Consider the following 113,446-nt stretch of genomic DNA (forward strand, 5'->3'; position numbering starts at 1 on the left):
GCCGCCAGCAGGGGCGGCGGCTGCACACCCCGCAGCACGGGCAGCGCCCTGGCCGGTGCCGTGTGGTTGCCGAGGTCCCGGTGGGCGGCGCGGGCGAGGCGTTCGACGGTGTCGACCCCGTAGGCGAAGGTCTTGTTGCCCCGGGTGAGCACGGTCATCGTGTAGTCGCGGCCCGCGCCCTGGAAGGCGCCGAGGCTGTGCACCCGCCAGCCGTCCTGGTCCCGCTCGAGCCAGCCGTTCTTGAGGTGGGCCAGCTCGGTCGCGGGGGCGCCGGCGGGGGTGCCCCAGCGCTGGTCCGGGACGACCGCGGCCATCTCGGCGAGCAGCCGGTCACGGGAGTCCTTGCCGAGGACGCCGTTCTCGCGGGTGACCAGGTCGAGGAGGCGCTGCTCGTCCCCGGCGGTGACCTGGGTCAGGCCCCAGAAGCGGTCCGGGCCCGGCACCGTCTCGTGCATCCCGGCCGCCGCCAGGAAGGCCCGCACCTTCTTCGGGCCGAGCTGCTTCCACAGCGCGGAGGTGGCCTTGTTGTCCGACCTGGTGATCGAGGCCTCGGCGCGCGCCTCCTCGGTCTTCGTCAGCGCCCGGCCCTCGCGCTCGGCGTCCCAGAGCAGGGCCGCGAAGACGGTGACCTTGACGATACTGGCGGAGTCGAAGGCCTCGGCCGCGCGGAGCGTGCAGGAGGTGCCGGTGGAGCGGTCGTGCAGGCCGAGGGCGACGGTGCCCGCCCGCTCGCGCAGGGCCGTCCTGAGGTCGCGCTCCAGCCTCGCGGCGAGCGCGGAGTCACCGGAGGCGCAGCGCACCTGAGCGGCGGCCTTGCCGGGCTTGTCCGCCGGGCGCTCGGAGACGGTCCCCGGCGCCCGCTTCGGCTCGGCGGCCGAGGCGGGGGCGGCGGCCAGGGCGGTCAGCGGCAGCAGCACTCCGGCGGCGACGGTGCCCGCGAGGGTGCGGGCGCACCGGGACAGCGGACGAGGCATCGGAACTCCCTTGCTCCTGTGACCGGGGCGAGGGCGTTCCGGTGCCCACTGCACCGGCGCCGGGAGTTCCGGGATCCACTCGCCGTACGACGGCTGCCAGTGTGGGCGAAAGGGGACATCCAGTGCTGTAGCGCACCTCTCAGCGGGAGCGAGGGCGCCGCCCGGGGCCCGTCAGGAGGCCTCGGGCGGCCCGCCGATGTGAGCGGGCTCTCCTCCCGGCGGAGGGTTCGCCGCCCCCGGGGCGAAGATCGACTTGCGTACGCGGCCCAGGAGAGCCTCGCGTACGGGACGCAGGGGAGCCTTGTGTGCGAGGAGGAGCTGCGGGTGCGGGCGGATCCGGTGCCGCACCGCTCAGCGCGAGGCCCCGAGCCGCACCGCTCAGCGCGAGGCCCCGATCTGCCGGGCCATGAGCGTCGTCAGCTCGTACGCCGTGTGCGAGGCGGCGACCGAGGTGATCTCGGCGTGGTCGTAGGCGGGGGCGACCTCCACCACGTCGGCGGAGACCAGCCGGCAGGAGGCGAGGCCGCGCAGGATCTCCAGGAGTTCGCGGGAGGTCAGGCCGCCCGCCTCGGGGGTGCCGGTGCCGGGCGCGTGCGCGGGGTCCAGTACGTCGATGTCGATGGAGATGTACAGGGGGCGGTCGCCGATGCGCTGCCGCAGCTGGTCGGTGACCTCGTCCACGCCGCGGCGCATCACATCGGCGGAGGTCACGATGCCGAAGCCCATCTTGGCGTCGTCGTCGAGGTCCTTCTTGCCGTAGAGCGGACCGCGGGTGCCCACGTGGGAGAGCGCCTCGGTGTCGAGGATGCCCTCCTCCACGGCCCGCCGGAACGGGGTGCCGTGGGTGTACTCCGCGCCGAAGTAGGTGTCCCAGGTGTCCAGATGGGCGTCGAAGTGGAGCAGCGCGACCGGGCCGTGCCTCTTGGCGACCGAGCGCAGCAGCGGCAGCGCGATGGTGTGGTCGCCGCCGAGGGTCATCAGGCGGGCGCCGGTGGAGAGCAGTTCGTCGGCGGCGGCCTCGACGGTCTCCACGGCCTCCTCGATGCGGAAGGGGTTGGCCGCGATGTCCCCGGCGTCCGCGACCTGGGCGAGCGCGAAGGGCGAGGCGTCCTGCGCCGGGTTGTACGGGCGCAGCAGCCGCGAGGCCTCCCGGATGGCGTTGCCGCCGAAGCGGGCGCCGGGCCGGTAGGAGACCCCGGAGTCGAAGGGCACCCCGACCACGGCGACATCGGCCCGGCCCACCTCGTCGAGGCGCGGCAGCCGGGCGAAGGTCGCCGGGCCCGCGAAGCGCGGGACGCGGGAGGAGTCAACGGGACCGACGGGGGCCTGGGCGGCGTGCGCGGCCTGGGCGGCGGGGCCGGTGGATCCGTCCGGGGTGCCGTGCTCGCCGGGGGCCGGGCTGGTCTCGTTGCTGCTCATCTGACAGGCCTTCTTTCGTACGCTTCCTTGCGTTTCTGCACGATACCGGGGCCCGCCGGGGGCCGGACCACGGCGCTGAAGTGTACGTTTCCGGCCGATCGGACCCCGAGGGGAGCGTGCGGACCCGGCTCTCCGCCTCACCGGACGGCGCCCGCGCCGGGGCGCGTACGACCCGGACGGGCGACCCGGGCGCCCCCGCGTGGAAGGCGCTCCGCGGGCGCCCCGAGGCTCGCCGGAGCGCGGCCCGTACCGCCCCCGCTCCGTGACCCGTGTCCCGGCAGGGCGGACGGCCCGCGTCCGCTGAGCGGACGGCGGCACAATGGGGGGCATGCCGATACCCGGGACTCCCAGCCGCGCCGATCTCGTCGCCCACCTCGTCCGGACCCGCATCGCGGGCGAGGTGGCGACCCCCCGCGAGAACAACCTCTCCCACTACCGCAAACTCGCGAACGGCGACCGGCACTACTGGCTCGGCCTGGAACTCGGCGACCGCTGGCGGGACGAGCAGGACGTGCTCGCCGTGATGGCCGAGCGCTGCGGGGTCGACGACGACCCGGAGCACCGGCACGGGCAGGACACCATCGACCCGGAGCTGACCGTCGACGCCCTGGAGAGATTCGCGGCCCGGCTGCACAAGGCCGCCGCGAGCCGGCAGCGGGTGCTCTTCGCCACCGGCCACCCGGGCGGGCTGCTCGATGTGCACCGGGCCACCGCGCAGGCGCTGCGCGCCGCGGGCTGCGACATCGTGGTGATCCCGGAGGGGCTGATGGCCGACGAGGGCATGGTCTTCCAGTTCGCCGACGTCGCCATGCTGGAGCGCGGCGCGACCCTCTGGCACACCCACTCCCCCGAGCCGATGAACGCCATCCTGGACGGACTCGCCCGCGAGGGCAGCGCGCCCCCGGACCTGGTGATCGCCGACCACGGCTGGGCGGGCCGGGCGGGCCAGCGCGGCATCGACGCCGTCGGCTACGCGGACTGCAACGACCCGGCCCTCTTCCTCGGCGAGTCCGAGGGCACCCTCCAGGTCGTCATCCCCCTCGACGACCATGTCCGCAGCCCCCGGTACTACGACCCGATGACGGCCTACCTGCTGAACGCGGCCGGGCTGGGCTGAGCGGCCGCCCTACGGGCCTCGCCCCGCCGGCCACCTCTCCTGCGTCTTCTTCTACGTCTCGTCTCCTACGTCTCTTCCGGGTACGCGAAGTCGTGGACCAGGACGTCGGTGAGCGGGCGGTAGCCGAGGCGCCGGTAGAGGGCGTTGCTGGTGGGGTTGGCGGCGTTCGTGTAGAGCACGACCTCGGTGGCGCCCGCGGCGAGTGCGGCGCGGCCGACCTCGGTCGTGACGGCGGCGGCGTAACCGCGGCCGCGCAGGTGGGCCGGGGTGTAGACGGGGTCGATCCGGGCCTGGCCGCCGACGATCGGGTTCACGCCCGCCATGGAGACCGGTGTGCCGTCCGGGGTCTCCCAGAAGGTGTACTGCTTCTCGGCGAAGCGGGTGCCGGCCCAGGAGGCGGCGTCGATCACCACGTCCTCCGCGACATCCGCCGCGAACTCACGGCACCAGCGCATGAGTCGATGATGCTCGGCCGCGCCCGCGAGGCGGCCCCGGCCCGCCGGGAAGGGCTCGGGCGGGGTGAGCGTGCCCAGGCGGTGCAGCCGGAGCCGGACACGGACCGTCGCGAGGGCGCCGGTGTGCCGCCGCCAGGCCTCGGCGAAGGCGAGCGCGGTGGGCTCGTCCGCGGTGAGGGAGGGCAGCGTATGGCCGAGGGCGCGCAGGTGGGCGGCGAGTTCCTCGGCCTGCCCGGGGGTGAGCGAGGTGACGCTCAGACCGGCGGGCAGGAAGCGGTGGAAGGCGGCGCGGACCTCGCCCGCCCGCTCCAGCCACCCGAGGACGGGGGTCCGGCCGCCGTACGCCGCCGTTCCGAGCACGCGCAGCTTCTCGGTGACCGACAGCGGGGTGGTGTGCAGCGCGGGGCGCGAGCGCAGGAACTCCCCTGCGTGGCCGAGGAATTCACCGACGTCTCCGGTCAGGTGCCAGCCATCGGATCCGGAGCGGTACGAGTCATCGGGGTGCATACTCCATAGTCCCCGAGTCCCCGAGTCCCCGAGTCCCCGAGTCCCCGAGTCCCCGAGTCCCCGAGTCCCCGGCGGCCGGCTGCAGATCCGGGGCCCGAGCCCTCAACTCCCCGTCGACAGCGTCCTCATGAGGAGGCGGCTGCGGCGGACCATCTGCTCGGCGGACTGCTCCGGGTGCCGCAGCCACCAGTTGACCAGGGCGGTCACCGCGCTCACCCAGACCTCGGTGAGGGCCGCCCGGTCCAGCGGATCGGCGGAGCCCGCCGCGGCGAGGGCCTCGGCGACCCCGCGCTCGGCCTGGTCGGCGATGCGGGCACGTACCGCCAGGGCGGCCTCGGCCGCCTCGCCCTCCGGTGGGAGGGTCCGGTCGAAGACGGTGTTCCAGACGTAGGGCCGGGGTTCGAGGACGGTGAAGACGGCCCGCAGGGTCTGCTCCACCTTGGCCGCGGTATCGCCGGGCCGGGCGAGCACCTCCTCGATGGCCTCCGCGAGCTGCCCGCCGGCCCGCCGCACACAGGCGGCGAACAGTCCGTCCTTGGTCCCGAAGTACCCGTGCACCAGCGGTTTGGAGATGCCCGCCTCAGCGGCGACCGAGGCGATCGACACCGCGGCGTAGCCCTTGCGCCCGAAGGCGTCCGTCGCCACGTCCAGGATCTGGCGCTCGCGCTCGGCCCGCGGTACGCCCTTGGTCCCCACTTCACCCATCGGGCCATCTAATCACCGGGGGTCCCGGGCGGTTTCGGAGTGGGTTCTGGACTGGGTTCTGGACTGGGTTCCGAAGTGGGTCCCGATGTGGGTCGCGTGGTGGGTTCCGGGCCGGACCGACTCTTGACAGCATGAATTGACTTTTGAGTAACTTACCTAGAAGTCAATTCAAGGAGGCGCCATGCCCGCCGAGGTGTGGGAACAGATCAACAACCCGGTGCTCTACGCCATCCCCTTCTTCCTGCTCTTCATCGGGATCGAGGTGGCGGCGCTGGCCAGGCTCGACGACGAGGGGCTCAAGGGCTACCTGGGCAAGGACTCGCTGAGCAGCCTCAGCATGGGATCGGGGGCGCTGGTGGTGATGGCCCTGTTCAAGGCGGTCACCCTGGTCCTCTACGCCTTCCTCTGGTCGCTGGTGCCCTGGCACATCCCCACCGGCGCCTGGTGGCACTGGCCGCTGCTGCTCTTGGTGGTGGACCTCGCCTGGTACGCCAACCACCGCTTCTCGCACCGGGTGCGCTTCGGCTGGGCCGGGCACCAGGCGCACCACTCCAGCGAGTACTTCAACCTCGGGACCGCGCTCCGGCAGAAGTGGAACCCGTGGACCGAGGCCCTCTTCTGGGTGCCGCTGCCGCTGATGGGCTTCGCCCCGTGGACCATCTACGTGGCCTTCGCGCTCAACCTGATCTACCAGTTCTTCACCCACACCGAGGCGGTCGGCAAGCTGCCCCGCCCCGTCGAGTTCGTCCTCAACACCCCTTCGCACCACCGCGTCCACCACGGCAGCGACCCCGAGTACCTGGACAAGAACTACGGCGGCATCCTCATCGTCTGGGACCGCCTCTTCGGCACCTTCCAGGAGGAACTGCACCGCCCCACCTACGGGTTGACGACGCCGGTGGGCACGTACAACGTCATCCGGCTCCAATACCACGAGTACGGCAGCATGATCGCCGACGTCCGCCGGGCCCGGCGCCTGCGGGACAAGCTCGGCTACGTCTTCGGCCCGCCCGGCTGGCGCCCCGCGGACACGGCACCGGCCCCCGCCCCGGCCGCGGCTCCGGCTCCGGCTCCGGCTCCGGCTCCGGCTCCGGCTCCGGCTCCGGCTCCGGAAGCCGCTACCGCAGCCGCCGCAGCGGACGTTCGACCAGTGCGTACGACAGCCACCCGAGGATGACCGAGACGGCGAGGGTGAGCGGGTAGAGGACCGCGAAGTCGCCGATGTCCAGGGTGCCGAGCTGCTTGTCCGTCCACTCCAGCCAGCCGACGATCACCACCATGTGCCAGAGGAAGACCCCGTACGAGATCCGGCCGAGCCAGGCCGGGAGCGGGGATCCGAGCAGGCGGGCGGGTGCGCTGCCGTCGGCCAGGAGCAGCGGGGCGGCGAGGCCGGCCGCGGTCAGCAGGTGGCAGAGGTGCTCCACCACGACCTCGCGGGAGGAGGGGATCGCGGCCACGTCCCCGGCGAGCGGGGTGGAGACCACCACCTGCGCAGCCAGGGCGAGCAGCCAGCAGGCCCACGGGTACCGCCGCACCAGCTCGGCCGCCCGCGGCGGCCGGGCGGCGCGCGCGGTGCGGGCGGCGAGCAGGGCGAGGGCCATTCCGGCGGCGAAGTAGCCCGCGTAGGCGGGCAGCCAGAGGCGGGCGACGGGCTCCTGCACCAGCGGGTCCCGGTAGAGGACCGCCACCCACACCACGCTCAGCAGCACGAGCGCACCGAGCAGGGCGAGGGCCGCGCCCGTCCTGCCCCGCGCGAGCAGCCGGTGCAGGGCGAGGGCGAGCAGCGGGAGCAGCGCGTAGTAGGAGACCTCGGTGGCCAGGCTCCAGGTCTGCGAGAGGCTCATGGTCAGCGAGTCCCGCTCGTAGATCACCTGGAGCAGCAGGATCCGGGTGGTGCGGCCCGCCTCGTCGAGGCGTTCGCGCTCGAAGAGCAGCAGCGCCGTGAGGGCGGCGAGCCAGTACGCGGGGACGACGCGCAGCAGCCGGTGCCAGTAGTAGCGACCGGTGTGCGGCGCCCGGCGGCCGTCCAGGGCGGCTTCGGCCCAGGGGCGGTAGAGCAGCAGCCCGGAGATGACGAAGAAGATCGGGACGGCGACCGCGAAGCCGCTCAGCACGGGCCCGAGCGGCCCCTCCTCCCCGAGGCCGGGCACCTGCCCGGTGAAGATGCCGACGTGCATGCTGACCACGAGCAGCGCGGCGAGGGCCCGCAGCCCGTCGACGGCCGGGGCGTAACCGCGCGCGGTGTCCGCGACCCCGGCGCCGCCCGCGGTGGAACCCGGCGGGGCCGCGGCGCCGGCCGCGGTACCCGCAGCGCCGGAGGCCGACGGCGCCCCGGCAGCCCCACCCGCGACTCCGGAGACCGGCGGTGCCCCGGCCCCGCCCGAGGTGCCCGAGGGCAGCGGCGCCCTCGTCTCCTCCACGGACTCCCCCATGTGCTCCCCCTGACGACCGCGGCTCCGGGCCGGTACGGCAACTGGCCGAAGGCTAGGGGGACTTGGCGGCGCCGTCCCACCCCTAACGCTCCCCCTGCGACCCCGTCCCCGCTGCGCCCCGGGCCGCCCCGCCCGGTGTCGGGTCCAGATAGACCCGGCTCACCGCGGGGAAGCGCTCCTTGAGCCGCCGTTCGGCCTCCTCGCAGGACTGCTCGACCTCGGCCGCGGTGGACGCGTCCCGGAAGTCGACCTTCGCCGCGACCAGGGCGTCGCCGGGCCCCTGCACCAGGGTGATCACATCGAGTACGTCCTGCACATGGCGCACGGCGAGCAGCTCCTCGCGGATGGCCGCGCGGGTACGGGGCGGCAGCGGGCGCCCGATGAGCAGGTCGGCGTTGGAGCGGCCGAGCACCCAGGCCACGTAGACGAGGAGGAGGCCGATGCCGAGCGAGGCGACGCCGTCCCAGACACCCGAGCCGGTGAGCTGGCCGAGCAGCAGTCCGAGCGCGGCCGTCGCCAGACCCACCAGGGCCGCCGAGTCCTCCAGGACCACCGCCTTGACCGTGGTGTCGGTGGTGCGGCGCAGATAGTGCCGGGTCCGCACCCCGTACCGGGAGGCCTCCGCGCGCACCTGCTTCAGCCCGGTCCGCAGCGAGAAGCCCTCCAGTACGGCGGCGATCGCGAGCACCAGGTACGAGACCAGCGGGCTGCCCGGCTCCTCGGTGTGGGTGAGGGTGTGGACGCCGTCGTAGAGGGCGAAGACGCCGCCGCCGACGAAGGTGGCGACCGAGGCGAGGAGCGCCCAGACATAGCGCTCGGGGCCGTAGCCGAGGGGGTGGTCCTCGTCGGGGGCGCGCTCGCTGCGCTTGAGGGCGGTGAGCAGCATCAGCTCGGTGACGGTGTCGGCGACCGAGTGCGCGGCCTCGGAGAGCATCGCGCTGGAGCCGCTGAGCAGGCCCGCGACCGCCTTGGCCGCGGCGATACCGAAGTTGGCGGCCGCGGCGACGAGCACGGTGAAGGTGCTCTCGCCCGGCTGCTGCGCCCGGCGGTCCCGCTGCTCCTGCCGCCGTTCCTTTTCCTGTCCCTGGCCCGGTCCCTGATCGCCCGTCATGCACCGGACGGTAAGCCGCGGGGCGGCCGCCGCTCAGCGGGGCACGCGGACCACGCCCTCCTGGATCACCGAGATCGCCAGCCTGCCGTCCTGGGTGTAGATACGGGCCTGGCCGAGGCCGCGCCCGCCGGAGGCCGAGGGGGACTCCTGGTCGTAGAGCAGCCACTCGTCGGCGCGGAAGGGGCGGTGGAACCACATCGCGTGGTCGAGGGAGGCGCCGACCACGTCGCCGACGGCCCAGCCGCCGCGCCCGTGCGCGAGCAGCACCGAGTCGAGCAGGGTCATGTCGGAGACATAGGTGGCGAGGCAGACGTGGAGCAGCGGGTCGTCCACCGGCCCGTCCAGCTTGCCCCGGGTGCGGAACCAGACCTGCGACCGCGGCTCGCGCGGGGTGCCGACGCTGCCCCACGGCGGCTCGTCCACATAGCGCAGGTCCACCGAGGCGCGGGTGGCCAGCATGGACTCGACGACCCGCGGTTCGGTGAAGACCTCCCGGTAGCGGGGCAGCGCCTCCTCGGCGGTGGGCAGCGTCTCCGGGTCCGGCGCCTCGGGCATCGGCGCCTGGTGCTCCATGCCCTCCTCGTACGCCTGGAAGGAGGCGGAGAGATGGAAGATCGGCTTGCCGTGCTGGACGGCGACGACCCGGCGGGTGGTGAAGGAGCGGCCGTCGCGGATGCGGTCGACGTTGTAGACGATCGGCGCGCCGGGGTCGCCGGTGCGCAGGAAGTACGAGTGCAGCGAGTGCGCGGGCCGGTCCGCGGGGACGGTGCGCCCGGCGGCGACCAGGGCCTGTGCGGCGACCTGGCCGCCGAAGACGCGCGGGACGAAGGCCGAACGCGACTGCCCGCGGAACATGTCCTCCTCGATCCGTTCGAGGTCGAGCAGATCGAGGAGGGACTGGAGTGCCTGGTGCATGAGCGGAGCCTGTCAGCCTTCGTTTCCGTCGCCGGTGACCTGCCGGGTCACCGGCGCATGTCGTACGGCCTGGCGGTCACCGGCACATGCGGTGCGGACTGCCGGTCACAGGCCCATGTTCTTCGCGATGATCATCTTCATGACCTCGCTGGTGCCACCGTAGATGCGGTTGACCCGGTTGTCCGCGTAGAGGCGGGCGATCGGGTACTCGTTCATATAGCCGTAACCGCCGTGCAGCTGAAGGCACTTGTCGATCACCCGGTGGGCGACCTCGGTGCAGAACAGCTTGGCGCTGGCGGCCTCGGCGGGGCTCAGCTCACCGGCGTCCAGGGCCTCCAGGGCGCGGTCCGCGACGGCCTGGGCGGCGTCCACCTCGGCCTGGCAGCCGGCCAGCTCGAACTTGGTGTTCTGGAAGGAGGCCACGGTCTTGCCGAAGACGGTGCGGTCCTCGACGTACTGCTGGGCGAAGCGGACCGCGGCGGCGGCCTGGGAGTAGGCGCCGAAGGCGATGCCGAGGCGCTCCTGCGGCAGGTTCTGGCCGAGGTAGGAGAAGCCCTTGTGCTCCTCGCCGAGCAGGTCCTCGACCGGGACCTTGACGTCGGTGAAGGAGAGTTCGGCGGTGTCGGAGGTCTTCAGGCCCAGCTTGTCCAGCTTGCGGCCGACCGCGTACCCCTCGGACTTGGTGTCCACCACGAGCAGCGAGATGCCGTGGCGGCGGTCCTCGGCGGTGGGCGCCGCGGTGCGGGCGCAGACGATGACGCGGTCGGCGTGCACACCGCCGGTGATGAAGGTCTTGGCGCCGTTGAGGAGGTAGTGGCTGCCGTCCTCGGAGAGCTTGGCGGTGGTCTTCATGCCCGCGAGGTCGGAGCCGGTGCCGGGCTCGGTCATGGCGATGGCGTACATGGTCTGCCCGGAGACGAAGTCCGGCAGCCAGCGCTTCTTCTGCTCCTCGGTGGCGTACGCCTTGAGGTAGGGCAGGCAGAGCGCGACATGCACCCCGGAGCCGCCGAAGGAGACACCCGCGCGGGCGCACTCCTCGTAGATCACGGCCTGGTACTTGAAGGACTCCTCGCCCGCGCCGCCGTACTCCTCCGGCACCTCGATGCCGAAGATGCCCAGCTCACCGAGCTTGTAGTAGAAGTCGCGCGGCGCCTGACCCGCGGCGTACCACTCGTCGTAGACCGGGACGACCTCGGCCTCGATGAAGGCCCGGATGGTCTCCCGGAACGCCTCGTGGTCCTCTTGGAAAACGGTACGGCGCACGAACGGCCTCCCTGAACTCTGGCTTCGGCTCGGCGGGCCCCGATTCCCGGACGGCCCTGCGGTGGGCGCTCACCCGCTGCACGAGAAGGTGTCTAAGCGCTTGCTCATATCAGGCTACCCGTCGGTCACTTCGCAGTCCAGAGACCTGCGTCACGCGAGGCACCCCCTCGGAAGGACGAATTCCGCCGATCAAGCTCTCGACCAGGTGTTAAACCTTCAAACATTAACCCGTTCGAGCTAATATCCACCCAACTGGGCGATCTTCCCGCCTCACGCTCCGTAGCGTCCTGACCATGGTCAGTTCCTCTCATGAGGCGATGCACCGGATCTTCCAGGAGGATCCGGGGATCTTCGCCCGGACGTTCGAGAAATTCGGCGTGCCCTTCGCCCACTCCGTACAGGTGTCCTATCTGCCGACCGATCTCACCGAGATCCAGCCCCTGGAACGCAGAGTCGACACCCTGTTGCGCTTCGACGGCGCGGACGGCGACAGCCGCCTGCTGCTCGTGGAGGCCCAGAGCAAGCGCGACCCCGCCAAGCCGTCGAGCTGGGCCTACTACGCCTCCCATCTCCACGCGAAGTACAAGGTGCCGCCCCTGCTCCTGGTGGTGTGCTAGGACCGGAGCACCGCGCGGTGGGCCGCGGGCCCCTTCCGGATCGGGCCGCCGCAGTGGGCGACGCTGCAACTGCGCCCCCTGGTCGTCGGCCCCGACAACACTCCCGTCATCACCGACCCCTCGACCGCGGCCGAGGACATCCCGCTGGCCGCACTCTCCGCGATCACCCACGCCTACGACAAGGGCGCCGATGCCATACTGAAGGCCTTGGCAGGAGCCCTGAAGACGGTGGACGAAACCACCGCCGGCACTTTCGTCGAACTGGTCTCACTGGGCCTGACCAACAGCCCGGCCCTGAACACCTGGAGGACCCTGATGGCTGTCGATCTCTCCTTCTTCCGCTCCCCCATCGCCAACGAGATCCGGGACGAGGGCCGAGAAGAAGGCCGACAGGAAGGCCGACAAGAAGGCCGAGCGAACGCCAAGGCCGAGGCCGTACTCAAGGTCCTCGACGCCCGAGGCATCGCCCTCACCGACACCCACCGCCAACACCTCACCACCTGCCAGGACCTGAACCTCCTCGACACCTGGTTCGACCGCAGCCTCGCCGCCACCACAGCCGAGGAGATCTTCGCGGGCGGTGGCGTCGCCGGATCAGCCACCGCGGGAACGGTCACGCCGGAGTCGACGGAAAGGCCCCGCGAGCAGTGACTCGCCTCTCCTTCTTCCGCTCCCCCATCGCCAACGAGATCCGGGACGAGGGCCGAGAAGAAGGCCGAGCGAGCGCCAAGGCCGAGGCCGTACTCAAGGTCCTCGACGCCCGAGGCATCACTCTCACCGACGCCCACCGCCAACACCTCACCACCTGCCAGGACCTGAACCTCCTCGACACCTGGTTCGACCGCAGCCTCGCCGCCACCACGGCCGAGGAGATCTTCGCGGGCGGGACGGAGGCCTGACGTACGGAAGCGGGGCGGGTGCCGGGGCTGAAGTCAGCTCCGGTACCCGCCCCGCTTCCGTCGTGTCTCAGCCGGGCTCGCTCCCCGGTGGGGGCTTTCCGGGGGAGGGGTCGGCCGGGGTGTCCGCCGGGCCGGTGGTCCCCGTGACCGGAGCGGTGCCCGGCGGCGGGGTGGCCCCCGGGTCCGTGACGCGGTCCGCCGGGGCCGTGTCCACCGGGGCGCCGACCGGGGCGACTTCGAGTGCCGTGGCGCCGTGCGGGCCGGGTGGGTGCGGGGCGGTTTCGTGGCCGTACGAGCGCAGGTAGCCGACGACCGTGTTGGTGACCGCGACGAGAGGGACGGCGACGACGGCGCCGCCGATGCCGGCGATCATGCCGCCCGCGGCGACCGAGAGGATCACCGCGAGGGGGTGGACCCGTACCGCGCGGCCGAGGATGAAGGGCTGCAGGATGTGGCCCTCGATCTGCTGGACCGCGAGGACCACCACGAGCGTCATCACGCCGGTGAACACGCCCTGGGTGACCAGCGCGACGACCACCGCGAGCGCGCCCGAGGCGACCGCGCCGACCAGCGGGATGAAGGAGAACAGGAAGATGAAGACGGCCAGCGGCACCGCCATCGGCACGCCGAGGAAGTAGATGCCGAGGCCGATGAAGAGGGCGTCGATGAAGGCGACTATCACCGTGCCGCGGACATAGGCGGTGAGCGTCTGCCAGGCGCGCGGTCCCGCGCCCGCGATGCCCGGGCGGGCGGCGGCGGGGACCAGCTTGAGCGTCCACTGCCAGATGCGCGGGCCGTCGTAGAGCAGGAAGAGCGTGGAGAACATCGCGAGGAGCATCCCGGTGAGGGTCTCCATGATGACGGTGACGCCTTCGAGGCCCGCGGAGGTGATCTCCTCGGTGTTGGCGCCGACCGCCTCGCGCAGGCTCTTGGCGATGTCGTTGATCTGGTCCTCGGTGACGTGGAAGGGGCTGTTGAGCAGCCAGCGCCTCAACTCGTCGATGCCGTCCTGGATCTGGGCCGAGAGGTTGTCGAGGTTCTCCATCACCTGCCAGACCACGAACCAGCCGACCAGGCCCATGATGACGAAGCCGAGCACGGCGGTGAGGGTGGTGGCCAGGCCGCGCGGCAGGCCGAGCCGGGTGAGCCGGGCGACGGTGGGCTGGAGCAGCGCGGTGATCAGCAGGGCCGCCACGAAGGCGAGGACGACGAGCTGGATCGCGCTGATGATCCGCATCAGCACCCAGACGGTGCCCGCGAGCACCAGGAGCCGCCAGCTCGCCTCGGCCGCGACCCGCACACCCCAGGGGACGGCGGCCACCGGATCGGGCTTCGGCGGCTTCACCGGTGCGGCCGCGGCGCTCGCGCCGGAAGCATCCGGGGTGGTCAACTTGTCTTGTTCGGCTCGGCGTTCGGCCTCGGCACGGCGCTCACCAAGGCGTTCGCCCATCCGTGTGAGGCCGCCGCCGACCGAGCCCAGCCAGGCTGGCAGTCGCGACATGAATCGTCCTCTTCCCCCTGGGGGCGCGAACATCCGCCCCCCGGTGCGCACCGTCTCCCGGTACGCCGTGTCTGTCGTCTTCTCGGTACGCCGTCTCCGCGTACGTCCCGTCACAGGTGCCCGCTCGGGCACTTCTCGAACGTACTACGCACCAAGCCCCTCACCGTAGGACGGCGAGGGGCTTGGGGTGGTTGAGCGGAGACCGTGTGCCGGGCCCCGTACCAGGGGTCGGCCTAGTACCAGTGGTTGGCCTGCCAGAAGTTCCAGGCGCCGCACGGGCTGCCGTAGCGGCCGTCCATGTAGCCGAGGCCCCACTTGATCTGGGTGGCCGGGTTGGTCTGCCAGTCGGAGCCCGCGGAGGACATCTTGGAGCCGGGCAGGGCCTGGAAGAGACCGTAGGCACCCGAAGAGGCGTTCGTCGCGCGGTAGTTCCAGCTGGACTCGTGGTCCACGATGTTGCTGAAGCACTGGAACTGGTCCGCCGGAACCATCTGACGGGCCATCGCCTGGATCTCGCCGATGCTGTACGAGCCCTGCGTGGGGAAGTCCGAGCTGTCGCGCGAGGCGGAGCGGCTGGCGACCTTCTCCGCTTCCTTGCGCTCCTTGGCTTCCTTCTCGGCCTTCTCGGCGGCCTTCTGCTTCGAGACCGCGTCCTCGGCGGCCTGCTTGCGGGCCGCCTCCTCCGCGGACTTCTTCGCGGCCGAGTCGGCGGCGATCGCCTGGGCGTCCGCCTGCTGGCTCAGCGAGGCCGTCTGGACCTGGGCCTGCTGGCCCGCGGGAATGTCAGCGAGGAGGGTCGCGTCGTCGGCCGTCGCCTCGAGGTTGTCCGCAGGGGTCTGGGTGCTGCCCGAGGCAACACCCACTACGGCGCCGACGGTGGTGACCGCGGTGGCCGAGGCCACTGCGAATCCCCGGACCGAAATCCGGCTCACACGGTTTCCTTCCAGCATCGCCCGCTTAGGTGACCTCACGGGCGCAATCGTGCCCCCGACACTGGCCTCCCACTAGCTAGGTCACGGGAAGCACGGGCCCGGTGGGCAACTCCTGGGACAGAAGCGCCGCGTGGTGACTCGGGCGGCATACGACGAGCTCTATGGAGTTCTGTGGTGTGGTGCCACTGGGGACACACGTGTGTCGTATGCGGGGCCTGACAAGACCCAGACTCTGCCCTAGCGGTGGGCCGCAAGGCAATTCCCCTTGGGGTGTGAAAGCTCACAGGCCGTTTACCCCTGGCGTTTTCCGGAAACGGGGGGACGCCGAGGCGCCGCCCGGTTAGGCTCTTCGGCCTTCCCGGACGGCGCCAACTGACCTGCGTATACGGTGAAATGGGGCTGCCCGCCCGCAAAGTGCGGCGAGGCGGACAGCGGGTTTCAGATCTGCCCGTCCTCCAGCATTTCGGTCACCAGTGCGGCGATCTGCGACCGCTCCGATCGGGTGAGCGTGACATGCGCGAAGAGCGGATGCCCCTTCAACTTCTCCACCACGGCGACGACTCCGTCGTACCGCCCCACCCGGAGGTTGTCGCGCTGGGCGACGTCATGGGTGAGGACGACCCGGGAGTTGGCGCCGATCCGGGAGAGCACGGTCAACAGGACGTTGCGCTCCAGGGACTGCGCCTCGTCCACGATCACGAAGGCGTCGTGCAGGGAGCGTCCGCGGATGTGGGTCAGCGGCAGGACCTCCAGCATGCCGCGGGCGGTGACCTCCTCGATGACCTCGCGGCTGGTGACCGCGGAGAGGGTGTCGAAGACGGCCTGCGCCCAGGGGCTCATCTTCTCGGCCTCGCTGCCCGGCAGATAGCCGAGCTCCTGCCCGCCCACGGCGTACAGCGGCCGGAAGACCATCACCTTCTGGTGCTGGCGGCGTTCGAGCACCGCCTCCAGTCCCGCGCAGAGCGCGAGCGCGGACTTGCCGGTGCCGGCCCGGCCGCCCATGGAGACGATGCCGACCTCCGGGTCGAGCAACAGATCGAGCGCGATGCGCTGCTCGGCGCTGCGGCCCTTGAGCCCGAAGGCCTCCCGGTCGCCGCGCACCAGGCGGACGTTGCCGTCCGGGGTGACCCGGCCCAGCGCCTTGCCCCGCTCGGACTGGATGGTCAGCCCGGTGTGCACGGGCAGCCCGTCGGCCTCGGGGACGAACAGGGTCTCCTCCTCGAAGAGCAGGTCGACCTGCTCGCCGGGGAGGGTGAGTTCGCTCATCCCGGTCCAGCCGGAGTCGGTGATGGCGAGTTCGGCGCGGTACTCCTCGGCGAGGAGCCCGACCGAGGAGGCCTTGATGCGCAGCGGCAGGTCCTTGGAGACGACGGTGACGTCGTACCCCTCGGCCTGGAGGTTGCGCGCGACCGCGAGGATCCGGGAGTCGTTGTCCCCCAACCGGTAACCGGCGGGCAGTACGCCGGGATCGGAGTGGTTGAGTTCGACGCGCAGCGTGCCGCCCATCTCCCCGGTGGGCAGGGGTGCGTCGAGGCGCCCGTACTGCACCCGGTAGTCGTCGAGCAGGCGCAGCGCCTGCCGGGCGAAGTAACCGAGCTCGGGATGGTGCCTCTTGGCCTCCAGCTCCGTGACCACCACGACCGGCAGCACGACCTCGTGCTCGTCGAATCTGGTCAGGGCGCTCGGATCGGCGAGCAGGACGCTGGTGTCGAGTACGTAGGTGCGCCGGTCTGGCTTGTGGCGCTTTGCGCTGGTCACCACGGAAGGACGTACCCCCTCGGAAGAGATCGGGGAGCGACACGTACGGTCGCGGGGATCCCCCCGATACCCACGGATACCGGACCGGTTCCCGGCCCCGCTGCACGGGCCGGGGACCGGCCCTCCCTGTCGCCCGCGCTCAGCACGCGGTCGTCCTGGTGCAAAGGGCCTCCCGGGCGGACGGCCCCATGCCGTCCGCTGAGATGCGACGCCCCACCCTGTCGTGCAGGGGCGTCGACCTGCTGGAGTTATGCCCGTTCGGGGTCTGCGCCATGCCAGGGCATATGACGGCAGCTGTGTGAACTCTGGGTTACCCGTGAACCCCTGAGGAAGCGGAGGCGCCTGCCCCGACCCGATTGCCCGATACGCGCAGAGCGGCCGGGCCGGTGAGGGACCGTCACCCGGAAGGCGGGTGCGCGGCATGCGGAACGGGGCGCCCGGGGCCGTACGGACGGTGGTGGGCGCGGGCCGCGGCGGTGGGGGTCAGCCGCCGTAGCGGCGGTGGCGGGCGGCGTAGTCGCGCAGCGCCCGCAGGAAGTCGACCTTGCGGAAGGCCGGCCAGAAGACCTCGCAGAAGTAGTACTCGGAGTGGGCGGTCTGCCAGAGCATGAATCCGGACAGGCGCTGTTCGCCGCTGGTGCGGATGACGAGGTCCGGGTCGGGCTGGTCGCCGGTGTAGAGGTGCTGGCCGATGAGGTCGATGTCGACGATCTCGGCGAGCCCTTCGAGGGAGGTGCCCTTCTCGGAGTGGTCGAGCAGCATCGAGCGCACCGCGTCCGCGATCTCCTGGCGCCCGCCGTAGCCCACCGCGACGTTGACCACTATCCCGTCGACGTGGGCGGTGGCCTCCTCGGCCTCCTTGATCGCGAGCTGCATCGGCGCGGGCAGCAGGTCGAGGGTGCCGACGTGGTGGACCCGCCAGCGGCCGTCGGCGGCGAGGGAGCGCACCACGTTCTCGATGATGCCGAGGAGGGGGACGAGCTCCTCCTCCGGGCGGTCGAAGTTGTCCGTGGAGAGCAGCCAGAGGGTGACGACCTCGACATCGGTCTCCGAGCACCAGCCGAGGAACTCGCCGATCTTCTCGGCCCCGGCGCGGTGGCCCTGGGCCGCCGTGGAGCCCGCGGCCTTCGCCCAGCGGCGGTTGCCGTCCATGATCACGCCGATGTGCTTGGGCACCTGGTCGTGGTCGAGTCGGCCCTCCACCCTGCGGGCGTAGAGTCCGTACACCAGGTCGCGCAAGTTCACCGAGTCTCACCTCTCGCGTCATGGGGCACGGCCCCCGAAGCGCCGCCCGCCCCTGTGCGGGTACGGGGCCACGGACCCCCGGCGGGCGGGAGTTTCCGGGCGCGGCGCGGCCCTGCCGGGTTCCGCCGGCGCGGGCCCGTTGATGGTTGTCCCCCGCAGTGACCTTACCGCCGAAAGCCGTTTGGAGAGCCATCCGGCCCGGCGCCGCGGAGCCGGGGACAGGGGGCGCGCGGCGCTCTCGTACGGAGGAGGACGCGGGGAACGGATCCGCCGGTTCCGTTCGCCGTCCGGCAGTTTCCGGGGCCGGGGGCGTCCGGCGGAGAGGGGCCCGGGCGGGGAGCGAAAACGCGAGGTGGGCGGGGGGTCCGGAGGCCGGACAGAGAAAACGGGCCGGTCCGTGGGGGGGGAGACGGACCGGCCCGAGGGGGGGTTCCCACCATAACCCTTCGTGAGGGCGGACGGGTGCATCGGCGTGCCGCAACTACTCTCCGAAACGGCCGCCGGCCTCCGGGCCACCGCGAGCCGCCCGCCGCGCACCCCCGCGGAGCCCAGTCGCCCCAAGGGTTTTCACCCCGCACACCGGCCGCCGGACCCGCCTCCTCGGCCGTACGTGACGGATCCCACCCCGGCGCGTCGTCCCCCTGAGGGGTTAAGGGCGCGTGGAACGTCCGCTTGACGCCGGTTCGCGCGGTCGCCGGGCGGGCCCGGAAAGGCGGACCGGGGCCTCGCGACCGGCGTTCCCGGGCCCGCGAGGTGGCACGGCATCGCGCGGCCCCCTCCACCGCGCGATGCCGCCCGCGCGGCTTTGCCTGCGCGAATCACCTGCGGTGAACCTATGCGAGGGGCTCCCGGCGGCGGTAGGCCGTCCGGGTAACAATGCGGGAAATCGTGGGGTGCGTCCCGGTCTCCGGGGGTGCGTTCACCGGGCGTCCGGGGCGACCGGGGCACGTCCCGGATCAGCCGCCGCGGGGCGCCGCCGGGCGGGGCGTGCAGCCGGTGACCGCGGCGCGGCGGGAGACGACCTCGGCCTTGACGGAGCGTTCGTAGTAGACGTTGCTGCCCATCCGGGTGCGGGTCACCAGGCCCGCGCCGTGCAGCCGGGAGAGGTGGTACGAGACCGTCGAGGGGCTGAGCCGGTGCAGATCGGCGAGCTGGGAGGTGGTCCGCGGTTCGCCGAGGCTCTTCAGGAGCCGCACCCTCGACCGGCCGAGGGCGTCGCCGGGCCCCGTCTCCGCCGCCTGCGGGACGAAGCCCCGCGGTGCGGCTTCCGCGCGCCGCGCCGCCGGATAGGCGAGCACCACCGGCGCCCCGGCCGCCGCGGGCCCCACCTCGGTGAGGTGCCCGGCGCCCAGCGCGGTGGGACAGAGGGTGAGCGGGCCGCGGGTGCGGAGGGTGAGCTCGCGGCCCTCGCGCACCCGGAGCACCTCGGCCCGGAAGTCGACTGCCGGGTGCAGCCCGCCGAGCATCGCGGCCGTTCCGCCGCGGGCGGCGATCCGGCCGCGGAGGTCGATCTCCGCCTCCACCCGGGCCGCGACCGCGGGCCAGCGCGGGGCGAGCACCCGGGCGAAGAACTCGGCGGCCTCCTCGGCGAGCCCCCGGGTGAACTCCTCACCGCCCGCGCGCAGTTGGTGGCGCAGCGCCGCCCGCCGCGGATCCCCGGCGCCCCGCGCGCCGCCGCCCGCGCCGTCGAGGTACGCGGCCAGCCGGGACGCGGGTGCGGGCCGCGCGGCGGTCAGGGCGTGCAGTTCCTCGTCGAGGGAGGGGCGGAAGGCGAGGGGGGTGAGGGGCAGCCAGGCGAAGTCGCCGGGCACCCCGCGCAGCAGGGCGAGCCGGTGCAGCCGGTGGCGCCTCAGTACGGCCGCGACCTCGCCGCCGCCCGGCAGTCCCCCGGCGCCCCGGACGGCGAGCCGGGTGTCCAGGGCCATCCGCAGGTGCGCCAGCGGCGAGACCACGAAGCGGGTGGTGGCGAGCGACCGGGCGGTCAGCTGGATCCGGATCACATGTGCCCCCAGCGGTTCGGGTACCGGCGGTGCGGCGCCGGTACCCACGATCCTGGCAGCCGCCGGGGCCGCCTTCCTCGGCCGCGGGCAGGAACTCGGGCCGCCTGCGCGGGGAGTACATGTCCTTCTGCGGTCGCACGGCCCGGCCCGGACACCGCTTCTTCCGCAGTACACCGCCGCCCTCCTGACGCGGTACGTCCCCCTGTTTCACCGGGTACGGCCGCGAGGTCAGTGGGCGCTCTCTCCTCGTAGGGCCGCGAGGTCAGTGGCCGCCTTCTCCCCGTACGGCCGCGAGGTCAACGGGTGGCTGCTCCTCACACGGCCGCCATACCCGCGGGCGCTCTCTCCTCGCACGGCCGCGATGTCAGTGGGCGTTGTTAGCTTCGGGCCATGACGAGCAGCAGTGATCCCGCGCGCATCGACGAGAAGAGCGCGCTGCGCGAGAGCCTGGACCGGCACCGCGACGCCGTGCGGTGGAAACTCGAGGGTCTGGACGAGGAGCAGCTCCGACGGCCCATGACGCCCTCCGGCAGCAATCTCGCGGGGCTGGTCAAGCATCTGGCCTCGGTGGAGTACGGCTGGTTCTGCGAGACCTTCGGGCGCCAGGTGGAGCCGCTGTGGTTCGACCCGGCGAGCGAGGAGGACATGAGCCTCGGCCCCGGGGAGACCTCGGCGCAGATCCTCGCCTTCCACGACCGCGCCCGGGCCGCCGCCGACGCGGTCATCGAGGAGTTGCCGCTGGACGCGCTCGGCACCTCCTGGCGGGGCGTTACGGTCTCGCTGCGCTGGGTGCTGGTGCACATGGTCGAGGAGGTCGCCCGGCACGCGGGGCACATCGACATCCTGCGGGAGCTGATCGACGGGGCGGCGGGCGACCACCGGCGGAGCTGAGGGCGGGCGGAGCCGGTCGCGCCCGCCCGGTGCGGCCGTCCGGGCCGGTGAACCGCCGCGCCCCGGCCGTCCGTTCACTTAGTGAAGGACGGGCGGCCGGACGAGCGCTTCTCGCTTGAAGTCTTGACAGTCATCCGACAAGCCGGGAAATTCTCTGCCGGGCGCCGATGCGACGTCAGGGACATGTCGGCACCCGGCCGTTGCTGTCGTTTCCGCACGGAACCGCACCTTCAGCCGCCACCGTCGATCGGCTCCACCCGGTGCGGGGACGTCCCGGGGGCCGGTCCCAATGCAGGGATGGACGTCTTGATGCACCCCCACGATTCCGGCCGCCGGCCCAGAGCCGCCGGATCCCGCCGCCTCACCGGCGCGCTGCTCGCCACCGCCGGGCTCCTCGCCGGAGCCCTGTCCGCGCCCACCGTGGCCGGGGCGGTCTCCTCCGACGACGGGAAGAGCAGCGCGAAGGCGCCGTACCAGAACGCGAAGCTGCCCGTGGAGCGGCGGGTCGAGGACCTGCTCGGGCGGATGACGCTCAAGGAGAAGGCCGGCCAGATGACGCAGGCCGAGCGCATCGCGGTCGACGAGGACCGGGACCAGATCACCGAACTCGGCCTCGGCTCCCTGCTGTCCGGCGGCGGCTCGACCCCGAAGTCCAACACCCCCGAGGGCTGGGCGGACATGGTCGACGAGTTCCAGGAGAAGGCGCTCGACACCCGCCTGGGCATCCCGCTGCTCTACGGGGTCGACTCGGTGCACGGCCACAACAACCTGGTCGGCGCCACCGTCTTCCCGCACAACCTCGGCCTCGGCGCCACCCGCGACCCGAAGCTGGTGGAGAAGGCCGCGCACATCACCGCCACCGAGACCCGCGCCACCGGCCCGCAGTGGGCCTTCGCGCCCTGCGTCTGCGTGGTGCGCGATGTCCGCTGGGGCCGCAGCTACGAGAGCTACGGCGAGGACCCGAAGCTCGTCACCAGCATGGAGACCGCCATCGACGGGCTCCAGGGCAAGAAGACCAAGGACCTCGCCCGCCCGGACCGCGTCCTCGCCTCCGCCAAGCACTTCGCGGGCGACGGCGACACCGAGTACGGCTCCTCCACCAACGGGACGTACACCCTCGACCAGGGTGTAACGGTCACCTCCCGCAAGGACTTCGAGAAGACCGACCTCGCGCCGTACGTCCCCGCGGTGCAGAAGCACAAGGTCGGCACGATCATGCCCTCGTACTCCAGCGTGCAGTGGACGGACGCCGACGACGCCGCGGACGGCAAGCCGGTGAAGATGAGCGCCCACAAGGAGCTGCTCACCGGGACCCTGAAGAAGAAGATCGGCTTCGAGGGCTTCCTGATCAGCGACTGGCAGGCCATCCAGCAGCTGCCCGGCGAGTACCCGGACCAGGTGCGCGCCTCGGTCAACGCCGGTATGGACATGTTCATGGAGCCGCACACGGCGCCGAAGTTCATCGACACGCTGATCGCCGAGGTCAAGGCGGGCCGGGTCAAGCAGAGCCGGATCGACGACGCGGTGCGCCGCATCCTGCGGACCAAGTTCCAACTCGGCCTGTTCGAGAAGCCGTTCACCGACCGGCGCAACGCGGACACCATCGGCTCCAAGAACCACCGGGCCGTCGCCCGGGAGGCCGTCGCCAAGTCGCAGGTGCTGCTGAAGAACGAGAACAAGGCGCTGCCGCTGAAGCCCTCGCAGAAGATCTACGTGGCCGGGGTCAACGCCGACGACCTCGGCAACCAGGCCGGCGGCTGGACCGTCACCTGGCAGGGCCAGTCCGGCAGCGACAACTTCCCCGGCACCTCGATCCTGGACGGCATCCGCGCCAAGGCCGACAAGCCCGACCAGGTCACCTACAGCCAGGACGCCTCCGCGCCGCTCGGGGGAAACGATGTCGGAGTCGTGGTGGTCGGTGAGACCCCCTACGCCGAGGGCATGGGCGACGTCGGCAACGAGGGCCGCACGCTGAACCTCTCCGCCGCCGACAAGGCCAACATCAAGCGGGTCTGCGGCGCCCTGGAGACCTGCGTGGTGCTCGACGTCGCGGGCCGCCCGCAGATCGTCACCGGCGAACTCCCGAAGACCGACGCCTTCGTGATGTCCTGGCTGCCCGGCAGCGAGGGCGCGGGCGTCGCCGACGTCCTCTACGGCGACAAGCCCTTCACCGGAAAGCTCCCGGTGAGCTGGCCGCGCACCGAGGCCCAGGAGCCGATCAACGTGGGCGACAAGGACTACGACCCGCTGTTCCGCTACGGACACGGGCTCAGCCTCCGCCGCTGACCCGCCCGCGGGCACACCCGCACACCGCACACCGCGCCGCTCGCCGTCCCCGTACTCCGGGGCGGCGAGCGGTGCCGTTTCCGGGGGCGGCGTCGCCCCCGGGGGGCGCCACTCCGGGGGCGCCACTCCGGGGGGCGCCACTCCCCGGGGCGGCGAGCGCCGTCTGCGCCGGGTCGCCCCCTTCCGCACCGGGGGCCCGCCGCCCTTCCGCCCCGCTTCTCGCGCCATTCATCGGGCGCACACCCGGCGCCCCGATGCTCCCTGGCAGGACACCGCAGAACCGGTATGCCGAACACCGGCGGCGCCGCGTCGAAGTCCGTGACGCGGAGCGGCCGTTGTCCGTCCCCCGCATACCGGCGCACCGCCGCGGCCCCGGCGCCCCGCCGGACTCCCCGCGGCCCGGCCCCGGGAGTACGGCACCTCATGCTCTTGACCAGCACCCAGACCACCGCCGCCACCTACACCACCTCGCTCGCGGACACCGAGGACCAGGTCAGGGCCGCCCAGCGGCTGCGCCACCGGGTCTTCGCCGAGGAACTGGGGGCGCGCCTGACCGGGCCGCTCGCCGGTCACGACATCGACGGCTTCGACGCCCTCGCCGACCATCTGATCGTCACCGAGACCGCCACCGGCGAGGTCGTCGGCACCTACCGGCTGCTGCCGCCCGGCCGGGGCGAACTCTCCTACTCCGAGGGTGAGTTCGACCTGCGCGCCCTCGATCCGCTGCGGCCCGCGCTGATCGAGACCGGCCGCTCCTGCGTCCACCCCGACCACCGCACCGGCGCGGTCGTCAACCTCATGTGGTCGGGGCTCGCCCGCTACGTCCTGCTCTCCGGCCACCGCTATCTGGCGGGCTGCGCCTCGGTCCCGCTCGCCGACGGCGGGCAGGCGGCCGCCAACGCCTGGCTGCTGGGCACCTCCCGGCACGCCTCCCCCGCCGAGCTGCGCGTCCACCCGCACCGCCCCTGGGCACCCGCGGACCAGGCCCCCGTCGAGCGCCCCTCGTACGCCGCGCTGCCGCCGCTGCTGCGCGCCTATCTGCGGCTCGGGGCGTGGATCTGCGGGGCGCCCGCCCACGACCCGGAGTTCGGCGTCGCGGACTTCTTCGTCCTGCTCGACATGGACCGCCTGGACGCACGCTACCGGCGCTACTTCCTCGGGGAGGTGCGGTGAACCCCGCCAATCCCTGGCCCCTGGCCCCGGTCTGCCGGCCCGCCTGCGCCGGCCGGTCGGCGGCCTCGGTACCGGCCCGCGTCCGCGCCCGCCGCTACGCCGCGCTGGCCTGGACGGTGGGCGGCACCCTCACCCTGGGCGAGCGGCTCGCCGAACCGGAGGTACTGCGGACCAGGGCACGCGCGGTACTCGACGCGGCCGGTCTGCGGACCACGGGCGCCACCGGCCCGCTCTCGGTACCGCTGCCGGCGCCGGTGAACTCACGGGCGGTGGATGGCTCGTGGGCGTTTGCCGCAGGGGTGGTGGACGGCTCGCGGGCGTTCACTGCACGGGCGGCGCACGGCTCGCGGGCGTTTGCCGCACGGACGGCGGACGGCTCGCGGATGGCCGGGAGTACGGAGGTGCCCGGCAGCGGGCGGGCGGTCGGCAGCGCCCCGGCAGGCGGCCCCGGCACCCTGGTCGTCGCCAACCACGTCTCCTGGCTGGACGTGCCCGCGCTGCTCGCCGTGGAGCCGGTGGCCCTGCTCGCCAAGCGCCAGGTCGGCGGCTGGCCGGTGGTCGGCACCCTGGCCCGGCGGCTCGGCACCCGCTTCGTCCACCGCGAACGGCTCCGCGAACTGCCGTACCTCGTCGAGGACTTGGCGCGCCTGCTCGCCTCCGGCCGCTCGGTCCTGGTCTTCCCGCAGGCCACCACCTGGTGCTCGGTCGCGGGCGGCGGCTTCCACCAGGCCTGCTTCCAGGCCGCCGTGGAGACGGGCGCCCCCGTACGCCCGGTGACCCTCGACTACTTCCAGGGCACCGCCCGCACCCGGTGGGCGGGCTTCCTCGGCGAGGAGCACTTCGGCTCCTCACTCCGCCGGGTGACGGGCGCCGCCGGCCTGACGGTAAGGATCACCGCCCACCCCCCACTGACCGGCACCGACCGCCGCGTACTGGCCGAGCGGGCGCGCATCGCGGTCCTCGGCGGGCAGCTGCCGGTGCATCCGGGGGCGGGGCGGCGTGGGGTGGAGCGGGAGGGGGCTGGTTTGCGAGGGGCGGGCAGATGGACGGGGTGAAGGGGCGAGGTGACGGGTGGGCGCGGCCTGACGCGGGGGCGGCCGCCAGGCGTCAGGGGCTGGTGGCAGAACCCGCCGCCTCGTTCGCGTCGCCGTCGCCGCTGTCCTCCCCGCTGCCGCTCCCGGGGGACTCCTGGCCCTCCTCGCCGCGCGGGAAGGTGATCTCCACCCGGCGGTTCTTGCGGCGGCCCTCCTCGCTGGAGTTCTCCGCGATCGGGTAGTCCTCGCTGTAGCCGCGCACCTGGAAGGTCACCTCGGGGCCGAGCCCCGGCGCGAGCACCTTGTGCACCGCCTCCGCCCGCTTGCGGGACAGCTCCTTGCCGTGCTCGTACGTACCGAGGTCGTCGGTGAAGCCGAAGACCCGTACCACCGTGGAGCCTTGGGCCTTGATCTCGTCGGCGATCGCGGTGATCCGGGACTGCGCCCGGGGGTTGAGGCGCGCGCTGTCCTTGGCGAAAAGGACCTCGGCCTGGAGCGCGAACTTCACATCGACATTGGTGTCCTCGCGGCGCTCCTCTCCCCCGAGGTCCTCCACCACGGACTTGATGTCCAGCACCTTCGCGGGCGCCAGCGTCGCCCCGTCCTCCAACCGGAGCCCGGGGCTCGCGGAATCCACCTCCGGCGGCGCCTGGGAGGTCACACTGCCGGGCGGCAGGCTCGGACCGGGGTCGGCGTCGTCGGCCACGGCGGCACCGGCGCCCGTACCGAGCGCGAGGACGAGGGCGGCGAGGGCAAGCCCGGTGGCGGTGACGGGGGTTGTGAGGGTGGCGGGGGTTCCGGGGTGCGGGGTGGGGGGCATGGTCACTCGCTCCCGGAGAGGGCCACGGAGGCGGGCGGCATGGTCGGCAGCTGCAACTGCACCTTGGCCGTGTCCTCGGGGGGCGCGGGGAACTGGGCGTACCAGTCGATGGTGTCGCCCTGACCGATGCCGCCCTGGAACTTGGTGCAGAGGCAGCGGCCCTGAGTGTCGCGCAGCACGAGGTACTTCTTCTTCCCCGCGGTGTCCACCAGGCTGGCGCCCGCGAGCGACCCGCCGTTCTTCTTGAGCTCCTGCTCGTCACTGATCCATTCGGCACCGATCCAACGGCCGGAGCTGTTGTTGGTCACCTTCCCCGCCAGCGTGAGAAAGCCTCCCTGGTCGCGCTCCGCCGAAGTGACGGTGAGGCTGATCCCGTTGCCCTGGACCGTTGCCAGGGAACCGGACTGGCCGGGCTCGCTGGAGCTGCCGCCGTCCTTGCCCTTGTCCTCGTCGGGAGCGGGCGCCGAGGACGAGGACCCGGTGTCCTCCTTCTTGCCCTCGTCGTCACCGCCTCCGCCGCAGCCGGCCACCACGAAGGCCATTCCCGCCGCGAGCGCCACTGCGGTCAGTGCCCTGTGGCCGTTGGTACGCCGCATCTTCATCGGTCCAGATTCCTTGTCTTCGATCTCGCCGTCACTCGGCCAGATGCACGGAGAACAGTGTCGAGGCGTCGGGCAGGTCTCCCGGATCGAAGTCCCCGGGGTCGATCTCGACGGGTTCGCCCTCGCAGTCGAGTTCCACCGGCTTCTTCGCGTCCGCGTCCGCGTCGACTTCGCAGCGAGGCTTGATCACGGCGACAGCGTCCGCCTTGGCGTGCTTCGACTCCGTGCCCGGGATGATCGAGTCACCGACCGTGTAGTTGGTCTCGATCTGGACCTGGTAGCCGGGCAACCCGTTGACCTCGGTCGCGGCGAAGGCCGAGACCCGGGAGTCGTTGTCGGCGGCCAGAGCTTCGGCCGCGCCTTCGGCACCCGCGCCCTCGAGGTCATCCCCGAGGAGCCAGTCGAGCCAGTCCTCATCCTTCCCGTCGCCCTGCTCGATCGCGTCGATGAGGCCGTCGAGGAGTTCGTCCCGGCTGTCCTGCGCCGCGGCGAGCGCCGCGGCGTCCGCGGCGGACTGCGCACCGTTCCTCGCGACCGCCGCCTGGGCGAAGGCGAAGAAGACGAACGCCACGAAGAGCAGCATCCCGGTGAGCCAGATGTACAGCGGCAGCGTCGATCCCCGGTCGCCAAAGGGCCGTTCGGGGGTCAGCCGCCGCCGATGACGTCGTCCACGGCGTTTCCGATCGCCTGCGAGATACGCCCGTTCAGCCCCAACTGATCGATGAGCGTATAGATCCCCGCAATCAGAATCATCAACCCCGCATACTCCACGAACCCCGCCCCCGCGTCCCCGTCGCGTCCCCGCATCCGGGAGGTCACGGTCCGCGTCCAGGTGGCGAGGCGCCCTTGTGCGCCCACCGCCGCTCTCAGCCACAGTTCCCTTGCCACGATGTCCCTCTCCGTCCCGCCCTGTTCCGCAGCCCTCGCGGGCGACGTACGCGGGGTCGCGTACGTCCGCGCCGGGTTCGCCGTTCCTGCGTCCCGGTGCACCGCCGGTGCGGCGGCCGTGTATGCCCGCGGTGTTCACTGACACCACCCCCCGTACGCCGTCCCGGACCGCGCGCGGCGGTCCCGCGGAGGCTGGTGTGCCCCCGTGCCGGTACGGCTGTTGTGGTTCTGCGCGGTCGGCGGGGCGGTGAAACGGGCGGCGGGCAGGGAGGTTGGGGGCGCGCGGAGGGCGAGGAGGGCATCGCGGACAAAGTGCCCGCGAGGGGTCCCTCTCCCCCGGATTCCGGTCCGCATTCCCGCCACCTCCCCACTCCAGCCGTCCTGCCCGTTCCACCGGCCCCGACCGCATCGCCGGTCCCGACCGCATCGCCGACTCCGACTCCGACTCCGACCGCATCGCCATGTCCCCACACGGTCCGCGTCCGGGCGCTTTCGCTCATCATCCGCGTTTCGGGGGACACGGGGATGACGAATCCGGAAAGAATCTTCCACGCCGTGTTGCAGCTGCGAAGAACAGGGGTCGTACGGGGTCGCCGTCCCCCCGTGCCCCGCCGCACGTCGCACTCCACGCACCGCTCAACGCCCCAGGATGGAGCCGAAGTCGGAGCCCGAGCCGAGGAACATCCCGGTGGCGATGAGGATCATCGTGGCCGGAAGCATGAAGACCAGGGTGACCATGGTCGCCTTGGGGATGGTGCGGGCGGCGCGGCGGCGGGAGTTCTGGGCGTCGGTGCGGCGCATGTCGGTGGCGATCTGGATCAGGGTCTCGGCGATCGGGGAGCCGAGTTCCTCGCCCTGCTGGAGCGCCGAGACGAACTGTCCGACCTGCTCGGACTCATTGCGCTTGCGCAGTTCGTCGAAGGCCTGGCGGCGGCTCACCCCCATGTCCATCTGCCGCAGGGTGATGCGCAGTTCGTCGGCCCAGGGCCCCTCGTACTTCTCGGCTACCCGGTCGAGCGCCTGGCGGAAGCTGAGGCCCGCCGAGACGACGACGGCGAGGACGTCGAGGAAGTCGGGCAGCGTACGGTCGATGACCTCGCGGCGGTCGCGGATGGCCTGCCAGATGAGGGCGTCGGCGGCGAGCAGGCCGAAGGCGAAGGTCATGACGGCGAAGAGGAGTCGGCCGTTGGTGAGGAAGACCAGGCCCATCACGGCGCCGAAGATCCCGTAGACGGCGCGGCGAGCGGCGTACCGGTCCAGGGTGAGGCCGCCGGGGTTGCCCGCCATGTCGATACGGCGGCGTTTGGCGTCGACCCGCTTGGGGCCCATGAGGCGCAGGACCAGCGGGGCGAAGCGCATGCCGAGGCGGTCCACCGCGGAGCCGGTGGTGGAGACCCGGGAGGCGCCGATCTCCAGGGCGACGGCGAGGTCGTCGGGGAGCTTGGTCTCGGCGCGGTAGAGGCGGATGCCGTAGGCGATGCCGCCGACGGCGAGGGCCATCAGGGCGGCGAGCAGCAGGGCGGTCATCGCGGGCTCACACCTCGATCTTTCCGAGGCGGCGGATCACCAGGAAGCCGACCGTGTACAACCCGAGCGAGAGCAGGATGAGCCCCTGGCCGAGCGGGGAGCCGGTGACCTTGGCGAGGGCGCCCTCGTTCGAGGAGTTGATCAGCAGCAGCGAGCCGAGTCCGAGCAGCGGCACGGTGAAGGCGGTGGCGTTGACCTCGGAGAGCATGGTGCGGATCTCGCGGCGGGTCTCCTTGCGGTCCTCCAGGGTCTGGGTGAGGTTGCGCAGCGAGCTGACCACGGAGCCGCCCGCCTTGTTGGAGAGCACCAAGGTGGTGACCAGGACGCTGAGTTCACGGGAGGGCAGCCGCTGGGCGAGCTCGTCCAGGGACTCCTCGACGCTGCGGCCCAGGCTCAACTTGTCGGCGACCAGGGAGAGTTCCACCCCGGCCGGTGCCTCCAGCTCTTCGGCGGCCATGGCGAGCGAGGTGCGCAGGGCGAGCCCGGCGGCGGTGGCGTTGGCCAGCAGCCGTGCCACGTCCGGGAGTTGGCCGATGAAGGCCTCGATGCGCTTCTGCCGCTGCCAGTTGAGGAAGAGCAGGGCGCTCCAGGCGCCGATCAGCCCGGCGATCGGGCCGAAGAAGGGGGCCAGGGCCGCGGCGGCGATCAGCCACAGGGCGAGTACCACGGCGAGGACGTAGACGAAGAACTCGCCCGGGGTGACGTCGAGTCCGGTGGCGGACAGCCGCTGCTGCAGGGCGCGGCCGAGGCGGGTGCCGCGCAGCCTGCGGTCCACCCCGGAGAAGCGGCGCGCGCGGCCCGCCGGGAGGCCCGCCGCCCCCTCCCCGGAGAGGCGGTCGACGAGTGCCTGGCGCTGGGCGCGGCCGGAGGCGTAGGCGTGCACCCCGGCGGTGGCGAGCGCGCCGGTGAGCAGGGTGGCGCCGAGCGCGAGCAGGGCGGGGCTGTTCATGCCGGACTCCGGTCGGTGTGGGCGCGGCGGCCGAGGGGACGGGGCCGCGTCCCGCGGGCGGCGGCGTACGTGCTCATCCGATCGCCTGCCTCGGCGGGTACGGGCCCTGCGCGTGCGGCGGCCGGGGCGGATACGGTCCGCCCCGGCCGCCGGTGCCGAAGGCGGGCGGTACCGCCTCGCCCGCGAGGTGGAGCTTCTCGGCCATCTCCCGGGGCAGCGGCAGGTGTTCGAAGTGGCCGTGGACCAGGCGGTCGGCGCCCATCGGGCGGGCGAGGAAGCGGCTGACCGGCACCATCCGGAACTCCTCGCGGCCGTGCGAGACGAGCAGTGCGACCTCGGAGATCTTGCGGGAGCCGTCCACATGCCGGGCGAGCTGGACGACCACGTCCACCGCGGAGTTGATCTGGTCCCGCAGCGCCTCGAAGGGGATCTGCACCTCGGACATGGACCCGAGGGTCTGCAGGCGCATCAGGGCGTCGTCGGCGGTGTTGGCGTGCACGGTGGCCAGCGAGCCGTCGTGGCCGGTGGACATGGCCTGGAGCATGTCGAGGGTCTCGCCGCCGCGGACCTCGCCGACGATGATGCGGTCGGGGCGCATCCGCAGCGAGTTGCGCACCAGGTCGCGGATGGTGACCTGGCCCTTGCCCTCGACGTTGGGCGGCCGGGACTCCAGGCGGATCACATGCTCCTGCTGGAGCTGGAGTTCGGCGGAGTCCTCGATGGTGATGATGCGCTCCTGGTCCGGGATGAGCCCGGACAGGGCGTTGAGCAGGGTGGTCTTCCCGGATCCGGTGCCGCCGGAGACGATCAGGTTGAAGCGGGCGCGGACGAAGGCGGCGAGCAGCAGGAGCATCTGCTCGTCGAGGGAGCCGAGGCCGATCAGCTCGGTGAGGGTGTAGGCGCGCGGGAAGCGGCGGATGGTGAGCGTCGGGCCGGTCAGCGAGAGCGGCGGGATGATGACGTTGACGCGTTCGCCGGTGGGCAGCCGGGCGTCGACCATCGGATTGGACTCGTCCACCCGGCGGTTGACGGTGGAGACGATGCGTTCGATGGTCTGCAGGAGCTGCTCGTCGGAGGCGAAGCGCAGCGGCAACTGCTCGACGCGGCCGGAGCGTTCGACGAAGACGGCGTCGGGTCCGTTGACCATGATCTCGGTGATGGAGGCGTCCGCGAGCAGCGGTTCGAGCACGCCGAGTCCGAGCGCCTCGTCGACCACCCGGCGGATCAGCTGGGTGCGCTCGGCCGTGGACAGGACCGGGCCCTCGCGGCTGATCAGATGGCCGAGGACGCGTTCCAGGCGGGCGCGGCGTTCGGCGGCGGTGAGCGAGGACATCTCCGCGAGGTCGATCTCCTCCAGGAGTTTGGCGCGGTAGGCGGCCACGAGCCGCCCGTCCTCGCGTCCGGCTCCGCCGCCCTCCTCGGGCTGCGCGATACGGGACCTCAGGCTCATCCTCGGCTCAACTCCCTTCTGCGGTCGTACGGTTGGTCCGCTGCCGGAACCATGATGACGTGTCGGCGGCGGGCCGGTCGTCCTCGGGCGCGGTCGTACCGGTGGTCCTCGGCCATGGTGGCGCTAGTCGTCGTCGGGCATGGTCGCGCTGCGGGAGACGCTCCAGTCGGTGTCCACGAAGGGCAGCAGGGTCGGCACCTGGACGGTCACCGTGGCGGTGGTGGTCTCGCCGCCGCGCACCACGTTCACCTGGGCGTCCAGCCAGTCGCTCATCGCGGCGTACCCGGCGGCCTGGCCCGGCCCGTCCTGGGAGGCGACCCGGGCGGCGGCCCGTGCCCCGGAGCCCGCCTGGCTGGCCGAGTAGCCGACCAGGCCGAGCTGGATGGCGGCCATCCCGACGAGCAGCAGGATCGGCAGGAAGCCCGCGAACTCCAGCATGGAGACACCGCGGTCGTCGAGCGGGCGCCGGCGCCCGCCTGCCGGACGCCGCGGGCGAACCCGCCGGTCACCGTGCGGCCCTCGCATCAGCCCCTCCTTTCATCTCCCCGGCCGTCCCCTCTCGCCGTGCTCGTCCATGTCCGCGCGGTCCGCGGCCCCCGGCCCTCAGTCCTCGCCCTCACGGGCCGCGCCCGCCTCGCCGGAGACCTCCCAGCCCGCGTCGAAGCCGGGCAGGAACAGCGGGACCTTGGCGTCCACGTGGGCCTTCCACACGGTGCCCTCGTCGGTGCAGTCGACCGCCGCGTCCTGCCAGGCCCCGGGCAGATGGGCGCGGGCGGCGCGGGCGCAGGCGGCCCCGGGGTCGGCGCCGGAGACGGCGGCCGCGGTGGCGGCGCGGGCGCCCTCGTCGGCGGCGTTCCCGGCCAGCGAGTAGGTGTACCCGTACAGGGCGCACTGCCACAGGATGGTCAGGAGGGTGAGCAGGATCGGGAACATGCCCGCGAATTCGAGGGTGACCGCGCCCCGGTCCCCCCGGCTCTCCCGCTTGCGCAGGGCGAGCGCGCCGCCGGTACGGCGCTTGGCCGCGGGCGCCTCGGCGGTGGCGAGGCCGAGTTCACCGGCGAGGGTGTAGAGGGCCTGCTTCACCGTGGAGCGGTCGTCGAGGTCCTGGAGGCGTCCGGCGTCGACCGCGGACTGGAGCTCCTTGAAGTGCGCGGGGACGGTGGTGCGGGCGACCCGGGTGCCGGTGACGCGTTCGACCACGGAGGACTGGATCTCCGTACCGCGGGAGTGGCGGTTGAGGACGGTGACGGTGTCCTCGGCCTTACGGACCTGGAGCCGGTCCCAGAGCCGTACGGTGCGCTTGGCGGCGCGCACCGCGACCACGTCCGGGGTCACCAACAGCAGTGCCTGGTCGGCGACTTCGACGGCGACGGCGCCCGCGGCGCTCAGCTGGCAGCCGCAGTCCACCAGGACGAGGTCGTAGCGGCTGCGCAGGGCGGCGAGCACCTGGCGGGCCACCCGGTCGGTGACCTCCTCGCCGCGTTCGCCCTCGGCGGGGGCGAGGAGCAGGCCGAGTCCGCTCTCGTGGGTGTAGACGGCGTCCTGGAGGACCCGGGGGGTGATGTCCGCGATGGCGGCGAGGTCGGCGATGGAGCGCCGGAACTGCACATCGAGGTACGAGGCCAGGTCGCCGGACTGGAGGTCGAGGTCGAGCAGCGCCACCGAGCGGCCCGAGTGCTGGGCGGCCAGGGCGAGTTGGACGGCGGTGAGGGTGGTGCCGACGCCGCCCTTGGCGCCGCTGACGGTGACCACCTGGCCGCCCGGTCCGGTGAGGGCGGGCTCGGCGCCGGTGCCCAGGTGGCGGCGCATGCCGAGCGACCAGGAGGCCGCGGCCTGCACGCGTTCGGCCAGCGCCTCGTAGCCGAGCGGCAGGGTGACGATGCCGCGCGCGCCGGAGTCCATCGCCGCGGTGAGCACCCCGGCGCTGGTGTCGGCGGTGACCAGGACGATGCCGACCGCCGGGTAGCGCAGCACGAGGTCGCGGATCAGGTCGAGCGCGGGCACCGGGCCGATGCGCTCGTGGACGAGGACGACCTCGGGCAGTTCGTCCAGGGACTCGGCGGCGAGCCGGTCCAGGGTGTCCACCAGGGTGGCCGAGTCCGGTACGGGCAGGGCGGGTTCGGTGTCGGCCAGCTGCCCGAGCAGAGTCGACAGCGCGCGGGCCGACTCCGGGTCGGGCACCGCGGAGTGCACACGGATGCTCATGACGGCCTCCTCGCGGCGACCGGTCCCGGGACCGCCCGCCCTCTCGCCCGCCGGTGTGCCCGGATCGGCCTCTTCGCGCCGCTGGCGCCCAACTCGACCATGTCCGGGCCTACTTGTCCTCGTCCAGGGTGTACGAACGGTCGCCCGGCGGCACCGCGGAGTCCCCGTCCTGCGCCACCAGGGCCAGCCGCACGTGGGTGGCGAAGGACTCGGCGTAGGCGACCCGCTGGGCGTCCCCGGCGTCCAGGGCGAAGGTGATCGGCACCGCCTCGTTCTGCTCGCGGCGGCGGTCGTCCTGGTCGCGGTCGAAGGGGGTGAGCTTGCCGACGTCGATCACCCGGGCCCGCTCCACGATGATCTTCGACTGATCCTTCTGGCGCTCGTCCTCGGCCTTGAAGGTGGCGTAGATGTTGACCTCCGCGCCCGGGTCGATCTTGCCCGCGACACCGGTGGAGGCGTCGATCATGATGGCGATCTCCTGCTGCCCCGGCTTGAGTTCGGGCCGTCCGACCAGCATGTCGGTCTGCAGCAGCGAGCCCTTGCGCAGGGTGGTGACGGCGATCTTCCCGCGTATCTGGCGCAGGCTGCGCACCGCGGTGTCCGAGAGCCACCGCTCGGGCATCTCGACCTTCTCGAACTGCCCGGCCTCCAGCTCCTTGTACGGGGCCACATCGCTCTTCAGCCGGTACGCGCTCACCTCGGGGCCGACCTTGGAGTTCACGTCGCGGATCACCGACAGGACACCGGCGAAGGCGCCGACGGCACACAGCACGGAGACCACCAGCAGGATGACGCCGCGTCGCTGGCGTGAGTTCATGGCCGGACTACCTCGATCGGGGACGTGTACGGGGGACGGGGCACCGCTTCGCCCTCAGCCCGCGCCCGCGGTGAGGGCACGGGCGGCGGGGGCGGTCAGCTCGGGTGGCGGCGGCAGCGGCGCGGCGCAGAACCCGCAGCGGTCGCCGATGAGTTCGAGCCCGCACCAGTGGCAGCGCTCCCGGCGCACCGAGGACACCAGCTGGTAGAGCACGGAGATGTCGGGGATGGCGGCGGCGAACTCGGCGAGCTTCGCGGTTCCCCACCACTCGGCCGAGGCGGCGGGCTGCCGGGCGTGCGTGACGCCCTGCACCTGCCAGGCCGGGGCGAGGGTGCCGGTGACCCAGTCCGCGGGCAGCTGGCCCGGGGCGACCACCATCCGGGTGCCGAAGGCGGGCCCGGCGGGGACGGCCGGGGCCTCGGACTTCTGCGGGTTCAGCCGCAGGAGTTGGGGCTCGGGTGTGGCGAGGACCGCGAACTGCGAGCCGGGCACCCAGGACCGGGCGTGCGAGCCGAGGCCCACCGGCACCCGGTCGAGCCGGGAGACCGAGCCGAGCACGGCCCCGGCGTAGATGTAGTGCGAGAGCAGCCGGGCGGCCGAGGCGAGCACCCCGGGGCTGAAGTCGCAGACGCTCAACTGCCGTAGCTGCAGGGCGAGTACGGCGAGTCCGAGCGGCGGCAGCTCGGGGCGCAGCAGGGCGATCCGGTCGGTCTCCAGTATCGACCGCACGGCGTGCAGCCGGTGCGCCACGGAGACCGGCGCGGACCTCGGGCACAGCACGATCACATAGCCGTGGTGGTCCAGGAGCGTGTGCATCTCCGCGAGGGACTGGTCCAGGGAGTAGGCGTCCGCCTCGGCCGGGTTGCCCCTGCCGTGCCCGGCGGAACTCCTGCCGTGCCCCGGCGAACTCCGCGCGAGCGCGGCCGACTTGGCGGACTTCGGCGCGCGTACGGCGGACTGCAGCACGGCGGCGGAGGGGGTGTGCCGGTCCAGCGACGGAAGTACCAGGTCCGCACTGGTGACGGCTATGGCGGTCGGCACCCGCGCACCCCCATCCCTGCTCACGGCCGGGCCCGAGCCCGCCTCACCCTCGCCCCTCGCGCTGTCTCCTGCATCTGCACCATATCCACGCAGGGGGCGGCTCAACACCCGAGTTGGGGTTATCTTCCCCTGCCGGTCCCGAGGATGGGGCGCCCTAGAAGAACTCCGACCACGGCTGGTCCCAGATCTGCTGCCCGCACAGCACCACGAAGAGCAGGCCCGCGAGGATCAGCATGGCGTTGCTGAGGCGTCCGTTGCGCCATTCCCTGGGCGTACGGCCGGAGTTGAGGAGCCAGACCAGGGTGAGGGCGAGGAAGGGCATGAAGGCGGCGCCGAGGACGCCGTAGAGGATGACCAGGCGGAAGGGCTGACCCTGGAAGAGCAGGACGATGGGCGGGAAGGTCAGCCAGAGCAGATAGCCGCGGAAGGCCCAGGACTTCTCGCGCCGCCCGGTGGCGACCTCCTCGGCGGTGGCCGCCTCGCCCGGGGCGCGCCGGTAGCGGGCCACGAAGTCGGCGAACATCAGGCTCACTCCGTGCCAGACGCCGATCAGCGAGGTGAAGGAGGTGGCGAAGAAGCCGATCAGGAAGAGCTTGGCGGTGGCGTTGCCGTACTCGTCCTCCAGGACCTTGGTCAGGTCGATGAGGCCCTTGTCGCCGCTGGAGATGGCAGTGCCCGAGGAGTGCAGCAGCTCGGCGCCGACGAAGAGCATCGCGACCACGAAGATGCCGGTGGTGACGTAGGCGACCCGGTTGTCCAGGCGCATCACCTTCATCCAGCCGGTGTGCGTCCAGCCCTTGGCGTTGACCCAATAGCCGTACGCGGCAAGGGTGATGGTGCCGCCGACGCCGCCGATCAGGCCGAGGGTGTTGAGGACGGAGTCCTTCTCGTCGGGCAGGACGGGCAGCAGTCCGGCGAAGGCCTCGCCGAGGTTGGGGGTGACGCGGATCGCCAGGTAGACGGTGACCACGAACATCACCCCGACGAGGACGGTCATCACCTTCTCGAAGACCTCGTACTTGTTGAACCAGACGAAGACCAGGCCCACGATCCCGCAGAGCACTCCCCAGGGCTTGATCGACCAGTCGGCCGGGAAGACGTCCGGGAAGAGCGCCTGCAGCGGCAGCGCGCTCGACGACATCGCCGCGGCGCCGTAGACGAAGCCCCAGATGACGACGTAGACGACGAAGAAGACCGTGGTCCAGCGGCCGAGAGAGGCCCAGCCGTCGAAGAGGGTGCGGCCGGTGGCCAGATGCCAGCGGCCCGCGGCCTCCGCGAGCGAGATCTTGACCAGGCAGCCGACGACGGCCGCCCACAGCAGGGTGTAGCCGAAGCTGCTGCCCGCGACCAGGGTGGCCACCAGGTCGCCGGCGCCCACACCGGTGGCCGCGACCACGATGCCGGGCCCGATGTACTTCCAACTGGACTTGCGCGGCACCGATTCGGGCTTGCCGGGAGGGGGTGCGCCTGTGCTGTTCGTCGTCTCCGCCATGCGCAGGAAGAAAGCGCACATCCCGCGGGCGCACAAGGGGGCGCGCATGCTTTCCTCCGAGGTGGGCGGGGGTTTGCCGCCCCGGCGCGCAGGGCAGGGACGGCGCGCGGACGCCTGCGGTTTGCGGACGCACGCGGGCCGGGGTCGTGAATCCCCGTCCCCGCCGCGGCCGTTGGGCCCGCGGACACCGACTCCCCGCCCTGGAGGGACGCATGGACACCGGCCGCCCCACGAGGATGGACACCGGCAGGCTCGCGCGGCTCGCCGAGGAACCGGTCGACCACCGGTTCAAGGGGCTGCCGCCGGACGCCGAGGGCCTGCTGGCCGGCCAACTCGCGGCGCAGCAGCGCAACTTGTACACCGGCGGCTTCACCACCCCCGTCCTCACGCTCTCCGCCGAGGACCTGGAGCACAACCTCCGCCTGATGGAGGGCTACGCCGCCGGGCACGGGCTCTCCTTCGCCCCGCACGGCAAGACCACCATGGCGCCGCAGCTGTTCCAGCGCCAGTTCGCGCACGGCGCCTGGGGGATCACCCTCGCGGTGCCCCACCAGGTGCGTGTGGCACGGGAGTTCGGGGCGCCGGTGGTCCTCCTCGCCAACGAGGTCGTGGACCGCGCCGCCCTGCACTGGCTCTCCGCCGAAGTCGACCGCGACCCCGGCTTCCGCCTGCTCTGCTACGTCGACTCGGTGCGCGGCGTCGCCCTGATGGACGAGGCCCTGCGCGGCCGGAACCGCCCCTTCGAGGTGATGGTCGAGCTGGCCGCCGGGGACGAGGCGCGCACCGGCGTACGCGGCGAGGCGGAGGCGCTCACGGTGGCCCGCGCCGTCGCGGCCACCGGCACCCTGCGGCTCACCGGTGTCGCCGGATACGAGGCGGACCTGCCCGGGGCGAGCCCGGCGACGGTACGCGCCTGGCTGGACCGGCTCCTCGGCCTCGCCCAACTCCTGGACGGCGAGGGGCTGTTCGCCGGGGCCGAGGAGATCGTGGTGAGCGCGGGCGGCAGCTCCTGGTTCGACGCGGTCGCGGCGGCCTTCGCCCGGCTGCCCGCCCTGTCCCGCCCGGTGCGCAAGGTGCTGCGCTCCGGCGCCTATGTGAGCCACGACGACGGCCGCTACCAGGAGTCCACCCCCTTCAACCGGATCCCCGAGGAGGGCGCGCTGCGGCCCGCGCTGCGGCTGTGGGCCCAGGTCGTCTCCCGGCCCACCCCCGAGCAGGCCTTCCTCAACGCGGGCAAGCGGGATGTCTCGTACGACATGGGGCTGCCGGTGCCGCTCCTCGTGCGCTCGGCGCGGGACGGGGCGGAGCGGGCGGCCGAGGGCATCGAGGTCAGCAGGCTCTCGGATCAGCACGCCTGGCTGCGTACCGCTCCGGACTGCGGGATCGAGGTGGGCGACTGGGTGGCGCTCGGGCTCTCGCATCCGTGCACGGTCTTCGAGAAGTGGCCGCTGATCCCGGTGGTACGGCGCGGGGGCGCGGTGGTGGAGTACGTCCGCACGTTCTTCTGAACGTTCCTCTGGGGGCGCGCCCTGCCGCCTGCCGGAGGCCGAGCGCGGGCCTCGGGTGCCGCGGCGGCGGGCTCAGCGCACCCCGCGTGGCCGGAACTGGACGCTGATCCGCGCTCCTCTGGCCCCGCCCGCCTTGGGCACCGCGTGTTCCCAGGTGCGCTGGCAGGAGCCGCCCATGATCAGCAGATCGCCGTGGCCCAGCGGGCGGCGCAGCGCGGTGCGGCCGCCGCCGCGGGGGCGCAGCAGCAGGTCCCGGGGCTCGCCGAGGGAGAGGATGGCGACCAGGGTGTCCTCGCGGGCGCCGCGGCCCTCGGGGTCCGGACCGCGCGAGCCCCGCCGGGGGTTCCCGGAGCGGTCGCCGTGCCAGGCCACGCTGTCGCGGCCGTCGCGGTAGAGGCAGAGCCCGGCGGTGACGAAGGGCTCGCCGAGTTCGGCCTGGTAGTGGGCGCTCAAGGCCTCGCGGGCCGCGGTGAGCGCGGGGTGCGGCAGCGGTTCCCCGGCGCCGTAGAAGCAGAGCAGCCGGGGGACGTCCACGGTCCGCTCGTACATCCGGCGGCGCTCGGCCCGCCAGGGCACCTCGGTCCGCAGCCGGGCGAAGAGCGCGTCCGCGCCGCCGAGCCAGCCCGGCAGCTCCTCGATCCAGGCGCCGTCGGACAGCTCGGTGCGCGCGAGGCCGGTCAGGGGTGCCTGCCGGATCTCGTCGCCCTGGTCGAAGAGGGAGGCCTGGAGGTGCTCCATGGCTCCAGGCTAACGCGAGAACCGAACAGGTGAGCGAACAGCTTCGGCCGGTGCTGCCGGACCGGGCCCGGCGGGCGCCCGCCCCGGTTCCCGGGTGGCGCAAAACACGGAGCGCCGGGCGTTACCGGCCCGTATCCTCACGGACATGCAGCTCATCCAGTCGACCAAGCTCGCCAACGTCTGCTACGAGATCCGCGGCCCGGTTCTCGAAGAGGCGATGCGGCTGGAAGCGGCGGGGCACCGCATCCTCAAGCTGAACACCGGCAACCCGGCCGCCTTCGGCTTCGAGTGCCCGCCGGAGATCCTGGAGGACATGCTCCGCAACCTCTCCGGGGCGCACGGCTACGGCGACGCCAAGGGCCTGCTCGCCGCCCGCCGCGCGGTGGTGATGCACAACCAGACCCTCGGCATCGAGACCGACGTGGAGTCCGTCTTCATCGGCAACGGCGTCTCCGAGCTGATCGTCATGGCGATGCAGGCGCTGCTCGACGACGGCGACGAGGTCCTCGTCCCGGCCCCCGACTACCCGCTGTGGACCGCCGCCGTCTCGCTGTCCGGCGGCACGGCCGTGCACTACCGCTGCGACGAGCAGGCGGACTGGATGCCCGACCTCGCCGACCTGGAGCGGAAGATCACCGACCGCACCAAGGCGCTGGTGATCATCAACCCGAACAACCCCACGGGCGCCGTGTACAGCGAGGAGATGCTCCGCTCGCTCACCGACATCGCCCGCCGCCACAACCTCCTGGTCTGCTCCGACGAGATCTACGACAAGATCCTCTACGAGGACGCCGTCCACACCCCCACCGCCGCCATCGCCCCCGACCTCCTCACGCTGACCTTCAACGGCATGTCGAAGGCGTACCGGGTGGCCGGTTACCGCGTCGGCTGGATGTCCGTCTCGGGACCGCGCCAGCATGCCGACTCGTACATCGAGGGCCTGACGATCCTGGCCAATATGCGGCTGTGCGCCAATATGCCGGGCCAGCACGGGGTGGTCGCCGCGCTCAGCGGGCGGCAGACCATCAGCGACCTGGTCCTGCCGGGCGGGCGCCTCATCGAGCAGCGGGACGCCGCGTACGAGCTGCTCACCCAGATCCCCGGGGTCAGCTGCGTCAAGCCGAAGGGCGCGCTCTACCTCTTCCCGCGCCTGGACCCGAAGGTCTTCAAGATCAAGGACGACCGGCAGATGGTCCTCGACCTGCTGCGCGCCGAGAAGATCATGGTCGTGCACGGTACGGGCTTCAACTGGCCCGAGCCCGACCACTTCCGCATCGTCACCCTGCCCACCGCGGCCGACCTCACCGACGCGGTGACCCGGATCGGCCACTTCCTGGACGGGTACGGGCAGCACTGAGGAGCCCGTAGCCACGGACGTACCGCTCCCTCAACTCGGCGGCCAGGAAGGCCGGTTCGTACGGGCGCGCCCTGATCAGCCCAGGCGGCCGAGCCCGGAGCCGACATCGTCGAAGTCCATCGCGGGCACCAGCGTGAGCTGCGCGCCGAGCCGGTCGAAGAGCGGTTCCGCGATCGACGGGATGTCGGAGGTCTGCTCCAGGTCGAAGAACATGAGCGCCGTGCGCTTGCCCTGGAGGGCCACGAAGTAGGCGGCCTCCGGCTTGAGTCGGTCCATCGTCGCCTGCATGATCTCGGGCAGCGAGCCGCTCGCGACCGCCCCGCTCGCCTTCTCGGTGTCCATCTGCGCCATCAGCAGCATCCGCATGGCACCCGCACCTCGCCGATCCGCGGACCGCGTCTCCCCCGGCCGCCGCTCCCTGCCCGGCGGACGGCGGCGCGGTCGTCCGTGGCATCCATCGTCCCGCCGCCGGTGATGCGTGGGCAGCCCACACTGTTCGCCGCCCCGCTCCCGCCCGCCCTCTTGACTACTACGGGATTCCGCACCTTCACCCTCCGACACCCCTCAACTTTAGACTCAATCCAAGCTAAGATGACGTCCTGAAGGCTTCGGGCCGGAGAGTCACGGGCGAAGAGTTCCGAGCCGGGAAGAAGCCGGGCCGAAGAGTCTGGGAGGCCATCCATGTACGACCCGATCCGCACCAAGTCGGTCCACTCGATGGCCGGCGGGCAGGACGACGCCTACCCCCACCGCAGCCGTGAGGAGGAGCTGGACATCCAGCTCGCCGGGCATCTCGCCGCCCTGCTCGCCGTCACCGACGAGCTCGGGGACGAGAGCGCCGCCGCGCGCATCGCCGAGCAGCTCACCCGGCTCCGCGGCGCCCCACCCGTCCGGCACCCGGACCCCGGCGAGGGCGACACCGCCTCGCTGCATCACCGGGCCCACGCCCTCGCGGGCCGCGCCCTGGTCGTCGCCGCCTCCCGGGCCGACACCGCGGCCGCGATCCTCGCCGCCGAGCGGATGGACGCGCACACCGCGGCCCTGGCCGCACTCCGCCCGGCCGCGGCCTGAGCCCGGCTCCCGCACCCGAGTCCCGCTCCCCCACCCGGGCCCGGCTCCCGCACCTGAGTCCGGCCCCGTACGCACACGGCCCCATACGTGCCTGACCCCGCCGAAGGACCGGCGGGGTCAGGCACGTACAGCCGCTGGGCGGGAGCGGGACTCAGCCGAGGCGCTCCACCAGGGCCCGGTACTCGTCCCACAGCTCCTTCGGCGTGTGGTCGCCGAAGGTGTTCAGGTGCTCGGGGACCAGGGAGGCCTCCTCGCGCCAGATCTCCTTGTCGACCGTGAGCAGGAACTCCAGGTCGGCCTCGGAGAGGTCGAGGCCCTCGGTGTCCAGGGCGGCCTTGGTCGGCAGCACGCCGATCGGGGTGTCGACACCCTCGGCGCGGCCGTCGAGCCGGTCGACGATCCACTTCAGTACGCGGCTGTTCTCGCCGAAGCCGGGCCAGACGAACTTGCCGGCCTCGTTCTTGCGGAACCAGTTCACGTAGTAGATCTTCGGCAGCTTGGCGGCGTCCTTGCCCTTGGCGACGTCGACCCAGTGGCCCATGTAGTCGCCCATGTTGTAGCCGCAGAACGGCAGCATCGCGAAGGGGTCGCGGCGCAGCTCGCCGACCTTGCCCTCGGCGGCGGCGGTCTTCTCGGAGGCGACGTTCGCGCCGAGGAAGACCCCGTGGTTCCAGTCGAAGGACTCGGTGACCAGCGGCACCGCGCTGGCCCGGCGCCCGCCGAAGAGGATCGCCGAGATCGGCACGCCCTTCGGGCTCTCCCACTCCGGCGCGATGATCGGGCACTGCGCGGCCGGGGTGGTGAAGCGGGCGTTCGGGTGCGCGGCCGGGACGCCGGACTCGGGGGTCCAGTCGTTGCCCTTCCAGTCGGTCAGATGGGCCGGGGTCTCCTCCGTCATGCCCTCCCACCACACGTCGTTGTCGTCGGTGAGCGCGACATTGGTGAAGACCGAGTTGCCCCAGAGCGTCTTCATGGCGTTGGCGTTGGTGTGCTCGCCGGTGCCGGGGGCGACGCCGAAGAAGCCGGCCTCCGGGTTGATCGCGTAGAGGCGGCCGTCCTCGCCGAAGCGCATCCAGGCGATGTCGTCACCGATGGTCTCGACGGTCCAGCCGGAGATCGTCGGCTCCAGCATCGCGAGGTTGGTCTTGCCGCAGGCGGAGGGGAAGGCCGCCGCGACGTACTTCGACTCCCCCTGCGGCGGGGTCAGCTTGAGGATGAGCATGTGCTCGGCGAGCCAGCCCTCGTCGCGGGCCATCACCGAGGCGATGCGCAGCGCGTAGCACTTCTTGCCGAGCAGGGCGTTGCCGCCGTAGCCGGAGCCGAAGGACCAGATCTCGCGGTCCTCGGGGAAGTGCGAGATGTACTTGGTGGTGCTGCACGGCCACGGCACGTCCTCGTCCTCTTCGGCGAGCGGGGCGCCGACGGTGTGCACGGCCTTCACGAAGAAGCCGTCCTCACCGAGCTGGTCGAGGACCTCCTGGCCCATCCGGGTCATGGTGCGCATGGAGACGGCGACGTAGGCGGAGTCGGTGATCTCGACGCCCAGCGCGGACAGCGGCGAACCCAGCGGGCCCATGCAGAAGGGGACGACGTACATGGTGCGCCCGCGCATCGAGCCGCGGAAGATGCCTCCGTCGCCGTCCTTGCCCTGGAAGACCTCGCGCATCTCGGCGGGCGCCTTCCAGTGGTTGGTCGGGCCCGCGTCCTCCTCCTTCGCCGAGCAGATGAAGGTCCGGTCCTCGACGCGGGCGACGTCGGTCGGGTCGGAGGCGGCGTAGTAGGAGTTGGGGCGCTTGACCGGGTCCAGCTTTCTGAAGGTGCCCTTGGCCACGAGCTCATCGGCGAGGCGCTCGTACTCCGCCTCGGTTCCGTCGCACCAGACCACCTTGTCCGGCTGGGTCAGTTCGGCGATCTCGTTCACCCAGGCGATGAGGCCCTGATGACGGGTGGGGACGGTGGGAGCCGCGATGTCGCGCGCCACGATTGCTCCTAAGTGAGGGATTTTGAGGGTGAGTGCCCCGTTGTGGAGATGAGTGCCCCGTGGGGGCCGCGACCCGGATGCTTCGTGACCGCTCATCCGGTGCCGCCTGCTCTCATTTGAGATCATGCGACGGACGTGTTCATCTGTCCAGAGGGCGTCACACTTGAGCGGAGTGAGCATCACCACTTCCCTCAGCTCACCGAGACGCGCATACCGCCGACTTACGGTGCCGTAGGTACGATCGGCCTATGAGCTCTCCCGCCCCAGACTCGATCGGGACGACCGCAGCGCCTCGTCCCTCCTCGCCCGCCGGGCAGTCCACCGACTCCCCGGCCAAGGCCGCCGCCCTCCAGACGGCCGCCCTGATCAAGCCGCATCTGCGCGGATGGCTGCATGCGGGCATGTTCCCGGCCGTGGTCATCGCGGGCCTCGTGCTCACCGCGCTCGCCGACTCCCCCCGGGGCCGGATCGCCTGCGGCATCTACACGCTGACGGCCTGCCTGCTCTTCGGCGTGAGCGCCCTCTACCACCGCGGCAACTGGGGCCCGCGCGCCGACGGCGTGCTGCGCAGGCTCGACCACGCCAACATCTTCCTGATCATCGCGGGCACCTACACCCCGCTGACGATCCTGCTGCTGCCCGGCGGCAAGGGGCAGTGGCTGCTCTGGGGTATCTGGGCGGCCGCCGCGGCGGGCATCCTCTTCCGGGTCTTCTGGGTCGGCGCCCCGCGCTGGCTCTACACCCCCTGCTACATCGCGATGGGCTGGGCGGCCGTCTTCTACCTCCCCGACTTCATGCGGACCGGCGGCATCGCCGTCCTGGTCCTGGTGGTCGTCGGCGGCCTCCTCTACAGCGCGGGCGGCGTCATCTACGGCGTCAAGCGCCCGAACCCCTCCCCGCGCTGGTTCGGCTTCCACGAGGTCTTCCACTCCTTCACCCTCGCGGCCTTCGTCGTGCACTACGTGGGCATCTCCCTGGTGGCCTACCAGCACGCCTGAGCGGCACCCGGCGGCCCCGGCGACCGGCGGGAAATCCCCCGGCCACCGGGGCCGCCGCATGTCATCCTGGCCCGGTGAACGGTCCGGAGATCCACATCCGATTCGCCCCCGGGCCGGCCCTGTTCGTGCCGCACCACCGCCGCGCCGGGACCACCGCGCTGCGCACCGACGGCGTCTCCACCCTCGGCCATGTCGTCGAATCGGCCGGGGTACCGCTCACCGAGGCCGGGACCCTGCTGGTGGACGGCCGCCCGGTCGAGCCCTCCCACGTACCCGCCGCCGGGGAGCACATCGAAGTACGCGCCGTGACCCGCCCCCAGCGGCTGCCGGGCGCCCCGCTGCGCTTCCTGCTCGACGTCCACCTCGGCACGCCGGCCCGGCGGCTGCGGCTGCTCGGCGTGGACGCCGCGTACGAGTCGGAGGACATCGGCGACCCCGCCCTCGCCACCCGCTCCGCCGCCGAGCGCCGGGTCCTGCTCAGCCGGGACCGCGGCCTGCTGCGCCGCCGCGAACTCTGGGCCGGCGCCTACGTCTACAGCGACCGCCCCGAGGAGCAACTCCGCGACGTACTGGGCCGCTTCACTCCTCGCCTCGACCCCTGGACCCGCTGCACCGCCTGCAACGGCCTGCTCCGCGCGGCCGGCAAGGAGGAGGTGGCCGACCGCCTGGAGGGCGGCACCCGCAGCGGCTACGAGGTCTTCGCCCGGTGCACGGCCTGCGCACGGGTGTACTGGCGCGGCGCCCACCACGAACAGCTGGAGTCGATCGTGGCGGGGGCGGTGGCGGAGTTCGGCTGAGGGGCGGTGGGCCGGCCGCCTTCGCGCGCGACCCGCCCCGGCCGACGGTTCCTCAGCCCTCCGCCGTCTCCCGTACCCCCACCTGCTCCGCCAGTACGGCCGCGCTCGTGGTCGGTGCCTGGCAGACGAAGCCCCGGCAGACGTACGCGGTCGGGGCGCCGTCGACCAGGGGCCGGTCGGCGAGCAGCGGGAGTTCCCCGCTGCCGGGGCCGCCCGCGGCGACGACCGCTCCGGGCGCGGTGCCGAGCAGCGCGAGGCGGTGGAGTGCGCCGCCGCTGCCGCCGACCACGGCGATCTCGCGGGGGCCGTCGAGCAGCGCCTCGGCCACCGCGAGCCCGTGCCCGATGAAGCGCGGCACCCGGGGGCCGAGCACCCGGACCACCCCGAGGGCGCGTTCGGCGGCGATGCGGTGGGCCGCGGAGCCGGTCTGCGCCGCGTACGAGAGCAGGGCGCCCGCGGCGGCGGTCCAGCCGGAGGGGGTGGCGTTGTCGGTGGGGTCCTGCGGGCGGCGGATGAGTTCCTCGGCGTCCGTGGCGGTGTCGAAGAGGGCGCCGGAGTCCGCGTCCGCGAACTGGCCGAGCACATGGTCGAGCAGGAAGCCCGCGAACTCCAGCCAGACCCCCTCCCCGGTCACCGCGGCCAGCGCGAGGAAGCCCTCGGCCACGTCCCCGTAGTCCTCCAGGACCCCCGCGTTCGTACCCGCCCTGCCGTCCTTGGAGGTACGGGTCAGTCGCGCGTGCTCGTCCAGGTGCAGCCGTACCAGCAGGTCGGCGGCGCAGACCGCGGCCTCCACCAGGTCGGGGCGGTCGAAGTAGGCGCCGGTCTCGGCGAGGGCGGCGACGGCGAGGCCGTTCCAGGCCGCGACCACCTTGTCGTCGCGGCCGGGGGCGGGGCGCTCGGCACGGGCGGCGAGCAGCCGCTCCCGGATCGACTCGATCTGCCCCGCCTCGGCCATCAGGCCGTCCTTGCGCGGGAGTTGGAGGACCGAGGCGCCCTTGCCGCCCTCGCTGAAGGTCCCCTGGACGCTCACCCCGAAGTACTCGGCGGCGAAGACCGCGTCCTTGTCCCCGAGCACGGCCCGCAACTCCTGCGGCGTCCATACGTAGTAGGCGCCCTCCTCGTGGGCGTGGCTGCCCTCGGGCGCGTCGGCGGGCTCGCTGTCGGCGTCGAGCGCGGAGGCGAACCCGCCCTCCGCGGTGCGCAGTTCGCGGACCATGAAGTCGGCGGTCTCCAGCGCCACGCGCTTGGCGAGCGGGGAGCCGGTGGACCGCCACAGGTGCGCGTAGGCGCGGCAGAGCAGGGCGTTGTCGTAGAGCATCTTTTCGAAGTGCGGCACCACCCACTCCCGGTCCACGCTGTACCGGGCGAATCCGCCGCCGAGTTGGTCGTAGATCCCGCCGCGGGCCATCGCCTCGCAGGTGTCCTCGGCCATCTGCAGCGCACCCTCGGAACCGGTACGCGCATGGTGGCGCAGCAGGAACTCGACGACCATGGACGGCGGGAACTTGGGCGCCCCGCCGAAGCCGCCGTGCGCGGTGTCGTAGTCCCGCGTGAGCGCGAGCAGCGCCGCCGCCTGCTCCTCGGGGCCGGGTGCGGTGCCGTCGCCGTAGGAGATCTCCCGCTCGGACAGGTCCTCCACGATCTTCGCGGCAACCTCGTCGACTTCCCCGCGCCGGGTCCGCCAGGCCTGGCTGACCCCGTCGAGCACCTGCCGGAAACCGGGCATGCCGTGCCGCGGCTCCGGCGGAAAGTACGTACCGAAGTAGAAGGGCCGCGCCTCCGGCGTCAGAAACACCGTCATCGGCCACCCGCCCTGCCCGGTCGCCGCCTGCACGGCCTCCATGTAGACCGCGTCGACATCGGGCCGCTCCTCCCGGTCCACCTTGACGTTCACGAAGTGCTCGTTGAGATAGGCGGCGGTCTGCGCGTCCTCGAAGCTCTCGGTGGCCATGACGTGGCACCAGTGGCAGGCGGAGTATCCGACGGACAGCAGCACCGGCACATCCCGGCGTTGCGCTTCGGCCAGTGCCTCCTCTCCCCAGGGCCACCAGTCGACGGGGTTGTCGGCGTGCTGGAGGAGGTAGGGCGACTGGGAGTGAGCCAGGCGGTTCATGTCGGCATCGTTGCACGACCGGGATCCTCGGGCCCACCTCGCGAGGCCGGTTCCGGCGTTCCCCGGCCGCGGCGGTGGCCGAGACCTCAGGAGTTCCGGGCCGCTTCGAGGTGGCCGAGTTCGGTGGCGACGGCCTCCTTCAGGAGGGTGCGCGCGTGGTCGATGGCGAGGCCTCCGCTCAGCCAGCGCATGCTGAGCCCCTCGACCAGGGCGGTCAGCCGCTCTGCCGCGGCGGCGAGGGCGGCGGCCGGGGACAAGGGGTGGACCCGGCCGAGGAGGGCGGCGATCTCCTGCACCCAGACCAGGGTGGCGCGGGCGAGGTCTTCGCGCAGCACGGGCTCGAAGACAGCGCTCGCCCGGAGCTCCCCCCAGGCGGAACTGTTCTCCTCGACCTCCGGCGTGTCCTGGAGTTCGAGCAGCAGGGCATGCTCCAACTCCTCGCGGGGGCCGAGAGGTTCGGCACCGGCCGGGCGGTCCTGGGTGTAGCGCGCGGCCCGGTCGTTGATGAAGGCCAGGGTGTGACGCAGGATCCCGGTGCGGTCCTTGAAGTGGTAGTAGATCAGCCCCGTGGACACTCCAGCCTCGGCCGCGAGCTCCTCGACACGCAGTCCTCGTACCCCGCGTCGGGCGATCATCCGTGCGGCCGCTTCGAGGATCTGCGTACTGCGAGAAGCCATCTTCCGCCCTTCGATCTCGCACCGTCCGTACTGACTGAAACTTTAGTCCGGTGCGATCCGTGCGGACGGGCGGGCCCCGGCCGGGGGCACCCGGTCCGGCAGTGGAGCGGCAGCTGAGCGCTGTCCGTGCCCGGGCGAGGAATCGGGACGAGGAATCGGGACGTCGCGTCCACGTGGTCGTCGGTGACACGATCACTCCGGACTGTTTGACTGAAAATTCAGTCAGTGTCAGAGTGGGGCCAAGTCCCGGAGTGGGGCCGAGTCACTGCATCCGCCTTGCCCGGAGCCCGCGGTTCCAGGAGTCCCCTTGCAGGAGGGGCCACTTCCGGGAGGGGCCGCCCACCGAACCCCTGGGAGTTCTCCGTGTCCCCTGAGCCGACGTCCCGCCGCAGCGTTCTGCGCACCTTCGCCGGTGTCGGCGTGTTCGCCTTCGGGGCAGCCGCCTGCGGCCCCGAGGAGGGCGGGGGTGGCGACGTCACCCCGGCGTCCGCCGGTGCCCGGCACTTCGGTGCCGAATGGGAGAGCCACACCCGGACGTTCATGTCCTGGCCCGCTCTGCGGTCGGTGTGGGGTGAGGACCTGCCGTACGTCCGCGAGGACATCGCCCGTGTGGCGCGCGCGGTCGCGGAGTACGAGGAGGTCGTGATGATGGCCCGGCCGGGTCAGGTGGACACGGCGCAGCGGGCCTGCGGTTCCCAGGTCGAGGTGATCCCGCTCGCGGTCGACGATCTGTGGGCGCGGGACACCGTGCCCGTGTTCGTCGAGGAGTCGGGCAGGACCCTGGGGGTCGACTTCCGCTTCAACGGCTGGGGCGACAAGCAGGTCCACGACAATGACGGCACGGTCGGGCGCCGGCTGCTCGCCGAGTACGGGATCGCGCGCGCCAAGGCTCCGCTGGTCGGCGAGGGCGGCTCGTTCGAGACGGACGGCGAGGGCACGCTGCTGCTGACCGAGAGTTCGCTGGTCAACAGGAACCGCAACCCCGGCAGAAGCCGTGCCCGGATCGAGGCCGAACTCAAGAGCGCCCTCGGTGTGCGGAAGGTGATCTGGCTGGCCGGGGTGCGGGGCCAGGACATCACCGACGCCCATGTCGACAGCCTCGTCCGCTTCACGGCGCCCGGAGTGGTCCTGGTCGACAGGGCCGCGCCCGGAAGCCCGCCGGACGTCTGGTCGCGCTCGGCGGACCAGGCACGGAAGGTGCTGCGCGAGGCGACCGACGCCCGGGGCCGGAAGCTGGAGGTGATCGATCTGCCGCAGCCCGACCCGGGCAGGATCACCGGAGCCGGTGACGACTTCGTCTCCACCTACGCCAACTTCTACGTGGCCAACGACGCGCTGTTCATGCCCGGTTTCGGCGACACCAGGGCCGACGACCGGGCCGAGGCGATCCTCCAGGAGCAGTTCCCGGACCGCGACATCGTGCGGGTACGCATCGACACCATCGCCTCCGGCGGGGGCGGCATCCACTGCGCGACCCACGACCAGCCGGGCAGACCCGCCGCGTGAGCGGGCCCCGGCGATCGGCACCCGGCTCACCACCTCGTCCCCGCTGAGCGGGCGCAGCGATCCGGTCCCCGACTCGCCCCGGAGCCGCTCCCCCGCCCCAAGGCGCCGCCGCGGTGCGTACCACCCCCACGCGTACGCACCGCGGCGGCGCCGTTCGCTGCCCCGGACCGAGGTGAGGAAGCGGCTCAACGCCCTTCCGGATGTTCGGATTTCCCCAGGGCGTATTGCGGCCCCGCCGGTTTCCCCCGAGGCATTGCTCCGTCCCCCTGCTGCTCCCCCCACCCCATTCCCCCGCCGACCGGAATTCCGCAATCCGCCCCCGCGCCCCGTCGTTTTCCCTCGTGCTTTCCGCTCTCCGGGGCTCCCTCTGCAGCCCGGGACCGCCCCGCGACGCACGGTGAACGATGTCTCCGGCACCGGACCGGGGGCCCGTTTTCGTGGTCCCCGTAGAGGGGTGAAGGCCGTGGCGCACAGCCGCGTACCCCTCGTCGACCAGGGAGAAGAGTCCGCTGAGACGTCCATCTCAGCGGCTTGTAAGCGGACTTCCAGAGCAGTCTGACACCGTAATCGTGCCTGGGTACGTACGCCCGGAGAGATATCCGAAGCCGCTCCGCGCAAACGGTCGTCGACCGTCGTGGAGACACTGCCCCGCGCAGGCTCGAATACCGCTCTGCGCCACAGCTTCAAGCCCGTCGAAGAGGGAGCGGAAAGAAATTCCTGAGCGCCGCGGAGAAGGGCGGTGCGCAGCGGAGAAGCACGGCCGGTGTCCGACGAGTTCATCCGAGTGAAGGGAAGTACCCACCAATGGCGGAGACGACGAAGGCTGAGCAACCGGCCGCCCACGAGCCGAAGTACACGTACCCGATTCCGCGCACCTCGCCCAATGAGCCCCCGTGCCAGTACGCGCAGCTGCGGACCGAGGAGCCGGTCTGCCCCATCGCGCTGCCGACCGGGCACCCGGCCTGGCTGGTGACCCGCTACGAGGACGTGAAGACGGTGCTCGCGGATCCGCGGTTCAGCCGTGAGGCGCTCTTCCGCGACGGTGCTCCGCGTGCGCAGCTGGTGGAGCCCGACTCGTCCAGCCTGATCAGCATGGACCCGCCGCGCCACTCGGTGCTGCGGAATCTGACGAACCGTGAGTTCTCGCCGCGCCGCGCGGAGGCCATGCGCCCGCGGATCCAGGAGATCGTCGACCGGCTCCTCGACGACATGGCCGAGATGACCGGCCCGGTGGACCTCAACGCGACCCTGGCCCGCCCCCTCGCCCTCCAGGTGATCTGCGAGCTGCTCGGCATCCCGTACGAGGACCAGCACCTCTTCGGCGCCTGGTGCGACCACTTCATGTCGCTGACCAAGTACACGGCCGAAGAGATCGTGCGCTCCAACACCGAGATGCGGAACTACATCGCCGATCTGGCCGCCCAGAAGCGCGAGAAGCCCGGTGAGGACCTGCTGAGCAAGCTGGTCCACTCGATGGACAACGAACAGACCATCACCCACGAGGAGTTGATCAGCACCGGCGTCATGTTCCTGCTCGCGGGACACGACACCACGGTGACCGTCACCGGCGGCGGCGCGGTGCTGCTGCTGCGCAACCCGGAGCAACTCCGCCTGATCCAGCAGGACATGTCGCTGATGGACCAGGCCTGCGAGGAGATCATCCGCATGGTCACCCCGGGCGACGGCACCTTCATCCGGATCACGCTGGAGGACGTGGAGCTCTCCGGCACCACGATCCCGGCCAACTCCGCGGTGATCGCGCCGATCAGCGCCGCCAACCGCGACGACTCCGTCTTCGAGAACCCGGACACCTTCGACGTCCACCGCAAGGACAACAAGCACATCGGGTTCGCCTACGGCACGCACTTCTGCGCGGGTTCGGCGCTGGCACGCGCCGAGATCCAGATCGCCATGAAGTCGCTCTTCACCCGCTTCCCCGACCTGCGCCTGCACGTCGACGCCGAGGACCTGCGCTGGCGGATGACCGCCGCCCTCGGCGGCTATGAGGAGATCCCCGTCATATGGTGACCGGAACCACCCGGCACCACCGCATCTGCCCGCTGTGCGAGGCGGGTTGCGGGCTCAGTGTCGACATCGAGGGCAGACGCGCCGTCAAGGTGCGCGGCGCCCGGGACGACGTGTTCAGCAAGGGGTACGCCTGTCCCAAGGGGATCTCCCTGGGCGAGATCGACCAGGACCCCGAGCGGTGCCACGCGCCCCTGGTCCGGCAGCCGGACGGCCGGTTCGCCGAGGTCACCTGGGACGAGGCCTTCGCCGAAGTGGCGCGGGGCCTCGGCCGGGTGGCCGAGCAGCACGGCAAGGACGCGGTGGCGCTGTACTACGGCAACCCCGTGATCCACACGGTGGGCATCCCGCTGCACGTGACCCCCATGCGCCAGGCCATGCAGAGCCGCAACGTCTACAGCTCCAGCACGGTCGACCAGATGCCCAAGAACGTCTCGGCGGGGCTGATGTTCGGCGACCCCTGGGCGATTCCGGTACCCGACATCGACCGCACCGACCATCTGCTGATCCTCGGCGCCAATCCGCTGGTGTCCAACGGCAGCCTGTGGACGGTGCCCGATCTGCCGGGCCGCATCCGGGCGTTGAAGGCGCGCGGCGGACGGCTGGTGGTGGTCGATCCGCGGCGTACCCGTACGGCGGAGGTCGCGGACCAGCACGTGACGATACGTCCGGGGACCGACGCGCTGCTGCTCTTCGCCCTGGTGCACACGCTCTTCGACGAGGGGCTCACCGCTCCGCTCGACCCCGCGCGCTACGCCGGTGAGGAGCAACTGCGGGAAGCGGCGAAGGAGTTCAGCCCCGAGGCGGTGGCGGAGGTGTGCGGTACGACCCCCGACACCCTCCGGGGTCTCGCCCGGGAGCTGGCCGCCGCGGACTCGGCCGCCGTGTACGCGCGGATGGGCACCACCGCCGTCGCCTTCGGCACCGTGGCCAGTTGGCTGGTGGACGTGGTCAACGCCCTCACCGGCAACCTGGACCGGCCCGGCGGCGCGATGTTCGGCGAGGCGCAGCACAACGCGCTGCGCCCGACGGGGCCGCTCGCCCTCGGCCGCTGGCACAGCAGGGTGCGCGGGCTCCCGGAGGTGCTCGGCGAGCTCCCGGCGGCCACCCTCGCCGACGAGATCGACACCCCCGGCGAGGGGCAGGTGCGGGCCCTGGTGGCCATCGCCTGCAATCCGGTGCTCGGCGCGCCCAACGGCGAGCGTCTGGACCGCTCGCTCGCGGACCTGGACTTCATGGTGGCGGTCGACCCGTACGTCAACGAGACGACACGGCACGCGCATGTCATCCTGCCGCCGCCGCGCGTACTGGAGTCGGAGCACTTCGACATCGTGCTCTCCCGGCTCGCGGTGCGCCGGGTGGCCCGCTACTCGCCCCCTCTGCTGCCGCGTGAGGAGGGCCGGCCGAGCGAGGCGGAGATCCTCGCCAAGCTGACCCTCATCCTCTCCGGCGCGGGGCCCGAGGCGGATCCGGCCTCCCTGGACTCACTGATCATCGACAAGATCCTGGGCGCCGTGGTCGCGGCGCCGGGCTCACCGCTGGCGGGCCGCGACCCCGCCGAGCTGAAGGCGCAGCTGACCGGCGAGGACAGCACCGAGCGGCGGATCGACCTGATGCTGCGGCTGGGCGCCTTCGGTGACGCCTTCGGGCTGCGTCCCGACGGGGTGAACCTGGCGGTGCTGCGGGAGCGGCCGGAGGGCATGGACTTCGGGCCGCTGCGCCCCCGGCTCGCCGAGATCGTGGGCGCCGACTCGCGGGTGGCGCTCTTCCCGGAGCCGGTGGCGGGCGACCTGCCCCGCCTGGTGGAGTTCCTCGCGGCGGAGCGCGAACGAGGTGCAGGAAGCTTCCTGCTGGTGGGCCGGCGCCATCTGCGCTCGACCAACAGCTGGACGCACAACATCGCCGCGCTCTCCGGCGGCACCAACCACTGCGCCCTGGAGATCAACGCGGAGGACGCGCGCCGGCTCGGCATCGGGCCCGGCGACGAGGTGACGGTACGGGGCAGGGCGGGCGCGGTGGTGGCGCTCGCCGAGCCCACCGACCGGGTCGGGCCGGGAGTGGTGAGCCTGCCGCACGGCTGGGGCCACGGCCGGGACGGCACGCGGATGGCGCATGCGGCGAAGGCGCCGGGGGTGAATGTGAACGCTCTCACCGACGAACTGGTCGTCGACCCCCTCTCGGGCAACGCGGTCTTCAACGCGGTGCCGGTGGAGGTCTCACCCGGGCGGGGTGATCTGCACCGGTGCTGAGTAGTACGGAAGTGCTGAGCAGTACGGAAGGGTCTCCCGCCGCCGAGCGCTGGGAGCTGCTGCTGCCGCACCGTGAGCGGCTGTACCGGCTGGCCCGGCTGCGGCTGACCGGGCATCAGGACGTCGAGGACTGCGTACAGGAGGCGCTGCTGCGGGCCGCGGCCTACCGCGACCTGGACGAGGAGCGGGTGGGTCCCTTCCTCACCTCGATCACGCTGCGCCTGTGCGTGGACGTCTACCGGCGCAGGGAGCGCACCCGCAAGCTCCTCCACCAGCACTCCTTCGTGCCGGAGACCGCCTCGGGGCCGGAGGAGGCGGCCTGCGCGGCGGCCGAGGGCGCCTGGATGCTCCAGCAGGTGCAGCGCCTGGAGGGCCAGGAGCGCGAGGTGATCCTGGCGCGCATCGAGGGCACCAGCACCCGGGAGGCCGCAGGCCGCCTCGGCATCTCCATCAAGGCCGCGGAGGGCGCCTTCACCCGGGCCCGCGCCCGCCTGCGCCGCTGGCACGGGGCGAGCCTGACCAGCGGCTGAACGACCGCGAGCGCCACCGGAGTCACGGCAGGCACAGCACGGCGGCCATGAGACGGAGCAGCCGCCCTGTTCCCGGGTACGCGACGGGAGCGGGGCGGCTTGTGTGTGCCCGTGCACAGGACCCCTTGCCTGAACAGGGCCCCCGTACAGGCCCGTACGCGATTCCCCGCACACCGGCGCGCGCACGCACGCGCACGGGGCACGGGGCACGCGTACGCGCCCATGCGTGAGCCCGGGTACGGCCCGTGAGCGGGTCCGTACCCGGGTGTGTACGCGGATGTGTCCGCGGAAGGGTGCTACGCGCCGATCGCGTGGACCCCGCCGTCGACGTGGACGATCTCGCCGGTGGTCTTGGGGAACCAGTCCGAGAGGAGGGCCACCACGCCGCGGCCGGCGGGCTCCGGGTCCTCCACGTCCCACTCCAGCGGGGAGCGGTGGTTCCACACGCTCCGGATGTCCGCGAAGCCCGGGATGGACTTCGCCGCCATCGAGTTGAGCGGACCGGCCGAGACCAGGTTGCAGCGGACCTTCCGCTTCCCCAGGTCCCGTGCCAGATAGCGCGAGGTCGCCTCCAGGGCCGCCTTCGCCGGGCCCATCCAGTCGTACTGCGGCCAGGCGAACTGCGCGTCGAAGGTCAGGCCGACCACCGCCCCGCCCTCCTCGGGCATCAGCGGCAGGCAGGCCATGGTCAGCGACTTGAGCGAGTACGCGGAGACGTGCATCGCGGTCGCCACCGAGGCGAACGGGGTGTGGAGGAAGTTCCCGCCCAGCGCGTCCTGCGGTGCGAAGCCGATCGAGTGGACCACCCCGTCCAGGCCGCCCAGTTCGGCGTGGACCAGGTCCTCCAGACGGGCCAGGTGCTCGTCGTCGGAGACGTCCAGCTCGACCACGGCCGCCGGTCGGGGCAGCCGCTGGGCCACCCGCTCGGTCAGGCTGGGGCGGGGGAAGGCGGTCAGCATGACCTCCGCGCCCTGCTCCTGAGCCAGCCGCGCCGCGTGGAAGGCGATGGACGACTCCAGGAGCACACCGGTGACCAGGATGCGCTTGCCGTCGAGGATTCCGCCCATCAGTGCCCCATGCCTATGCCGCCGTCGACCGGGATGACGGCTCCGGTGATGTACGAGGCCTCCTCGGAGGCGAGGAAGACCGCGGCCGCCGCGATCTCCTCGGGGTGCGCGTACCTGCCCAGCGGCACCTGCTCCAGGATCCGGGAGCGCTGCTCCTCGTTGAGCGCGCGGGTCATGTCGGTGTCGACATAGCCGGGCGCGACGACGTTGAAGGTGAGGTTGCGCGAGCCCAGCTCGCGGGCGAGCGAGCGCGCGAAGCCCACCAACCCGGCCTTGGAGGCGGCGTAGTTGGCCTGCCCCGCGGAGCCGAGCAGTCCCACCACCGAGGAGATCAGCACCACGCGGCCCTTCTTGGCCCGCAGCATCCCGAAGGTGGCGCGCTTGACCACCCGGAAGGCACCGGTGAGATTGGTGTCGATGACGGAGGTGAAGTCCTCCTCGGACATCCTCAGCATCAACTGGTCGCGGGTCACCCCGGCGTTGGCGATCAGCACCTCGACCGGGCCGTGGTTCTCCTCGACCTCCTTGTAGGCCCGCTCGACCTGCTCGGGGTCGGTGATGTCGCACTGGACGGGGAGCAGTCCCTCGGCCCGCAGGTCCGCCGGGTCACCCGTGCGGTACGTGATCGCGGTCCGGTCGCCGGCCGCGGCGAAGGCACGGGCGACGGCCAGGCCGATGCCGCGGTTTCCTCCGGTGACGAGGATCGAACGCCCGCCCATCAGCCCGCCACACCCTGCGGCTCCAGGGCGGACACCAGCGCGGAGTCGTGTCCGTACGGTCCCGAGGAGGCGGCGCCGCCGGGGGAGCCGACGGTCTCGAAGAACTCGACGGTGGACTGGTGGAAGCCCTGCCACCGGCCGGGGAGGTCCGACTCGAAGAAGACGGCCTCCACCGGGCACACCGGCTCACAGGCCCCGCAGTCGACGCACTCGTCCGCGTGGATGTACAGGGCCCGCTGCCCCTCGTAGATGCAGTCCACCGGGCATTCCTCGATACAGGACTTGTCCTTGACGTCGACACAGGGCTGGGCGATCACATAGGTCATGGAATCCGGTCCAGGGGGTCGGGGGCGGGTCAGGCCCGGGAGAAGGCGAGCACGGCGTTCTGGCCGCCGAAGCCGAAGGAGTTGCTGACCGCGACCTCCACGGCGGCGGTGCGCGCCGTCTTGGCCACCACGTCCAACTCGATCTCCGGGTCCTGGCTTTCGAGGTTGGCGGTGGGCGGGATGACCCCCTCGCCGACGGTGAGGGCGGTGACGGCCGCCTCGATGGCACCGGCGGCGCCGAGCGAGTGGCCCACCACGCCCTTGATCGAGGTGACGGCGGGCCGCCGGCCGAGGACCCGGCGGATCAGCTTCGCCTCGGCCGCGTCGTTGAGCGGCGTCGAGGTGCCGTGCGCGTTGACGTGGTCCACGGCGTCGGGGGCGAGCCCGGCGTCGTCCAGGCAGGCGCGCAGGGCGAGTTCGGCGCCCGCGCCGCTGGGGTCGGGGGCGGTGGCGTGGTGCGCGTCCGCGGAGGCGCCGTACCCGGAGAGGTTGGCGTACACCCGGGCGCCGCGGGCCCTGGCGTCGGCCGCGCGTTCCAGGACGAGGACGGCGGCCCCCTCGGCGGGGACGAAGCCGTCGCGGTCGACGTCGAAGGGACGCGAGGCCGCGCGCGGGGTGTCCTGGCGCTTGCTGAGGGCGCCCATCTGGCTGAAGCCGGAGATGATCGAGGGGATCAGGCAGGCCTCGGTGCCCCCGGTGATCACCACGTCGCACACGCCCTGGCGCAGCAGTTCGCGTGCCATGCCGATGGCCGTGGTCCCGGAGGCGCAGGCGGTGGCGGTGACGAAGTTGGGGCCGCGGGCGCCGTGGTCCATCGCCACGTATCCGGCCGACATGTTGACCGCCAGCATGGGGATCAGCAGCGGGGAGACGTTCAGGGGACCGTCGCCCAGCAGGACGTTGTGCTGCTTCTCCCAGGTGCCGGCGCCGCCGATGCCGCTGCCGAGGACCACCGCGACCCGGGTGCCGTCCCACTCGCCCGGGTCGAGCCCGCTGTCGGCGACCGCCTCGGCGGCCGCGGTGAGGGCGAGCTGGCTGCTGCGGTCGTAGCGCCAGGCCTTGCGGCGTCCGATGGCCTTGTCGGCGTCGTAGCCGGGGATCCAGCAGCCGATGTGGGCGGGGTTGCCCTCCAGGGCCGGGACCTCCGAGGCGGCGGTGCCCTCGGGGTCCCGGATCAGGTTCCAGGAGGCCTGGGTTCCGATCCCCGCCGCGGTCACCATGCCGATCCCGGTGACCGCGGCGTGGAACGGGCCGGTGGAGCCAGGCATCAGGCCACCACCGGCTTGCTCTCGATGACCTTCACGGCCTGGCCGAGGGTGTCGTCGGCGCCGAGGTCGTCGTCGGACAGCTCGATGCCGAACTCCTGCTGGACGGTCAGGGTCAGTTCCACCAGGGCCAGCGAGTCCAGTTCGAGTTTGCTGAAGGTGTCCTCCGGGGTGACCTCGTCGGTCTCGAAGCCGAAGTTCTTGACCAGCAGCTGGACCAGACGCGGGTAGGTGTCGCTCATGGCGGTACTCCTTGCGAGGTGATGGCCTACAGAGATGACGAAGCGTCAGACAGGGGTGACATCGGGCCAGGTCAGGGTTGCCGCGCCCCAGGTCAGGCCGCCGCCGAAGCCGGCGATCGCGGTGCGCTGCCCGGGGCGCAGGGCGCCCGTGGTGACCGCGTCGGCGAGGGCCAGCGGGATGGAGGCGGCGGCGGTGTTGCCCACCCGGTCCAGATGGACCGGGAAGCGGGAGCGGGGCAGCCGCATCTGGTCGGCGACCGCGTTCATGATGCGGACGTTGGCCTGGTGGGCGACGAAGACCTCGATGTCGTCGAGGGTCCACCCGACCCGGGAGACGGCTTCGCGGGAGGCGTCGACCATCCGCTCCACCGCGTTGCGGAAGACCCGGGTGCCCGCCATCCGGAAGTACGGGTCGGCGCGCTCGATGTGCTCGGCGCGGATCGGGTCGCGCGAGCCGCCCGAGGGGATCCGGATCAGTTCGCTGCCGGTGCCGTCGCTGCCGAGGATCACCGGGCCGAGCGCGCCCGGCTCCTCCGGTTCGCCCGCGCGCAGCACCACGGCTCCGGCCCCGTCCCCGAAGATCGCCCGGGTGGAGCGGTCCTCGGGGTCGAGGATGCTGGAGTACGTCTCGGCCCCGATGACCAGGACGCTGTCCGCGGTACCGGCGGCGATGAGGCCGCCGCCCACCGCCAGGCCGTACAGGAATCCGGTGCACATGGCCGCCACGTCGAAGGCGGGCACGGTGCCGAGGCCGAGGCGGGCCGCCACCGTCGGCGCGGTGGCCGGGCAGGTGTGGTCCGGGGTGCTGGTCGCCACGATCACCGTGTCCACCGCGTCCGTCTCGGCGGACTTGAGCGCCCGCCCGCCGGCCTCGACGGCGAGGTCGGAGGTGGCGATGCCCTCCTCGGCGATGTGCCGCTGGCCGATCCCGGTGCGGCTGCGGATCCACTCGTCGGAGGTGTCGAGTTCCCGTGCCAGGTCCTCGTTGGTGACCACCCGGGACGGCAGATGGGTGCCGAGCCCGCACACCACCGCCGCGCGTCCCGCCGCCATCAGGTGCCTCCGACCTGGAGCCGTCCGGTCCGCTCCAGGTCCGCGACCTCGTCGCCGACCTCGCCGAGGTACTCCGAGACGTCGAGGTAGGAGCGCATCAGCGACACCTCCACGTACGGCATGCCGTGGCCGACCAGGTACTCCTTGATCATCGGCTGGGAGCGGCGCAGATTGCGGCGCGGCATGGAGGGGAAGAGGTGGTGCTCGATCTGGTAGTTGAGGCCGCCGTAGAAGAAGTCGGTGACCCGGTTGGGCAGGATGTTGCGCGAGGTCACCACCTGGCGGGTCAGCCAGTCCAGCTCCTCCGCGTCACCGTCGCGCACCGGCAGGCCCTTGTGGTTGGGCGCGAAGAGCAGGCCCATGTAGAAGCCGAAGAGGGCCTGGTGGACGACGATGAAGGCGACGGCCTTGAGCGGCGGCAGGACCAGGAACACCGCGGCGAGGTAGGCCACCAGGTGCACGGTGAGCAGGACCAGGTCGGCGACCAGATGGCGCTTGATCGCGCCGAGCCGGGCCGCGACGTACCCGGAGAGGTGCATGCGCAGCCCCTCCAGCATGATCACCACGTAGAACATCCACGCCTGGTGGCGCACGATGAAGCGGGCCATGGTGCTGGTCTTCTTCGTGCGGTGCTTGACGTCGAAGATGACCTGGCGGCGGGTGATGTCCGGGTCCAGGGAGAGGTGGTTGGGGAAGTTGTGGTGCTTGGTGTGGTGCTGCACCCACCAGCCGAAGCTGACCCCGGTGAGCAGGTTCCCGTGGAAGTAGCCGATAAGGTCGCTGCCCTTGCGGGTGCGGAAGATCTGCCGGTGCCCCGCGTCGTGGCCGATCAGGTCGGTCTGGCCGAAGCACAGCGCCAGGAAGGCCGCGACGGCCAGCTGCCACCAGCTGTCGCCGAGCAGGGCGAAGGCCGTCCAGGCCGCGGCGAGCAGCACCAGATTGGCGATGATCTTGAAGACGTAGTAGGCGGGCTGGAGGTCCATCAGGCCGGCCCGCTTCACCAGCTTGGTGACCTCGTCCAGGGTGGCCGTCGGGCTGCCGAGGCCGCCCTCGGCGCCGGTCCCGCTGACCGCGGTCATATCGCCTCCTCGAGCCCCATGTAGGCGAGCCGCGAGTGCTGCATCTTCTCGGCCCACTCCTGGCCGGTCGCCATCCGCTCCTCGGGAGTGGTGTCGGCCAGCCGCCGCCCGGGCCAGGCCTCGTAGTCGCCGAGGAGGTGGCCGTGCTCGTCGATGCCCTTCTGGAACAGCGTCTCCCGGCGCAGCAGTTGCTCGCTGGTGGGCAGCTGCCCCCACAGCTCGTACCCCTCGGCCATCAGCTCCAGGAGCCGCGGCTTGTCCTCGGGGTGCTTGAGCAGGTGCTCGCGCAGGATGGAGCTGCCGACGGTCAGATGGCGGATCTCGTCGATGCCCGCGCCGCGCTCGATGTCGGCGGCGGCCGGGTCGAAGACCCGCCACTTGCGCTCGCTCAGCTCGGCGGCGGGCGCGAGGACGCCCTCGACCAGGACGGTCAGGACCAGGACGCCGCCGATGAAGTCCCGCTCGTCGCGCAGCACCCGCAGGCCGAAGTTCTCCAGCGGTACCAGGATGGAGTCGCGGTCCTCGGCGGCCAGCCGGTCCACCTCGGCGAACAACCGCTCCTGGGGGATGCCGAGTTGGAGCAGGTGGCTGCGGAACACCATCGCGTGCCGCGCCTCGTCGATGAGCTGGGTGGAGTAGAACTCCATGGTGTCGTTGTCGGGCGCCAGGGCGACCATGTGCCCGATGGCCCGGGTCGCCTTCTCCTCGGCGAGGGAGCGGAAGGCCAGCTCCTGGGTGATCGCCGCGTTGAGCGGCCCTTCCTGCCGGACCACGTCCAGCGGCCGTACGTCGTCGTCGTGCCCGAGGATGTTGCCGCGCAGGGTTCCCTGCGGAACGGACCTCAGCCAGTAGGCCAGGTCGCAGGTCGCCGCCGAGAGCTCCAGGTTCAGCGCCCCGTCCATGAGCGAGGGGGCCTGCTCCCAGTCCGCCTCGGAGGGGATGTTCGGGGAGGTCATCACTGCTTCCTTTCGGGGTGCGTCACAGGGGCGGGGTCCGCGGGGTGCGGTGGGCTCGACAGGCCGGTGTGCAGCACGCCGGCGAAGTTGACCAGGGGGGTGCCGGCGATGGCGTCGCCGCTCAGCACGCGGGCCATCAGCAGTTCGTGATCGCCCGCGGCCACCGTGCGTTCGAGCCGGCACTCCAGCCAGGAGACGACTCCCTGCAGCCGCGGCGCGCCGTGCGGCGAGGGCTCCGCCCAGCCCCGGGGCGGCAGTTGGGCCAGGCCCCGGGGCCGGCTGCGCCGGGCGAAGTGCTGGGCGAGCCACTCGTGGTCGGCGGCCAGGCCGTTGGCCACGAAGGTCTCGGCGGCGAGCAGGGATTTGAGGCCCCGGCTGCCCTGGCGCAGCGCGATGCAGACCATGGGCGGGTCGCCGGGGATCGTGGTCAGGGTGGAGACCGTGACCCCCTCGGCCTCGGCGGGGCTGCCGCAGGTGAGGACCGTGACGCCGGTGACGAAGTGCCGCATCGTGGTGTTGAGGGCGGCCTGTACGGCGGCCGGTGCTGTGGCGGCGCCCGTCATGACACCGTGCGCAGGGCGTCGGTGGTGCCGGCCGGGGCGGCGGCCGCGGAGTCGTACTCGCGCTGGAACCTGCGGAACGCCTCGTGGGTCTCGGGCTCGAAGCGCAGCCCGAACGGCTTGAGGTAGTTGCCGAACAGGGACCGGTCGCCGAAGAGGTGGATGGGCAGGGCGAGCAGCGCCCACTCGGGGCCCCACAGCCAGATCCAGGCCAGCGTCACCAGGCCCTGGGTGACCAGGCTGTGCATGATGTTGTAGGCGAGGTAGTAGCCCTTGGAGATGTCGCCGTGCCCGGCCCGCTGGAAGGCGATGGCGCCGGGGATGTAGCCGATGAGGTCGATGTAGACGAACAGACCGATCGCGACCCACCAGTTGATGTCACCGAGGTGGGTGAAGAAGAGGACCACGCTCACCACGAGCCCGAGGGCGTACTCGGCGCGTACCAGGTAGGCGGTGGTCGGCGTCATGAACAGGTTCTTGGTGTCCATGGCTCACTCCACCGGTGCGCCGGCGAGCTGGATCTCCGCGGGCGGCAGGGCCACGGCCTGGGCCAGGGCCTCGTCGCCGACGACGGTTCCGTTGCCGCCGAACAGGCCGATGACGACGCGGGCGATGGTCTCCTTGATGACCCGTTCGGCGACGGGGTCGAGGATGCCGGCGAGGCTCGGGATGCCGAAGTCGAAGTCGGCCCGGAAGTCGACCACACAGCCCTTGTCGCTGCTGTCGATCCGCCAGGTCCCCTCGAAGGAGTCGAAGTCCCCGTCGAGCTGGGTGAAGTCGATCGAGAGCTTGTCCGGGTCGAAGTGGTCGGACTCGGTCCAGCGCAGGATGCCGTTGCGGAAGTAGACCTCCCAGTCGCTGGTCTCCTTGTCGTCGTCGATCTCATGGATGGTCACGGCGCGGACCACCGGGGCGAGTTCGGGGTAGCGGGCGAACTGCCTCACCTGGTCGTACCCCTCGGCCGGTGAGGTGCCGGACAGCTCGACGGCCACGTGAACACTACGCATGGGCGGAGTCACCTTCGAAAGTCGGTACGTAACGGGCCGCCTGCGCTTGGCAGGCGCGGTCGAATGCCTCGTACAGGAAGCGCGCGTCCGCGGCGTCCAGGACGGCGGGCGGGGTGAGCCGGAGCACCAGGTGCGAGTTGAGCGAGTGGTTGGCCACCACGCCGTGCGAGATCAGCTCGATGAGCAGGTCGCCCGCGGGCCCGGGGATCGCGAACTCGATCCCGATGAGCAGGCCCCGGCCGCGCACCTCGCGGACCACCGGGCCGAAGTGGCGCCGGGCGATCTCGCGCACGGTGGTGAGCATCTCGGCACCGAGGTCGCGGGCCCGCTCGACCAGGCCGTCCTCCTCGATCGCGGCGAGGGCGCCGCGTACGGCGGCCATCGCCATCGGCGTCCCGGAGAACGTCGAGGTGTGCAGATAGGGGTCCTTGTCGAAGGCGGCGAAGGCCTTCGGGGTCGCGACGACCGCGGAGACGGGCAGGATGCCGCCGCCGAGCGCCTTGCCCACCAGGAGCACATCGGGGGTGACGCCCTCGTCGTCGGCGCCCCACCAGGTGCCGAGGCGGCCGAGTCCGGTCTGGATCTCGTCGAGCACGAAGTACGCGTCGTAGGTGCGGCACAGCTCCTGCACGGCGCGCAGATAGCCGGGCGGCGGCAGGACGACCCCGGCCTCGCCCTGGACGGGTTCGACGACGAAGCAGGCCCGCCCCGGCATCGTCTTCAGGAGCTCCTCCAGCGCCGCCGCGTCCCCGTAGGGCACGTGGTGGACGCCGGGCAGCAGCGGGCGGAAGGGCTCCTGGAAGAGGTCCTTGCCGGTCAGGCTCAGTGCGCCCATGGTCTTGCCGTGGTAGCCGCCGTGGGTGGCGATCAGCTGGTCCTTGCCCCGCGTCCGGGCGAGCTTGATGGCGGTCTCCACCGCCTCGGCGCCCGAGCAGGCGAAGTGCACCCGCTCCAGGCCCGCCGGTGCCCTGGCGGCGAGCGCCTCGGCGGCCAGCGCGGCCTGCGGTTCGAGGAAGACCCGGCTCGCTACGGGATGGCGGCCCAGCTGCTCCGCGACATGGCGTACGACGACGGGGTGCCGGGCGCCGGTGATCAGTACGCCGTAGCTGCCGCAGTTGAGGAAGCGGCGGCCGTCGTCGGTGTGGATCCAGGCGCCCTCGGAGCCGGTCTCGATGTGGCCGCCGAAGAGCTCGCCGAGGGTGGCGCGGCCCTTGCTGAGGTGGGCGCGGTACAGCCGTCCGATGTGCTCCCGGTCGTAGACCGGCGCGTCCGTGGTGGTGGTCATGTGGCGGTTCCTCACGTCATGCGCAGCGGTTTGCCGCCGATGTGCTCGACGAACGGCTCGGCGAAGCTGGAGCGGGACGGCGGGTGGAAGGAGAGCCCGTTGGAGGCGGCCGACAGGTAGCCGACGTCGCCGCTGCTGATGAAGGCCATGCCGCCGAGGAGTTCCACGGCCTTGCGCACGGTGTCGCCGATGGCGTCCTGCGCTCCGTAGCGGGCCACCAGGGACTTGGCGAGCGCGGCGTTGCCGGTCTCGCCGTCCTGGATCATCCGGGCCACGCCTTCGAGCAGCAGGGCCGCCGTCTCCAGGCGGGTGACCAGCTCGGCCCGCTCGGAGACCGAGCCGCGTCCGGCGGTGGTGACGCGCTCGGCGAGCGCGCTGGCGATGCCGAGGTAGGAGGCGGAGATCAGCATCTCGAACCAGATGAAGCCGACGGTCTGGAGCTGGTCCAGCTCGCCGCTGTCGCCCAACTCGGTCCGCATGACCTGCTGTTCGTCGACCAGTACGTCGGTGAGGCGGATCTCGTCGCTCTCCGCGCCGGCCAGCGCCCAACTGGACCAGAAGGGGTGGATGCTGACGCCCTCGGTCTGGCGGGGCACGAGCAGCACGGCCATCTCGCTGGTGCCGTCCGGGCGGGGCAGCGCCACGCTCGCGGTCAGCAGGTCCATGGAGGAGGAGAGGCTGCACGGCTTCTTGGCGCCGTTGATGCGGTAGCCCTTGCCGCCCTCGTCCAGGCGGGCGTTCATGGTCGGCTCCAGGATGCCGCGCCCGGGCCTGCCCTCGGCGAAGCCGGAGGCCACCAGGAGGTTCTGCTCCACGATCCCCTCCAGGAGCGCCCACTCGACGCCGCTGGACTGCAGGCTGTCGGCGAGCGAGAAGAGGGTGGCGACCGAGAAGTGGTGCATCGTGGTGGCCACGGCGAGCGAGGGGGACGCGGCGGCGAGCGCCCGGGTCACCTCGACCGCCTCCACGGGGCCGGCGCCGAGGCCGGAGTACGTCTTGGGAATGACGAGACCGGGGCCGCCGTGCGAGCGGAACAGCTCGATGGCGGGGCTTTCGGGCCGCTCCAGGTCGGTGAGCGGGTGCTTGGCGAGCGCGCCGAGCAGTCCGGGCAGATAGCGCTCGCAGGTCTCGCGGGCGGCATCCAGTGCACGCATGGGTACTCCTTCGCAGAGGCGGAATTCGGGGGGGGGTTACGAGTTCTTCTTCTCGCGCAGGGTGCGCCAGGCCCCGAAGACCGCGTCGCGTGGACGGGAGCCCGTGGAGATGCTCACGCCCTGGACGTGGGAGGTGCGCAGAATCGGGTAGTTGGCCTCACCGAAGACGCCGCCGGTGAGTCCGGTGCCGCCGTGGGTGGGCAGGCAGGGCAGGAAGCCGATGTGGGAGTCGTTGATCTTGAGCAGGCCGCCGTTGCTGATCCGCGCGAGGACGCGGTCCACGACCCGGGTGTCCCTGGCCCACACGGAGTTGCGCAGCCCGTAGGCGTTGGAGTTGACGAAGTCGATGAAGCGTTCCAGGAGTTCGTCGTCCGGCGCGGGTTCCGCGACCACGATGGGCAGCAGCGGGAAGAAGGTCTCGTGCACCACGGCCTCGACCTCGCGCGCCCGGTCCATGCCGCGCACCACGATGACGGTCGGCTCCAGGAAGATGCCGTTGGGGTCGCGGCTGCCGTCCAGCTGCATCGCGTGCCCGCCGCAGGCCACCTCGGCGCCCTTGGCCAGCGCGTCGTCCAGGCACTTGAAGAACTTCTCGTTCCGCAGCACCGGCGTGAGCAGGACGTCGGGGTCGCCCGGGTAGCCCGGTCTGATCTCACCGACCTTGCTGACCAGGGCGGCCACCAGGTCGTCGGCGACCTCGGGGTGGACCAGGACCTGGTTGGGGATCATGCACAGCTGGCCGGAGCCGTAGAAGCTCTCGGTGAGCGCCTCGGCGGCCAGCTCGATGTCGGCGTCCTTCCAGACGGTCACGACGTCGTTTCCGGCGAGTTCGAGGATGGGCTTCTTGCCCTCGGCCACGCAGCGCGCCTCGAACTTGGTGCCGTTCTCGCTGGAGCCGAAGTAGATGATGTCGTCCACGTCGGGGCTGGCGAGCCAGGCCGAGAGCATGGGGCCGGGGTCGCCGCAGACCACGTTGAGGGTGCCGGGCGGGGCGCCCACCTCGTCGAGCGCGGGGGCGACGATCTCCTGCATCACGTACATCACGCCGAGCGGGCCGCTGCGCGGGGCGCGGACGATCAGCGAGTTGCCGCCCATGACGGCGGTGACGCCGAGCAGCGCGCTGGACAGCGGCGCGTTCTGGGGCGGGTTGAGGCAGACGACGCCGTCGGGCTGTCTGCGGACCTGGAGCCGCCGCTCGTCACGGTCGAACTCCTGGAGCATCTGCGAGCGGTAGAAGGCGTTGGACTCGGGGCTGAAGCACTCCAGCATCCCGGAGACCTGCCACTCGGCGAGCATCCGGGGATGCCCCTCCTGCACCAGGATCTCCGCGATCTCCTCGGCCCGTTCGGCGAGCCGGTCGTGCAGCAGCATGCCGAAGCGGCCGATGCGTTCGTCGATGGGGAAGGCGCCCCAGACGGGGGCGGCCTGGGCCGCGGCGTCGATGGCCCGCTGGACGGTGGCGCGATCCGCCTTGGCCACCCGGCCCACGACGACATCACGCTGGTCCTCGGCCGTGATGCGTCCCTGTTCCAGTTTCCGCTTGAGTGTCAGACTGGTGAAGACGTCATCGAGCAGAGTGCTGGAATTGAGCACGTACACCCAGTCAGTGCTTTCCAGTGGCCCACCCCCCACATAAGAGTGATAGGTCCGCAGGGAAGCGGTTTTCGGGGGCGGCGCAGTTTCATTCTGCTCCACCGGGCGAGACAGCTGTGTACTGCCCACGGACACTCCTCATCGTTCGAAAACTCAACCTTCGCCAGCCTCGCGAACGATGCTTACAGACCCCTCTGAGAGGCCGCTTAGATCTCACTGATACGGCCTTTTCAGCAGTTAATCGCCGTGCTCTGCTACATTCCTGCGCACTCACAGGCGACATGACGATGGAGTGAACTGATGAGCCAGTCGGTGGAGTCTTCTCAAGGCGCTCAGGCAACGCTGGAATCAGTTCTGAAATCCATCCGGGATTACGGCGACAATGCCAGCGCGTTCCTCGCGGTCAATGAGGGGAACGAGTACTTCGAAGGCAGCGTAAAAGGCGTCATCACCTATCGCAGGGCGGGCCGGTACTTCATCCAGTTCGGTGGAGTGACCGCCGAGCCGGATCAACAGCGCACACTCCTCGCGGAGTTCCAGAAGTACGCCCGCGCACAGCGCCGCCGCATCGTCGGAATCCAGCTCCAGCCGACGGACATCGACCTGTTCGCCTCCGCCGGCTTCACCGTGAACCAGGTGGGCTCCTCGTACTCGGTGCATCTGCCGGAATTCACGCTGCGCGGCACGAAGTTCATGAAGCTGCGCAACAAGATCTCACGGGCGAAGCGCAGCGGCCTGGAGGTGCGCGAACTGCCGTACGACGAGGGCGTCAAGCAGCAGATCGGGGAGATCGACCGGCACTGGCTGCGCTCGAAGGGCAGGCACGTCAAGGAGATCGAGTTCCTGGTGGGCCAGGTGGGCGGCCCGGCGCAGGAGCACCGCCGGCTGTTCGTGGGGCTCATCGAGGAGAAGCCGGTCGCCTACATCTCCTACTCCCCCGCCTACGGCAGCCGCCCGGGCTGGATGCACGATCTGAGCCGGCGGCTGCCCGATGTGAATCCGGGCGTCATGGAGGCCATCAACGCCGCGGCGATCGAGAAGTTCCGCCAAGAGGACGCCGAGTGGCTGCACTTCGGCTTCACTCCGTTCACCGGCCTCGATCCGGCCTGCGAGCATTCCGGGCACAGCCCGCTGACGGCGAAGTTCATGCGGCTGCTCGCGGAGAAGGGCGGCTCGATCTACCCGGCGGCCACCCAGCTGGCGTACAAGGAGAAATGGGGACCGCACCTGGTGGTGCCGGAATACCTGGCGTTCCAGAACGGCCCCAGCTTCGGGGCGATCTGGCAGATCCTGCGCGTGACCAAGTCCATCTGACCACCGCGATCGCCCCCGCCCCCGTGTTCCCCGCCCCACGGCACACCGCCCCCGGATTCCCCGCCCCGCGGCACACCGGATTCCCCGCCCCGCGGCGCGGCGGTCTCCGCGGACCGCGCGCCGGAGGCGGAGCCGGCGGGCCGGACCGGGTGCGCCCCGGCGGCCCGCCCCATGTCTCAGCCGACCTGGTGCAGCAGGCTCGGCCCATGGCGCAGGATCTCGGCCATGGTCTTCTGCAGGCCGGGCCCGGGCTCCAGGCCGAGTTCCGCGGACAGGCGCTGGCGCACCCGGTGGAAGGTGCCGATGGCCTCGGCCTGGCGGCCGCAGCGGTAGAGGGCGACCATCAGCTGCTCGCACAGCCGTTCCCGCAGCGGGTGGCGCGAGAGCAGCTGCTCCAGTTCCGAGACCACCTCGTAGTGGCCGCCGAGTGCGAGCCTGGCCTCGATGAGGAGTTCCCTGGCCATGAGGCGCGTCTCCTCGAGCCGGGCGGCGGCGGTACGGCAGATGATGCCGTGCCCGGTGTCGAGCAGCGCGGGTCCGCGCCAGCTGCCGAGGGCGTCGGTGAGCAGGACGATCGCCTTCTCCGGATCGCGGGCCTTCATCCGGCTCGCCAGTTCGACGTCCACGATGAACCGCAGGGCGTCGACGTTCTCCGGCGGGAGCATGAGCATGTATCCGGAACCCGAGGTCCGGATGACATTCCGCAATTCCTCTTTTCCGCTGTGCTGCACCAGCGTCCTGCGCAGCCGGGCGATATGGCCTTGCAGTGAATTCGCCGCACTTCGCGGCGGCTGCTCCCCCCAGAGTTCATCGAGCAGAGAGAAAGAAGAGACCGTGGTACCGGAAGTGAGAGCGAGCGTGGCGATGATGGCTCTGAGCTTCTCACCTGGAACATCGATGGGAATTCGATGATCCGTAACGGTCAGTGGTCCGAGTAGCCCGACGTGCACCTTTAACCCCCGTGGTTCGGAACTGGACAGACGTGTCACATTGAACTCGACCACACACATGGAAACGTCAGAAAGAAAAACTGCGCACACATCGAACGTCGAATTCGACGTTCAGAAGAGCACAACTGTCGGGAACGAACTGCTTGACGAGCAGAAGAGCCCGCTAAACCTTTCCGGACCGAGAGATGTGACACCGACTTTCTATCGGTCCCAGAAGATACACACGCGCTGGTTTTGAGCACAACCCTTCCCTCAACCCGAAGTTGAGCACTTTTGGGCCAACTGGAAAGAAACCAGCCAGGTATTGATCCTTAAACCTCGGATTCCAGACGCCGGGGTGCGGCGGAGCCCTTGACCGAGTCGGCAGCAAGGGCATCAGAAGGGGCCAATCGGACAGCGGGAATGCGCTCGAACCGGTCCGTTCGGGCAGGGCCGAGGGGCACCGCGGGCGCGCCCCGCCCGGCATGCGCGCCCCGGTACGGACGGGCGCCGCCGAGCGGCGTTCCGCTTCCGCTTGTGGCTCGGACGGCGACCTGGCCAGCACGATTCCGGATCGGCGGACGGCCCCCGCCGGGCGGGAACACCGCCGCTCCCGCCCGGCGCCCCGGGAGAACGGGGCCCGGCGGCGCCCCCTCGGCCGGTGCGCGACCCGGCGCCGGGCGACAGCTTCCGGTTACGCCGGGACAAGGGGCCGGAACAAGGGCTTGACACGGGGAAGGCCGATATCCGCGCTCCGCCCGGGCGGGCGGGCCGCTGCCCGAAGGGACCGCCGGAAGGAGTGAAGGACCGGCGGACAACTACGACCTGGAATCCCGCATTCAGCTTCCGCCGCTCCGAACGCCGCCCCATTGCAGTTTCCGATTAGCGGTATGTAACCTGGACTGTCACTCACGCGCGCGTCGCGCAGGACGGCGCCCCTCACCGGGGGCGGGCGTCGTGGCAGCGGCGGTCGGCCACGGCCCGGTGCCGGGAGCCGGTCGTAAGGAGGAGGACAGGACCATGACCCAGCAGACGGTGGCACGGCGGACCGGACGCCGCACCCAACAGGAGCGCTCCTCCACGACCACCCACCAACTCCTCGCCGCCGCACGGAAGTTGTTCGCCCGGGACGGGTACACCCCCACTTCCCTCGACGCCATCTGCGAGGCCGCCGAGGTCACCAAGGGCGCCTTCTACCACCACTTCAAGAACAAGGAGCAGCTGTTCCGCGCGGTCTACGAACGCGAACAGCACGATCTGTCGAGCGCCATCGCCCAGAAGTACTCGCACTACAACGACCCCTGGGAAGCCCTCTTCCAGGGAATGCGGGAATTCCTGGTCGGCTCCATGGAGCCCAGCACCCAGCGCATCACCCTCATCGACGCCCCGGGTGCGCTCGGGTGGGAGGCGATGCGCGAGATCCGCGCCGACTGCCGGCGGATGATGCTGTACGGCCTCTCCCAGGCCCTGGGCAAGGGGCGTTTCCCCCGCAACGAGGTCGAGTCCCTGGCCTCCATGGTCTACGGCGCCCAGTGCGAGGCGGCCATGGCGATGGCCCACGCGGACGATCCCGACGGGCTGCTCGACGCCACCCTGAACCAGTTCCGCTACCTCTTCGACTCCATCCGGCGCATGCCGTCCACCGTGACGGCGTAGACCGCATCCCGCTCAGGTGTCTCACGGGCCGTAGACGCCTGCCCCGGGAAATCCCGTACCGGGGATCTCCTCGCCGCGGGCGCCCGGCACCGGTCGGCGCGGCGCCCCGCGGCGGCCCCTGAGCGCGCCGGGAGGGGCCGCACCCCGGCGGCCCGGGTTCTTCAGCGCAGGGACGGCGGGCCGTAGACGCCGAGGTGGACGCCCAGACGGCGGATGGTCGCCGCGGCGGCGATGGCGTGGCCCCGCGCGTTGACGTGCCGGCCGTCCGCGCCGAAGATGCCGGGCTCGGCGCTGGCGGGGTGGGCGCCCAGGTCCACGTGGATCGCGCCGTTGCGCAGCGCCAGGTCGTAGGTGCGCTCCGACAGGAGTCTCAGGCGTCGGCGCAGGACGTCCTTGGGGATCTGCCCCGCGCTGCCTCTGCCGAACGGGGCGAGGACGACCACCTCGACGCCCGCGTCCCTGAGCGGTGCGATGATCCGCGCCAGTTCCGCCTCGGTCGCGTCGGCGTCGAAGGAGTCGCGCAGTACGTCGCTGCCGCCCGCCGCCACGGCCGCGAGGTCGGGCTGGAAGGTCAGCGCCTTGCCGAGCTGCCGGGCGCGTACCTCGGCGGCGATCGGGTCCCGCTGGGCCAGGTTGAGGTAGGCGAGGTCCGGATGGACCGAGCGCAGCGCGGCGGCCACGCCGTGAGCCCAGGGGACGTCCTCGTACCCCTCGCACGGCTCCCCCGGTCCTTCCGCGAAGGCGTCGCCCAGGACGGTGAAACGCCGCCAGGGCGCCTGCGCCAGGAGCTCTGTGGCCATCTCCGGAGCGATGCAGTAGGGGTCGTACTGCTCGTCGGCAGAGCGAGCATTCACGGCGGTCTCCTACCTTCCTTGCTTTCGGCGCCCTTCACATGGGTCCTGCGGCCCGGAACGGCACTCATGTGACAAGCGTGGGCGGCCGCACTCCCGTACGCGGGAGTCCGGCCGGTGGTTCTCCTGTGGTCCTCCTGATACGCCGAAAGCCCGAGTCCCTCCGGAGGAGGAACTCGGTGGCCCCGGCGGGGCGGACTGCTGCGGGGGACAGAACAGTCACGCGCCCGCCGGGACCACGGCCAGGTCCGCCGGGGTCAGGCCCTCTTGGCGGCGAGGTGTTCACCCAGGGTGCGGATCACCTCGGTTGCGACGACCGCGTGCCCGCGGGCGTTCAGGTGCAGGCCGTCGGAGGCGAAGATCGGCTCCTTGCCCGCCGGGTGGTTGGGCAGGTCGACGTGGAGTCCGCCCATCCGCTGCGTCACCGACTGGGTGAGGTCGGAGAACTGCTGGAGCCGCTGCTTCATGACCGCCTTGTACTTCTCGGCGACGAACGGCGTCCAGGTGTTGTCGAACAGTCCCATCGTCACGACGGTGCAGCCCCGGGCGCGCAGCGCCGAGACGATACGGGCCTGCTCCGTCTCCACGGCGGCCGTGTCGAACTGCTTGCCCAGCAGGTCGTTTCCGCCCGCCACCACGATGGCGATGTCCGGCGCGAACTCCAGGGCCGGGTCGAGCTGAGTGGCCCGGATCTTCGCCGCCGGGAGGTCCCGCTCACCGAAGTTGTGGTACTCGAGCTCCGGGTTGATCCGGCGCAGCCCTGCCGCGACGCGGTCGGCCCAGCTGAGGTCGGCGTAGCCCTCGACGGGTTCGCGCTGGCCCGCGACGATGCTGTCGCCGATGGCCGCGTACCGGGTCCAGGGGGCGCCCTGGAGCTGGGCGGTGATCTCCTCCACGGTCAGGAGATGAGGGTCCTGCAGCTCCTGCGCGTGGTCGGAAGGCATCTCCGTGCTCGTCATGGCTGACCTTTCCTAGAGATGGGGCGAGGCGTGTGGCGTCCGGGTTTCTAGTTGGCGGCGTCGGGGGCCGGGGTCTTCTGCTCGCCGGCCGGCTGCGCGGGGGGCGTGGCGGCGGCCGGGGTCGGCGGCAGCTTGATGGTGAGGCCGAGTCCGAGGGCGGTCACCACCACCGAGGCGCAGGCGGCGATGAGGTAGATGCGCTCGAAGTCGGCGATCTCCGAGATGCCGCCGGAGATCACGGTGGCCAGGACCGCGATGCCGATGGCGCCGCCGATCTGCCGGGCGGTCTGGTTCAGGCCCGTCGCCCCGGCGAAGCGCAGCGGGGAGACCGAGAGCGCGGCCGCCGTGGACGTACCGGTGGTGATGGCGCCCATGCCGACACCCGCCAGCATGCCGAGCGGCAGCCAGTAGGCGAGGAACATCCCGTGGTCGGGGAGGGTGAAGGCGAGCAGGAAGCCGGTGCCGGCCAGGATGATGCCGCCGCCCGCGGTGGCGAGGCGGGGACCGTAGCTCGGGGGGAGCTTGCCGACCCGCATGGCCACGATGGTCGCCATGAAGGCGCCCGGGGTCATGGCGAGGCCGGCCTCCAGCTCGGAGTAGCCCCAGGCCTGGGTGACGTACAGGACGCCGACCAGGAGCCAGGAGAAGAGCGCGATGCCGTAGAAGAAGGCGGCGGCGTTGGCCAGGGCGAAGGTGCGGTTGCGCCACAGGGAGATTTCCAGCGCGGGGGCCGGGTGCTTGGCGGAGCGCAGCAGGCACAGGCCGATCAGGATCGGGCCGAGGATGACGCAGATCAGGGTGGAGGCCTCGCTCCAGCCCCAGTCGCCGCCCTTGCTGATGCCGAGGCAGAACAGGCCGACACCGGCGCCGAGCATGATCGTGCCGAGGAGGTCCGGGAGCTTGCGCTCGGTGCCGAGGCCGGTGGTGCGCGGGATCCCGATGGCGCCGTAGATGAAGAACAGGCCGAAGGGGATGTTGATCAGGAACAGCGAGCGCCAGCCGAAGACGTCGACCAGGACGCCGCCGAGGGCGGGACCGACCGCGGCCGCCAGGGCCGCCGCGGCGCTCCACTGGCCGATGGCCGCCCGGCGCCGCTCGGCCGGGGAGTCCATCAGCACGATGGCGAGCGAGGCGGGGATCATCGCCGCCGCGCCGAGTCCCTGGACCGCGCGGGCCGCCAGGAGGATACCGAGGTCGGGCGAGACGGCACAGGCCAGCGAGGCCGCCGTGAAGACGCTGATGCCGGCGATGAAGAGCGTGCGCCTGCCCAGTGCGTCCGCGAGGCGTCCCGCCGGGGCGAGGAGGGCCGCGAAGACGATCGCGTAGATCGTGATGACCCACGAGAGGTCCTTGAACGCGGAGCCCGTGAAGTCCTCACGCAGGTCCGGGATCGCCAGGTTCACGACAGTGACGTCGAGCACCGCCAGGAACGAGGCTCCGGACGCGAGGAGCAGCAACGACGCCGCTGACCGCCGCTGTGGAGCGTCGGCATCGGTGGTAGCCACGGGAACACACCTCTTTCTTAGATACCGTTGGTAGGAATGTATTGAGCGCCGACAGCGGGTGTCAACGAGCTCTGGATGACGTGACCCAGTTCACATACCAACAGTAGGTATTAATCGCGGAGGTGCAAGACCTGGCGCAGCACCTGTGCGAGATCTTGGGCCGAGAGCTCCTCCAGACGCGCCAGGGCGTCGGCCGCGGCCTCGTCCACGCCGGTACGCAGCAGCTTCTCGCGCACCAGGGCCGGGTGGTCCCGCCAGGAGGCCGAGCCGACCGCGCCGGTTCCGGCGGCCAGCTCGCAGGTCTCCTCGCGGCCGTCGCGCATCCGCACCGTCATGCGGCAGCCCAGCATCTTGGTGGCCTCCTCGAAGGAGGCGACGGGCGGACCGAGCTCCTCCAGGAGCTTCTCCATGGGGATGCCGGGCAGCTCCGTGTCCCACTCCAGGGCGCGCGGACCGGCATGGCGCAGCGTCTCGCCGACCGGGGCGGTGGACATCATGCCCAGCCTGCTCAGCTCCTCGTCCGCCTCCAGGCGCACCCGCCCCGCCAGCTCCCAGCGGCCCTCCTCGGCCAGGCCGGGGGGCGCCAGGTCGGCCACGGTGAGGCCGCCGGTGAGCAGGGCGGTGGCCACGTTGTACCCGGCGCTCAGATTGAGGGCGGGCAGCGAGGTGGCCGCGCCCCGCACATAGCGGTCGGCGTGCTTGCTCATCACCTTGGTCATGCCGGGCACCGCGACGTCGACCGAGGCGATCTCGGCGGGGCCCTCGGGGCGCAGCCTGCGGTGCAGTTCGGCGGCGCACTCGACCAGGGCGTCCAGATGGACACCGGCGGGCAGCAGCTTGAAGGAGAGGGTCTCGGTGTGCCAGCGCTCACCGAGGCCGTACGCCACCAGCTCGGGCACGGCCGCGCCGGAGAAGACCGCGAGCAGCCCCTCGGGGTGCTCGATCACGTCGTCGCGCCCGGTGAGCCCGGCGAGCGCGGCGGCGCAGGCGTCGATCGCGGTGCGCACCGGAGCGGCGGCGGACAGCACCTTCGCGTCGCTGGCGAGCACGGCCGGGCGCAGCGCGCGCGGGGGCGCGGCCAGCGCCAGGCCCCAGGCGTTCAGGAGCTGCCCGGCGTCCGCGCCCCTGCCGTGCAGCAGGGCCGCGCAGGCCGCCACGACATGGGTGTGGCCGGCCCACTGGCCCCGGAAGGGACCGAGCGTCCCGGCGGCCGTGACCCGAGCGGCGGACTCGTCGGCGGCGGTCACCGCGGTGATGAGGTCGCGCCCGGACAGCCCCTGCTGCCGCTGATAGGCCACCGGGACGCCGACGGCGGCGTGCGAGACATGGCCCGCGTAGAGGGTGTCCTCCAGATAGAGGCTGGAGGACAGCGCTGCCATCAGATGCGCGGTACGGGCCGGGTCGCCCCCGGTGTCGAGCGGGCCGAACGCCGCGAGGAGGGTGCCGCCCACCGGATGGGGGGCGGTGGCCCGGACCGCGGCGAGGTGCGAGACGACCTGGCTGGTGACGACCGAGACGACCCGCGGCGGGATGTCCTCGTACCTCAGCTCCGCGGTCCACCGGGCGAGCGCCCGGGTGAGGCCGCCGCCGCTCTCGCCGCTCATGCGACGCCCTCGGCGAGCTCCGCGGAGCCGGCGGCGTGCGCGAGGCCGGCCGCAGGCGGGGCCAGGACGGGCAGGACGCCGGGGAGCACGTCGATGGTGTAGCGGGAGGCCTCGCCCGTGCAGAGTTCGCCGTCGTGCTCGAAGGAGAGCTTCCTGCCGTCGGTGCGCTCCACGACGAAGCGGGAGCCGCGCTCGTACACCACGCCGGGGCGCCCGATGTGGCTGCCGTCCGCGGTCAGTCCGGCCAGCTCGCGCACGCCCATCTGGCCGCCCACGACGCAGACGTCGAGCAGTCCGTCGTCGATGACCGAGTGCGGCAGCAGCTTGAACCGGCCCGCCCGGTAGCGGCCGCCGCCGATGTTCACCAGGACGACGGGGCCCTCGTGGACGACCCTGCCGTCCACGCTCACCCGGCCCTCGTACGGCGTGAAGGCGGCCATGGTCTGGGCGACGGCCTGCTGGTAGCGGTCGCGGCCGGGCACCTCGAACATGCCGTAGGCCGCCTCCAGGGCGTCGGCGACCAGGCCCGAGCCCGCGCCGAGCAGCGCCAGGACGTCGATCTCCCGGATGTGCGCCATGTCCACCCAGCGCAGCTGCGGCTGCTCGCCGGAGAGCGCCTGGTCCAGGACCGCGCTCCAGGGGGCGTCGGCCCAGATCTCCTGGTAGAACGAATTCCCGGTGCCGAAGGGGATGTTGACCATCGCGGGCCGCTTGCCCGCGCTCTGTTCGAGGCCCGCGCGGGCCAGGCCCGAGGCCGCCTCGCGGGTCGTGCCGTCACCGCCGAGCACGATCACCGCGTCGTACCCCGCGGCGACGGCCTCGGCGGCGCTCGCCTCGGCGTGCCCCTGGTACTCGGTGTGCACGACGTCGAGCCCCGGCACCAGGCCCCGGCAGTGGGCGATGACCTCGTCGATGTGCTGCCGGTCGCGGACCCCGGCCTGGGGATTGGCGATGAGCAGGGCGCGGGCGGCCCATCCGGGTTCAGTCACCATGGCCGCTCGCCCCCTCGCCCACGCGCCGCGCGGTGACCAGACCCATGAAGTCGTCGTCGCTGCAGTACGGATCGGTGCCGCCGTAGCGCCGGACGAGTCCGGCCACGCGCAGCTGCTCCACCGGCTCGAACCCCGCGTCCCGGGCCGTCGCGGCGGCGGTGGCCGGGGTCAGGCCGTTGATGTACGGCTCGCCCTGTTCGGCCACCTGGCGGGCCATCTGCAGGGCGCCCTCGTAGCGGCTGCTGCCGTCCACGACGGACTCGTCCATGTAGTCGAAGAGCAGCAGGCTGCCGGGGGCGACGGTGTCCGCCAGGTCGGCGAGGGTGGCGCGGCAGGCCTCGGGCGGCAGGAAGAAGGTCACCCCCAGCCAGCCCACGATGCACGGCTCGTCCAGGGCGAAGCCGTGCGCGGCCAGCTCGGTGCGCAGCGAGCCGCCCGCGGTGAAGTCGAGGGGCACCGAGGTGACCGGGGAGCTGAGGTCCGCCGCGGTGAGCGCCGCCAGCTTGGCGGTCTGCGTCGCGGGGTGGTCCACCTCGAAGAAGCGCACCGTCTCGGGGCCGCTCCAGCGCAGCGCCGTGGTGTCGTATCCGGCGCCGAGCAGCACGACCTGGCGCACCCCCGCCTCGACCCCGAGCGCGACCAGGTCCTCGAAGTAGCGCTGGCGCAGCAGGATTTCGGCTATGAAGCCGCCGTGGGCGCTATCCAGGCGCTGGAGCCGGTCGAGGGCCTCCTCGGAGGTGGTGGGCGGCGGCACGGTGACGAAGAGGTGCGCGTAGGTGTCGCCGAGCAGTCGCCTGTCCGGCTCGATGACGGCGTCGGCGGCACGGGCGCGAGCGGTGAGATGGGCGGTCTCGCTCGCGTGCCCGGACTGCAGCCGGGTGGGCGGAGGTGCGGCTGTCACGGCGGTTGCCTCGCAAGGACGTAGGGACAGGGACGAACACTCGTGTTACGCGGGCGCCCGCCGTACCCCTCAAAAAAAGTCCCGCCGTCCTCGGGAGCGGATCCGGCCCCGGCCGGCGCCCGCGGAGATGAGGGGTGGGGCCCTTTCCCGCGTAAGACACGCGTAGGCACCGGAGCGCGAGTCGAGTGCGCCCGAGAGGATTGAGGGAGACCCAGTGACGACACTCACGGAAGAACTGGCGGGATGGGCGAGTGTGCTGCGCCTCGACGACATACCGGAGGATGTGGTCACCACCGCCAAGCACCAGATCCTGTCCCAACTGGCCGCCGTGCGGGCCGGGTTGGACCACCCCCTGGGGCAGAAGTTCGTCCGGGGCTTCGGCGCGCCGCTCCAGGAGGACCCGGCCCGGTCCGCCTTCGTGCTCTCCGGTCTCGGCTCCTGGCTCCACTTCGACGACACGGCCTACGCCGGGCACCTGTCCAACTCGACGGTGGCCGTCCCCCTCGCGTACGCCAGGACCCAGCAGCTCACCGGCGAGCAGCTGCTGACCTCGATCATCGTCGCGAACGAGACGGCGGCGCGGATCACCGCCGCCACGACGCTCGGGCCCTTCCGCGGCCAGAGCGCCGCGTTCACGCATGTCACCGGGGCGATAGCCGGGCGGCTGCGCGGCGAGGACGCGCCGGCCCAGCGCTGGGTGGACACCCTCGGCCTCGGCTTCGGGCTGCCGCCCCGCACGGTGCCGGTGGGCTTCCTCGACGGCGACGCCAAGCTCTTCGGCGCCTCGACCCCGGTGCGGGTGGGGCTGGACGCCTGCGACGCCTCGGCGGTGGGGCTCGCGGGCAGCCCGGTGATCATCGAGCACCCGGAGGGGTTCCTCTCCCGGTTCGCCACCATCCCGCTGCCCGAGGCCGTGGTCGCCGGGCTCGGCACCCGCTGGCACACCCGTACCACGTCCTTCAAGGTGCACCCCGGCGGACCGGGCATGGACTCCGCCATCGACCTTGGTCTGGAGCTGCACCGCGAACTGGCCACCCCCGGCAGCCCGTTGCGCGCCGAGGACATCGCCGAGATCAGCGTCGACACCTCGCTGTACACGGCGGTGGTGGAGCGCCGGGCCGCGGAGTACCTGCGCGGCGCCCTCTCCCCCGTCAGCGCGCTGGTCTTCTCGCTGCGGTACACGCTGGCCACCGCGCTGCTCACCGGGCAGCTGAGCACCGGCGACTTCACCGAGAAGGGGCTCGCGGACACCGAGCGGTGGGCGCTGGCCGAGCGGATCGACGTACGCCTGGACCAGGACATGACGCGGGAGCTGTTCCACTGCGAGGTGCCCTTCGGCGAGGCGCTGCGGCTGGCCGGCGGGCGGGGCAAGGAGTGGCTGCGGCAGTTCGGCGCGGGCTGGGAGGGCGACGGCCAGTGGCTCGTCGACCTGGTGGGTGAACTGCCGCCGCCGAGCCGGGACTTCAGCGACGCCCGCAAGGTGACCGGCGCGCGGGTGCAGATCCGGATGAAGGACGGGCGGAGCGTCAGCCGGGAGCTGGACGTGCCGATGGGGGCCATCGGCAGCGTGGGCCGCCCGCCGATCGCGGGGGTCGTGCGGGAGAAGTGGCTCGGCACGGGCGGCAGCGAGGAGTTCGCCGACGGCGTCGACCTCCTGGAGAAGGCCTCGGCCGAGGAAGTGGGGCGGCTGCTGACCCTGGTCTTCGACCAGGACGCCTGAGACCGGCGCGGAGTCGGCCGCGGGGACGACTCCGCAGACGACACGGACGACGCGGTCGGCACGGCCGACACAGATGACGCAGCGGGGCCCGGCGGTCTCAACCGCCGGGCCCCGCTGGGCAGTTCGGGCTCTCCGGTGCCGGGAGGCGCGGTGCCGGGCTCCGCTCACGCGGCCGGCGGCGAGGCGGTGGGCGACGTGGCGGGTCCGGCTCCCGCGCCGGGCGGCCGCATGCGGAAACGGCGTGGGACCGGTGCCGTCCGTGACGGCACCGGTCCCACGCTCTCGTCCTTGCGCGCCCTCGAACTCCGGCACGCCGCACCGCGGTTGCCGGATCAGCCGGTGGCGGCCGATCCCAACGCGCCCTCGGCGATGGCCTCGTGGACCTCGGCGCGCCTGGCCTCCATCTCGCGGCGCTCCGCGTCGAGGGCCTCGGCCTGGAGCTCGTCGGACTCCATCAGCTTGACCAGGTCGGCGCCCGCGAGGTCGAGGACGCCCATGTCGTCGTAGGCCTGCCGGACCTTGGGGCTCCACAGGCCGATGTCCTTGACGCAGGGCACGATGCGGGTGAAGAGCAGTGAACGGAAGGCCCGCATGCGCGGACCGTTGTTCATGTACTCCATGCACTCCTTCATGTCGAACCCGAGGTTCTCCCAGACCTCCTGCATCCGCAGCCGGTCCCGCATCAGATAGCAGCCCTCGATGATGAACTCCTCGCGCTCCGCGAGTTCCTGGCTGCTCAGGTTCTTGTAGTAGTCCCGCAGCGCCAGCCGTCCGAAGGCGACGTGCCGGGCCTCGTCCTGCATGATGTACGAGAGGATCTGCTTGGGCAGCGGCTTGGTGGTCTTGTCCCGCAGGATTCCGAAGGCGGCGAGCGCGAGCCCCTCGATGAGGACCTGCATACCGAGATAGGGCATGTCCCAGCGGGAGTCCGAAAGCGCCTGGCCGAGCAGCTCCTTGAGATGGGGGCTGATCGGATAGGTCATCTCGATCTTCTCCGTCACGAAGCGGGAGAAGAGCTCCACATGCCGGGCCTCGTCCATGACCTGCGTGGAGGCATAGAACTTCGAGTCCATGTCGGGCACGGATTCCACGATGCGCGCGGAGCAGATCATCGCGCCCTGCTCACCGTGCAGGAACTGGCTGAACTCCCAGGCCGCCATGTGCTGCCGGAGTTCCTGCTTCTCCCGTACGTTGAGCTTGGAGTACTGCTTCGAGCCGTACAGGCCGAGCGTGTTCTCCGGGGTGCCGAGGGCGTCGAAGGGGTCGACCTCAAGGGACCAGTCGATGCGCTTCGCGCTGTCCCACTGTTTGTCCTTGCCCTTTTGGTAAAGGTTCAGCAGGGTTTCACGCTCGGAATCATATTCCCATGTGAAATGGTTCCTGCCCTGCATGGGGAAAGTCCAGGCGGATTCCATAAGAAATGTCTCCTGCGGTTTCAATGAACGCTGCACGGCGACGTGTCCTGCAAAAAGAGCGGAGAGAGCAGGATTCGAACCTACGTGGGACATAAGCCCCGACCGGACAAGTCCGGCCCCCGTTAGGCCACTACGGGAATCTCTCCCTGCGTCCACCGGTGTTCCCCAGCGACAAGAAGAACTGTGCCAGACGGCCCTGATATGTCGCTGAGATGGGAGTGTCAGCAGCTCACAGGGCCGAAACCCCTTGTTCCGCACCCGGGTCCGGCCCCCGCGCGCACCGGCCGGCAGCGTCCCTCAGCGGCCCTCAGCGCCCGAGGGCGTCCCGTACCGCGGCGGTCAGGATGCGGGGGCCGTCCCGGGTGAGGATCGACTCGGGATGGAACTGCAGCGAGGTGAAGTGCGGGCCGCGCAGGGCGTGGACCTCGCCGTCGGCCGGGTCGTGGCTCACCTCGACGAGGCCGACGCCCGGCACCTCGCGTTTGTCCTCCTCGCTGCGGGCGGCGAAGGTGTTGTAGAAGCCGACGTGTTCGGGTGCGCCGAAGAGGTGGATCTGCTTCTGGACGCCCTGGTTGGGGGCCTTCAGGCGCAGGACCTCGAAGCCGAGGGCGAGGCTGAGCACCTGGTGGCTCAGGCAGACGGCGAGGAAGGGTGCCCGCCGGGCGAGCAGGGTGCGTACCGCCGTGTGCAGGTGGCGCATCCGCGGCTCCTCGCGCTGCGCCGGGTCCCCGGGGCCCGGGCCGAGGACGACCAGGTCCCAGCCGTCCAGGGAGTACTCCTCGTCGTAGCGGCGGACGGTCACCGCGGGCCCGGTGGACCGGAGTTGATGCGCGATCATGGCGGTGAAGGTGTCCTCCGCGTCCACCACGAGCACCCGCAGACCGGCGAGCGGCGACCCGCCCCGGCCCGCCGCCCGCCCGTCGTCCGCGCGCAGCCAGAAGTCGGCGAGGGAGGCGTTGCGCAGCTCCAGGGCCGCCCTGACCTCGGGGTGGTCGGCGAATCGGGCGCCGCGGCCGGAGTCCAGGGCCGCGACCAGGCCGTCCGCCTTGGCGCGGGTCTCGGCGGCCTCGGCGCGCGGATCCGAGTGGCGTACCAGGGTCGAGCCGACGCCGATGCCCACCCGGCCCTCCGCGCCGAGGACGGCGGTGCGGATGAGGATGGCCGAGTCCAGCGCCGCCCGGCCTGCCCCGTCGCGTCCGAGGAGGGCGGCCACCCCGCTGTAGTAGCCGCGCCCCTGCGGCTCGTACCGGCTGATGACCCGGCACGCGCTCTCCAGCGGGGAGCCGGTCACGGTCGGGGCGAACAGGGTCTCGCGCAGGATCTCGGCGGAACTGCGGGTGGTGTGCCCCTCGATGAGGTACTCGGTGTGGGCGAGGCGGGTCATCTCCTTGAGGTAGGGGCCGACGGCCCGGCCGCCGCCCTCGCAGATCCGGGCCATCATCTTCAGTTCCTCGTCGACGACCATGGACAGCTCGTCGGCCTCCTTGCGGTCGGCGAGGAAGTCCATCACGCCCGCCAGCGTGGGTCCTTGGGGCGGATACGGATACGTACCGCTGATGGGGTTCATCACCGCCTTGCCCCCCGCCACGCTGATGTGCCGCTCGGGGGTGGCGCCGACGAAGGTGCGGGCGCCGGTGTGGATGAGGAAGGTCCAGTAGGCGCCCGCCTCCCGTTGGAGCAGCCGGGAGAAGAAGGTCAGCGCGCTGTGCGGGCCGTAGTCGGTGATGTCGGCGACGAAGGAGCGCTTGATGACGAAGTTGGCGCCCTTGCCGGTGCCGATCTCCCGCTCGACGACCTCGCGGACGATCTCCTGGTACGCGGCGTCGTCCACGTCGAAGTGGCCGCCGCTGAGGGTGATCGGCACCTGGGGCAGCCGGGCCAGCGCCTCCGGCAGGCTGAGCCGCTGCTGGTCGGTGACGGAGAGCGCGAGCAGCGGGGCGCCGTCGTCGGGGACGGTGAAGCCGCGCTCGGCGATCTGCCGGTAGGGGATGACGACGAGGAGTTCGTGGTGCGCGCGGCCCGGGTGCAACGGCTCGGCGGGCAGCGGGAGTTCGGCGAGCAGCGCGGGTTCGGTGACCTCGCCGGTGAGGACGTCCAGGGTGCCGGCGCCCGCGGCCTCGGGCCGGTACAGGAGGGCGTACGCGTCCGGCGGCTCGGTGAGGATCCGGGCCAGCAGGTCACCGGCCTCGGGCGCGACGGCGGCGCTCATGCCAGGACCTCCTTCGCGGTGAGGACGCTCGCGCAGCGGGCGGCGGCGTACTCCAGCGCCATGCGGTGGTGGTCCGCGGTGAAGTCGGCGACGGCGTCGGCGACGAGGAAGGGCTGGATGTCGTGGGTGAAGGCCTCGACGGCGGTCATCAGGACGCCGACATGGGCGTAGACGCCGCAGAGGATGAGCTGGTCGCGGCCGTTCTCGCGCATCAGGTCCAGGAGCGGGGAGCGGAAGAAGGCGCTGTAGCGCCACTTGGTCAGCCGCCAGTCGGCCTCGGCGGGCGCCAGCTCCCCCACCACCTCGCGGTCGGCCGGTTCCGCGCGCATCCCCGGGCCCCAGAAGTCCGCGAGCAGGCCCCGCTCCTCGGCCGTCATGCTGCCGGGCTGGGCGGTGTACGCGACCGGGACGCCGAGCGCGGCGCAGCGTTCGCGTACCTCGGCGGCGTTGCGCACCAGCCAGCCGCGCACGCCCGCCGGAAAGGGCGCGAGGAAGTAGTGCTGCATGTCGTGGACGAGCAGCACCGCGCGGGCCGGATCAGGCGTCCACCGGGCGGTGTTGGCGGGCAGGTCACCGGCGGTGGGCGCCGGATAGGCCTCGATGGGCGGTATCCCTGGCATGGCTTCGCTCCCCGTTCCTGTCGCGCGTACGGCTCGTGACGCGTACGCCTGTTGTCGCGTACGGCTCGTGACGCGTACGGCTCGTGACGTGGGCGGCGGCCGGGTCAGCCGCTCAGGCCGCCGTTGATCTCGACGACCTGGCCGGTGAGGTAGGACGCCCGGTCCGAGACCAGGAAGGCGACCAGGTCGGCGACCTCCTCGGGGGTGCCGGCCCGGCCGAGCGGGATGTTCGCGAGGTGGCGCTCGGTCACCTCCGCGGGCAGGGCGGCCGTCATGTCGGTGTCGATCAGGCCGGGCGCCACGGTGTTGGCCCGGATCCCGTACCGGCCGCACTCCTTGGCGAGCGAGCGGGTGAGGCCGATGATCCCCGCCTTGGAGGCCGCGTAGTTGGTCTGGGCGGCGCTGCCGTGCACCCCGGCGATGGAGGAGAGCGTGACGACGGCGCCGCGGCGGCGCTTCATCAGCGCGAAGACGGCCGCCCGGCAGACGTGGAAGGTGCCGGTGAGGTTGGTGTCCACCACGCCGTGCCACTCCTCCTCGCTCATCAGGGCGAGCGGGCGGTCCCGGGTGATCCCGGCGGAGGTGACGACGGCCGACAGCGGGCCGAGCTCCCGCTCGGTCCCGGCGACGAACTCCTTCACCTCCCCGAACTCGGAGACGTCGACCCGCCGGTGGTGGACGCGGGCCCCCGCCTCCTCGGCCGCCTTGGCCGCGGACTCGGCGGCCGCGGTGTCGGAGCGGTAGCAGAAGGCGAGGTCGTAGCCGTCCTCGGCGAGGCGGAGCACGACCGCGCGTCCGATGCCCCGGGAGCCGCCGGTCACCAGCGCGACCGGGCGGGCGGCGGGCGCGGGCGACCCGCCCGTGCCGGTGCCGCTCACCGCGCCGACCCGGTGCTCAGACCGGCCTCGACGAGTTCGCGGACGAGCTGGAAGCTGCCCATCTCGGTCAGCTGCGATTCGTCGATCTTCACGCCGAAGTGCTCCTCGACCCGTACGGCGATCTCCAGCGAGATCAGCGAGTCGACGTCCAGGTCCTCCTTGAAGCGCGCCTCGTCGGTGACTTCCTCGACGGGCAGTTCCAGGGCCCCGGCGACGACGGTGCGCAGCTCCTCGACGTCGAGCTGCGTGTCGGTGTGGTCGGCCATGCGGTGACTCCTCGGCTGGGTGGGGTGGGATCAGGCGGTACGGGCGGGGCCGCTGAGGAAGACCGCGGCGACCGCGTCGTCCTCGGGGCCTCCGCAGGTGGCGAGCGCGGTGTGGGCGGCGTGGGTGTCGAAGTGGGCGACCGCGGCGGCGGCCTGGAGCAGGCCGAGCGCGCCGGAGCAGAGGCCGAGCGAGGCGGTCGGGTCGAGGACGGCCGCGGCCCGGACCGGGGGCGGGTCCTCGGGCGCGCTCTCCTCGCCGGCCGGGCGGTCGGTGAGCCACAGGTCGACGGCGGGCCCGGGGGCCTCGGCCCCGTCCGTGCGGCCGGGGCCGCCCGCGCGGGCGGCGGTGACGGCCGCGGTCAGGTCCGCGCCGCGGGCGCAGCCGGACAGGGTGGCGCGGACCCGGGCGCCGCGGGCGGCGGCGTGCTCGGCCGTCTCGACCACCAGGGCGACCGCGCCGTCCACGGCGGCCGCGCCGAGGAGCTTGGCCACCGCCTCGCCGTCCGGCTCCACGCCGACCACCAGGGCGGTCTCGGCGCGGCCCGCGACGAGCAGCGCGCGGGCCCAGTAGAGGGCGTCCAGGCCGCTGGTGGGGCCGTTGCACAGGGTGACGCTCGGGCCGCGCAGCCCGTGGGCCATGGCGACCGATCCGGCGATCACATTGCTGGAGGTCTGCGGCAGTCCCATCGGGGCGAGGCCGAGCACGGTGTCCCGGGCGATGATGTCGGCGAAGGAGCAGACGCTGTCCAGGATGCCGAAGTTGCTGCTGACCACGACGGCGGTGGCGTCGCCGTTTCCGGTGTATCCGGCGGAGCCGTCCTCGCCGAGCAGTCCGGCGTCCCGCAGGGCGGGCGCGGCGGTGCGCAGGGCGAGCCGGGAGGCGCGGTCCTTGTGCCGCAGATCGCGTCCGAGCAGTCCGGTACGGGGGTCGAAGCCGCCCTCGCGGACGGTGCCGAGGAGTTCATCGGGCAGGGTGAGACCGGGGACGGCCAGGCCCACGCCGGTGACGACGGCCTCGCGGCGGGCGGGCGCCGGGGAGTGTGCGCTGCTCATCGTGCTGCCTCCAGGATCGCGGCGGCGTTGATCCCGCCGAAGCCGAACGCGTCGATCTGGGCGAGCCCCAGCTCGGCGGTGGCGGCCTCCTCGCGCACCAGGCGCAGACCGGCGGCCTCCTCGATGGGGTCGGTGAGGCCGAGGACCGGCGGCACCTGGCCGCGCTGCAGGGCGAGCGCGCCCATGGCGAGGCTCAGCAGCCCGGAGCCGCCGAGGGTGTGGCCGGTCATCGACTTGATGGCGGTCATCAGCGGCCCGCCGGGAGCCGGGAACATCCGCGAGAGGACGGCGGCCTCGGTGGAGTCGTTCTTCGGGGTGCCGCTGCCGTGCAGCAGGACGAGGTCGATGTCGGCCGGGTCGATCTCGGCCCGCCGGTGGGTCTCGCGCAGGACGCGGGCGATGCCCTCCGGGTCGGGGGCGGTGGAGTGCTGGGCGTCGCAGTTCATGCCGACCGCGCGCAGCCGCCCGTGCACCCGGCGGCCGGGGGCGGCCTCGCGGGTGAGCACCACCGCGACCGCGCCCTCGCCCATCAGCATGCCGCGGTGCGAGCGGTCGAAGGGGCGCAGCGCCTCGGGCACGTCGTTCTGGACCCGGTCGAGGGTGCCGAAGGCGCTCTCGCCGATGGCGTCGGTCCCCGCCACCACCACGGTGTCGGCCTCGCCCAGCTCGATCAGATCGGTCCCCATGGCGAGCGCGTAGAGGGTGGCCGCGCAGGCGTTGGCGAAGGTGTACGTACGGGTGGCGCCGTAGCGCTCGCGCAGGGCGGTGCCGAAGTGCAGCGCGTCCGGCTCCAGCGGGGCGCCCTCGCGCCACCACAGTTCGGCGCTGCGCTGCTCCTGGAGGGTGGTGCCGACCAGGACGGGCACCTCGGCGAGGTCCTCGGAATGACCGGCGTCGGCGAGGGCCTGGTCGATCGCCGCGAGCAGCCAGCGGGTGGCGCGGCCGGGCTCGTCGACGCCGGGCCGGGCGCGGTCGTGGATCTCGTAGGCCTGCCGGGCGCGGTACTTCTCGTGGTCGAAGACCTGGAGGGGGCCGAGGCCGCCGCGCCCCGCGCACAGCGAGTCGAAGATCCCGGCGGGGGTGCCGCCGACACAGGCGAGGGCTCCCATCCCGGTGATGTCCCAGCTCATTTTGCCTGCTCCCGAAGTCGGTGGGCGGCCACCTTGCCGGTGGTCGTGGTGGGCAGCGCCTCGACGAACTCCAGCCGCGCCGGGCGCTTGTAGGAGGCGAGGCCGGACCGGATACGGGAGCGCACCGCGCGGCGTACGGCCTCGTGGTCGCCGGCCTGCTCGGGGACGAGGAAGGCCACCGCGCTCTCCAGTCCGTCGGCGTCGCGGGCGGCGACCACGGCGCAGTCGCGGACCCCGTCGACCGCGCGCATCACGGCCTCGATCTCGGCCGGGGGGACCTTGTAGCCGCCGAGGTTGAGGACGTCGTCGACGCGGCACAGGTGGGTGAGGCCGCCGTCGGGGTCCCGGCGGACCAGGTCGCCGGTGTAGGCGCCGCCGTCCGCGAAGGTGACCCGGTCGGCCTCGGGGCGGTTGAGGTAGCCGAGCGAGACGGTGGGGCCCGCGATGTGCAGCCGGCCCTCGGTGCCGTCGGGCACCGGCCGCCCCGCCTCGTCGCGGACGGTGGCGACGACGCCGGGGACGGGCATGCCCGCCCGGCCCGGCATCGGGCGGTCCGGCGGGGTGGCGACGACCACGTGCATCAGCTCGGTGGCGCCGAGGCAGTTGAGCACCGGGGCGCCGAAGGTGTCCTGGATCCGCAGGTACAGCTCGGCCGGGCAGTTCTCCCCCGCGGTCAGGCACAGCCGCAGCGCGGCCACCGCCTCCTCGCCGGGCCCGAGGACGTCCAGCAGGGCCGCGTAGAGGCGCGGTACGGAGCAGAGCACCGTCGGGCGGTGGCGGCGCAGGGCGGCGGTGACGGCGCGCGGGTCGACCGCGCCGCCGATCAGGACGGTCCGCGCACCGGCGTCCAGGGCGCACAGGACGGAGCTGCCGAAGCCGTAGCCGAAGGACATCCGGGCGGTGGAGAGCACGATGTCCTCGGCGCGCAGGGCGAGTTGGGCGCCGAAGCTGTCCAGCATGGCGGTGATCCCGGCGGCGGAGTGCTGCACGCCCTTGGGCTCCCCGGTGCTGCCGGAGGTGTACTGGATCAGGGCGGCCCGGTCGGCGCGGTGCACCGCGGGCTCCCCGGCGAGTCCGGGGCGGCGGGCGCCGTTGGGGCCGCCGCCGCGCAGCCCGGCGCGGACCTCCTCGCCGGTGAGCAGGACGCGGCCCCCGGCCGCCCGGGCGGAGGCCGGATCCCGGTGCGCCGGGGCGGAGTCCAGGTGGAGGACCCCGGCGGCGCAGTCCGCGGCGATGTGCTCCCGTTCGCCCTCGCCGAGCAGGGGGCTGACCGGTACGGGGACGCAGCCGTGCCACCAGAGCCCGAGGACCGCGGCGACGGTGGCCACCGAGTCCTCGGCGACGACCACCGCGCGGGTACCGGGCGCCACCCCGAGCCCCGCCAGCGCTCCGGCGTAGCCGCGGGCCGCCTCGTACAGCTCGCGGTAGCCGATGTCGCCGAGGGCGGGGTCGGTGTAGGCGGTCCGGTCGCCGTGCCCGGCGTCGAGGTGACGGCCGACGAGGCGCCGGACCAGGTCGGTGGGGGCCGGAGGTGCCTGGGGGGTGGTGGGGGGCGGCGATGTGCGCGGGCGTCTCCCGGCTGCCGGGACGGGGGCGGTGTCCGGCGCGGGGGCGGTGTCCGGCGCGCGGTCGGCGCGCGGCACGCGGTCGGCGCTCGGCGCGGCGTCGGTGTCCGGAACACGGTCGGGGTCCGGAACGGCGTCGGCGCCCGGAACGCGGTCGGCGCCCGGCAGTTGCTCCCCCGCGGGCGCCGGGGCACGCGAGGCACCGGTGGCGGGAGGGCTGTCCGTACCGGAGGGACCGCCCCCGCCGGAGGGACCGCCCCCATGGGAGAGACCGGCGCCGCCGGAAGCCTTCTCCGTACGGGCAGCCTTCTCCGTACCGGAAGCACTCTCCGTACCGGAAGCCTTCTCCGTACCGGAAGCACTCTCCGTACCGGAAGCCTTCTCCGTGCCGGAAGCACGCACCGCACCCGGCAGGCCGCCCGTACCCGAAGGGCTCCCCGTCGCGAGCAGGCCCGCCGCGTCGAGGACGCTGTCGACCGCGGCGAACTCCTCGTCGGCGAGGGCGAGTCCGAAGCTGCGCTCGATGCGCGCGGCGATCTCCACCTTCTCCAGGGAGTCCAGGTTCAGGTCCTGCCGGAAGGAGGCGTCGGCGGGTATCTCGGCGAGGTCGAGTTCGAGAACGGTGGCCACGATGTGGCGCAGCCGCTCCACGGCGTCGGATGTCCGCTCAGGGGGCACGGGCGCGCTCCTTGTCGGGCCGGGGGGCCTTCCGGTGGCAACGGCTCCGGGTCTTCCGGAGAGCCGTCAGGACCGTAGCCGAGCCGGATTCGGTGCGGCAGCGACCGTCCGGGAGTCCGTCAAGTCCGTTTCTGGGGAGGGCTGTCGGTGCTTGTGCGACCGGTTCCGCAGAGCGCGCGGGGGCCGCGCCCGGGCGGGCGGGCGCCGACCTGACGCACTTTCCGCACCGTGCTGGCGGCCGCCGGGAGCCCGCCCTAGCTTTCCGTGGACGAGCCGCCGCCGCGGACTGCCCGTGCCAGGGCCGCACCGGCGACGGCTTGTCCGGTGCCCGCGCCGGGGCGCACCGCGCACCGGTGCCGCACGGGGTGCCGGCGCGGCACCGGCCCGGTGGTGACGTCCACGGAAGATTTCCCCGATCGAAGTCAGGTGATCTCATGCCGCTCACGCCCAAAACGATGCTGACCCCGCAGGCGCGCCAAGACCTCGCGGAGCTTTCCGGTCTCGGCGGCGGCAATGCCTGGCGGATCGCCGCCGAGACGAATCCGGCGGCGGACCTTCCGGTGCTGCTCGCCGACAAGCCGCTGGCCGGTACGGACGGGGAGTTGCGCACGGAGTTCAGCCTGCGCGAGCTGGACGCCCTGGCCGACGCCTGGTCGGCCTGGTACCTGGACCGGGGGGTGGGGCCGCGCGACCGGGTCGGCGTCTTCCTCGCGGACACCTTCGCGTACCAGGTGCATCTGACGGCGCTTGCCCGGATCGGCGCGATCGGCGTACTGATCAACGGCCGGATGCTGCCCGAGCTCGCCCTCGGCCTGGTCCGGCGCACCGGCGCCGTCGGCCTGTTCACCGACCGGGAGCGGCTGGCCCTGTTCGGCGGGCGCGAGCGCGAACTGCCCGAGCTGCGCTGGACCGCCCTGGACGAGGAGGTGGGGGTGCTCGGCGCCCGCGCCCCGCGCCCCGCGGACCTGTTCCGGCACGGCGACGACGACGCCGTCGTCATCTGCCACTCCTCGGGGACCACCGGCAATCCCAAGCCGGTGATCTGGACCCACCGCCAGAGCGTCTCGGGCGCCTGCTACCGGCTGCTCAACCACCCGGAGCCGGAGGACGTCCTGGTGCTCGCGGGCGCGCCGCAGTCGCACTCCAGCGCCATCGCCTTCACCTACTACTCGCTGCTCGCCGGGGTGCCCACCGTCGGCTGGTCCGACCCGACCGGGCCGGGCATCGCCCGGGGCTGCGCCACCCACCGCCCGAGCGTGGTCCTCGCCTTCAACGAGGCCCTCTCGCACCTGGCGACCCATGAGCCCGACCCGGCGGACTTCGCCTCCGTCGAGGTGTGGGTGAACCTCGGGGACTGCGGCCACGACGCGCACATGCGGCGGCTGATGGCGCTCGGACGCACCGCCGTCGAGGGCGGGCACGTACCCGGTTCGATCATCGACGACGGCCTCGGCTCCTCCGAGCTGGGCTGGGCCGCGCTGCGCAAGGTCCTCACCCAGGACTCCCCGGCGCGCGCCCGGCACCTGGGCACCCGGGTGCCGATCGCCGAGGTGGCGGTGCTCCACGAGGACGGCACCGAGGCGGGCCCGGACGAGGTCGGCCTGCTCGGGGTGCGCAGCGAGTCGGTGGCCCACGGCTACTGGAACGACTCCGACACCACCTACCGGTCGATGCTCTCCGGCTACTGGCTCTCCGGCGACCTGGTGCGCCGCTCGGCCGACGGCGAGTTCTACCACGTGGACCGGGCGGTGGACCGGATCCGCACCGCGGAGGGCGACGGCTACTCGGCCCTGATGGAGGAGGAACTGCTGCTCGGCATCGAGGAGTTGGCCGACTGCTCGGTGGTCGCGGGACAGGACCGCGGCCGCACCGTACCGGTGGGACTGGTGACGCTCCGTCAGGACGTGGCGCCCGAGGCGCTGTTGCGGCGGGCCAACGCGATCCTGACGGAGGCCGGGCAGCCCGCGCTGGCGCTCCTGGAGATCGCGCCCTCCCCCGAGGACGTCCCGCTCGGCCCGACCGGCAAGGTGCTCAAGCGCCAACTGCGGGAGAGGTACGCGGACTTGGCGGAGTACCGCCCGGCCGACCCGGCGGCGGTGGCCCGCGCCGAGGGCACCGCGGCGGCGGGCGCGTGAGCGCGTCCTCCGCCGCGGCGACCGGACCGGGGGCCGCGGTCCCCGGTCCGGCGGACCCGCTCGGCGCCATGCCGGACGGCCCCTCCGAGGCGGTCGCGGCCTGGGTCAACGAGGCCGGGGCCGCGACCCTGGCCGGGCGGATGGGCATGGTCTTCCAGGAGGCCGGCCCCGAGCGGGTGGTGGCGACCATGCCGGTGGCCGGGAACACGCAGTTGCAGCGGATCCTGCACGGCGGGGCCTCGGCGGCCTTCGCGGAGTCGCTCGGCTCGCTGGGCGCGGCGCTGCACGCCGGTGCGGGGCGGATCGCCGTCGGGGTGGACCTCAACGCCACCCACCACCGGCCGGTGCGCTCCGGCACGGTGACGGGGGTCGCGACCGCGCTGCACCTCGGCGACTCCTCCGCCAGCTACGAGGTCGTGGTCACCGACGAGGCGGGCCGCCGGGTCTGCACGGCGCGGCTCACCTGCGCCCTGCACGGCGCACGCGGGCGCGTACGCGGGCGCGAGCGCGGGTGACGCAAAGGCGCGCCTGCGGACCACGGCGGGGGCCGGAGCCGAAGAGACTGTTCCCGTCCCTGGGCCCTGCCACGAACTCGGCCTCCGACTCCGCGGCCTGACACCCCATCGAGCTGCACAGATCCCCGAGGAATACCCCATGACCACCCTGCAAGACCCCCACGAGACAGGGACCGAGGCGCCGCCCGTCCTGCGCACCGGGCCGGTTCTCCTGGTGCTGTTGTCGGCCATGTTCTTCGCCCAGTTCGACTTCTTCGTCGTGAACGTGGCCGCGCCGTCCATGGAGGAGAGCATCCACGCCAGCTCCGCGGCGCTCGAACTGGTCGTCGGCGGCTACGCCTTCGCCTACGCGGCCGGGATGATCACCGGCGGGCGGCTCGGCGACGGCTACGGCCACCGCCGCCTGTTCGTCATCGGCACGCTCGCCTTCGGCGCGACCTCGCTGCTGTGCGGGCTGGCGGACACCCCCGGGCAGCTGATCGCCGCCCGGCTCGCCCAGGGACTCGCCGGGGCGGTCATGGTGCCGCCGGTGCTCGCCGTGGTCACCGCCTACTTCCCGGACGAGAAGAAGCCGCGCGCGATGGCCTGGTACGGGGTCGCCGCAGGGCTCGGCTCCATCGCCGGGCAGGTCTTCGGCGGCGGCCTGGTGGCCTCCGACTTCGCCGGGCTCGGCTGGCGCACGATCTTCCTGATCAACGTGCCCTTCTGCCTGGTCATCGCCTTCGCCGCGATGAAGGTGCTGCCCGCCCACACCCGCCGCGAGAAGGTCGGCCTGGACCCGATGGGCGCGGTCGGCGTCTCGCTCGCGCTTGCCCTGCTGCTCGTCCCGCTGACCACCGGCCACGCCTCCGGCTGGCCGGCCTGGACCTGGATCAGCATGGCGCTGGCCCTCCCGGTGGGCGCGGTCACCCTGTGGTGGCAGCGGACGCTGGCGGCCCGCGGCGGCAACCCGGTGCTCGTGATGTCCCTGTTCCGCAGCGCCTCCTTCCGCGGCGGCGTGATCGCCAGTGTGGCCTTCATGGTCTACTTCGGCAGCTTCATGTTCACCCTGACGCTGCTGCTGCAGTCCGGGCTCGGCCTCGACCCGCTGGAGGCGGGCCTGGTCTTCTCGCCGATGGGCGTGATGTTCACGGCGACCTCGATGGTCGGCGGCCGGCTCACCGGGCGCTGGGGCATGAACGCCCTGGTGGTCTCCGGCGGGGTGACCGCGCTCGGCCTCGCGATGCTGGCGCTGCGCCTGATCGCGGCCGACACCGACACCGGAGTGCCGTACATCGTCCTGTGCCTCTGCCTGATCGGCGGCGGCAACGGCGTGGTGCTGCCCGCCCTGTTCGGCGCGGCGCTCACCACGGTCCGCCCGCAGGACGCCGGTACCGCCTCCGGCATCCTCACCACCAGCCAGCAGTTCGCCAGCGCCGCCGGTGTCGCGGCCGTCGGCGCCCTGTTCTTCGCCGTGGCGGGCGGGGACGCCACGGGGCGCGACTGGTCCGTCGCGATGGCCTGGGCGACCGGGGTGAGCTTCCTGCTCGTCCTCGTCGTGATGGCCACCACCTGGACCTTCAAGCGCTTCAGCCCGCCCCCCTCGCGCACCTGAGTCCGCGGGGACGGGTCCGCCCCGTCCCCGCCCCCTCCCACCGAGAGGCGACACGCATGTGTGGAATAGCAGGCTGGGTCTCCTTCGACCCGGACGTCCCCGTCACGGCCGAGGTCGCCCAGGCGATGACCGACACCATGGTCTGCCGCGGCCCCGACGCCGAGGGGCTGTGGACCACCCCGACCGTGGCGCTCGGCCACCGGCGGCTGTCCGTGGTCGACCCGGCCGGCAGTGCCCAGCCGATGTTCTTCGCACGCGAGGGCGAGGTGGTGGTCGCCCTCAGCTACAGCGGCGAGGTCTTCAACTACCGTGAACTGCGGCAGGAGTTGCTCGGCCGCGGGCACACCTTCCGGACCGCCGGTGACACCGAGGTGGTGCTCCGCGCCTACCTGGAGTGGGGCGAGGACGTCACCGAGCACCTCAACGGCCAGTACGCCTTCGCCCTCTGGGACGCCCGGAGCGAGGAACTGCTCCTGGTCCGCGACCGCCTGGGCATCAAGCCGCTCTACTACCAGCCCGTCCCCGGCGGCCTCCTCTTCGGCTCGGAACCCAAGGCGATCCTGGCCCACCCCCGGATCCGGCCCGCGATCGACGCCGAGGGCTTCGCCGAACTCCTCGGCTTCACCAAGACCCCGGGCCACGCCCTCTACAAGGGGATGTACGAGCTGCGCCCCGGCCACACCCTGCGGATCGGCCGCGGCGGCATCGCGGTGCGCCGCTACTGGGCGGTGGAGTCCTACGAGCACACCGACGACCTGGACACCACCATCGGCCGGGTACGGGAACTCCTGGAGGACATCGTCGACCGCCAGCTGGTGGCCGACGTACCCGTGGGGACCCTGCTCTCCGGCGGCCTGGACTCCAGCATCATCACCGCCCTCGCCGCCCGCCGCAGGACCGCCCCGATCAAGTCCTTCGCCCTGGACTTCGCCCGGCACGCCGACACCTTCCGCGCCGACGACTGGCGCGGCACCCCGGACGCCCCCTTCGCGGAGCTGCTCGCCCGGCACGTCGGCTCCGACCACCGGGTCGTCTCGCTGCCCTCCGAGGCGCTGCTCGACACCACCGCCCGCGAGGCGGTCATGCGCGCCCGCGACCTGCCCTTCGACCTCGGGGACGGCGACACCTCGCTCTACCTGCTCTTCCAGGAGGTGCGCCGGCACTGCACGGTGGCCCTGTCCGGCGAGTCCGCCGACGAGATCTTCGGCGGCTACCGGTGGTTCAACCACCCCGAGACCCTCGCCGCGGAGACCTTCCCCTGGCTCGCGCCGCCCTTCGGCACCGGCATCGCCGGACCCGGCAGCGGCCCGGGCGAGTCCCTGATCAACCGGGACCTGCTGACCAAGATCGACCTCGGCGGCTACCGCGTCCGGCGCTACCACGAGGCCCTCGCCGAAGTCCCGTACCTGCGAGGGGAGTCGGCCGCCGACCGCCGGATGCGCGAGATCGGCTACCTGCACCTGACCCGCTTCCTGCCCTGGATGCTCGACCGCAAGGACCGGGCCAGCATGGCGGCGAGCCTGGAGGTCCGGGTGCCCTTCTGCGACCACCGCCTGGTGGAGTACGTCTTCAACACCCCCTGGGCGATGAAGTCCTTCGACGGCCGGGAGAAGAGCCTGCTGCGCGCCGCCACCCGCGACCTGCTGCCCGCGGAGATCGCCGACCGGGTCAAGGCGCCGTACCCGATCACCCGGGACCCGCACTACCTCGAAGGGCTGCGGACCTCCCTCAAGCGCGTCACCGAGGGCCCCGCCGCGCCCGTACGGGAGCTGCTGGACGAGGAGGCGCTCGCCGCCGCCACCGCGGACGACCCGGCCCCGGGCTACCGCACCGGCACCGAGCTGGTCCTCGCCCTGGACTTCTGGCTGCGCACCCAGGACGTCGACCTGGAGCTCTGAGCCCCGCCCCGCACCACGACGGCGGGCCGCCCCACCGGGCGGCCCGCCGTCCGCGCGTCAGACGCCGAGCGTGGCGCCGCCGTCCACCGTCAGCTCGTGCAGGGTGATGTGGCCGGCCTCCTCCGACAGCAGGAAGAGGACGGCGTTGGCGACATCGCTCGGCACGGCCAGCTTGCCCAGCGGGATACCCCCCTTGAAGCTCTCCAGGGACCCCTCGACGGTGGCCTTGCGGCTGCTCTCGTCCTCCTCGTCCCACATCCCGGTCAGCATCGGGGTGTCGGTGGAGCCGGGCGCCACGACATTGCAGCGGATCCCGTAGCGGGCCACCTCCAGTCCGAGGCTCTTGGTGAACAGCGTGGCGGCGGCCTTGGAGGCGCAGTAGGCCGCCATCCCGGTCCTCGCCACCAGGGCGGCGTTGGAGGCCACCGTGACGACGGCCCCGCCGCCGCGCGCGACCATGGCGCGCACCACGGCCCGGGAGACATGGAAGACACCGTCCGCGTTCACGCCGAAGGTGGTCCGCCAGTCCTCGTCGGTGAGGTCGAGCACCGGCTTGAAGCGCATCACCCCGGCCACGTTGACCAGGAAGTCCAGCGGCCCGAGCCGGCTCTCGGCGGCGGCCACCACCGCGTCCACCTCGGCGCTGTCGGAGACGTTCGCGGGGAACGCCTCGATACGGTGCCCGTCCCCGGCCAGGGCCGCGACCGTCTCGCCGAGGCGCCCGGCGTCCCGGTCGACCGCCGCCACCCGCACCCCTCGCCCCACCAGAGCCCGGGCTACGGCAGCGCCGATACCGCCCGCCGCGCCGGTGACCAGAGCGACCTTGTTCTGCATGAGCGTCTCCAAGTTGGCTGGACTGACGGGGATTCCACCGGACCCGGGCACCACACGGCACCGGGCACGGCTCTCGTACGGCCGCCGAGGACCCGGCGGCCGAGCAGGCGGGAGGCCCGGCTAACGCGGGGCCCCGGGGAGGGGACGAGCCGTACCGGCGCGGCCGGGAGGCGGTCCGGACGTACAGAACCGGACAACGTCGGGGCGCCGGAACAGGAGAGGGGAAGGGCGGCGGAGGGTCCCGCCGCGGCGAGAAAACGCTGTCTTCGCTCCGCTGAGCATCTCTCGGCGGGGAGCGGGCGTGCGGCGCCGGGCCACCGCCGCGTCCCGGGCGGAACAGCAGATGACCGAAAATGAACGGTCCGCTCCGCCCCCGCGGCAGTTACATGTTCTTGTCATGATCCCGCGCATCGGACGGTTCTCAGGGGGAGGACGGGAGAGCCGGGAGGCGGGAGATCACCGGGGTGGAGCCCAGCGCCCTCACCATCCTGGAACTGCTGGCCGAAGGTGCTCCGGCCGAACGGCTCCAGGCCTTCGCCGCCCGGGCCCGCCGCGGCGAGTCGGACGCGCGGAGCCTCGCGGCCGTCGAGGAGGGGGTCCGGCTCGCCCGGACCGTCCACGAGCGGTGCGAACAGCGGCGCCAGCGGGAGGCCGGACTGTCCGCCCTGCTGAGCGTCGCCCTGGAACTCGCGGGGCCCCTCGGCCCGCGCTCCCTCCTGGACCTGGTCACCCGGCGGGCCCGCCTGCTGCTCGGGACCGACCTGGCCTGCGTCGTGCTGCCCGGCGCGGACGGCGGCCCGGCCCTCGTCCGCGCGGCGGACGGCCATGTCTCGGCCCGTACCGTCGGCCTCGCCCTGCCCACCCTCGCCGACCTCGGCGACGCCGCGGTCACCGGCGCCATCCCGGTCTGGACCCCCGACTACCCGCACGACGAGCGCGTCCGGCACAGCCCCGCGCTGGACGCGGCGGTCGCGGCCGAGGGGGTGCGCGGGGTCCTGGTGGCACCGCTCGGCCGCGGCGGACCCGGCGGCGCCCTCTACCTCGCCGACCGCAGCCCCCGGCACTTCACGCACGAGGAGATCTCCCTGGTGGGCCTGCTCGGCGAACTCGTGGGCGCCGCCCTGGAGAAGGCCACCGCCCTGGAGCGGGCCCGCACCGAGCTGTCCGCCCTCAGCACCCGCCACGAGCAGTCCGAGCGGCGGCTGCGGACCACCGCCGAGCTGCGCGAGCTGCACCACCGCCTGATCGGCCGGGCCCTGGAGGGGGCGGCCCCCTCCGCGCTGACCGAGGCCGCCGCGGCCCGGACCGGCGGCGCGCTGCGCGTCCTCGCCGCCGACGGCACCGTGCTCGACACCACCGGCGGCGCCCCGGCCTGGGGCGACGAGGAGGGCGACGGGCCCGCGACGGTGGCCGCGCACACCGCGGGCCGCCCGGTCGCCCTGGGCGAGGGCCGCTGGGCCGCCCCGGTCAGGGCCCGGGGCACGGCCCTCGGCACCGTCCTGCTGCGGCAGGACCGTCCGGTCACCGACACCGACGTACAGGTCCTCGGCATCCTCGCCGAGGCGATGGCCGTGCTGCTGCTCGGCGTCGAGGCCGGTTCCTCCGCGGCCCCGGGCCGCCGCCGCGACGGACACCTGGACGACCTGCTCACCGGCCCCTCGCCGCTGGTCGGGCAGACCGGGCGCTACCCCCTGGACCCCGGGCGGCCGCATGTCGTCCTGGTCGCCCTGACGAAGACCGGCGAGCTGGGCCGGGCGGTCGCCTGGGCGGCGCTGCACGCCCACCGCACCGGCGGGCTCGCGGGCGAGCGGCGCGATCTGCTCGTCCTGGTCCTGCCGGGCACCGACCCGGGCCAGGCCGCCCGCGCCGTCATGGACGAGCTGGCGCCGCTGCTCGACGGGGCCGTGACCCTCGCCGGGGCGGGACCCGTGACCCACCAGGCCGCCGCCTCGGCCGCGTTCGAGGAGGCCCACCAGTGCCTCGACGCGATGATCGCCCTCGGCGCCACCGGCTGCGCCGCCTCCGCCCGCGAACTCGGCTTCTTCGGGGCGCTGCTCTCCGACGACCGGGACGTCCCCGCCTTCGTCCACGCGGCGATCGGCCCCGTCCTCGACTACGACCGGCAGCGGTTCACCGAGCTGACCAAGACCCTGGAGGCCTGGTTCCGCTCCGGCGGCAGCCCGACCTACGCCGCCCAGCAGCTCTTCGTCCACCCCAACACCGTCAGCCGCCGGCTGGAGCGGATCGGCGGACTGCTCGGCCCCGACTGGCAGCAGCCCGACCACACGCTGAAGATCCAGCTCGCCCTGCGGCTGCACGGCATCCGGCAGTCCCTGCTCGCGCGGCGCGGCGGCGCGCCGGACGAGATCACCGGGCGCCCCGGGTAGCCGCGCGGCCGAACTCCTGGCGAGCGCCGCCACCGTGTGGGCGGCCGAGGCGAGGGTGACATGGCGGTGCCAGCCGTTGTACGAGCGTCCGGCGAAGTCCCGTACGCCGACCCGGTCGGCGATCTCGGCGAAGTCGCGGTCCACCCGCGCGGCCGACCGGCTGAGCCCGAGCAGCGCGGCGGGCCGGTGGTGCACCAGGTCGCTCAGCCAGACCTCGGTGGGCCAGTGCCGCCCCTTCGGCCCGGCGCCGAGCAGGACCAACTCCCCCTCCCCGCGCGGCCCGGCGGTGGCGGCGCTCCCCGGCAGGCTCACCCGGACACTCGCGACCAGGGTGCGGCCCTCCCGTCCCGCCGCCGCGGCGGTCGGCGCCAGGCGGTGCGGCAGCCCCGACATCCGCAGGATCCGGTGGGCCGGCAGCGCGCTCTCGTGCTGCCCGGCACCGGCCGGGGTCAGCGGCAGCGTGCGGCGCACCCGGAGCATCAACGGGACGCCCGCCGCGCGTAATCGGCCGAGCAGCGCGGGTACGGCCAGTTCGCGGGCGTCCAGGACCACCGGGACCGCCGGGCGCTGCCAGCCGTTGGCCACCTCGAGGAAGGTCTCGGCCACGCAGTCGCTCAGCGTCCCGCCGCCGGGGGCCGGGGGCTCGGGGGCCCGGTCCGCCGCCTGGGTGGTGTCCGCCGCCGCCCGGGTGCCGTCCGCCGCCGGACCGGGCAGGTGCAGCCGCCAGTTGACGGGGGCGCTCAGCCGCGGCGAGACCGCCCAGACGCTCACCGCCTGCTGGGCGTTGAGCACTTGGCCGAGCGCGGGTACGAAGCGCCTGCCCACCCCCACGCTGTGGGTGCCCGCCTTCGGGATCAGCACGGGGCGCACCACCCAGGCGTACGGCGGTGCCAACCGGTCGAGATAGCGGGAGAGTTCCTGCCGCACCGGCATCCAGTCCCAGGTGGAGCTGCAGACGAAGTGGTGCAGGCTCTGCTCGGAGGCGGCTCCGTCGATCAGCGTCGCGATATTGCGGATCGACTTGCGGCCCCGGGCGCGCAGCAGGCCCTGGATGTACTGGACCCCCCGGCGGCGCTGGTCGCTGCGGGGCAGCGAGGCGAACAGGGCCGAGGTCAGCTCGTCGAGGACGATCTCGTAGGCTTCCCCCACGGCCAACGGCCCGTGCGGTCCCTGCGGCACAGCCGAGGTCGTGCTGTTCATGAGGTCTCCCCGGGCGTGGTCACTGAAGTGCATCCGCGCTGACGTCCCATCGGCACCTCGGAAAGGTAGGCGGGGGACTCGCACCGGGCCCAGGTGTGCCGGACCACGCACTGGTGGTATCGCACAGTGATCGGACCCTCACCTCCGGCCGCCGCCGCCCGCCCGGAGCGCTCCCTCCCGCGTGCCGCACCACCAGGCACAGGGGACTCCCCCACCACCTGCCGCCCCTTCCTCCCCAATCCCCCGGTTCCGCCCGGCCGCGCCTGGTTCGGGGCGGGGGGAGGGATTGGTTCCGTCGCGCGGGCGGAAGGCCGCCGAGCGGTCGGCCGCGGGTCACCGGCGCCGAAGGTGCGTGGGCGGTGCCGCATCGGCCGTCACGGCACCGCCGGGTCGCCGGAGCGGGGTGCCCCGCCGGGCGGCCGGGCGGGGTGTGGCACGCGGGGTGTGGCACGCGGGGTGTGGCACGCGGGGGTGCTGCGGGGGCGGCAGGCGGACGGCTGGGGGCAGGCGGACCTGGTGGGCGAGGGGTCTCCGGTCTCCCGGGGCTTCAGCGGCGGACCCGTCCGGGACGAACGCCTCGCGGGCGTGGTCGGCAAGCTCGCGGTCGCCGAGTCCGGTCGGCCGCCCGTCAGCTGCCTGATCCCGACGGCTCAACTCCTGGCCGCCCGGCCGGAGTTGCGCGAGATCACCCGGCCGCCCCGGCCCTTCCGCGGACTGGCCGCCTTCCAGGAGGAGGACCCGGCGCTCTTCCACGGCAGGCGGGCGGAGAGCGAGGCGGTGGCGCGGGCACTGGCCGCCGAGCGCCGGGTCACCGTCGTGGGCTCTTCCGGATCCGGCACGTCCTCGCCGGCCCTGGCCGGTGTGGTGCCCCGGCCGCGCGCGGCGGGCGCCCAGGTGGTCGTCCCGCGGCGGACGCCCGACAGCCGCCCGGCGACCACCTTCGCGGCGGGGCCGCTGCCGCACCTCGAACCCGGACTTCCGGAGGCCGAGCGCCCCGGCCGGATCGCGGAACTCGCCGAGGTGCCGCGTGAGCACGGCCCCGCGGACGTGGTGGCCCGGCTGCGGCTGCGCGGCGGTCGCCGACTCCTCGTCGTCGTCGACCGGTTCGAGGAGGTCCTCGGCCCGGAGCCGGACGCCGTCGCGGAGTTCGCCGCCCTGCTCGACGACAAGGCGCTGCCCGGCACCGTACGGATGCTGCCCACCCTGCGCGCCGGCTTCCTGGAACCGGTTGCCCACCCACCGGGCGTACGAGCAACTCGGCGGTGTCACGGGGGCGTTGGGCGACCACGCCGAGGAGGTCCGGGCCGCACACGTACCGCCGGAGGACGCGGAGGTGGCCCGGCGGCTGCTCTCCCGGCTGGTCCGGGTGCACCGGCGGGCCCGCAGCGGCTGCCCTCGGGGGCGTCGGCGGGCGCGCTGTCGGTGTCGGGCGATTAGCTGACCTCGCCTTCCTCGGCGCGCAGTTGGCGGACCGTGTGGCCGTCGGTCGTCTGCGGCGCCGGGACTCCGGTTGCGGCGCCGAGAACCGGCTGCTGTAGCGCGCCGGGTTTCCGGTCCCGTCTGGGGGAACGGGACCGGAAACCCGGGGGTCTGGCGGGCGGCGGTGCCCGCCGGTGTCAGCCGAGGAGCTGCTGGGCGCGCTCGATCAGTTCACGCGCGGTGCCCTCCACGGCGTCGTAGCGGTCCGGGTAGGCCGAGACCTGCACCTTCTGCGCCACCTGGCCCGCGGACAGGTCGGGGTTGTCCGCGGCCACCTGGACGGCGGGGGTGAAGAAGGCGTTCGAGGCGTACGAGACGTCCATGATCTGCTCGGGCGTGCCCCAGCCCTGCGAGGGGCGTTGCTGGAAGACGCCGAGCGAGTCGCGGTCGCCGCAGTCGAGGTTGTTCATGTTCGACTCGACGACGCCCGCCTCGAAGCCGGCCAGCATCACCTTGTCGCTGACGCCGAGGTCGACGCCGGTCCGGTAGACGGTCTTGAGGACCTCGGGATCGGGCTCGCTCGGGACCACGCAGCCGCCGCCGTCGTCGCCGCCGCCGGTGCCGACCAGGTTCTGCCAGGTCTCGGGGCCGACGATGCCGTCCGCGGACAGGCCCTTGTCGCTCTGGAACTGGGTGACCGCGCTCGCGGTACCCGCACCGAACCGACCGTCCACGGCAAGCCCGTAACCGAACTTGTTCAACGCCGTCTGCGCCGCCGCGACCGCGTCACCACTGTCACCCTCACGCACCGTACTGATCAGACCCGGCCAGGTCTCCGCACCGATCACACCATCGGCCGCGTACCCCTTCGACTGCTGGAAGGCGACCACGGTGTTCTCGGTGGCCGGGCCGAAGTCGCTGTCGACGGAGATGTCGTAGCCGTGGCCGCGCAGCAGGTACTGGGCGGTGGTGACGTTCGCCCCGGTGGTGCCGTTCTTGAGGGCGGGCCAGGCCGGTGCGGCGCTCGCCGACGGCATCAGGCCGAGGGAGACCACCAGGGCCGCACAGAGCGCGGTGAGCGCGAGCCATATCCGAGGGGCCGCCGGTTTCCTGGTCATCGTTCTCGCGTGCAACTCGGACTCCTGCTCGTGCGTGCGGTGGGGGGACGGGTGAACGGTGCCGGGTCCCGGCGGGCGGCCGTGGGGGGCCTGCCCGCCGGGACCCGGCAGCCGCTATTCGATGCAGCCGCTGGTCGGCAGGTCGCCGACCGCCGGCGGGGTGGTGCCGTCGTAGACGGCCGTCAGGAGGGGCCCCGGGCAGCGGTTGGCGCCGCCGGCCACGACCTCCACGTGGACGTGCGGACCGGTGGAGTTGCCGGTGCTCCCGGAGAGGCCGAGCTGGGTGCCCGCGTCGACCCGGGCGCCGGAGCCGACTCCGTGCGCGGAGAAGTGGCAGTAGTAGTACGTGGCGCCGTCGTCGCCGGTGACCTCGTAGCCGAGTCCGCACCGGTCGTTGTCGATCTGGTTCGCCACACCGGCGTGCACGGAGTACACCGCGGTCCCGGTGCCCACCGGCAGGTCGAGCGCCGGGTAGTCGTGGTGCGGGACGCTGTAGTGGTCGCGGGAGAGGGCGTCGTGCGCGATGGGCAGCGCGTAGGCACCGGCGGCGCCGCCGCTCTGCCCCAGCAGGTTCTGCCAGGTCTCGGGGCCGACGATGCCGTCCGCGGACAGGCCCTTGTCGCTCTGGAACCGCGTCACCGCGCTCGCGGTACCCGCACCGAACTGACCGTCGACAGCAAGCCCGTAACCGAACTTGTTCAACGCCGTCTGCGCCGCCGCGACCGCGTCCCCGCTGTCGCCCTCACGCACCGTACTGATCAGACCCGGCCAGGTCTCCGCACCGATCACACCGTCCGCCGCGTACCCCTTCGACTGCTGGAAGGCGACGGTGGCGGCCTCCGTCGCGGCCCCGAACTGGCTGTCGGCGGCGATGTCGTGGCCCTGGCCGCGGAGCAGGTACTGGGCCGTCGCGACATCCGGGCCGGACGAACCCGTGCTCAGCACCGGCCAGTTGGGGGCGGCGGCGGCCGTCTGCGCGAGGCCGAGGGAGACCAGCAAGGCGCACAGCGCGGCGATCGCGAGCCACGCACGACTGACGTTCGTTCTTGGCATCGACCCGACTCCCGGCGTCGAGGAACAGTGATGCGGCCGAACGTAGCAACGGGGGCGCGGGCCGGCATCGGGTGTTCGACCGACCCGCGGGAGGCGGGATGTCCGCCCGAGTCGCTTCTGCCCCGACACCCGCGGCCTCCGCGGAGCCGCCCGGCCCGGTGCGCGAGCCCGCACACGACCTGCGGAGCCGTCGTACCGCTTCGGTATAGTCCCGCGTCACCGGGACGCACCCGGCGGTCGAGACGCCCGGCTCAACCCGGAGGACGGTGATCCGATGCCCGGATCCGCGTTTCGCGAAGCCGCCCCGGTGGAGCGCGTGGTGGGGTTCGCCCGCGCGCGGGGGCGGGGCATCACCGACAGCGGCCCGGTGGCTGCCGCGACGGCTTCCCCCCAAGGCAGCGTCGAGGCGCGGTTCTTGGCCTCCGCCCGCCGTCTCGCGCCGCCCGTGCGCGGGGTCACGGTGCTCGTCATCAGCGCGTTCGGACTGCTCGCGGTGCCCGCCAGGGCGCTGCCGCTGGGCCTCGCCCTGCTCGCCCTGGTCGTCGCGGGGGCCGGGGTGGACTGCTGGGCGGCGTACACCGGGCGGGGCGCGGCGCTCTCGCTGGTGTTCGCCGTGCTGCGGGTGGCGGCGGTCGGCGCGAGCCAGGAGTGGACCGGCGGGCCGCTGAACCTGTGGGCCCTGAACACCCTGACCACCACGGCGATCACGCTCCAGTGGGAGTGGCCCCCGGCGGTCTCGGTGCCCGTCACGGCCGGGCTGTTCGCGGTGGAGGTGGCGGCCGCGGGCACCGGCGCCACCGGCACGCTGCTGCCGCGCCTGGTCTTCGAATGCCTGCTGGCCCGGCTGGGGTTCATCCTGCTCCGGCGGTCGGGGCGGCGGGTGGACGAGCTGCGGGAGCGCCGCTCCGCGCTCGCCCGCGCGGAGGCGGTGTCGCTGGCCCGGAAGCGGCAGGAGCGCGAGTACCTGGCGCTGCTGCACGACACCGCGGCCTCCACCTTCCTGATGGTCGCGGCCCGGGTCGAGGACACCGGTCCCGAGCAGGTCGCCGCGTACGCCCGGCGCGATCTCGCGGTGCTCACCGGGGCCGCGGGCGGGGCGACCCGGCAGGACAGCCCCGTGGAGCTGACCGCCTCGCTGCGTGCCGCGGTCGGGACGGGGCGCCCGGCCGTCGAGGTCCGGGCGGAGGGGACCGCGCTGGTCCCGGCTTCGGTGGCGCTCGCCTTCGTACGCGCGGTGCGCGAGGCGCTGGTGAACGTCGCCCGGCACGCCGGGGTGGACGCCGCGGAGCTGAGCGTGCGCGGCGAGGGCGGGCGGGTGGTCGTCGTGGTGTCCGACCGCGGGGTGGGCTTCCGGCCCGACGAGGTCCCGGACTCCTGCCGCGGCATCCGGGGCTCGGTGGTCGAGCGGATGGCCGCCGCGGGCGGCAGCGCCGCGGTCACCTCGCGGCCCGGCGCGGGCACCAGTGTGCGGCTGGAGTGGCCCGGTGAGTGAGTACCGCACGGCGGACGGCCACGTCCACGCGACGATGCGGATCGTCCTGGTCTGCGCCACCGGCGCCCTGCAGTTCGGCCTCGGGCTGCAACCGCTGCTCACCCGGGAGTACCGCCACCGCTGGCTCGCCGTGGCCGCCTTCGTCGCCCTGGCCTGCGTCACCGCGGTCTGCTGCGGGTGGGTGCTGCGGCGGCGGCCGCTGCCCGCGGCCGTCGCCGCGGCCGGTACGGTCCTCGTGCTCGCGGCCTCGTTCGGCGCCATGGCGGCGGCCGCGCCCGGGCAGCGCCACGCGGCGCCCGACTGGTCCTTCGGCCTGGTCGGCTGGCACCTGCTGTTGCTGCTCCTGGACCGGGTGCGGGTACTGGTCGCCGTGCTCGCCGCGCACCTGGTGGCGAGCCTCGGGCTGCTCCTGTCCTCGGGGGTGGCGGATCGCGCCGCGTTCGGGGCGACCGGCGCCGCCGCCTTCGGGGCGGTCAGCGTCCAGTTGGCGGTCGTCGTGATCACGCGTGTGCTGCAGCGGCAGAGCCAGGAGGCGACCGCGGTGGCCGAGGAGCGGGACCGCCTGGAGACCCGGGTACTGCTCGCACGGCAGTGGGAGCAGGGCCAGCGCAGCGCCCTCGCCGGGCAGTTGGGCTCGACGCTGCCGCTGCTCGCGGGCCTGGCCGACGGCGACCTCGATCCGCGCGAGGAGGACACCCGGCGGCGGTGCGCGCTGGCCGCGACCCAGCTGCGGCGGCAGTTCGCCGAGAACGACGAGGTGCCCGACCCTCTGGTGCACGAGGTCACCGCCTGCGTGGACGCGGCCGAACGCCTGGGCGTGGACGTCTCGTTCGCGGTCAGCGGCGCGGCGGTGCCGGTGCCGCCGCAGGTGCGCCGAGAGCTGACCGCCCCGGTGGTCACCGCGTTGTCGGCGGCGCGCAGTCGTGCCAGGGTGAGCGTGCTGCGCACCGACCGGGAGATCCGCATCGCGGTGGTGGCCGACGCCGGTGCGGACGGGGTCACCGCCTCCACCGGCCAGGTCCGCGTCGAGCACGGCGCCTACGGCGAGCACCTGCGACTGGAGGCCAGATGGCGCACCCCGCCGAGCTGAGCGCGGTCATCGTCGACGACCACCCCGCGGTACGCGCCGGGGTCGCCCAGTGGCTGTCCACCGGCAGTCCGCCGATCACGGTCGCCGCCTCCGGTGAGGATGTCCGGGTCGCGTGGACCGGCGAGGGCGCCACCGCCGATGTGGTCATCCTCGACCTGCACCTGGGCGGGCCGGCCCCGGCCCTGAGCGAGCTGCGCAGGCTGGCCGAGGCGGGGCGCCGGGTGGTCGTCTACTCGATGCGCGCGGACGACGAGATCGCCCTGCAGTGCCTGGAGTTGGGCGCGCTCAGCTATCTGACGAAGGCCGAGGGCGCCGAGCACCTCCTCGAAGCCGCCGCCGCGGCGGCCTCGGGCCGCGCGTACACGCCGCCCTCGCTGGCGGGGGCGCTGGCAGGCGACCGCTCCACCGACCGGCCGGTGCTCTCGGCCCGGGAGACCGAGGTGCTCATCGAGTGGTTCCAGTCCGAGTCCAAGGACTTCGTGAGCCGCCGCCTCGGCATCTCCCCCAGCACGGTCAACACCCATCTCGAACACATCCGGATCAAGTACGCGATGAGCGGCCGGGAGGCTCCGACCAAGGCGGCCCTCCTGGCCCGCGCGATCCAGGACGGCCTGATCGGCGTGGACGACCTGTGAGGAGGGCGCCGCGCCCCACCGGCTCGGCGATTCCGGCCACGAGAGGTCCTGCTCCTTCACCGGCCCCCGCGAGAGCGCGCTCGACGGGGAGCACTCCTTCCTGGGCGCCTCCCGGGACGGCGGCACCGTCCTGCACATCGGCCCCGACGGCATGGGCGGGCCGCTGAAGCAGTCACCGAGGCGGTGCTACCGCGAGCCCCGCGAGACGGTCGGCGACCGGGAGCTAACCGCCGAGGAGGTGGACCTGCTCCCCGCGGCACCGAGGAGCCGCAGGCCCTGCGCCGGGGTCGACCGAGGTACGCGCACGTCCCGTTGGCGAACCGTACGCCGTCCTCGCGCGGTTGCCGCCTCAGGCCGCCGCGCGCTCCGCCGCCGGGCGCCGCCGCAGGACCGCCTGCCGCAGGGCGGGCGGCTGGTAGGCCATGTCGAGGCGGCCGACGTCGGTGCCGGGCGGGACGATCTCGTCGAGGGCGTCCAACAGGGCGTCGTCGAGGGTGAGTTCGGCCCCGGCGAGCAGGTCGTCGAGGTGCTCCATGGTGCGCGGGCCGATGATGGCGGAGGTGACGCCGGGGTGGGCGATCGCGAAGGCCATCGCCAGATGGGTCAGCTTCATCCCGGCGCGCTCGGCGAGCGGGATGAGCTGCTCGACCACGTCCAGGCGGCGTTCGTCGCGGTAGTGCGCGAAGAGGTGTGCGCGGTGGGTGGTGGCCTGCTCGCCCTTGCGGAAGCGGCCGGTGAGCATGCCCTGGGCCAGCGGGCTCCAGACCAGGGTGCCCATGCCGTACTTCTGCGCGAGGGGCAGGATCTCGCTCTCGATGCCGCGGTTGAGGATCGAGTAGGTGGGCTGCTCGGCGCGGAAACGCTGCAGGCCGCGGGACTCCGCGATCCACTGGGCCTCGACGAGGGCGGAGGCGGGGAAGGTGGAGGAGCCGATCGCGCGGACCTTGCCGTCGCGGACGAGGTCGGTGAGAGCGGAGAGGGTCTCCTCCAGGTCGACCTCGGGGTCGAGCCGGTGCACCTGGTAGAGGTCGATGTGGTCGGTGCCGAGCCGCCGCAGCGAGTCCTCGACGGCCGTCATGATCCAACGCCGGGAGTTCCCGCGCCGGTTGGGGTCCTCGCCCATGGCGCCGTGGAACTTGGTGGCGAGTACGACCTCGTCCCGGCGCCCCTTGAGCGCCTTGCCGACGATTGTCTCGGACTCGCCGCGGGAGTACATGTCGGCGGTGTCCAGGAAGTTGATCCCGGAGTCGAGGGCCTTGTGGATGATGCGGATCCCGTCCTCGTGGTCCGGGTTGCCGATGGCGCCGAACATCATGGCGCCCAGGCAGTAGGGGCTGACCTGGATGCCGGTGCGGCCGAGCGTGCGGTACTGCATGGAAGCCTCCGGTGTTAGCATCGCCGAAACGGAACGCCTTACCAGTTAGACAATACGGAACACCTTCTCAGTTAGCAACCGAAGAGCACGGAAGCGAGGGGAGCCGTCCATGAGCGCGCCCACTCCCAAGCCCGCACGGCGGGTGCGCGCCGACGCCCAGCGCAGCATCGACGCCCTGGTCGAGGCGGCCCGCGAGGTCTTCCTCGCCTCCGGTGTGGACGCCCCGGTGCGCGAGATCGCCCGCCGCGCGGGGGTGGGCCTCGCCACCTTCTACCGGCACTTCCCCGAGCGCTCCGACCTCGTCTCGGCCGTCTTCCGGCACGAGGTGGACGCCTGCGCCGAGGAGGCGGCCGCTCTCTCCGCCGCGCACGAGCCCTTCGAGGCCCTGGTCCGCTGGCTGGAGCGCTTCACCGGCTTCGTCGGCACCAAACGCGGCCTCTCCGCGGCCCTGCACTCGGGCAACCCCGCCTTCGAACCGCTGCCCGCCTACTTCCAGGAGCGCTTCGAGCCCGTACTGCGCGCGCTCCTCGACAAGGCCGCCGCCGCGGGCGAGATCCGCGGCGACATCGCACCGCTGGACCTGCTGTACGCCGTCTCCCGCCTCTGCTCGGGCGCGGACCGCGCCGCCGACGAGCGGATGGTCGCCCTGCTCATCGACGGCCTCCGGCACGGCGCCGGGCGGTAGCCCCGCACCCCCACCCGCGTACGCGCCCCGGCGGACCGCGCGAGGGGCCACCACCCACCGGAGGACGAGAACCATGAGCCACTCCCCCGACACCGTTCCGCCCCGGCCCTTCGCCCCGCGGGCGGACCCCGCCGCCCTGAGCGAGCTGCGCACCCGGCTGCGGGCCACCCGCTGGCCGGACGCGCCCGAGGAGGCGGGCTGGTCCCTCGGCACCGACCTCGACTACCTGCGCGAGCTGGTCGCCTACTGGGCGGACGGCTTCGACTGGCCCGCCCGGGAGGCGGAGTTGGGGCGCCTGCCCCGCTTCCGCGCCCGCGTCGGCGGCCTCGGGATCCACTTCGTCCACGCCCGGGCCGCGGCGCCGGCCTCCGCCGCGCTGCCGCTGGTGCTCTGCCACGGCTGGCCGGACTCCTTCTGGCGGTACACCAAGGTCGTCCCGCTGCTGACCGATCCCGGCGCGCACGGCGCCGACCCGGCCGACGCCTTCGACGTGATCGTGCCGGACATGCCCGGCTTCGGCTACTCCGACCGCCCCACCGGCCCGCCGCTCGACTCCCCCGCGGTGGCCGGACTCTGGGCCGAGCTGATGTCGCTCCTCGGCTACCCGCGCTTCGGCACCGCGGGCGGCGACATGGGCAGCCACGTCAGCCGCTACCTCGCCCTCGACCACCCCGACCGCGTGGTGGCGGTGCACCGCACGGACGGCGGCCTTCCCGTCTTCACCGGCGACCCGGCCGAGCTGACCCCCGAGGAGCGCGCCTGGTTCGCCGAGGCCCGGCGCTGGGGCGCGAGCGAGGGCGCCTACGGGGCGATGCACCGCACCAAGCCGCAGACCGCGGCCTTCGGGCTCACCGACTCACCGGCCGGGCTGGCCGCGTGGATCGTCGAGAAGCTCCGGTCCTGGAGCGACTGCGGGGGCGACATCGAGCGGGTCTACACCAAGGACGAGATCCTCACCGGCGTCATGCTGTACTGGCTGACGGGCACCATCGGCTCCTCGATGCGGATGTACCACGCGAACGCCGCCCTCGACCCGGCCCGGCTCACCCGCCGCGTCGAGGTCCCCTCCGGCTTCTCCCTCTTCGGCGGCGACGTCGTCCGCCCACCCCGCGCGTGGCTGGCCCGCACCACCAACCTGGTCTACTTCACCGAACCCGAACACGGCGGCCACTTCGCCCCGTTCGAACAGCCGGAACGCTACGCGGAGGAACTCCGCTCGTTCTTCCGGCCGTTCCGGGGGCGGTGAGCCGTCCAGAGCTTTCCACCCCGCCCACCCCACCCGTCACCCATCCGTGCGCTGCCTCGCCTTCCGCCTCTGTACGCAGGACACTTGACGGATTGTGTGCGACAAAGCAGGTGAAGGGGGACGAGATGCGGGACAGCCACCGGGCCGACGCGGACCGGCTACTGGTCCGGGCCGTGGAGGAGGAGGCGCGCCGCTCCGGCGGGCGTACGGACGGGGAGGTGCTGCTCGCGCGGGCGCGGGCCGCGCTGGACGGCATGGCGCGGACGGCGGCCGAGGAGTACGCGGCCTATACGAAGGCGCTGGACGAGGCGGCGGCGGGGCAGATCGGCTTCGGTCGCCGCTTCGCGCGGGAGGGCGGCGGAACTCCCCTGCTGGTGGCGGGAGTTGCCGCGCTGGCCGCCTGTGTCGCGGACCTGGCGCTGGGTACCGGCCCCGGCACCGCGGTGGGCGCCGGGGCCACCGTCGCGGTGGCGGGTGCCGCCACCACCGTGGTCAAGGTGACCGCCGCACATCTCCCGGCGGCGAGCAGGCACGCCGGGGCGCTCAACCAGCCAGGCGGGCCTGAGCAGTTGAGACTCCAGTGGCTCACCGCGCTCGAAGTCCGCGGTATCCGGCCCTTCTTGGACCAGCAGCGGGTGCTGACCGCGAGCACCGGGAGCAAGAAGGCCGCGCCCAAGCTGCGCCGTACGGACAAGAGCGCGGCGGCCCGGCGGCGCAGTGTCCTGGAGCACTCCTTCGCCCAACTCCCTGAGCCGGTGGGGGTGTTCGCGGGGCGCCGGGCGGAGATGTCGCGTATCGCGCAGTGGGTGCACGCGGCCCGTGCCAGCACCCGGACCAAGCCGACCGTGGTGGTGCTGCACGGGGCGCCCGGCTCCGGACGCAGCACGCTCGCGGTGCGGGCCGCGCAGGATCTCAAGGACCAGTTCCGCGGCGCCTGCGTGGTCGACCTGCGCGGCGAGGGCCCGGACTCGCCGCCGCTGTCCGTCCGGGACGCCCTGCTGCACCTGCTCAACCGCCTCGGCGCGCCCCGTGAACAGCTCCTGTTCCGTGAGCGTTCCTCGCCGGAGCAGCAGGTTCGGCGGCTGACCGAGCTGTACCACCAGCATCTGACCGGTCTCGACGTGATCGTGGTCCTGGACGAGGTGCGCGAGGCCGAGCAGGTGCGCGCCCTGCTCCCGGAGCGCTCCCACTCCCTGGTCCTGGTCACCACGGCCAAGCCGCTCGACCTGCCGCCGGACCTCGACGCCTGGGTGCACCAACTGGCCGTCGAATCCCTGGCGGAGACCGGCGCGGAGGAGCTGCTGCGCGAGTCGGCGGAGGACGACTCCGGCCCCTACGACTCCCAATCCGCTGCCCGCATCGGGGAGTTGTGCGGCGGGCTGCCGCTCGCGCTGCGCATCGCCGGTTCCGCGCTCGGGCCGCGCACCGCGCACCGCCTCGCCGAGGACCTGGCCGCCTACGGGCCCGTGGAACCCGTCGAGCGGGTGCTGTGGCTGCGCTACACCGACCAGTCCGACACCGCGCGGCGGCTGCTGCGCCGCCTCGCGCTCGCCGGGCGCGCCTCGCTCGGCGTGGCCGCCGCCGCGGCCCTGCTCGCCACCGAAGAGCCGGAAGCGGCACGGCAGTTGGAGCAGCTGGCCCGGACCGGTCTGCTCGACCACGTCCGCGGCGACCGCTACCGGCTGCACGATCTGGTACGCGGCTTCGCGCACGCCAGGCTGCTCGACGAGGAGGAGCCCGCCGAGCGCACCGCCGCGCAGGAACGCCTCATCGTCAACTACGCCGAGCTGGCCGACTCGGTGATCCGCCTGGTCGACGGCAAGACCTCCACCCGCGCCGACAGCGCCTTCCACTCCAGCGCGGTGGGCCCGCACGGCTTCACCTCGCTGGACGCCGCGCTGCGCTGGCTGGACGACGAGTCGAGCTTCATCACCGCCGCGCTGCGGCACGCGGAGGGCGTCGACCAGGGAGCCGTACTGAACCTCCTGGGCGCACTGTGCGACTACTGCCTGCTGCGCGGCGACCTCTACCGCCTCGGTGAGATCAGCGAGTTGACCCAGGCGGTGGACCAGGGGCTGCTGGTGCGCAGTGTGCAGTGGCGCACCGGTATCGCGGCCCGCCAGCTCGGTGAGCTGGACACCGCCCGTACGACGCTGAGTTCGGTGGTCGACCTCTACTTCGAGGCGCACCACGAGGCGGGCGCCGCCCGGGCGCTGGGCTCGCTCGGCATCACCCTGCACCACCAGGGCAATCTGAGCGGCGCCGCCGAGAAGCTGAGCGAGGCGCTGGACCTCCAGGCCGCGCCGGTACTCGCCGCCGACCGGGCCTGGACCCTGCACGCCCTGGCCGCCGTGGAGCGCGACCGCGGTCTGCTCGGCCGGGCCCTGTCGCTGCTGAACACGGCCCTGGTCCTGCACCGCGAGGGCGAGTCGGTGCACGGCGAGGCCTGGGCGCACTTCCAGCTCGGCCAGGTCTTTCTGCGCCGGGGCGAAGTCCCGCGCGCCGAGGAGGAGTTGAGGCAGGCCCTGGAGCTGTACGGCCGCACCCGCGACCAGCGCGGCGAGGCCTGGGCGCTGACCCAGCTGGCCCGCGCCCGCCTGGTCGAGGGCGACGCCGCCGAGGCGGTCGAGGGGCTGCGGGCGGCGGCCGGGCGGCACCGGGAGAACGAGGACGCGCGCGGCGAGGCCTGGAGCCTGTACTACCTGGGCCAAGCCCTGGAGGAGAGCGGGCAGTTGGAGGAGGCGGTACGCGAACTGGAGCGCTCCCGCACGATGTTCTCCCGGATGCGGGACGTGTACGGGCTGGCCTGCGCCCGGCACCACTCGGCCCGTGCCACCCGGGACCTGCGGGCCGCGCAGACCGGCTCGCTGCGCAACAGCGGCTTCGCCCGCCAGCTCCTGGTCGACGCGCGCGCCGACTTCCGGCGCATCGGCGTCGCGCACGGCGAGGCCTGGACCCTGCTCGAACTCGCCGTCGTCGACGCCGGGAACGCCCGCACCCCCGCGGCCCTCGGCCTCTGCGAGGAGGCGGCCGCCCTCTTCGCCTCGTACGAGGACCGGCGCGGCGCGGACTGGGCGCAGTTTCTGCGCTGCACCCTGCTGCCGTACGCCTCACCGGGCGGCACCGAGATCGGCACCGCCGTCGCCCAGGAGGAGCTGGCCCAGCTCGCCCGCTCCGGGCATCCGGCGCGGGACGCCCGCCTGGAGGACTGCCTGGAGGCCTACGCCCTGCTCCTGGAGCGGGGCGTGGACCTGGACGCGGGCTGGCAGGCCTGGTCGCTGGGGATGGTCCCGAACCGGCACTCCCGGGAGGTCATGGGAGTCCCGGTGCCCGCGGCCCCGTGACGGGGCCGGGGGCGGTCGGCACATCGCCCCGGCTCCGGTCCCGGCCGCCCCGCGCTGCCGGGGCCCGACCGCGGGGCCCGGGTCCCGGCCGGGCGGAAGGGCGGGCAGACGGGCAGCCGGGCGGGCGGCACGGCGGACGGGCGGGCAGGCAGGCAGGCAGGCAGGCAGGCAGGCAGCCGGCTCTAACCGCGCTTCGCGGCGCCCCGGGTTGCGGCCTTGTCCTGCGGGCGCCCCTCGGGGGCGGTCCCGTCGGCCGCCTCGGAGGCCGCCGCGGGCGTCTCCTCGGGGGCCTCCTCGAAG

At 72.7% G+C, this 113,446-nt stretch carries 96 protein-coding genes, 1 tRNA gene and 4 pseudogenes (2 of these 101 only partly in view); 34 read left to right on the plus strand and 67 right to left on the minus strand.

Annotated elements, in window-relative coordinates; genetic code table 11:
- Window positions 1-974: the 5' portion of a serine hydrolase gene (locus HFV08_RS03455; RefSeq protein WP_168535765.1), read on the minus strand. The gene continues 4 nt to the left of window position 1, outside the view; 974 of the gene's 978 nt are visible here — the first part of the coding sequence; the start codon lies at window positions 972-974; the stop codon falls past the left edge of the window.
- A 378-nt stretch (window positions 975-1,352) separates the two neighbouring features.
- Window positions 1,353-2,393, minus strand: a complete 1,041-nt coding sequence (speB, locus tag HFV08_RS03460; RefSeq protein WP_246341485.1) for an agmatinase — start codon at window positions 2,391-2,393, stop codon at window positions 1,353-1,355.
- A 328-nt stretch (window positions 2,394-2,721) separates the two neighbouring features.
- On the opposite strand from speB, the gene HFV08_RS03465 reads away from it, so the two are divergent.
- Complete coding sequence (locus HFV08_RS03465; protein WP_040258062.1) at window positions 2,722-3,510, plus strand: phosphatase; 789 nt, start codon at window positions 2,722-2,724, stop codon at window positions 3,508-3,510.
- Between the two features lie 65 nt (window positions 3,511-3,575).
- On the opposite strand, the gene HFV08_RS03470 is transcribed toward HFV08_RS03465, so the two are convergent.
- On the minus strand, window positions 3,576-4,472 hold the full coding sequence (locus HFV08_RS03470; protein ID WP_168535767.1) for a GNAT family N-acetyltransferase: 897 nt from the start codon (window positions 4,470-4,472) through the stop codon (window positions 3,576-3,578).
- A gap of 102 nt (window positions 4,473-4,574) precedes the next feature.
- A complete protein-coding gene (locus HFV08_RS03475; RefSeq protein WP_168535769.1) occupies window positions 4,575-5,177 on the minus strand; it encodes a TetR/AcrR family transcriptional regulator in 603 nt (200 codons plus the stop codon).
- Window positions 5,178-5,358: 181 nt separating this feature from the next.
- Here HFV08_RS03475 and HFV08_RS03480 point away from each other — a divergent pair, with 181 nt between their 5' ends.
- Window positions 5,359-6,354 carry a sterol desaturase family protein gene (locus HFV08_RS03480; protein WP_168535771.1) on the plus strand — a complete coding sequence of 332 codons (996 nt, stop codon included), beginning with the start codon at window positions 5,359-5,361 and terminating at the stop codon, window positions 6,352-6,354.
- Here the strand turns inward: HFV08_RS03480 and HFV08_RS03485 are convergent.
- From HFV08_RS03485 to HFV08_RS03500, 4 genes are all read right to left on the minus strand, one after another.
- Window positions 6,296-7,609 (minus strand): acyltransferase family protein, encoded by a 1,314-nt coding sequence (locus HFV08_RS03485; RefSeq protein ID WP_168535773.1) that lies wholly within the window; start codon window positions 7,607-7,609, stop codon window positions 6,296-6,298. The two genes, HFV08_RS03480 and HFV08_RS03485, sit on opposite strands and share 59 nt — an antisense overlap.
- An 82-nt stretch (window positions 7,610-7,691) precedes the next feature.
- Window positions 7,692-8,720 carry a cation diffusion facilitator family transporter gene (locus tag HFV08_RS03490; protein ID WP_210429835.1) on the minus strand — a complete coding sequence of 343 codons (1,029 nt, stop codon included), beginning with the start codon at window positions 8,718-8,720 and terminating at the stop codon, window positions 7,692-7,694.
- 33 nt (window positions 8,721-8,753) lie between these two features.
- Window positions 8,754-9,635: an acyl-CoA thioesterase II gene (gene tesB, locus HFV08_RS03495; RefSeq protein ID WP_168535775.1), complete on the minus strand. Its 882-nt coding sequence runs from the start codon at window positions 9,633-9,635 to the stop codon at window positions 8,754-8,756.
- A gap of 105 nt (window positions 9,636-9,740) precedes the next feature.
- Window positions 9,741-10,898: an acyl-CoA dehydrogenase family protein gene (locus tag HFV08_RS03500; RefSeq protein ID WP_168535777.1), complete on the minus strand. Its 1,158-nt coding sequence runs from the start codon at window positions 10,896-10,898 to the stop codon at window positions 9,741-9,743.
- Between the two features lie 293 nt (window positions 10,899-11,191).
- Between HFV08_RS03500 and HFV08_RS32265 the strand changes: the two genes are divergently transcribed.
- The 3 genes from HFV08_RS32265 (at window position 11,192) to HFV08_RS03510 (ending at window position 12,414) form a co-directional block, all read left to right on the plus strand.
- Complete coding sequence (locus HFV08_RS32265; protein WP_312885350.1) at window positions 11,192-11,515, plus strand: hypothetical protein; 324 nt, start codon at window positions 11,192-11,194, stop codon at window positions 11,513-11,515.
- Window positions 11,516-11,722: 207 nt separating this feature from the next.
- Complete coding sequence (locus HFV08_RS32270; RefSeq protein ID WP_312885351.1) at window positions 11,723-12,166, plus strand: hypothetical protein; 444 nt, start codon at window positions 11,723-11,725, stop codon at window positions 12,164-12,166.
- On the plus strand, window positions 12,163-12,414 hold the full coding sequence (locus HFV08_RS03510) for a hypothetical protein (RefSeq protein ID WP_168535779.1): 252 nt from the start codon (window positions 12,163-12,165) through the stop codon (window positions 12,412-12,414). Before HFV08_RS32270 ends, HFV08_RS03510 begins: the two co-directional genes overlap by 4 nt.
- Before the next feature lie 67 nt (window positions 12,415-12,481).
- Here HFV08_RS03510 and HFV08_RS03515 read toward each other — a convergent pair whose 3' ends face one another.
- The 5 genes from HFV08_RS03515 to HFV08_RS32275 all read right to left on the minus strand — a co-directional run bounded on the left by HFV08_RS03515 (window position 12,482) and on the right by HFV08_RS32275 (window position 19,898).
- Window positions 12,482-13,915: an AI-2E family transporter gene (locus HFV08_RS03515; protein WP_168535781.1), complete on the minus strand. Its 1,434-nt coding sequence runs from the start codon at window positions 13,913-13,915 to the stop codon at window positions 12,482-12,484.
- A 233-nt stretch (window positions 13,916-14,148) separates the two neighbouring features.
- A complete protein-coding gene (locus HFV08_RS03520; protein ID WP_435855960.1) occupies window positions 14,149-14,847 on the minus strand; it encodes an aggregation-promoting factor C-terminal-like domain-containing protein in 699 nt (232 codons plus the stop codon).
- 438 nt (window positions 14,848-15,285) lie between these two features.
- Complete coding sequence (gene phoH2, locus HFV08_RS03525; protein WP_040253273.1) at window positions 15,286-16,608, minus strand: RNA 5'-3' helicase PhoH2; 1,323 nt, start codon at window positions 16,606-16,608, stop codon at window positions 15,286-15,288.
- A 480-nt stretch (window positions 16,609-17,088) separates the two neighbouring features.
- Window positions 17,089-17,850 carry an isoprenyl transferase gene (locus tag HFV08_RS03530; protein ID WP_040253271.1) on the minus strand — a complete coding sequence of 254 codons (762 nt, stop codon included), beginning with the start codon at window positions 17,848-17,850 and terminating at the stop codon, window positions 17,089-17,091.
- 956 nt (window positions 17,851-18,806) lie between these two features.
- A complete protein-coding gene (locus tag HFV08_RS32275) occupies window positions 18,807-19,898 on the minus strand; it encodes an ArsR family transcriptional regulator (RefSeq protein WP_168535783.1) in 1,092 nt (363 codons plus the stop codon).
- Between the two features lie 342 nt (window positions 19,899-20,240).
- Here HFV08_RS32275 and HFV08_RS03540 point away from each other — a divergent pair, with 342 nt between their 5' ends.
- The 4 genes and pseudogenes from HFV08_RS03540 (at window position 20,241) to HFV08_RS03555 (ending at window position 25,255) form a co-directional block, all read left to right on the plus strand.
- Window positions 20,241-20,741, plus strand: coding sequence for a DinB family protein (locus tag HFV08_RS03540; protein ID WP_168535785.1), 501 nt, complete (start codon window positions 20,241-20,243; stop codon window positions 20,739-20,741).
- A gap of 468 nt (window positions 20,742-21,209) precedes the next feature.
- Window positions 21,210-23,015: pseudogene (locus tag HFV08_RS03545) on the plus strand (glycoside hydrolase family 3 protein); the annotation flags it as partial.
- A 435-nt stretch (window positions 23,016-23,450) separates the two neighbouring features.
- Complete coding sequence (locus tag HFV08_RS03550; RefSeq protein ID WP_168535789.1) at window positions 23,451-24,200, plus strand: GNAT family N-acetyltransferase; 750 nt, start codon at window positions 23,451-23,453, stop codon at window positions 24,198-24,200.
- On the plus strand, window positions 24,197-25,255 hold the full coding sequence (locus tag HFV08_RS03555) for a lysophospholipid acyltransferase family protein (protein ID WP_312885354.1): 1,059 nt from the start codon (window positions 24,197-24,199) through the stop codon (window positions 25,253-25,255). Before HFV08_RS03550 ends, HFV08_RS03555 begins: the two co-directional genes overlap by 4 nt.
- A gap of 52 nt (window positions 25,256-25,307) precedes the next feature.
- Here the strand turns inward: HFV08_RS03555 and HFV08_RS03560 are convergent, their stop codons facing one another.
- The 12 genes from HFV08_RS03560 to HFV08_RS03615 all read right to left on the minus strand — a co-directional run bounded on the left by HFV08_RS03560 (window position 25,308) and on the right by HFV08_RS03615 (window position 37,025).
- Window positions 25,308-26,054, minus strand: a complete 747-nt coding sequence (locus HFV08_RS03560; protein ID WP_168535791.1) for an OmpA family protein — start codon at window positions 26,052-26,054, stop codon at window positions 25,308-25,310.
- Window positions 26,055-26,056: 2 nt separating this feature from the next.
- Window positions 26,057-26,656, minus strand: coding sequence for a hypothetical protein (locus HFV08_RS03565; protein WP_168535793.1), 600 nt, complete (start codon window positions 26,654-26,656; stop codon window positions 26,057-26,059).
- 31 nt (window positions 26,657-26,687) lie between these two features.
- Window positions 26,688-27,239, minus strand: a complete 552-nt coding sequence (locus HFV08_RS03570) for a pilus assembly protein TadG-related protein (protein ID WP_246341486.1) — start codon at window positions 27,237-27,239, stop codon at window positions 26,688-26,690.
- A gap of 62 nt (window positions 27,240-27,301) precedes the next feature.
- The gene (locus HFV08_RS03575; RefSeq protein ID WP_168535702.1) at window positions 27,302-27,544 is read right to left on the minus strand and encodes a hypothetical protein; all 243 of its coding nucleotides are present in this window, start codon (window positions 27,542-27,544) and stop codon (window positions 27,302-27,304) included.
- A 636-nt stretch (window positions 27,545-28,180) separates the two neighbouring features.
- Entirely contained in the window at window positions 28,181-29,071 is an 891-nt protein-coding gene (locus HFV08_RS03580) for a DUF5936 domain-containing protein (RefSeq protein ID WP_168535795.1), read from the minus strand.
- Window positions 29,072-29,078: 7 nt separating this feature from the next.
- Complete coding sequence (locus HFV08_RS03585) at window positions 29,079-30,020, minus strand: type II secretion system F family protein (RefSeq protein ID WP_168535797.1); 942 nt, start codon at window positions 30,018-30,020, stop codon at window positions 29,079-29,081.
- 73 nt (window positions 30,021-30,093) lie between these two features.
- Window positions 30,094-31,470 carry a TadA family conjugal transfer-associated ATPase gene (locus HFV08_RS03590; RefSeq protein WP_168535799.1) on the minus strand — a complete coding sequence of 459 codons (1,377 nt, stop codon included), beginning with the start codon at window positions 31,468-31,470 and terminating at the stop codon, window positions 30,094-30,096.
- 123 nt (window positions 31,471-31,593) lie between these two features.
- Window positions 31,594-31,995 carry a TadE family protein gene (locus HFV08_RS03595; RefSeq protein ID WP_168535801.1) on the minus strand — a complete coding sequence of 134 codons (402 nt, stop codon included), beginning with the start codon at window positions 31,993-31,995 and terminating at the stop codon, window positions 31,594-31,596.
- Window positions 31,996-32,073: 78 nt separating this feature from the next.
- Complete coding sequence (locus HFV08_RS03600; RefSeq protein WP_168535803.1) at window positions 32,074-33,675, minus strand: CpaE/TadZ family protein; 1,602 nt, start codon at window positions 33,673-33,675, stop codon at window positions 32,074-32,076.
- Window positions 33,676-33,784: 109 nt separating this feature from the next.
- Window positions 33,785-34,492 (minus strand): Flp pilus assembly protein CpaB, encoded by a 708-nt coding sequence (cpaB, locus tag HFV08_RS03605; protein ID WP_168535805.1) that lies wholly within the window; start codon window positions 34,490-34,492, stop codon window positions 33,785-33,787.
- A gap of 54 nt (window positions 34,493-34,546) precedes the next feature.
- Window positions 34,547-35,533: a hypothetical protein gene (locus tag HFV08_RS03610; RefSeq protein ID WP_168535807.1), complete on the minus strand. Its 987-nt coding sequence runs from the start codon at window positions 35,531-35,533 to the stop codon at window positions 34,547-34,549.
- A 154-nt stretch (window positions 35,534-35,687) separates the two neighbouring features.
- The gene (locus HFV08_RS03615; RefSeq protein ID WP_168535809.1) at window positions 35,688-37,025 is read right to left on the minus strand and encodes an Nramp family divalent metal transporter; all 1,338 of its coding nucleotides are present in this window, start codon (window positions 37,023-37,025) and stop codon (window positions 35,688-35,690) included.
- A 212-nt stretch (window positions 37,026-37,237) separates the two neighbouring features.
- Here HFV08_RS03615 and HFV08_RS03620 point away from each other — a divergent pair, with 212 nt between their 5' ends.
- Window positions 37,238-38,533 carry an amino acid deaminase gene (locus tag HFV08_RS03620; RefSeq protein WP_246341487.1) on the plus strand — a complete coding sequence of 432 codons (1,296 nt, stop codon included), beginning with the start codon at window positions 37,238-37,240 and terminating at the stop codon, window positions 38,531-38,533.
- 72 nt (window positions 38,534-38,605) lie between these two features.
- Here HFV08_RS03620 and HFV08_RS03625 read toward each other — a convergent pair whose 3' ends face one another.
- A complete protein-coding gene (locus tag HFV08_RS03625) occupies window positions 38,606-39,271 on the minus strand; it encodes an alpha-ketoglutarate-dependent dioxygenase AlkB (RefSeq protein ID WP_168535811.1) in 666 nt (221 codons plus the stop codon).
- 145 nt (window positions 39,272-39,416) lie between these two features.
- Between HFV08_RS03625 and HFV08_RS03630 the strand changes: the two genes are divergently transcribed.
- Window positions 39,417-40,628, plus strand: coding sequence for a pyridoxal phosphate-dependent aminotransferase (locus HFV08_RS03630; protein WP_168535813.1), 1,212 nt, complete (start codon window positions 39,417-39,419; stop codon window positions 40,626-40,628).
- Window positions 40,629-40,703: 75 nt separating this feature from the next.
- Here the strand turns inward: HFV08_RS03630 and HFV08_RS03635 are convergent, their stop codons facing one another.
- Window positions 40,704-40,994: a hypothetical protein gene (locus tag HFV08_RS03635; RefSeq protein ID WP_168535815.1), complete on the minus strand. Its 291-nt coding sequence runs from the start codon at window positions 40,992-40,994 to the stop codon at window positions 40,704-40,706.
- Window positions 40,995-41,309: 315 nt separating this feature from the next.
- Here HFV08_RS03635 and HFV08_RS03640 point away from each other — a divergent pair, with 315 nt between their 5' ends.
- Window positions 41,310-41,699 (plus strand): SCO4983 family protein, encoded by a 390-nt coding sequence (locus HFV08_RS03640; protein ID WP_168535817.1) that lies wholly within the window; start codon window positions 41,310-41,312, stop codon window positions 41,697-41,699.
- Window positions 41,700-41,850: 151 nt separating this feature from the next.
- On the opposite strand, the gene HFV08_RS03645 is transcribed toward HFV08_RS03640, so the two are convergent.
- Window positions 41,851-43,680 (minus strand): phosphoenolpyruvate carboxykinase (GTP), encoded by a 1,830-nt coding sequence (locus HFV08_RS03645; RefSeq protein WP_168535819.1) that lies wholly within the window; start codon window positions 43,678-43,680, stop codon window positions 41,851-41,853.
- 248 nt (window positions 43,681-43,928) lie between these two features.
- Between HFV08_RS03645 and trhA the strand changes: the two genes are divergently transcribed.
- Window positions 43,929-44,678, plus strand: a complete 750-nt coding sequence (trhA, locus tag HFV08_RS03650) for a PAQR family membrane homeostasis protein TrhA (protein ID WP_168535821.1) — start codon at window positions 43,929-43,931, stop codon at window positions 44,676-44,678.
- Between the two features lie 74 nt (window positions 44,679-44,752).
- Window positions 44,753-45,475 (plus strand): Mut7-C RNAse domain-containing protein, encoded by a 723-nt coding sequence (locus HFV08_RS03655; RefSeq protein ID WP_168535823.1) that lies wholly within the window; start codon window positions 44,753-44,755, stop codon window positions 45,473-45,475.
- 52 nt (window positions 45,476-45,527) lie between these two features.
- Here the strand turns inward: HFV08_RS03655 and HFV08_RS03660 are convergent, their stop codons facing one another.
- Window positions 45,528-47,588, minus strand: a complete 2,061-nt coding sequence (locus HFV08_RS03660) for a thioredoxin domain-containing protein (RefSeq protein WP_168535825.1) — start codon at window positions 47,586-47,588, stop codon at window positions 45,528-45,530.
- Window positions 47,589-47,674: 86 nt separating this feature from the next.
- Window positions 47,675-48,265 (minus strand): TetR/AcrR family transcriptional regulator, encoded by a 591-nt coding sequence (locus tag HFV08_RS03665; protein WP_168535827.1) that lies wholly within the window; start codon window positions 48,263-48,265, stop codon window positions 47,675-47,677.
- A 363-nt stretch (window positions 48,266-48,628) separates the two neighbouring features.
- Between HFV08_RS03665 and HFV08_RS03670 the strand changes: the two genes are divergently transcribed.
- From HFV08_RS03670 to HFV08_RS03685, 4 genes are all read left to right on the plus strand, one after another.
- The gene (locus tag HFV08_RS03670; RefSeq protein WP_168535829.1) at window positions 48,629-49,771 is read left to right on the plus strand and encodes an agmatine deiminase family protein; all 1,143 of its coding nucleotides are present in this window, start codon (window positions 48,629-48,631) and stop codon (window positions 49,769-49,771) included.
- 804 nt (window positions 49,772-50,575) lie between these two features.
- Window positions 50,576-51,799 carry a cytochrome P450 gene (locus tag HFV08_RS03675; protein ID WP_168535831.1) on the plus strand — a complete coding sequence of 408 codons (1,224 nt, stop codon included), beginning with the start codon at window positions 50,576-50,578 and terminating at the stop codon, window positions 51,797-51,799.
- The gene (locus HFV08_RS03680; RefSeq protein ID WP_168535833.1) at window positions 51,793-54,045 is read left to right on the plus strand and encodes a molybdopterin-dependent oxidoreductase; all 2,253 of its coding nucleotides are present in this window, start codon (window positions 51,793-51,795) and stop codon (window positions 54,043-54,045) included. Before HFV08_RS03675 ends, HFV08_RS03680 begins: the two co-directional genes overlap by 7 nt.
- An 11-nt stretch (window positions 54,046-54,056) precedes the next feature.
- Window positions 54,057-54,575 carry an RNA polymerase sigma factor gene (locus tag HFV08_RS03685; RefSeq protein WP_312885355.1) on the plus strand — a complete coding sequence of 173 codons (519 nt, stop codon included), beginning with the start codon at window positions 54,057-54,059 and terminating at the stop codon, window positions 54,573-54,575.
- 296 nt (window positions 54,576-54,871) lie between these two features.
- On the opposite strand, the gene fabI is transcribed toward HFV08_RS03685, so the two are convergent.
- Genes fabI through HFV08_RS03755 form a run of 14 tightly spaced genes read right to left on the minus strand, consistent with a single transcriptional unit; the run spans window position 54,872 to window position 66,881 of the window.
- Window positions 54,872-55,642, minus strand: coding sequence for an enoyl-ACP reductase FabI (gene fabI / locus HFV08_RS03690; protein ID WP_168535837.1), 771 nt, complete (start codon window positions 55,640-55,642; stop codon window positions 54,872-54,874).
- A complete protein-coding gene (fabG, locus tag HFV08_RS03695) occupies window positions 55,642-56,361 on the minus strand; it encodes a 3-oxoacyl-[acyl-carrier-protein] reductase (RefSeq protein WP_168535839.1) in 720 nt (239 codons plus the stop codon). The genes fabI and fabG (HFV08_RS03695) overlap by 1 nt, the downstream gene beginning before the upstream one ends.
- Window positions 56,361-56,687 (minus strand): ferredoxin, encoded by a 327-nt coding sequence (gene fdxA / locus HFV08_RS03700; RefSeq protein ID WP_168535841.1) that lies wholly within the window; start codon window positions 56,685-56,687, stop codon window positions 56,361-56,363. Before fdxA ends, fabG (HFV08_RS03695) begins: the two co-directional genes overlap by 1 nt.
- 29 nt (window positions 56,688-56,716) lie before the next feature.
- Entirely contained in the window at window positions 56,717-57,955 is a 1,239-nt protein-coding gene (locus HFV08_RS03705) for a beta-ketoacyl-[acyl-carrier-protein] synthase family protein (protein WP_168535843.1), read from the minus strand.
- A complete protein-coding gene (locus HFV08_RS03710) occupies window positions 57,955-58,194 on the minus strand; it encodes an acyl carrier protein (RefSeq protein WP_040253202.1) in 240 nt (79 codons plus the stop codon). Before HFV08_RS03710 ends, HFV08_RS03705 begins: the two co-directional genes overlap by 1 nt.
- A gap of 45 nt (window positions 58,195-58,239) precedes the next feature.
- Entirely contained in the window at window positions 58,240-59,247 is a 1,008-nt protein-coding gene (locus HFV08_RS03715; protein WP_168535845.1) for a beta-ketoacyl-ACP synthase III, read from the minus strand.
- A complete protein-coding gene (locus HFV08_RS03720) occupies window positions 59,247-60,326 on the minus strand; it encodes a fatty acid desaturase family protein (protein WP_168535847.1) in 1,080 nt (359 codons plus the stop codon). Before HFV08_RS03720 ends, HFV08_RS03715 begins: the two co-directional genes overlap by 1 nt.
- Complete coding sequence (locus HFV08_RS03725; protein WP_040253196.1) at window positions 60,323-61,282, minus strand: VlmB-like protein; 960 nt, start codon at window positions 61,280-61,282, stop codon at window positions 60,323-60,325. Before HFV08_RS03725 ends, HFV08_RS03720 begins: the two co-directional genes overlap by 4 nt.
- A complete protein-coding gene (locus HFV08_RS03730) occupies window positions 61,282-61,845 on the minus strand; it encodes a flavin reductase family protein (RefSeq protein WP_052482529.1) in 564 nt (187 codons plus the stop codon). Before HFV08_RS03730 ends, HFV08_RS03725 begins: the two co-directional genes overlap by 1 nt.
- Entirely contained in the window at window positions 61,842-62,330 is a 489-nt protein-coding gene (locus HFV08_RS03735; RefSeq protein ID WP_168535849.1) for a hypothetical protein, read from the minus strand. The genes HFV08_RS03730 and HFV08_RS03735 overlap by 4 nt, the downstream gene beginning before the upstream one ends.
- A gap of 3 nt (window positions 62,331-62,333) precedes the next feature.
- The gene (locus HFV08_RS03740) at window positions 62,334-62,849 is read right to left on the minus strand and encodes a type II toxin-antitoxin system RatA family toxin (RefSeq protein WP_168535851.1); all 516 of its coding nucleotides are present in this window, start codon (window positions 62,847-62,849) and stop codon (window positions 62,334-62,336) included.
- Window positions 62,842-64,134 (minus strand): aspartate aminotransferase family protein, encoded by a 1,293-nt coding sequence (locus HFV08_RS03745; protein WP_168535853.1) that lies wholly within the window; start codon window positions 64,132-64,134, stop codon window positions 62,842-62,844. Before HFV08_RS03745 ends, HFV08_RS03740 begins: the two co-directional genes overlap by 8 nt.
- An 11-nt stretch (window positions 64,135-64,145) precedes the next feature.
- Window positions 64,146-65,288, minus strand: a complete 1,143-nt coding sequence (locus tag HFV08_RS03750) for an acyl-CoA dehydrogenase family protein (RefSeq protein ID WP_168535855.1) — start codon at window positions 65,286-65,288, stop codon at window positions 64,146-64,148.
- A gap of 36 nt (window positions 65,289-65,324) precedes the next feature.
- Window positions 65,325-66,881 (minus strand): aldehyde dehydrogenase family protein, encoded by a 1,557-nt coding sequence (locus HFV08_RS03755; RefSeq protein WP_312885356.1) that lies wholly within the window; start codon window positions 66,879-66,881, stop codon window positions 65,325-65,327.
- Window positions 66,882-67,181: 300 nt separating this feature from the next.
- Between HFV08_RS03755 and HFV08_RS03760 the strand changes: the two genes are divergently transcribed.
- The gene (locus HFV08_RS03760; RefSeq protein WP_246341488.1) at window positions 67,182-68,195 is read left to right on the plus strand and encodes an MprF family protein; all 1,014 of its coding nucleotides are present in this window, start codon (window positions 67,182-67,184) and stop codon (window positions 68,193-68,195) included.
- 176 nt (window positions 68,196-68,371) lie between these two features.
- On the opposite strand, the gene HFV08_RS31320 is transcribed toward HFV08_RS03760, so the two are convergent.
- Together HFV08_RS31320 and HFV08_RS31325 are read right to left on the minus strand one after the other, a co-directional pair.
- Window positions 68,372-68,866: an AfsR/SARP family transcriptional regulator gene (locus HFV08_RS31320; RefSeq protein WP_246341522.1), complete on the minus strand. Its 495-nt coding sequence runs from the start codon at window positions 68,864-68,866 to the stop codon at window positions 68,372-68,374.
- 6 nt (window positions 68,867-68,872) lie between these two features.
- Window positions 68,873-69,205 (minus strand): annotated as a pseudogene (locus tag HFV08_RS31325) (AfsR/SARP family transcriptional regulator); the annotation flags it as partial.
- 939 nt (window positions 69,206-70,144) lie between these two features.
- Here HFV08_RS31325 and HFV08_RS03770 point away from each other — a divergent pair.
- On the plus strand, window positions 70,145-70,780 hold the full coding sequence (locus tag HFV08_RS03770; RefSeq protein WP_168535861.1) for a TetR/AcrR family transcriptional regulator: 636 nt from the start codon (window positions 70,145-70,147) through the stop codon (window positions 70,778-70,780).
- Window positions 70,781-70,941: 161 nt separating this feature from the next.
- On the opposite strand, the gene HFV08_RS03775 is transcribed toward HFV08_RS03770, so the two are convergent.
- The 6 genes from HFV08_RS03775 to HFV08_RS03800 form a co-directional block, all read right to left on the minus strand.
- Entirely contained in the window at window positions 70,942-71,634 is a 693-nt protein-coding gene (locus tag HFV08_RS03775; protein WP_210429837.1) for an SGNH/GDSL hydrolase family protein, read from the minus strand.
- A 254-nt stretch (window positions 71,635-71,888) separates the two neighbouring features.
- A complete protein-coding gene (locus tag HFV08_RS03780; RefSeq protein ID WP_168535863.1) occupies window positions 71,889-72,590 on the minus strand; it encodes an SGNH/GDSL hydrolase family protein in 702 nt (233 codons plus the stop codon).
- Between the two features lie 47 nt (window positions 72,591-72,637).
- Window positions 72,638-74,095 carry an MFS transporter gene (locus HFV08_RS03785; protein ID WP_168535865.1) on the minus strand — a complete coding sequence of 486 codons (1,458 nt, stop codon included), beginning with the start codon at window positions 74,093-74,095 and terminating at the stop codon, window positions 72,638-72,640.
- 110 nt (window positions 74,096-74,205) lie between these two features.
- A complete protein-coding gene (locus HFV08_RS03790) occupies window positions 74,206-75,699 on the minus strand; it encodes an MmgE/PrpD family protein (RefSeq protein WP_168535867.1) in 1,494 nt (497 codons plus the stop codon).
- Complete coding sequence (locus tag HFV08_RS03795; RefSeq protein WP_168535869.1) at window positions 75,696-76,691, minus strand: diacylglycerol/lipid kinase family protein; 996 nt, start codon at window positions 76,689-76,691, stop codon at window positions 75,696-75,698. Before HFV08_RS03795 ends, HFV08_RS03790 begins: the two co-directional genes overlap by 4 nt.
- Entirely contained in the window at window positions 76,681-77,592 is a 912-nt protein-coding gene (locus HFV08_RS03800; RefSeq protein WP_168535879.1) for a class I SAM-dependent methyltransferase, read from the minus strand. The genes HFV08_RS03795 and HFV08_RS03800 overlap by 11 nt, the downstream gene beginning before the upstream one ends.
- Before the next feature lie 214 nt (window positions 77,593-77,806).
- On the opposite strand from HFV08_RS03800, the gene HFV08_RS03805 reads away from it, so the two are divergent.
- Window positions 77,807-79,312, plus strand: coding sequence for an MmgE/PrpD family protein (locus HFV08_RS03805; RefSeq protein WP_168535881.1), 1,506 nt, complete (start codon window positions 77,807-77,809; stop codon window positions 79,310-79,312).
- A 332-nt stretch (window positions 79,313-79,644) separates the two neighbouring features.
- Here HFV08_RS03805 and HFV08_RS03810 read toward each other — a convergent pair whose 3' ends face one another.
- The 9 genes from HFV08_RS03810 to HFV08_RS03850 form a co-directional block, all read right to left on the minus strand.
- Window positions 79,645-80,703: a ferritin-like domain-containing protein gene (locus HFV08_RS03810; RefSeq protein ID WP_246341489.1), complete on the minus strand. Its 1,059-nt coding sequence runs from the start codon at window positions 80,701-80,703 to the stop codon at window positions 79,645-79,647.
- A gap of 83 nt (window positions 80,704-80,786) precedes the next feature.
- Window positions 80,787-80,873: transfer RNA gene (locus tag HFV08_RS03815), tRNA-OTHER, on the minus strand.
- 161 nt (window positions 80,874-81,034) lie between these two features.
- A complete protein-coding gene (locus tag HFV08_RS03820) occupies window positions 81,035-82,936 on the minus strand; it encodes an anthranilate synthase family protein (protein ID WP_168535885.1) in 1,902 nt (633 codons plus the stop codon).
- Window positions 82,933-83,556, minus strand: a complete 624-nt coding sequence (locus tag HFV08_RS03825; RefSeq protein WP_168535887.1) for an isochorismatase family protein — start codon at window positions 83,554-83,556, stop codon at window positions 82,933-82,935. Before HFV08_RS03825 ends, HFV08_RS03820 begins: the two co-directional genes overlap by 4 nt.
- Window positions 83,557-83,660: 104 nt before the next feature.
- Window positions 83,661-84,434 carry a 3-oxoacyl-ACP reductase FabG gene (gene fabG, locus HFV08_RS03830; RefSeq protein ID WP_168535889.1) on the minus strand — a complete coding sequence of 258 codons (774 nt, stop codon included), beginning with the start codon at window positions 84,432-84,434 and terminating at the stop codon, window positions 83,661-83,663.
- Window positions 84,431-84,700: an acyl carrier protein gene (locus tag HFV08_RS03835; RefSeq protein WP_168535891.1), complete on the minus strand. Its 270-nt coding sequence runs from the start codon at window positions 84,698-84,700 to the stop codon at window positions 84,431-84,433. The genes fabG (HFV08_RS03830) and HFV08_RS03835 overlap by 4 nt, the downstream gene beginning before the upstream one ends.
- Window positions 84,701-84,730: 30 nt before the next feature.
- Window positions 84,731-85,753 (minus strand): beta-ketoacyl synthase N-terminal-like domain-containing protein, encoded by a 1,023-nt coding sequence (locus HFV08_RS03840; RefSeq protein ID WP_168535893.1) that lies wholly within the window; start codon window positions 85,751-85,753, stop codon window positions 84,731-84,733.
- Window positions 85,750-86,883 carry a beta-ketoacyl-[acyl-carrier-protein] synthase family protein gene (locus tag HFV08_RS03845; RefSeq protein WP_168535895.1) on the minus strand — a complete coding sequence of 378 codons (1,134 nt, stop codon included), beginning with the start codon at window positions 86,881-86,883 and terminating at the stop codon, window positions 85,750-85,752. The genes HFV08_RS03840 and HFV08_RS03845 overlap by 4 nt, the downstream gene beginning before the upstream one ends.
- Complete coding sequence (locus HFV08_RS03850; protein WP_168535897.1) at window positions 86,880-89,126, minus strand: AMP-binding protein; 2,247 nt, start codon at window positions 89,124-89,126, stop codon at window positions 86,880-86,882. Before HFV08_RS03850 ends, HFV08_RS03845 begins: the two co-directional genes overlap by 4 nt.
- Window positions 89,127-89,560: 434 nt before the next feature.
- On the opposite strand from HFV08_RS03850, the gene HFV08_RS03855 reads away from it, so the two are divergent.
- From HFV08_RS03855 to asnB, 4 genes are all read left to right on the plus strand, one after another.
- The gene (locus tag HFV08_RS03855) at window positions 89,561-91,261 is read left to right on the plus strand and encodes a class I adenylate-forming enzyme family protein (RefSeq protein WP_168535898.1); all 1,701 of its coding nucleotides are present in this window, start codon (window positions 89,561-89,563) and stop codon (window positions 91,259-91,261) included.
- A gap of 68 nt (window positions 91,262-91,329) precedes the next feature.
- Window positions 91,330-91,776, plus strand: coding sequence for a hotdog fold thioesterase (locus HFV08_RS03860; RefSeq protein ID WP_168536523.1), 447 nt, complete (start codon window positions 91,330-91,332; stop codon window positions 91,774-91,776).
- 139 nt (window positions 91,777-91,915) lie between these two features.
- Window positions 91,916-93,370, plus strand: a complete 1,455-nt coding sequence (locus HFV08_RS03865) for an MFS transporter (RefSeq protein WP_168535899.1) — start codon at window positions 91,916-91,918, stop codon at window positions 93,368-93,370.
- Window positions 93,371-93,426: 56 nt separating this feature from the next.
- Window positions 93,427-95,268, plus strand: a complete 1,842-nt coding sequence (asnB, locus tag HFV08_RS03870; protein ID WP_040253162.1) for an asparagine synthase (glutamine-hydrolyzing) — start codon at window positions 93,427-93,429, stop codon at window positions 95,266-95,268.
- 57 nt (window positions 95,269-95,325) lie between these two features.
- Here the strand turns inward: asnB and HFV08_RS03875 are convergent, their stop codons facing one another.
- Window positions 95,326-96,102: a 2,3-dihydro-2,3-dihydroxybenzoate dehydrogenase gene (locus HFV08_RS03875; RefSeq protein ID WP_168535900.1), complete on the minus strand. Its 777-nt coding sequence runs from the start codon at window positions 96,100-96,102 to the stop codon at window positions 95,326-95,328.
- A gap of 464 nt (window positions 96,103-96,566) precedes the next feature.
- Between HFV08_RS03875 and HFV08_RS03880 the strand changes: the two genes are divergently transcribed.
- Window positions 96,567-98,489: a helix-turn-helix domain-containing protein gene (locus HFV08_RS03880; RefSeq protein WP_168535901.1), complete on the plus strand. Its 1,923-nt coding sequence runs from the start codon at window positions 96,567-96,569 to the stop codon at window positions 98,487-98,489.
- A gap of 12 nt (window positions 98,490-98,501) precedes the next feature.
- Here HFV08_RS03880 and HFV08_RS32640 read toward each other — a convergent pair.
- Window positions 98,502-99,689: pseudogene (locus tag HFV08_RS32640) on the minus strand (IS701 family transposase); the annotation flags it as partial.
- Between the two features lie 585 nt (window positions 99,690-100,274).
- Between HFV08_RS32640 and HFV08_RS32465 the strand changes: the two are divergent.
- A pseudogene (locus tag HFV08_RS32465) lies at window positions 100,275-100,857 on the plus strand (nSTAND1 domain-containing NTPase); the annotation flags it as partial.
- 108 nt (window positions 100,858-100,965) lie between these two features.
- Entirely contained in the window at window positions 100,966-101,130 is a 165-nt protein-coding gene (locus tag HFV08_RS32470; RefSeq protein ID WP_376770554.1) for a hypothetical protein, read from the plus strand.
- 175 nt (window positions 101,131-101,305) lie between these two features.
- Here HFV08_RS32470 and HFV08_RS03895 read toward each other — a convergent pair whose 3' ends face one another.
- Both HFV08_RS03895 and HFV08_RS03900 read right to left on the minus strand, forming a co-directional pair.
- On the minus strand, window positions 101,306-102,226 hold the full coding sequence (locus HFV08_RS03895; RefSeq protein ID WP_168535905.1) for a peptidoglycan-binding domain-containing protein: 921 nt from the start codon (window positions 102,224-102,226) through the stop codon (window positions 101,306-101,308).
- 114 nt (window positions 102,227-102,340) lie between these two features.
- A complete protein-coding gene (locus HFV08_RS03900; protein ID WP_168535907.1) occupies window positions 102,341-103,279 on the minus strand; it encodes a peptidoglycan-binding protein in 939 nt (312 codons plus the stop codon).
- Window positions 103,280-103,553: 274 nt separating this feature from the next.
- Here HFV08_RS03900 and HFV08_RS03905 point away from each other — a divergent pair, with 274 nt between their 5' ends.
- From HFV08_RS03905 to HFV08_RS03915, 3 genes are read left to right on the plus strand one after another with little or no spacing between them, the layout of a single operon-like run.
- The gene (locus HFV08_RS03905; protein WP_246341490.1) at window positions 103,554-104,771 is read left to right on the plus strand and encodes a sensor histidine kinase; all 1,218 of its coding nucleotides are present in this window, start codon (window positions 103,554-103,556) and stop codon (window positions 104,769-104,771) included.
- Window positions 104,764-105,861, plus strand: a complete 1,098-nt coding sequence (locus HFV08_RS03910) for a hypothetical protein (RefSeq protein WP_312885358.1) — start codon at window positions 104,764-104,766, stop codon at window positions 105,859-105,861. The genes HFV08_RS03905 and HFV08_RS03910 overlap by 8 nt, the downstream gene beginning before the upstream one ends.
- On the plus strand, window positions 105,840-106,496 hold the full coding sequence (locus HFV08_RS03915; protein WP_168535909.1) for a response regulator: 657 nt from the start codon (window positions 105,840-105,842) through the stop codon (window positions 106,494-106,496). The genes HFV08_RS03910 and HFV08_RS03915 overlap by 22 nt, the downstream gene beginning before the upstream one ends.
- A 349-nt stretch (window positions 106,497-106,845) precedes the next feature.
- Here HFV08_RS03915 and HFV08_RS03920 read toward each other — a convergent pair whose 3' ends face one another.
- Entirely contained in the window at window positions 106,846-107,871 is a 1,026-nt protein-coding gene (locus tag HFV08_RS03920) for an aldo/keto reductase (protein WP_168535911.1), read from the minus strand.
- Window positions 107,872-107,980: 109 nt separating this feature from the next.
- Here HFV08_RS03920 and HFV08_RS03925 point away from each other — a divergent pair, with 109 nt between their 5' ends.
- The 3 genes from HFV08_RS03925 to HFV08_RS03935 all read left to right on the plus strand — a co-directional run bounded on the left by HFV08_RS03925 (window position 107,981) and on the right by HFV08_RS03935 (window position 113,146).
- Window positions 107,981-108,556, plus strand: a complete 576-nt coding sequence (locus tag HFV08_RS03925; protein WP_168535913.1) for a TetR/AcrR family transcriptional regulator — start codon at window positions 107,981-107,983, stop codon at window positions 108,554-108,556.
- Window positions 108,557-108,629: 73 nt separating this feature from the next.
- Window positions 108,630-109,802 (plus strand): epoxide hydrolase family protein, encoded by a 1,173-nt coding sequence (locus tag HFV08_RS03930; protein ID WP_168535915.1) that lies wholly within the window; start codon window positions 108,630-108,632, stop codon window positions 109,800-109,802.
- 125 nt (window positions 109,803-109,927) lie between these two features.
- Window positions 109,928-113,146 (plus strand): tetratricopeptide repeat protein, encoded by a 3,219-nt coding sequence (locus tag HFV08_RS03935; RefSeq protein ID WP_168535917.1) that lies wholly within the window; start codon window positions 109,928-109,930, stop codon window positions 113,144-113,146.
- A gap of 182 nt (window positions 113,147-113,328) precedes the next feature.
- Here the strand turns inward: HFV08_RS03935 and HFV08_RS03940 are convergent, their stop codons facing one another.
- A protein-coding gene (locus HFV08_RS03940; RefSeq protein WP_168535919.1) for a hypothetical protein crosses the window boundary here: on the minus strand, window positions 113,329-113,446 show its 3' end. Its footprint extends 176 nt past the window's final position; 118 of the gene's 294 nt are visible here — the last part of the coding sequence; its start codon lies beyond the right edge, outside the window — the gene reads right to left on this strand; its stop codon occupies window positions 113,329-113,331.

This window comes from Streptomyces physcomitrii, assembly GCF_012273655.1.
Lineage (GTDB): Bacteria > Actinomycetota > Actinomycetes > Streptomycetales > Streptomycetaceae > Streptomyces > Streptomyces physcomitrii.

Bases quoted from the DNA above. Each gene is read 5' to 3' on its own strand.
- speB (WP_246341485.1), bottom strand. From the start codon at position 2,393: ATGAGCAGCAACGAGACCAGCCCGGCCCCCGGCGAGCACGGCACCCCG.
- HFV08_RS03465 (WP_040258062.1), top strand. From the start codon at position 2,722: ATGCCGATACCCGGGACTCCCAGCCGCGCCGATCTCGTCGCCCACCTC.
- HFV08_RS03470 (WP_168535767.1), bottom strand. From the start codon at position 4,472: ATGCACCCCGATGACTCGTACCGCTCCGGATCCGATGGCTGGCACCTG.
- HFV08_RS03475 (WP_168535769.1), bottom strand. From the start codon at position 5,177: ATGGGTGAAGTGGGGACCAAGGGCGTACCGCGGGCCGAGCGCGAGCGC.
- HFV08_RS03480 (WP_168535771.1), top strand. From the start codon at position 5,359: ATGCCCGCCGAGGTGTGGGAACAGATCAACAACCCGGTGCTCTACGCC.
- HFV08_RS03485 (WP_168535773.1), bottom strand. From the start codon at position 7,609: ATGGGGGAGTCCGTGGAGGAGACGAGGGCGCCGCTGCCCTCGGGCACC.
- HFV08_RS03490 (WP_210429835.1), bottom strand. From the start codon at position 8,720: ATGACGGGCGATCAGGGACCGGGCCAGGGACAGGAAAAGGAACGGCGG.
- tesB (WP_168535775.1), bottom strand. From the start codon at position 9,635: ATGCACCAGGCACTCCAGTCCCTCCTCGATCTGCTCGACCTCGAACGG.
- HFV08_RS32265 (WP_312885350.1), top strand. From the start codon at position 11,192: ATGGTCAGTTCCTCTCATGAGGCGATGCACCGGATCTTCCAGGAGGAT.
- HFV08_RS03515 (WP_168535781.1), bottom strand. From the start codon at position 13,915: ATGTCGCGACTGCCAGCCTGGCTGGGCTCGGTCGGCGGCGGCCTCACA.
- HFV08_RS03540 (WP_168535785.1), top strand. From the start codon at position 20,241: ATGACGAGCAGCAGTGATCCCGCGCGCATCGACGAGAAGAGCGCGCTG.
- HFV08_RS03550 (WP_168535789.1), top strand. From the start codon at position 23,451: ATGCTCTTGACCAGCACCCAGACCACCGCCGCCACCTACACCACCTCG.
- HFV08_RS03560 (WP_168535791.1), bottom strand. From the start codon at position 26,054: ATGCCCCCCACCCCGCACCCCGGAACCCCCGCCACCCTCACAACCCCC.
- HFV08_RS03565 (WP_168535793.1), bottom strand. From the start codon at position 26,656: ATGAAGATGCGGCGTACCAACGGCCACAGGGCACTGACCGCAGTGGCG.
- HFV08_RS03570 (WP_246341486.1), bottom strand. From the start codon at position 27,239: ATGCTGCTCTTCGTGGCGTTCGTCTTCTTCGCCTTCGCCCAGGCGGCG.
- HFV08_RS03580 (WP_168535795.1), bottom strand. From the start codon at position 29,071: ATGACCGCCCTGCTGCTCGCCGCCCTGATGGCCCTCGCCGTCGGCGGC.
- HFV08_RS03585 (WP_168535797.1), bottom strand. From the start codon at position 30,020: ATGAACAGCCCCGCCCTGCTCGCGCTCGGCGCCACCCTGCTCACCGGC.
- HFV08_RS03590 (WP_168535799.1), bottom strand. From the start codon at position 31,470: ATGAGCCTGAGGTCCCGTATCGCGCAGCCCGAGGAGGGCGGCGGAGCC.
- HFV08_RS03595 (WP_168535801.1), bottom strand. From the start codon at position 31,995: ATGCGAGGGCCGCACGGTGACCGGCGGGTTCGCCCGCGGCGTCCGGCA.
- HFV08_RS03600 (WP_168535803.1), bottom strand. From the start codon at position 33,675: ATGAGCATCCGTGTGCACTCCGCGGTGCCCGACCCGGAGTCGGCCCGC.
- cpaB (WP_168535805.1), bottom strand. From the start codon at position 34,492: ATGAACTCACGCCAGCGACGCGGCGTCATCCTGCTGGTGGTCTCCGTG.
- HFV08_RS03615 (WP_168535809.1), bottom strand. From the start codon at position 37,025: ATGGCGGAGACGACGAACAGCACAGGCGCACCCCCTCCCGGCAAGCCC.
- HFV08_RS03620 (WP_246341487.1), top strand. From the start codon at position 37,238: ATGGACACCGGCCGCCCCACGAGGATGGACACCGGCAGGCTCGCGCGG.
- HFV08_RS03625 (WP_168535811.1), bottom strand. From the start codon at position 39,271: ATGGAGCACCTCCAGGCCTCCCTCTTCGACCAGGGCGACGAGATCCGG.
- HFV08_RS03630 (WP_168535813.1), top strand. From the start codon at position 39,417: ATGCAGCTCATCCAGTCGACCAAGCTCGCCAACGTCTGCTACGAGATC.
- HFV08_RS03635 (WP_168535815.1), bottom strand. From the start codon at position 40,994: ATGCGGATGCTGCTGATGGCGCAGATGGACACCGAGAAGGCGAGCGGG.
- HFV08_RS03640 (WP_168535817.1), top strand. From the start codon at position 41,310: ATGTACGACCCGATCCGCACCAAGTCGGTCCACTCGATGGCCGGCGGG.
- trhA (WP_168535821.1), top strand. From the start codon at position 43,929: ATGAGCTCTCCCGCCCCAGACTCGATCGGGACGACCGCAGCGCCTCGT.
- HFV08_RS03660 (WP_168535825.1), bottom strand. From the start codon at position 47,588: ATGAACCGCCTGGCTCACTCCCAGTCGCCCTACCTCCTCCAGCACGCC.
- HFV08_RS03665 (WP_168535827.1), bottom strand. From the start codon at position 48,265: ATGGCTTCTCGCAGTACGCAGATCCTCGAAGCGGCCGCACGGATGATC.
- HFV08_RS03675 (WP_168535831.1), top strand. From the start codon at position 50,576: ATGGCGGAGACGACGAAGGCTGAGCAACCGGCCGCCCACGAGCCGAAG.
- HFV08_RS03680 (WP_168535833.1), top strand. From the start codon at position 51,793: ATGGTGACCGGAACCACCCGGCACCACCGCATCTGCCCGCTGTGCGAG.
- fabI (WP_168535837.1), bottom strand. From the start codon at position 55,642: ATGGGCGGAATCCTCGACGGCAAGCGCATCCTGGTCACCGGTGTGCTC.
- fabG (WP_168535839.1), bottom strand. From the start codon at position 56,361: ATGGGCGGGCGTTCGATCCTCGTCACCGGAGGAAACCGCGGCATCGGC.
- fdxA (WP_168535841.1), bottom strand. From the start codon at position 56,687: ATGACCTATGTGATCGCCCAGCCCTGTGTCGACGTCAAGGACAAGTCC.
- HFV08_RS03705 (WP_168535843.1), bottom strand. From the start codon at position 57,955: ATGCCTGGCTCCACCGGCCCGTTCCACGCCGCGGTCACCGGGATCGGC.
- HFV08_RS03710 (WP_040253202.1), bottom strand. From the start codon at position 58,194: ATGAGCGACACCTACCCGCGTCTGGTCCAGCTGCTGGTCAAGAACTTC.
- HFV08_RS03715 (WP_168535845.1), bottom strand. From the start codon at position 59,247: ATGGCGGCGGGACGCGCGGCGGTGGTGTGCGGGCTCGGCACCCATCTG.
- HFV08_RS03720 (WP_168535847.1), bottom strand. From the start codon at position 60,326: ATGACCGCGGTCAGCGGGACCGGCGCCGAGGGCGGCCTCGGCAGCCCG.
- HFV08_RS03725 (WP_040253196.1), bottom strand. From the start codon at position 61,282: ATGACCTCCCCGAACATCCCCTCCGAGGCGGACTGGGAGCAGGCCCCC.
- HFV08_RS03730 (WP_052482529.1), bottom strand. From the start codon at position 61,845: ATGACGGGCGCCGCCACAGCACCGGCCGCCGTACAGGCCGCCCTCAAC.
- HFV08_RS03735 (WP_168535849.1), bottom strand. From the start codon at position 62,330: ATGGACACCAAGAACCTGTTCATGACGCCGACCACCGCCTACCTGGTA.
- HFV08_RS03740 (WP_168535851.1), bottom strand. From the start codon at position 62,849: ATGCGTAGTGTTCACGTGGCCGTCGAGCTGTCCGGCACCTCACCGGCC.
- HFV08_RS03745 (WP_168535853.1), bottom strand. From the start codon at position 64,134: ATGACCACCACCACGGACGCGCCGGTCTACGACCGGGAGCACATCGGA.
- HFV08_RS03750 (WP_168535855.1), bottom strand. From the start codon at position 65,288: ATGCGTGCACTGGATGCCGCCCGCGAGACCTGCGAGCGCTATCTGCCC.
- HFV08_RS03760 (WP_246341488.1), top strand. From the start codon at position 67,182: ATGAGCCAGTCGGTGGAGTCTTCTCAAGGCGCTCAGGCAACGCTGGAA.
- HFV08_RS31320 (WP_246341522.1), bottom strand. From the start codon at position 68,866: ATGCTCATGCTCCCGCCGGAGAACGTCGACGCCCTGCGGTTCATCGTG.
- HFV08_RS03770 (WP_168535861.1), top strand. From the start codon at position 70,145: ATGACCCAGCAGACGGTGGCACGGCGGACCGGACGCCGCACCCAACAG.
- HFV08_RS03780 (WP_168535863.1), bottom strand. From the start codon at position 72,590: ATGACGAGCACGGAGATGCCTTCCGACCACGCGCAGGAGCTGCAGGAC.
- HFV08_RS03790 (WP_168535867.1), bottom strand. From the start codon at position 75,699: ATGAGCGGCGAGAGCGGCGGCGGCCTCACCCGGGCGCTCGCCCGGTGG.
- HFV08_RS03795 (WP_168535869.1), bottom strand. From the start codon at position 76,691: ATGGTGACTGAACCCGGATGGGCCGCCCGCGCCCTGCTCATCGCCAAT.
- HFV08_RS03810 (WP_246341489.1), bottom strand. From the start codon at position 80,703: ATGCAGGGCAGGAACCATTTCACATGGGAATATGATTCCGAGCGTGAA.
- HFV08_RS03820 (WP_168535885.1), bottom strand. From the start codon at position 82,936: ATGAGCGCCGCCGTCGCGCCCGAGGCCGGTGACCTGCTGGCCCGGATC.
- HFV08_RS03825 (WP_168535887.1), bottom strand. From the start codon at position 83,556: ATGCCAGGGATACCGCCCATCGAGGCCTATCCGGCGCCCACCGCCGGT.
- HFV08_RS03835 (WP_168535891.1), bottom strand. From the start codon at position 84,700: ATGGCCGACCACACCGACACGCAGCTCGACGTCGAGGAGCTGCGCACC.
- HFV08_RS03840 (WP_168535893.1), bottom strand. From the start codon at position 85,753: ATGAGCAGCGCACACTCCCCGGCGCCCGCCCGCCGCGAGGCCGTCGTC.
- HFV08_RS03845 (WP_168535895.1), bottom strand. From the start codon at position 86,883: ATGAGCTGGGACATCACCGGGATGGGAGCCCTCGCCTGTGTCGGCGGC.
- HFV08_RS03855 (WP_168535898.1), top strand. From the start codon at position 89,561: ATGCCGCTCACGCCCAAAACGATGCTGACCCCGCAGGCGCGCCAAGAC.
- HFV08_RS03860 (WP_168536523.1), top strand. From the start codon at position 91,330: ATGCCGGACGGCCCCTCCGAGGCGGTCGCGGCCTGGGTCAACGAGGCC.
- HFV08_RS03865 (WP_168535899.1), top strand. From the start codon at position 91,916: ATGACCACCCTGCAAGACCCCCACGAGACAGGGACCGAGGCGCCGCCC.
- asnB (WP_040253162.1), top strand. From the start codon at position 93,427: ATGTGTGGAATAGCAGGCTGGGTCTCCTTCGACCCGGACGTCCCCGTC.
- HFV08_RS03875 (WP_168535900.1), bottom strand. From the start codon at position 96,102: ATGCAGAACAAGGTCGCTCTGGTCACCGGCGCGGCGGGCGGTATCGGC.
- HFV08_RS03895 (WP_168535905.1), bottom strand. From the start codon at position 102,226: ATGACCAGGAAACCGGCGGCCCCTCGGATATGGCTCGCGCTCACCGCG.
- HFV08_RS03900 (WP_168535907.1), bottom strand. From the start codon at position 103,279: ATGCCAAGAACGAACGTCAGTCGTGCGTGGCTCGCGATCGCCGCGCTG.
- HFV08_RS03905 (WP_246341490.1), top strand. From the start codon at position 103,554: ATGCCCGGATCCGCGTTTCGCGAAGCCGCCCCGGTGGAGCGCGTGGTG.
- HFV08_RS03915 (WP_168535909.1), top strand. From the start codon at position 105,840: ATGGCGCACCCCGCCGAGCTGAGCGCGGTCATCGTCGACGACCACCCC.
- HFV08_RS03920 (WP_168535911.1), bottom strand. From the start codon at position 107,871: ATGCAGTACCGCACGCTCGGCCGCACCGGCATCCAGGTCAGCCCCTAC.
- HFV08_RS03925 (WP_168535913.1), top strand. From the start codon at position 107,981: ATGAGCGCGCCCACTCCCAAGCCCGCACGGCGGGTGCGCGCCGACGCC.
- HFV08_RS03930 (WP_168535915.1), top strand. From the start codon at position 108,630: ATGAGCCACTCCCCCGACACCGTTCCGCCCCGGCCCTTCGCCCCGCGG.
- HFV08_RS03935 (WP_168535917.1), top strand. From the start codon at position 109,928: ATGCGGGACAGCCACCGGGCCGACGCGGACCGGCTACTGGTCCGGGCC.